At 71.5% G+C, this 114,038-nt stretch carries 105 protein-coding genes and 1 pseudogene (1 of these 106 running past the window's edge); 60 read left to right on the top strand and 46 right to left on the bottom strand.

Annotation, left to right across the window (positions count from 1 at the left end):
• From ABZ117_RS07565 to ABZ117_RS07550, 4 genes are all read right to left on the bottom strand, one after another.
• Positions 1–342: the beginning of a putative T7SS-secreted protein gene (locus ABZ117_RS07565; protein ID WP_356818365.1), read on the bottom strand. It extends 4,410 nt beyond the left edge of the window; the window shows 342 of its 4,752 coding nt (coding positions 1–342); it begins with the start codon at positions 340–342; its stop codon lies off the left edge, out of view.
• On the bottom strand, positions 342–1,001 hold the full coding sequence (locus ABZ117_RS07560; protein ID WP_356818363.1) for a hypothetical protein: 660 nt from the start codon (positions 999–1,001) through the stop codon (positions 342–344). Before ABZ117_RS07560 ends, ABZ117_RS07565 begins: the two co-directional genes overlap by 1 nt.
• Positions 998–1,516 (bottom strand): hypothetical protein, encoded by a 519-nt coding sequence (locus ABZ117_RS07555; protein ID WP_356818361.1) that lies wholly within the window; start codon positions 1,514–1,516, stop codon positions 998–1,000. Before ABZ117_RS07555 ends, ABZ117_RS07560 begins: the two co-directional genes overlap by 4 nt.
• Before the next feature lie 139 nt (positions 1,517–1,655).
• Entirely contained in the window at positions 1,656–3,380 is a 1,725-nt protein-coding gene (locus tag ABZ117_RS07550; protein WP_356818359.1) for a glycoside hydrolase family 18 protein, read from the bottom strand.
• Between the two features lie 339 nt (positions 3,381–3,719).
• Here ABZ117_RS07550 and ABZ117_RS07545 point away from each other — a divergent pair, with 339 nt between their 5' ends.
• The 14 genes from ABZ117_RS07545 to ABZ117_RS07480 all read left to right on the top strand — a co-directional run bounded on the left by ABZ117_RS07545 (position 3,720) and on the right by ABZ117_RS07480 (position 15,343).
• Positions 3,720–4,541 carry a hypothetical protein gene (locus ABZ117_RS07545; RefSeq protein ID WP_356818816.1) on the top strand — a complete coding sequence of 274 codons (822 nt, stop codon included), beginning with the start codon at positions 3,720–3,722 and terminating at the stop codon, positions 4,539–4,541.
• 62 nt (positions 4,542–4,603) lie between these two features.
• Positions 4,604–5,308, top strand: a complete 705-nt coding sequence (cpaB, locus tag ABZ117_RS07540; protein ID WP_356818357.1) for a Flp pilus assembly protein CpaB — start codon at positions 4,604–4,606, stop codon at positions 5,306–5,308.
• Between the two features lie 9 nt (positions 5,309–5,317).
• Entirely contained in the window at positions 5,318–6,550 is a 1,233-nt protein-coding gene (locus tag ABZ117_RS07535; protein ID WP_356818355.1) for an AAA family ATPase, read from the top strand.
• Between the two features lie 7 nt (positions 6,551–6,557).
• Positions 6,558–6,962: a TadE/TadG family type IV pilus assembly protein gene (locus tag ABZ117_RS07530; protein WP_356818353.1), complete on the top strand. Its 405-nt coding sequence runs from the start codon at positions 6,558–6,560 to the stop codon at positions 6,960–6,962.
• A 1-nt stretch (position 6,963) separates the two neighbouring features.
• Positions 6,964–7,338 (top strand): TadE/TadG family type IV pilus assembly protein, encoded by a 375-nt coding sequence (locus ABZ117_RS07525; protein ID WP_356818351.1) that lies wholly within the window; start codon positions 6,964–6,966, stop codon positions 7,336–7,338.
• Positions 7,335–8,672 (top strand): CpaF family protein, encoded by a 1,338-nt coding sequence (locus ABZ117_RS07520; RefSeq protein ID WP_356818349.1) that lies wholly within the window; start codon positions 7,335–7,337, stop codon positions 8,670–8,672. Before ABZ117_RS07525 ends, ABZ117_RS07520 begins: the two co-directional genes overlap by 4 nt.
• A gap of 5 nt (positions 8,673–8,677) precedes the next feature.
• Complete coding sequence (locus ABZ117_RS07515) at positions 8,678–9,622, top strand: type II secretion system F family protein (RefSeq protein ID WP_356818347.1); 945 nt, start codon at positions 8,678–8,680, stop codon at positions 9,620–9,622.
• Between the two features lie 10 nt (positions 9,623–9,632).
• A complete protein-coding gene (locus ABZ117_RS07510; RefSeq protein WP_356818345.1) occupies positions 9,633–10,520 on the top strand; it encodes a DUF5936 domain-containing protein in 888 nt (295 codons plus the stop codon).
• A gap of 662 nt (positions 10,521–11,182) precedes the next feature.
• Positions 11,183–12,409, top strand: a complete 1,227-nt coding sequence (locus ABZ117_RS07505; protein WP_356818814.1) for a histidine kinase — start codon at positions 11,183–11,185, stop codon at positions 12,407–12,409.
• Between the two features lie 11 nt (positions 12,410–12,420).
• On the top strand, positions 12,421–13,185 hold the full coding sequence (locus tag ABZ117_RS07500; protein ID WP_356818343.1) for a response regulator transcription factor: 765 nt from the start codon (positions 12,421–12,423) through the stop codon (positions 13,183–13,185).
• A 125-nt stretch (positions 13,186–13,310) separates the two neighbouring features.
• Positions 13,311–13,508 (top strand): hypothetical protein, encoded by a 198-nt coding sequence (locus ABZ117_RS07495; protein ID WP_356818341.1) that lies wholly within the window; start codon positions 13,311–13,313, stop codon positions 13,506–13,508.
• Entirely contained in the window at positions 13,505–14,110 is a 606-nt protein-coding gene (locus ABZ117_RS07490) for a pilus assembly protein TadG-related protein (protein ID WP_356818812.1), read from the top strand. The genes ABZ117_RS07495 and ABZ117_RS07490 overlap by 4 nt, the downstream gene beginning before the upstream one ends.
• 20 nt (positions 14,111–14,130) lie before the next feature.
• The gene (locus ABZ117_RS07485) at positions 14,131–14,712 is read left to right on the top strand and encodes a hypothetical protein (RefSeq protein ID WP_356818339.1); all 582 of its coding nucleotides are present in this window, start codon (positions 14,131–14,133) and stop codon (positions 14,710–14,712) included.
• Between the two features lie 7 nt (positions 14,713–14,719).
• A complete protein-coding gene (locus ABZ117_RS07480) occupies positions 14,720–15,343 on the top strand; it encodes an OmpA family protein (RefSeq protein WP_356818337.1) in 624 nt (207 codons plus the stop codon).
• A 13-nt stretch (positions 15,344–15,356) separates the two neighbouring features.
• Here ABZ117_RS07480 and ABZ117_RS07475 read toward each other — a convergent pair whose 3' ends face one another.
• Positions 15,357–15,761, bottom strand: a complete 405-nt coding sequence (locus ABZ117_RS07475; protein WP_356818811.1) for a DUF192 domain-containing protein — start codon at positions 15,759–15,761, stop codon at positions 15,357–15,359.
• Positions 15,762–15,924: 163 nt separating this feature from the next.
• Between ABZ117_RS07475 and ABZ117_RS07470 the strand changes: the two genes are divergently transcribed.
• The 7 genes from ABZ117_RS07470 (at position 15,925) to ABZ117_RS07440 (ending at position 23,945) form a co-directional block, all read left to right on the top strand.
• Entirely contained in the window at positions 15,925–16,842 is a 918-nt protein-coding gene (locus ABZ117_RS07470; protein ID WP_356818335.1) for an LLM class flavin-dependent oxidoreductase, read from the top strand.
• 40 nt (positions 16,843–16,882) lie between these two features.
• Entirely contained in the window at positions 16,883–17,362 is a 480-nt protein-coding gene (locus ABZ117_RS07465; RefSeq protein ID WP_356818333.1) for a GNAT family N-acetyltransferase, read from the top strand.
• A gap of 87 nt (positions 17,363–17,449) precedes the next feature.
• Positions 17,450–18,238: a methyltransferase domain-containing protein gene (locus tag ABZ117_RS07460; protein WP_356818331.1), complete on the top strand. Its 789-nt coding sequence runs from the start codon at positions 17,450–17,452 to the stop codon at positions 18,236–18,238.
• A 560-nt stretch (positions 18,239–18,798) separates the two neighbouring features.
• Positions 18,799–19,572 carry an isoprenyl transferase gene (locus ABZ117_RS07455; RefSeq protein WP_356818329.1) on the top strand — a complete coding sequence of 258 codons (774 nt, stop codon included), beginning with the start codon at positions 18,799–18,801 and terminating at the stop codon, positions 19,570–19,572.
• Positions 19,573–19,973: 401 nt separating this feature from the next.
• A complete protein-coding gene (locus tag ABZ117_RS07450) occupies positions 19,974–21,299 on the top strand; it encodes a PhoH family protein (RefSeq protein WP_356818327.1) in 1,326 nt (441 codons plus the stop codon).
• A 397-nt stretch (positions 21,300–21,696) separates the two neighbouring features.
• Positions 21,697–22,407, top strand: a complete 711-nt coding sequence (locus tag ABZ117_RS07445; RefSeq protein WP_356818325.1) for a transglycosylase SLT domain-containing protein — start codon at positions 21,697–21,699, stop codon at positions 22,405–22,407.
• Between the two features lie 152 nt (positions 22,408–22,559).
• Complete coding sequence (locus tag ABZ117_RS07440) at positions 22,560–23,945, top strand: AI-2E family transporter (protein WP_356818323.1); 1,386 nt, start codon at positions 22,560–22,562, stop codon at positions 23,943–23,945.
• A gap of 24 nt (positions 23,946–23,969) precedes the next feature.
• Here the strand turns inward: ABZ117_RS07440 and ABZ117_RS07435 are convergent, their stop codons facing one another.
• Together ABZ117_RS07435 and ABZ117_RS07430 are read right to left on the bottom strand one after the other, a co-directional pair.
• Positions 23,970–24,503: an alkyl hydroperoxide reductase gene (locus ABZ117_RS07435; RefSeq protein ID WP_356818321.1), complete on the bottom strand. Its 534-nt coding sequence runs from the start codon at positions 24,501–24,503 to the stop codon at positions 23,970–23,972.
• A gap of 3 nt (positions 24,504–24,506) precedes the next feature.
• Complete coding sequence (locus ABZ117_RS07430; protein WP_356818320.1) at positions 24,507–25,061, bottom strand: peroxiredoxin; 555 nt, start codon at positions 25,059–25,061, stop codon at positions 24,507–24,509.
• A 132-nt stretch (positions 25,062–25,193) separates the two neighbouring features.
• Between ABZ117_RS07430 and ABZ117_RS07425 the strand changes: the two genes are divergently transcribed.
• Entirely contained in the window at positions 25,194–26,150 is a 957-nt protein-coding gene (locus ABZ117_RS07425; RefSeq protein ID WP_356818319.1) for a LysR substrate-binding domain-containing protein, read from the top strand.
• 69 nt (positions 26,151–26,219) lie between these two features.
• Here ABZ117_RS07425 and ABZ117_RS07420 read toward each other — a convergent pair whose 3' ends face one another.
• The 5 genes from ABZ117_RS07420 to ABZ117_RS07400 form a co-directional block, all read right to left on the bottom strand.
• Positions 26,220–28,553: an FtsX-like permease family protein gene (locus ABZ117_RS07420; RefSeq protein WP_356818318.1), complete on the bottom strand. Its 2,334-nt coding sequence runs from the start codon at positions 28,551–28,553 to the stop codon at positions 26,220–26,222.
• On the bottom strand, positions 28,550–29,239 hold the full coding sequence (locus ABZ117_RS07415) for an ABC transporter ATP-binding protein (protein WP_356818316.1): 690 nt from the start codon (positions 29,237–29,239) through the stop codon (positions 28,550–28,552). Before ABZ117_RS07415 ends, ABZ117_RS07420 begins: the two co-directional genes overlap by 4 nt.
• Positions 29,236–29,760, bottom strand: coding sequence for a PadR family transcriptional regulator (locus ABZ117_RS07410; protein ID WP_356818314.1), 525 nt, complete (start codon positions 29,758–29,760; stop codon positions 29,236–29,238). Before ABZ117_RS07410 ends, ABZ117_RS07415 begins: the two co-directional genes overlap by 4 nt.
• 94 nt (positions 29,761–29,854) lie before the next feature.
• Entirely contained in the window at positions 29,855–30,112 is a 258-nt protein-coding gene (locus tag ABZ117_RS07405; protein WP_356818312.1) for a hypothetical protein, read from the bottom strand.
• Positions 30,109–31,002 (bottom strand): SPFH domain-containing protein, encoded by an 894-nt coding sequence (locus ABZ117_RS07400; protein WP_356818809.1) that lies wholly within the window; start codon positions 31,000–31,002, stop codon positions 30,109–30,111. Before ABZ117_RS07400 ends, ABZ117_RS07405 begins: the two co-directional genes overlap by 4 nt.
• Positions 31,003–31,276: 274 nt before the next feature.
• Between ABZ117_RS07400 and ABZ117_RS07395 the strand changes: the two genes are divergently transcribed.
• Entirely contained in the window at positions 31,277–33,622 is a 2,346-nt protein-coding gene (locus tag ABZ117_RS07395; RefSeq protein ID WP_356818311.1) for a transglycosylase domain-containing protein, read from the top strand.
• Between the two features lie 78 nt (positions 33,623–33,700).
• Here ABZ117_RS07395 and ABZ117_RS07390 read toward each other — a convergent pair whose 3' ends face one another.
• From ABZ117_RS07390 to ABZ117_RS07375, 4 genes are all read right to left on the bottom strand, one after another.
• Positions 33,701–35,794 carry a SpoIIE family protein phosphatase gene (locus ABZ117_RS07390; RefSeq protein ID WP_356818309.1) on the bottom strand — a complete coding sequence of 698 codons (2,094 nt, stop codon included), beginning with the start codon at positions 35,792–35,794 and terminating at the stop codon, positions 33,701–33,703.
• Between the two features lie 307 nt (positions 35,795–36,101).
• Complete coding sequence (locus tag ABZ117_RS07385) at positions 36,102–36,791, bottom strand: DUF402 domain-containing protein (protein WP_356818307.1); 690 nt, start codon at positions 36,789–36,791, stop codon at positions 36,102–36,104.
• Positions 36,792–36,875: 84 nt separating this feature from the next.
• A complete protein-coding gene (locus ABZ117_RS07380; protein WP_356818305.1) occupies positions 36,876–38,273 on the bottom strand; it encodes a class II fumarate hydratase in 1,398 nt (465 codons plus the stop codon).
• Between the two features lie 167 nt (positions 38,274–38,440).
• Positions 38,441–40,111 (bottom strand): fumarate hydratase, encoded by a 1,671-nt coding sequence (locus tag ABZ117_RS07375; RefSeq protein ID WP_356818304.1) that lies wholly within the window; start codon positions 40,109–40,111, stop codon positions 38,441–38,443.
• 212 nt (positions 40,112–40,323) lie between these two features.
• Between ABZ117_RS07375 and ABZ117_RS07370 the strand changes: the two genes are divergently transcribed.
• Complete coding sequence (locus tag ABZ117_RS07370) at positions 40,324–41,022, top strand: DUF1707 domain-containing protein (RefSeq protein ID WP_356818302.1); 699 nt, start codon at positions 40,324–40,326, stop codon at positions 41,020–41,022.
• 124 nt (positions 41,023–41,146) lie between these two features.
• A complete protein-coding gene (locus ABZ117_RS07365; RefSeq protein ID WP_356818300.1) occupies positions 41,147–41,521 on the top strand; it encodes a WhiB family transcriptional regulator in 375 nt (124 codons plus the stop codon).
• 828 nt (positions 41,522–42,349) lie between these two features.
• Here the strand turns inward: ABZ117_RS07365 and glpX are convergent.
• Complete coding sequence (glpX, locus tag ABZ117_RS07360; RefSeq protein WP_356818298.1) at positions 42,350–43,384, bottom strand: class II fructose-bisphosphatase; 1,035 nt, start codon at positions 43,382–43,384, stop codon at positions 42,350–42,352.
• Between the two features lie 128 nt (positions 43,385–43,512).
• Between glpX and ABZ117_RS07355 the strand changes: the two genes are divergently transcribed.
• Positions 43,513–44,043, top strand: a complete 531-nt coding sequence (locus ABZ117_RS07355) for a DUF4245 domain-containing protein (RefSeq protein WP_356818297.1) — start codon at positions 43,513–43,515, stop codon at positions 44,041–44,043.
• 65 nt (positions 44,044–44,108) lie between these two features.
• On the opposite strand, the gene ABZ117_RS07350 is transcribed toward ABZ117_RS07355, so the two are convergent.
• The 3 genes from ABZ117_RS07350 to xseA form a co-directional block, all read right to left on the bottom strand.
• A complete protein-coding gene (locus ABZ117_RS07350; protein ID WP_356818295.1) occupies positions 44,109–44,699 on the bottom strand; it encodes a malonic semialdehyde reductase in 591 nt (196 codons plus the stop codon).
• A 127-nt stretch (positions 44,700–44,826) separates the two neighbouring features.
• Entirely contained in the window at positions 44,827–45,072 is a 246-nt protein-coding gene (locus ABZ117_RS07345) for an exodeoxyribonuclease VII small subunit (protein ID WP_356818293.1), read from the bottom strand.
• Positions 45,069–46,277 (bottom strand): exodeoxyribonuclease VII large subunit, encoded by a 1,209-nt coding sequence (xseA, locus tag ABZ117_RS07340; protein WP_356818291.1) that lies wholly within the window; start codon positions 46,275–46,277, stop codon positions 45,069–45,071. The genes ABZ117_RS07345 and xseA overlap by 4 nt, the downstream gene beginning before the upstream one ends.
• Positions 46,278–46,521: 244 nt before the next feature.
• Between xseA and ABZ117_RS07335 the strand changes: the two genes are divergently transcribed.
• Positions 46,522–47,538: a 4-hydroxy-3-methylbut-2-enyl diphosphate reductase gene (locus tag ABZ117_RS07335; RefSeq protein ID WP_356818289.1), complete on the top strand. Its 1,017-nt coding sequence runs from the start codon at positions 46,522–46,524 to the stop codon at positions 47,536–47,538.
• A gap of 29 nt (positions 47,539–47,567) precedes the next feature.
• Positions 47,568–48,314: a polyphosphate--glucose phosphotransferase gene (ppgK, locus tag ABZ117_RS07330; RefSeq protein WP_356818287.1), complete on the top strand. Its 747-nt coding sequence runs from the start codon at positions 47,568–47,570 to the stop codon at positions 48,312–48,314.
• A 43-nt stretch (positions 48,315–48,357) separates the two neighbouring features.
• Here the strand turns inward: ppgK and ABZ117_RS07325 are convergent, their stop codons facing one another.
• The gene (locus ABZ117_RS07325; protein WP_356818285.1) at positions 48,358–48,729 is read right to left on the bottom strand and encodes a DUF6542 domain-containing protein; all 372 of its coding nucleotides are present in this window, start codon (positions 48,727–48,729) and stop codon (positions 48,358–48,360) included.
• A gap of 377 nt (positions 48,730–49,106) precedes the next feature.
• Here ABZ117_RS07325 and ychF point away from each other — a divergent pair, with 377 nt between their 5' ends.
• Positions 49,107–50,195 carry a redox-regulated ATPase YchF gene (gene ychF / locus ABZ117_RS07320; protein WP_356818284.1) on the top strand — a complete coding sequence of 363 codons (1,089 nt, stop codon included), beginning with the start codon at positions 49,107–49,109 and terminating at the stop codon, positions 50,193–50,195.
• 89 nt (positions 50,196–50,284) lie between these two features.
• Here ychF and ABZ117_RS07315 read toward each other — a convergent pair whose 3' ends face one another.
• The 6 genes from ABZ117_RS07315 to ABZ117_RS07290 all read right to left on the bottom strand — a co-directional run bounded on the left by ABZ117_RS07315 (position 50,285) and on the right by ABZ117_RS07290 (position 53,825).
• A complete protein-coding gene (locus tag ABZ117_RS07315) occupies positions 50,285–50,467 on the bottom strand; it encodes a hypothetical protein (RefSeq protein WP_356818282.1) in 183 nt (60 codons plus the stop codon).
• Between the two features lie 30 nt (positions 50,468–50,497).
• Positions 50,498–50,686, bottom strand: coding sequence for a hypothetical protein (locus tag ABZ117_RS07310; RefSeq protein WP_356818280.1), 189 nt, complete (start codon positions 50,684–50,686; stop codon positions 50,498–50,500).
• Positions 50,687–50,813: 127 nt separating this feature from the next.
• Positions 50,814–51,359 (bottom strand): HAD domain-containing protein, encoded by a 546-nt coding sequence (locus tag ABZ117_RS07305; RefSeq protein WP_356818278.1) that lies wholly within the window; start codon positions 51,357–51,359, stop codon positions 50,814–50,816.
• A 35-nt stretch (positions 51,360–51,394) separates the two neighbouring features.
• Positions 51,395–52,087, bottom strand: a complete 693-nt coding sequence (locus ABZ117_RS07300; protein ID WP_356818276.1) for a class I SAM-dependent methyltransferase — start codon at positions 52,085–52,087, stop codon at positions 51,395–51,397.
• 1 nt (position 52,088) lies between these two features.
• Positions 52,089–53,000: an aminoglycoside phosphotransferase family protein gene (locus ABZ117_RS07295; protein WP_356818274.1), complete on the bottom strand. Its 912-nt coding sequence runs from the start codon at positions 52,998–53,000 to the stop codon at positions 52,089–52,091.
• 75 nt (positions 53,001–53,075) lie between these two features.
• Positions 53,076–53,825 (bottom strand): hypothetical protein, encoded by a 750-nt coding sequence (locus ABZ117_RS07290; RefSeq protein WP_356818272.1) that lies wholly within the window; start codon positions 53,823–53,825, stop codon positions 53,076–53,078.
• Positions 53,826–54,048: 223 nt separating this feature from the next.
• On the opposite strand from ABZ117_RS07290, the gene ABZ117_RS07285 reads away from it, so the two are divergent.
• Together ABZ117_RS07285 and ABZ117_RS07280 are read left to right on the top strand one after the other, a co-directional pair.
• The gene (locus ABZ117_RS07285; protein ID WP_356818270.1) at positions 54,049–55,404 is read left to right on the top strand and encodes a tetratricopeptide repeat protein; all 1,356 of its coding nucleotides are present in this window, start codon (positions 54,049–54,051) and stop codon (positions 55,402–55,404) included.
• 1 nt (position 55,405) lies between these two features.
• The gene (locus ABZ117_RS07280) at positions 55,406–55,936 is read left to right on the top strand and encodes an NUDIX domain-containing protein (protein WP_356818268.1); all 531 of its coding nucleotides are present in this window, start codon (positions 55,406–55,408) and stop codon (positions 55,934–55,936) included.
• A 68-nt stretch (positions 55,937–56,004) separates the two neighbouring features.
• Here the strand turns inward: ABZ117_RS07280 and ABZ117_RS07275 are convergent, their stop codons facing one another.
• The 4 genes and pseudogenes from ABZ117_RS07275 to ABZ117_RS07260 all read right to left on the bottom strand — a co-directional run bounded on the left by ABZ117_RS07275 (position 56,005) and on the right by ABZ117_RS07260 (position 58,848).
• Positions 56,005–56,364, bottom strand: coding sequence for a restriction endonuclease (locus ABZ117_RS07275; RefSeq protein WP_356818266.1), 360 nt, complete (start codon positions 56,362–56,364; stop codon positions 56,005–56,007).
• Positions 56,365–57,190: 826 nt separating this feature from the next.
• Positions 57,191–57,381 (bottom strand): annotated as a pseudogene (locus ABZ117_RS07270) (type II toxin-antitoxin system Phd/YefM family antitoxin); the annotation flags it as partial.
• A 33-nt stretch (positions 57,382–57,414) separates the two neighbouring features.
• The gene (locus ABZ117_RS07265) at positions 57,415–58,332 is read right to left on the bottom strand and encodes an MBL fold metallo-hydrolase (RefSeq protein ID WP_356818264.1); all 918 of its coding nucleotides are present in this window, start codon (positions 58,330–58,332) and stop codon (positions 57,415–57,417) included.
• Between the two features lie 252 nt (positions 58,333–58,584).
• The gene (locus ABZ117_RS07260; RefSeq protein WP_356818262.1) at positions 58,585–58,848 is read right to left on the bottom strand and encodes a hypothetical protein; all 264 of its coding nucleotides are present in this window, start codon (positions 58,846–58,848) and stop codon (positions 58,585–58,587) included.
• A gap of 311 nt (positions 58,849–59,159) precedes the next feature.
• Between ABZ117_RS07260 and ABZ117_RS07255 the strand changes: the two genes are divergently transcribed.
• Together ABZ117_RS07255 and ABZ117_RS07250 are read left to right on the top strand one after the other, a co-directional pair.
• Positions 59,160–59,375 (top strand): hypothetical protein, encoded by a 216-nt coding sequence (locus ABZ117_RS07255; protein WP_356818261.1) that lies wholly within the window; start codon positions 59,160–59,162, stop codon positions 59,373–59,375.
• Positions 59,362–60,819, top strand: coding sequence for an amidase (locus ABZ117_RS07250; RefSeq protein WP_356818259.1), 1,458 nt, complete (start codon positions 59,362–59,364; stop codon positions 60,817–60,819). The genes ABZ117_RS07255 and ABZ117_RS07250 overlap by 14 nt, the downstream gene beginning before the upstream one ends.
• Before the next feature lie 117 nt (positions 60,820–60,936).
• Here the strand turns inward: ABZ117_RS07250 and ABZ117_RS07245 are convergent, their stop codons facing one another.
• The gene (locus ABZ117_RS07245; RefSeq protein ID WP_356818258.1) at positions 60,937–61,722 is read right to left on the bottom strand and encodes a creatininase family protein; all 786 of its coding nucleotides are present in this window, start codon (positions 61,720–61,722) and stop codon (positions 60,937–60,939) included.
• Positions 61,723–61,856: 134 nt separating this feature from the next.
• Here ABZ117_RS07245 and ABZ117_RS07240 point away from each other — a divergent pair, with 134 nt between their 5' ends.
• On the top strand, positions 61,857–62,423 hold the full coding sequence (locus ABZ117_RS07240; RefSeq protein ID WP_356818256.1) for a TetR/AcrR family transcriptional regulator: 567 nt from the start codon (positions 61,857–61,859) through the stop codon (positions 62,421–62,423).
• Positions 62,424–62,706: 283 nt separating this feature from the next.
• Here ABZ117_RS07240 and ABZ117_RS07235 read toward each other — a convergent pair whose 3' ends face one another.
• Positions 62,707–63,939, bottom strand: coding sequence for a serpin family protein (locus ABZ117_RS07235; protein ID WP_356818254.1), 1,233 nt, complete (start codon positions 63,937–63,939; stop codon positions 62,707–62,709).
• 472 nt (positions 63,940–64,411) lie between these two features.
• Here ABZ117_RS07235 and ABZ117_RS07230 point away from each other — a divergent pair, with 472 nt between their 5' ends.
• The 5 genes from ABZ117_RS07230 to ABZ117_RS07210 all read left to right on the top strand — a co-directional run bounded on the left by ABZ117_RS07230 (position 64,412) and on the right by ABZ117_RS07210 (position 71,011).
• Entirely contained in the window at positions 64,412–65,164 is a 753-nt protein-coding gene (locus ABZ117_RS07230) for a GntR family transcriptional regulator (RefSeq protein WP_356818252.1), read from the top strand.
• A 515-nt stretch (positions 65,165–65,679) separates the two neighbouring features.
• Positions 65,680–65,871 (top strand): SPOR domain-containing protein, encoded by a 192-nt coding sequence (locus tag ABZ117_RS07225; RefSeq protein ID WP_356818250.1) that lies wholly within the window; start codon positions 65,680–65,682, stop codon positions 65,869–65,871.
• Positions 65,872–65,901: 30 nt separating this feature from the next.
• On the top strand, positions 65,902–66,354 hold the full coding sequence (locus ABZ117_RS07220; RefSeq protein ID WP_356818248.1) for a (deoxy)nucleoside triphosphate pyrophosphohydrolase: 453 nt from the start codon (positions 65,902–65,904) through the stop codon (positions 66,352–66,354).
• Between the two features lie 1,393 nt (positions 66,355–67,747).
• On the top strand, positions 67,748–68,155 hold the full coding sequence (locus tag ABZ117_RS07215) for an ATP-binding protein (RefSeq protein ID WP_356818808.1): 408 nt from the start codon (positions 67,748–67,750) through the stop codon (positions 68,153–68,155).
• 267 nt (positions 68,156–68,422) lie between these two features.
• Entirely contained in the window at positions 68,423–71,011 is a 2,589-nt protein-coding gene (locus ABZ117_RS07210) for a SpoIIE family protein phosphatase (protein ID WP_356818246.1), read from the top strand.
• A 575-nt stretch (positions 71,012–71,586) separates the two neighbouring features.
• Here ABZ117_RS07210 and ABZ117_RS07205 read toward each other — a convergent pair.
• A complete protein-coding gene (locus ABZ117_RS07205; RefSeq protein ID WP_356818245.1) occupies positions 71,587–73,206 on the bottom strand; it encodes a hypothetical protein in 1,620 nt (539 codons plus the stop codon).
• Between the two features lie 80 nt (positions 73,207–73,286).
• On the opposite strand from ABZ117_RS07205, the gene ABZ117_RS07200 reads away from it, so the two are divergent.
• Entirely contained in the window at positions 73,287–74,690 is a 1,404-nt protein-coding gene (locus tag ABZ117_RS07200) for a hypothetical protein (protein ID WP_356818243.1), read from the top strand.
• Between the two features lie 27 nt (positions 74,691–74,717).
• Here the strand turns inward: ABZ117_RS07200 and ABZ117_RS07195 are convergent, their stop codons facing one another.
• The 4 genes from ABZ117_RS07195 to ABZ117_RS07180 are packed head-to-tail and all read right to left on the bottom strand — an operon-like array spanning position 74,718 to position 78,588.
• On the bottom strand, positions 74,718–75,488 hold the full coding sequence (locus tag ABZ117_RS07195) for a succinate dehydrogenase/fumarate reductase iron-sulfur subunit (protein ID WP_356818242.1): 771 nt from the start codon (positions 75,486–75,488) through the stop codon (positions 74,718–74,720).
• Positions 75,485–77,416 (bottom strand): fumarate reductase/succinate dehydrogenase flavoprotein subunit, encoded by a 1,932-nt coding sequence (locus ABZ117_RS07190; RefSeq protein ID WP_356818240.1) that lies wholly within the window; start codon positions 77,414–77,416, stop codon positions 75,485–75,487. Before ABZ117_RS07190 ends, ABZ117_RS07195 begins: the two co-directional genes overlap by 4 nt.
• Before the next feature lie 25 nt (positions 77,417–77,441).
• Positions 77,442–78,269, bottom strand: a complete 828-nt coding sequence (locus ABZ117_RS07185) for a hypothetical protein (protein WP_356818238.1) — start codon at positions 78,267–78,269, stop codon at positions 77,442–77,444.
• A 28-nt stretch (positions 78,270–78,297) separates the two neighbouring features.
• A complete protein-coding gene (locus tag ABZ117_RS07180) occupies positions 78,298–78,588 on the bottom strand; it encodes a hypothetical protein (RefSeq protein ID WP_356818236.1) in 291 nt (96 codons plus the stop codon).
• Positions 78,589–78,902: 314 nt separating this feature from the next.
• Between ABZ117_RS07180 and ABZ117_RS07175 the strand changes: the two genes are divergently transcribed.
• The 7 genes from ABZ117_RS07175 (at position 78,903) to ABZ117_RS07145 (ending at position 89,949) form a co-directional block, all read left to right on the top strand.
• Entirely contained in the window at positions 78,903–81,068 is a 2,166-nt protein-coding gene (locus tag ABZ117_RS07175; RefSeq protein WP_356818234.1) for an ABC transporter family substrate-binding protein, read from the top strand.
• A 192-nt stretch (positions 81,069–81,260) separates the two neighbouring features.
• Entirely contained in the window at positions 81,261–83,168 is a 1,908-nt protein-coding gene (gene typA / locus ABZ117_RS07170; protein ID WP_356818232.1) for a translational GTPase TypA, read from the top strand.
• Between the two features lie 564 nt (positions 83,169–83,732).
• Complete coding sequence (locus tag ABZ117_RS07165; protein WP_356818230.1) at positions 83,733–84,767, top strand: ABC transporter permease; 1,035 nt, start codon at positions 83,733–83,735, stop codon at positions 84,765–84,767.
• A 75-nt stretch (positions 84,768–84,842) separates the two neighbouring features.
• A complete protein-coding gene (locus tag ABZ117_RS07160) occupies positions 84,843–86,651 on the top strand; it encodes an ABC transporter substrate-binding protein (protein WP_356818807.1) in 1,809 nt (602 codons plus the stop codon).
• Positions 86,652–86,736: 85 nt separating this feature from the next.
• Positions 86,737–87,717: an ABC transporter permease gene (locus ABZ117_RS07155; RefSeq protein WP_356818228.1), complete on the top strand. Its 981-nt coding sequence runs from the start codon at positions 86,737–86,739 to the stop codon at positions 87,715–87,717.
• Positions 87,718–87,727: 10 nt separating this feature from the next.
• Positions 87,728–88,792, top strand: a complete 1,065-nt coding sequence (locus ABZ117_RS07150) for an ABC transporter ATP-binding protein (RefSeq protein ID WP_356818227.1) — start codon at positions 87,728–87,730, stop codon at positions 88,790–88,792.
• A gap of 29 nt (positions 88,793–88,821) precedes the next feature.
• Positions 88,822–89,949 carry a dipeptide ABC transporter ATP-binding protein gene (locus ABZ117_RS07145; RefSeq protein ID WP_356818225.1) on the top strand — a complete coding sequence of 376 codons (1,128 nt, stop codon included), beginning with the start codon at positions 88,822–88,824 and terminating at the stop codon, positions 89,947–89,949.
• Positions 89,950–90,046: 97 nt separating this feature from the next.
• On the opposite strand, the gene ABZ117_RS07140 is transcribed toward ABZ117_RS07145, so the two are convergent.
• The 7 genes from ABZ117_RS07140 to ABZ117_RS07110 form a co-directional block, all read right to left on the bottom strand.
• The gene (locus ABZ117_RS07140) at positions 90,047–90,589 is read right to left on the bottom strand and encodes a DUF1707 domain-containing protein (RefSeq protein ID WP_356818224.1); all 543 of its coding nucleotides are present in this window, start codon (positions 90,587–90,589) and stop codon (positions 90,047–90,049) included.
• On the bottom strand, positions 90,586–91,350 hold the full coding sequence (locus tag ABZ117_RS07135) for a class I SAM-dependent methyltransferase (protein WP_356818222.1): 765 nt from the start codon (positions 91,348–91,350) through the stop codon (positions 90,586–90,588). The genes ABZ117_RS07140 and ABZ117_RS07135 overlap by 4 nt, the downstream gene beginning before the upstream one ends.
• Positions 91,351–91,567: 217 nt before the next feature.
• Positions 91,568–92,611: a dipeptide ABC transporter ATP-binding protein gene (locus tag ABZ117_RS07130; RefSeq protein WP_356818220.1), complete on the bottom strand. Its 1,044-nt coding sequence runs from the start codon at positions 92,609–92,611 to the stop codon at positions 91,568–91,570.
• A 26-nt stretch (positions 92,612–92,637) separates the two neighbouring features.
• Positions 92,638–93,675 carry an ABC transporter ATP-binding protein gene (locus tag ABZ117_RS07125; RefSeq protein ID WP_356818219.1) on the bottom strand — a complete coding sequence of 346 codons (1,038 nt, stop codon included), beginning with the start codon at positions 93,673–93,675 and terminating at the stop codon, positions 92,638–92,640.
• Positions 93,676–93,745: 70 nt separating this feature from the next.
• Positions 93,746–94,726 carry an ABC transporter permease gene (locus tag ABZ117_RS07120; protein ID WP_356818217.1) on the bottom strand — a complete coding sequence of 327 codons (981 nt, stop codon included), beginning with the start codon at positions 94,724–94,726 and terminating at the stop codon, positions 93,746–93,748.
• Positions 94,727–94,823: 97 nt separating this feature from the next.
• Positions 94,824–96,584, bottom strand: a complete 1,761-nt coding sequence (locus ABZ117_RS07115) for an ABC transporter substrate-binding protein (RefSeq protein WP_356818215.1) — start codon at positions 96,582–96,584, stop codon at positions 94,824–94,826.
• A gap of 80 nt (positions 96,585–96,664) precedes the next feature.
• The gene (locus ABZ117_RS07110) at positions 96,665–97,654 is read right to left on the bottom strand and encodes an ABC transporter permease (protein WP_356818213.1); all 990 of its coding nucleotides are present in this window, start codon (positions 97,652–97,654) and stop codon (positions 96,665–96,667) included.
• Positions 97,655–98,167: 513 nt separating this feature from the next.
• Here ABZ117_RS07110 and ABZ117_RS07105 point away from each other — a divergent pair.
• The 5 genes from ABZ117_RS07105 to ABZ117_RS07085 are packed head-to-tail and all read left to right on the top strand — an operon-like array spanning position 98,168 to position 103,768.
• Entirely contained in the window at positions 98,168–99,799 is a 1,632-nt protein-coding gene (locus ABZ117_RS07105) for an ABC transporter substrate-binding protein (RefSeq protein WP_356818211.1), read from the top strand.
• 6 nt (positions 99,800–99,805) lie between these two features.
• Positions 99,806–100,732 carry an ABC transporter permease gene (locus ABZ117_RS07100; protein WP_356818209.1) on the top strand — a complete coding sequence of 309 codons (927 nt, stop codon included), beginning with the start codon at positions 99,806–99,808 and terminating at the stop codon, positions 100,730–100,732.
• Entirely contained in the window at positions 100,725–101,717 is a 993-nt protein-coding gene (locus tag ABZ117_RS07095; protein WP_356818207.1) for an ABC transporter permease, read from the top strand. Before ABZ117_RS07100 ends, ABZ117_RS07095 begins: the two co-directional genes overlap by 8 nt.
• A 7-nt stretch (positions 101,718–101,724) precedes the next feature.
• On the top strand, positions 101,725–102,699 hold the full coding sequence (locus ABZ117_RS07090; protein WP_356818205.1) for an ABC transporter ATP-binding protein: 975 nt from the start codon (positions 101,725–101,727) through the stop codon (positions 102,697–102,699).
• Positions 102,692–103,768 carry a dipeptide ABC transporter ATP-binding protein gene (locus ABZ117_RS07085; protein ID WP_356818203.1) on the top strand — a complete coding sequence of 359 codons (1,077 nt, stop codon included), beginning with the start codon at positions 102,692–102,694 and terminating at the stop codon, positions 103,766–103,768. Before ABZ117_RS07090 ends, ABZ117_RS07085 begins: the two co-directional genes overlap by 8 nt.
• Positions 103,769–103,878: 110 nt before the next feature.
• Here the strand turns inward: ABZ117_RS07085 and ABZ117_RS07080 are convergent, their stop codons facing one another.
• Positions 103,879–106,011: a prolyl oligopeptidase family serine peptidase gene (locus ABZ117_RS07080; protein ID WP_356818202.1), complete on the bottom strand. Its 2,133-nt coding sequence runs from the start codon at positions 106,009–106,011 to the stop codon at positions 103,879–103,881.
• Between the two features lie 166 nt (positions 106,012–106,177).
• On the opposite strand from ABZ117_RS07080, the gene ABZ117_RS07075 reads away from it, so the two are divergent.
• From ABZ117_RS07075 to ABZ117_RS07040, 8 genes are all read left to right on the top strand, one after another.
• Positions 106,178–106,372 carry a hypothetical protein gene (locus ABZ117_RS07075; protein WP_356818200.1) on the top strand — a complete coding sequence of 65 codons (195 nt, stop codon included), beginning with the start codon at positions 106,178–106,180 and terminating at the stop codon, positions 106,370–106,372.
• A 46-nt stretch (positions 106,373–106,418) separates the two neighbouring features.
• Positions 106,419–107,273 carry an N-acetyl-1-D-myo-inositol-2-amino-2-deoxy-alpha-D-glucopyranoside deacetylase gene (gene mshB, locus ABZ117_RS07070; protein WP_356818198.1) on the top strand — a complete coding sequence of 285 codons (855 nt, stop codon included), beginning with the start codon at positions 106,419–106,421 and terminating at the stop codon, positions 107,271–107,273.
• On the top strand, positions 107,270–107,686 hold the full coding sequence (locus ABZ117_RS07065; protein ID WP_356818196.1) for a DUF6113 family protein: 417 nt from the start codon (positions 107,270–107,272) through the stop codon (positions 107,684–107,686). The genes mshB and ABZ117_RS07065 overlap by 4 nt, the downstream gene beginning before the upstream one ends.
• A gap of 198 nt (positions 107,687–107,884) precedes the next feature.
• Positions 107,885–110,314 carry a hypothetical protein gene (locus tag ABZ117_RS07060; protein WP_356818194.1) on the top strand — a complete coding sequence of 810 codons (2,430 nt, stop codon included), beginning with the start codon at positions 107,885–107,887 and terminating at the stop codon, positions 110,312–110,314.
• A 135-nt stretch (positions 110,315–110,449) separates the two neighbouring features.
• Entirely contained in the window at positions 110,450–111,379 is a 930-nt protein-coding gene (locus ABZ117_RS07055) for an ABC transporter ATP-binding protein (protein WP_356818192.1), read from the top strand.
• Positions 111,376–112,116: an ABC transporter permease gene (locus tag ABZ117_RS07050; RefSeq protein WP_356818190.1), complete on the top strand. Its 741-nt coding sequence runs from the start codon at positions 111,376–111,378 to the stop codon at positions 112,114–112,116. The genes ABZ117_RS07055 and ABZ117_RS07050 overlap by 4 nt, the downstream gene beginning before the upstream one ends.
• Positions 112,117–112,121: 5 nt before the next feature.
• Positions 112,122–113,306 (top strand): histidine kinase, encoded by a 1,185-nt coding sequence (locus ABZ117_RS07045; protein ID WP_356818805.1) that lies wholly within the window; start codon positions 112,122–112,124, stop codon positions 113,304–113,306.
• The gene (locus tag ABZ117_RS07040; RefSeq protein ID WP_356818188.1) at positions 113,303–113,917 is read left to right on the top strand and encodes a response regulator transcription factor; all 615 of its coding nucleotides are present in this window, start codon (positions 113,303–113,305) and stop codon (positions 113,915–113,917) included. The genes ABZ117_RS07045 and ABZ117_RS07040 overlap by 4 nt, the downstream gene beginning before the upstream one ends.
• Positions 113,918–114,038 lie beyond the last annotated feature (121 nt).

The following is a 114,038-nucleotide window of genomic DNA, read 5'->3' as shown; positions in this document are numbered from 1 at the left end:
GTCGACCTTCCTCAGCCCCTGGCCGACCTTGTCGAACGCGCCGTGGAAGTCCCGCAGGTGCTTGGCGCTCTCCCGGATCTTCGCCGGGCTGCCGTGGACGAGTTCGTCCGCCTCGTCGCTCTCGCCGAGCTGCTGCTCACCCGGGGTCGCGCCCAGGTCGGAGGCGATGCCGTCGCCCCAGTCCTCCACCACGTCGGCCCATTTGTGCGCCCCGAGGTGGTCCAGGCCCTCACCGATCTTGTCGGTGGCGTAGTCGACGCCCTTGCCGAGGAGCTTCTTGCCGCCGTCGACGAGATCCTCGCCGCCGCTGAGCAGCGAATCGGTGATGTCTCCGATGCCCATCAGCCCGCACCGCCCTGCCGTTCGGCGGCGGCCTCGGCGCGGGCCTCGGGGGAGGGGCCGAAGGTGTCGTCCAGCAGCCGGCCGTACCGGTCGTCCGAGATGCCCAACGTCTCGTGCAGGTCGGCGGGGTTCAGGCCCGCCGGTGCGACGGTGTGCGGGGTCATCACGTCGCGTCCGGCGTCCTTCCAGCCCTGCACGCTGTTGTCCCGCGCCTGTGCGAAGGACTCCCTGCTGTAGTCGACATCACCGCCGAACGCGCCCGACGTGGCGATGTCGCCCCAGCCCTTCTTCTGCACGTCCTCCTCGGAGGTGTACGGATTGCCGACGGCCGCGTTGGTGACCACCTTGAGGGTGCCCTCGACGTACCGGTCGTTCTCGTAGTAGGTGCCCGCCGCCAGACGCGTCTTCATCGCGAAGCCGTTCCCCTCGTCGATCAGCGAGCGCACGCCCCACTCCCAGCGTTCGCAGAACGACGTGAAATCCCCCGTCAGCCCCTCGTGGCCCAGTTCCAGCCCGGACAGGGCGATCCTCCCGAAGCCGCGCCCGGCCCCGGCATCCCCGACCATGCCCAGTTCCCCGAGTTCGCCCAGGGCGTCGGTCAGGCCCTTGGCGATCAGGTGCAGGCCGCCGGCCTCGAGGTCCTTGCCGCTGTCGGTCACCGCTCGTCCCCCGTCTCACCGCCGGCGTCCACCGCCACCGCGTCCGGCACGACCCCGCGCACCGGGGGGAACAGCGTTCCGCCCGCACCGTCCGCGCAGTCCAGCGCCACCCCGCACACAACCCCCGTCGCCGGCACGGCCGCGTCCAGCAGACGGGCACCCAGCCACCGCTGGTACGGCCACTCCCGGCCGCCCTCGCCCCGCGCGAGCGCGAACCGGGCCAGAGCCGGCTCGTCCGAGAAGGCGTAGAACCAGCGGACGCCGCCGAAGTCCGCGGTCAGCGGGCTGCCGTCCTCGGCGTCGAGGGGGACGAGTACGGCCGTGCGCCGGAACTCGCCCAGCAGGACGGCGGCGAACGCGCGGCGCCCGCGTTCGACGGCGTCGGCGGCGGGGATGCCGGATGCCTCCGCGGCCCCGCTCTCCTCCCGCTCGGACACGGTCGGTTCCGCGTAGTCGTACAGCCGTGACCTGCGGGCATGCGCCGCCGCGTTGGCGTCTCCCCCGTGCTCAGCCATGCCCGGGATCATCACATTCCGACCCTGGCCACCGCAACGCGGTACCGGCCCGACCGGCCGGGTCCGGCCAGCAGCCCCCGCACGCGACAGCGCCCGGACCGTGGGGGGTCCGGGCGCCGGTGCCGCCGTGCGGGTCAGGTCACGGCAGGGCGTGCACGTGGGCGCCCACCGAGTTGGACCAGGCGTTGCCGGACGCCGCGTCCCAGTTGGTGGACCAGGCCATCGCGCCGCGCAGGTCGGGGTAGGTCCTGGAGGGCTTGAAGGTGCCGCAGCCCGTGCCCTTGGCCAGGCAGTCCAGGGCGTTGTCGACCACCGTCGGGGAGACGTAGCCGCTGCCCGCGCCGCTCGGTGACGCCGGCAGGCCGAGGCCCACCTGGGACGGGGCGAGGCCGCCCTCCAGCTGGATGCAGGCCAGCGCGGTCAGGAAGTCGACCGTGCCCTGGCTGTAGACCTTGCCGTCGCAGCCCAGCATGGAACCGCTGTTGTAGTACTGCATGTTGACGACCGTGAGGATGTCCTTCACGTTCAGGGCCGTCTGGAAGTAGGCCGCGGACGTCGACTGCATGTCGATGGTCTGCGGGGCCATCGTGAGGATCAGGGACGAGCCCGCCTTCGCCGACAGCGCGCGCAGCGCCTGGGTCATGTAGGTCGCGTTGAGGCCGTTCTCCAGGTCGATGTCGACGCCGTCGAAACCGTACGTCTGCATCAGCGAGTAGACGGAGTTGGCGAAGTTCGTCGCCGAGGCCGCGTCGCTCACCGACACGGAGCCCTTCTCGCCGCCGACCGAGATGACGACCTTCTTCCCGGCCGCCTGCTTCGCCTTGATGTCGGCCTTGAACTGGTCGGCCGTGTAGCCGCCGAGGCCGGCCGAGTCCAGGCTGAAGGACACGGCTCCCGGGGTGGAGGTCGCGTCCGCGAAGGCCACGGCGATGATGTCGTAGGCGGAGGGGACGTCGGACAGCTTCTGGACGGTCGCGCCGTTGTTGAAGTTCTGCCAGTAGCCGGTGACCGCGTGCTTGGGGAGGGTGCCGCCGCCTCCGCCACCGGTGCCGGCGGACGTCGTGCCGGTCACGGACGCCGACTTGGCCGACTCCCCCGCCGCGTTGGTCGCCGTGACCTGGAAGGTGTACGCCGTCGAGGCGGACAGGCCGGTGACCGCCGCGGACGTGCCGGTCACCGCCGTCACCTTGGTGCCGTTGCGGTAGACGTTGTAGCCAGTGGCGCCCGACACCGTGGACCAGGACAGCGACACCGAGGAGGACGTCGTGCCGGTCACGGACAGGCCGCCCGGCGCCGCCGGGACCGTCGGGGCGGGGTCGCTGCCGCCGCCACCGCCGCCGTCGGGGCCGTAGACCGAGACGTCGTCGGCGTAGTAGGCCGCCTGGCCGTACCAGCCGTGGGTGTAGACGGTGACGGACGTCGTCGACGCGCCGGTCGTGAACGTCGTCGACAGCTGCTTCCAGGAGGAGGAGTCGGGGGTCCACGTGGAGACGTCCGTGGTGCCCGTGCCCGTCACGCCGAGGTAGGAGTAGCCGCCCTGCACCCACGCGCTCAGCGTGTACGTCGAGTTGGGCTTGACCGCCACCGGCTGGGTGCACTGGGCGCTGTCCTGACCGGCCGGAGTCGCCTTGAGGGCGGCGGAGCCGCCGTGCGCGGGGGAGGAGACCGTCGTACCGCTGCCCGCCGTACAGGTCCAGTTGGCCAGGCCGGACTCGAAGCCGGCGTTCCTCACGTTGTTGACGTCCGCCGCGGAGGCCGGGGTGGCCGCGGCGAGGCCCGCGACCGAAAGGGCGAGGGCGGTGGCGGCGGACCACGTCGCGAGCCGCCGTCCGCGGGGTCTGGGTATGCCTGGTGCGCGGTCCACAGGGAGCCTTTCGGTGGGGAGTTGGCGGGGAGAGGGGGAGAGCGCGGTGGCCACCGCTCGCCTCCCAAGTTGGTCCAGACCAATCGAGGTGTCAAGAGGTCCAGACCAAACACGTTTCCGGACGGAGGATCAACCTGTGCCGGTTTGAAGGGACTTGCGCCGGGAGACTTCCACACCGGCTCCACAAACGCTGTTCTCCGGCCATACGCCCGTGGATACAGTGCTCAGGTAGTCACGCAATGAAGTCGCCCGGCGCACGGGAGTCACACCGGTGGGCCGGAAGGTGTGAAGAGCGGGGAGCTGCGCGTGCCAACTGCCATTGCCGTGACCAGTGCCGACATGGCACTGCCGGCACAGGACGAACGGACCATGCCCGCCGCCGTGCTGAGCGGCCTCGACGACAGACCGCTGGACCACGCGCTCACCGAACTGCACACCCTCACCGAGCAGTACGGCCATGTCGTCGTCGTCTGCTCACAGGCCACCCCGGAACCGGTCGTACGGCGGCTGTACACCCTGCGCTCGCTGCTGGAAAGTGACCGTATCGCCCTGTTCCGGCCCGGGCTGCCGCCCCTCGCCGTCGCCGTCCTGGCCCGGCAGCTGCGCCAGCTCGCCTCCTGCGACCTGAGCCCGGGCGTGCTCGCCTCCGCCGGACGGCTGCTCACCCACTACCTCCACGCCGGAGCCGTCCTCGGCTCCGTCGCCAGGCTGGACCGGGTGCCGGTCGGACTCAAGGCGCACGCCCGGTCCTGGGTGCCCGGCAGTCAGTTCGCGGTCCTCGCCCACCCCGAGCCCCAGCTCGTCAGGGTCGCCCCCGACGCCACCCTGGACGGGCCCGAGTTCGGCACCTGGATGCTTCTCGCCAAAGGGCAGTTGCAGAGCGACTGGGCGGCCGGACTCGGTACGGCGTGGAACGTGCACGGCCTGCGCGAGACCCCACTGCCCGCCGAGTCCCCGGTGTGGTGGGGGACCGGCCGCCTCGTCGAGTTCTGCAGCTACCTCGCCGACCTTTCCGTCCTCTACCAACTGGTCACCTCCGTGCGCCGGACCAGCTGCCACTGGTGCGGCATGGACGTCATCGGCGACCGCTGCGTCTTCTGCTCCGCCACCCCGCCCGCCCACGAGCCGCCCCGCGCACCGGACCGGCGGACGCCCGCCTGACCGGCCCGGACACCGCCCTCACATCCCGCTCGACCGATTCCCCCAATGAGGTTGCACGGTTCATGAACTCCCGTCAGCGCCGCGGCGTGATACTCCTGATCCTGTCGGTCCTGTGCGCTCTCGGCGCGTTCGCCGGCGTCCTCTCCGTCGTCCACGACGCGAACTCCAAGGTCGGGCCCGAGGTCACCGCCTACCGGGTCAGATCCGAGGTGCAGCCGTACACCACGCTGGACGCGGGCCAGTTCCAGCGGATCCGGATGCCCAGGCGGTGGCTCTCCGACCGCGCCGTCACCGACCTCCGCCAGCTCCGCGGCAAGATCGCCGTGACCACGCTGCACCCCGGCTCCCTGCTCCAGACCGACATGATCGTGGACCGGCCCGCCCTCCGGCCCGGCCAGCAGGAGGTCGCCATCATGATCGACGCGGCGACCGGCGTCGCCGGCAAGATCACCCTCGGGGCGCGCGTCAACGTGTACGCCACCTTCGAGGGGAAGAAGGACAGCGACCCCGACCAGTCGAAGATCATCGTCACGAACGCACGGGTCCTCGACGTCGGCCGGATCACCGCCCTGAACCCCGACCGCGACAGGACCCAGCAGCCCACCGAAGCCGTCCCCATCACCTTCGCGCTGTCCACCATCGACGCCCAGCGCATCACCTACGCCGAGTCCTTCGCCCAGCGCGTCCGGCTCGCGCTCGTGGCCCCCGGCAGCGAGACCAGCGTCCCCGACAAGGACCGCACCTACGAACTCGCGACGGACAAGTGAGAGGCGGCCATGCCCACCAGGATCCTCCCGGCCGGCGCGGACCCGGACGCCGTCCGCTCCCTCGTCACCCTGCTCAGCCAGCTCCCCGACGCCGAACCCCAGCCCCCGGCCGGTGACTCCACCCAGCTGGTCGACACCCTCGCCCGGCTCGCCGCCGAATCGGTCGAGGAACTCCCGGAAGTCGTCGTCGTCCACGAACGCATCGGCCCCGTCCCGGCCCTGGAGCTGATCCGGGAGATCGCCCTGCGCTTCCCGGCCGTCGGCGTCGTCCTCGTCACGACCGACGCGAGCCCCGGCCTGTTCGCCGCCGCCATGGACGCCGGCGCCCGCGGCCTGGTCGCGCTCCCCCTGTCGTACGAGGAACTCGCCGGCCGCGTCCAGGCCGTCGCCCAGTGGTCGACGGGCGTACGCCGTCATCTCGGCCACGGCGCCGACGTGACGGGCGGGGCCGGCGGCACGGTCGTCACGGTCAGCGGCGCCAAGGGCGGCACCGGCGCCACCCTCACCGCCGTCCAGCTCGCCCTCGCCGCCCAGGCCTCCGGCCGCGCCACCGCGCTCCTCGACCTCGACCTCCAGACCGGCGACATCGCCTCCTACCTGGACATCCAGTTCCGCCGCTCGGTGGTCGACCTGGCCGCCATCACCGACATCTCGCCGCGCGTCCTCGCCGACGCCGTCTTCCGCCACGACACCGGACTCGCCCTGCTCCTCGCCCCCGGCGAGGGCGAACGCGGCGAGGAGGTCACCGACCGGGCCGCCCGCCAGATCGTCAGCGCCCTGCGCACCCGCTACGAGATCGTCGTCGTCGACTGCGGCTCCCAGCTCAGCGGCGCGGGCGCGGTGGCCGTCGAGATGGCCGACACCGCGCTCCTGGTGACCACCCCGGACGTCATCGCCGTACGCGCCGCCAAACGGACCGTACGGATGTGGGACCGGCTCCAGATCCGCAAGGCCGAGGAGACGACAGTGGTCGTCAACCGGCACGCGCGGAACACGGAGATCCAGCCCGCCCTGATCCGGCGCATCACCGGCACGGCAGTCGCCCGTACCGTCGTCCCCGCCAACTACCGGGAGCTGCAAGGGGTCGTGGACGCCGGGCGGGTCCACGAGCTGGACGGCAGGAGCACGGTGAAGCAGGCGCTGTGGGCGCTCGCGGGGGAGCTGGGGCTCGTGAAGGCGGGCGAGGGCGCCCACCGCGGCACGGGCCGCGGAGCCGCCGGACTGCGACGGCGGAAGGAGTGAGCGGCCCATGAGACGGAGTGGAGACCGCGGAGCACGCGTGGGCCGCGGAGACCGCGGACAGGTCAGCGTCGAGTTCCTGGGGATGACGCCGCTGATCGTCCTGACGCTGGTGCTCGCGTGGCAGGCCGTACTCGTGGGGTACACCTTCACGCTCGCCGGGAATGCTGCGGACGAGGCGGTGCGGGCGGGAACGGCGGCACCGCGGGGCGGAGCACGGCAAGCGGCCTGCTCGGCGGCGGGGCTCGCGCACCTGTCGGCGGCATGGAAGGGGAGTGCCGAAGTGGACTGCAACGCGAGCGGCTACGTGACCGCCGAGGTCACGCTGCACGTACCCGTCCTCTTCCCCGGACTGATCGACTTCCCGGTCGAGGTCAGGGGCCACGCCGGGGCCGTCGAGGAGGTGAAGCGCTGATATGCCGTACCGGCACGGACGGCGCGACGCGGGCCAAGTCGCCATCGAGTACCTCGGGTTCGTCCCGGTTCTGCTGATCGTGGCCATGGCGGGCATCCAGATCGGAGCCGTCGCCTACGCCGCCGAGCAGGCCGCTACGGCGGCCCGGGCCGGGGCGCGGGCGGCGTCCCTGGGGCAGGACGCGCAACAGGCGTGCGCGCAGGCGGTCAGCGGCGCGCTCTCGGTGTCGTGCGGCCCGGACGGCGGTGGCGCCGGCTCGGTGACCGTCACCGCCACCGTGTCCATCCCGCGGATCGTCCCGGGCTGGAACTTCGACCCCGCCCGGAAATCCGCCACCATGCCACTCGACCACCAGGCGAGGAGCAGCACCCCATGAGCCTGCGGGCACGCATCAGCACCCCCGAGGACCACGGCAACCGGGGCGGGGACGGACACCTGGTCGCCTCCTACCGGGCCAAACTCCTCGAGGAGATCGACCTCGCCGAGATGAGTTCGCTGGCCGCCGCCGAACGCCGGGCCCGGCTGGAACGCGTCCTCGGGCACATCATCAGCCGCGAGGGCCCGGTCCTGTCCACCGTCGAACGGGCCCAGCTGATCCGCCGGGTCGTGGACGAGGCGCTCGGCCTCGGCATCCTCGAACCGCTCCTGGAGGACACGTCGGTCACCGAGATCATGGTCAACGGCCCCGACGCGATCTTCGTGGAGCGCGGCGGCCGGGTCGAACAGCTGCCGCTCCGCTTCGTCTCCACCGACCAGCTGATGCAGACCATCGAACGGATCGTGTCGACGGTCAACCGCCGCGTGGACGAGTCCAACCCGATGGTGGACGCCCGCCTGCCCTCCGGCGAACGCGTCAACGTCATCATCCCGCCGCTGTCCCTGACCGGGCCCATCCTCACCATCCGCCGCTTCCCGCGCTCCTTCACCCTCCAGGAGCTGATCGGCTTCGGCTCGCTCGACGAACAGATGGTGTACCTGCTGGCCGGGCTGGTGCAGGCCAAGTTCAACATCATCGTCTCCGGCGCGACCGGCACCGGGAAGACGACCCTGCTGAACTCCCTGTCCGGGCTGATCCCCCCGCACGAGCGCATCATCACCATCGAGGACTCCGCCGAACTCCAGCTCCAGCAGACCCACGTGGTCCGCCTGGAGTCGCGCCCGCCGAACGTGGAGGGCAAGGGGCAGATCACCATCCGCGACCTGGTCCGCAACTCCCTGCGCATGCGCCCCGACCGGATCGTGGTCGGCGAGGTCCGCGGCGGCGAGTCCCTGGACATGCTCCAGGCGATGTCGACGGGCCACGACGGCTCCCTGGCCACCGTGCACGCCAACAGCGCCGAGGACGCCCTCACCCGGCTCCAGACCCTGGCCTCCATGTCCGACGTCGAGGTCCCCTTCGTCGCCCTGCACGACCAGATCAACAGCGCCGTCGACGTCATCGTCCAGCTCACCCGGTTCGCCGACGGCGCCCGCCGCATCACCGAGATCGCGCTGCTCGACAGCCACGGCGGGGAGCCGTACCGGCTGGCCACCGTCGCCCGGTTCGACGCCCGGCCCATGACGCCCGACGGCCGCGTGCACGGCACCTTCCAGTACTTCCCCCTGCCCCGCCGCACCGCCGACCGCCTCTACATGGCGAGCCAGCCGGTCCCCCAGGCCTTCGGCGTCGCCCACTGCGCGGACCAGCTCGCGACCCGAGAAGCCAGGTAGGACCAATGGAACTGCACACCCTCGTCCGGCTCACCATCGGTGTGACGCTGCTGGCCTGCGTCCTCGCGGTGGCCGGCAGCCACGCCTACGCCTCCGGCCGGGCCCGGCGCGCCGCCCTCGTCGACCGCCTCGCCCACACCGGCGCGCCCCCGGTGACCGGCCGTCGGCGCCACTTCCGCGACCTGGACCGGCGACTGCGCCGCACCCGCCCGGGCCGCCGGCTCGAACTGCGCCTCGCGGCGACCGGCCTCGACGTCACCCCGGGCGAGTTCTTCGCCGGTGTCCTCTTCACGGTCGCCGCGCTCTGGCTGATCGGCCAGGCCACCCTGGCCCCCTTCTTCGGCCCCCTCGCCGGACTCATCGGCATCTGGGCGGCCGTCCAGTTCCTCAACTGGCAGCGCCGCAAACGCATCGAACGCTTCATCGGCCAACTCCCCGAACTCGCCCGCATCCTGGCCAACGCCACCCAGGCCGGCCTGGCCCTGCGCACCGCGATCGGCATGGCGGCCGAGGAACTGGAGGCCCCGGCGGGCGAGGAACTCGGCAAGGTCGCCGACCAGCTCGCCATCGGCCACTCGCTCGACGACGCCCTCGGTGAACTCGCCGACCGGCTGCCCTCGCGCGAACTGGTCGTCCTGGTCACCACCCTCGTCCTGTCCAACCGGGCGGGCGGCCAGGTGGTCTCCGCCCTGCGCAACCTCACCGACACCCTGGAGGAACGCAAGGAGACCCGGCGCGAGATCCGCACCCAGCTCTCCCAGGTGACCATGACCTCGTACGCCGTCCCCGCCCTCGGGATCGGCGCGCTGTTCCTGATGAACGGCGTCAAGGACGGCGCCCTGGACCGCATGACCGGCTCACCGGTCGGCCAGGCCAGCGTGATCATCGCGTTCGCCATGTACGCCGTCGGTTTCGTCCTCATCCGGCGCATGAGCCGGATCGACGTCTGAGGAAGGCACCATGGCACTCCTGCTCGCCCTGCTGACGGGCCTCGGCGTCTGGGGCGCCTTCGCGGGCCTGCGCATGTACCGCGCGGACGCCCGCCTGCCCGCCGACCTCGCCGTCGCCCTGGAGGTCGGCGCCACCCGCACCGGCGCGGTGGGCTCGGCGGTCGACCGGATGGGCATGCGCTACGCCCCCACCGTCCTGCGCCTCATGGGCCCGCGACGCGTGGCCGGACACCGCCGCAAAATCGACCTGGCGGGCAACCCCGGCGGCCTGACCATCGACCGCTACGCCGCCCGCCGCGCGGTCTACGGCGCACTCGGCGGCGTGGGCTTCCTCGTCTTCCTGCTGCGCGGCCAGTGGTTCGTGGCCCTGCTCCTGCTGGCCTTCGGCGCCTTCTGGACGGAGGTCGGCATCTGGTCGGCCATCCGGGTCCGCCGGGACGTCATCGAGCGCACGCTGCCCGACTTCCTGGACGTCCTCGCGGTGGTGGTCAGCGCGGGGCTCGGCTTCCGCCAGGCCCTGGAACGGGTCGCCATCCGCTACGAGGGCCCGTGGGCCGACGAACTGCGCATCACCCTGCGCCAGATGGACCTCGGCATGAGCCGCCGCCAGGCCTTCACGGAACTCCGGCGCAGGAACGACTCCGAACAGGTGGCCATGTTCGTCACCGCACTCCAGCAGGGCGAGGAACTGGGCGCCCCGATCGTGGACACCCTGGTCTCCCTGGCCAAGGACATGCGCCGCACCGACGCCCAGAACGCCCGCCGCAAGGCCGCGCGCGCGGTGCCCAAGGCCACGCTGATGATCACCACGTTCATGGTGCCGGCCACGATGCTCCTGCTCGGCGCGGGCCTGCTGCTGGGCTCCGGGGTGGACTTCGGCTCACTCACGGGGAAGTGAGGACGGCCATGACGGTGACACTGCCGGGCCACACCGGCCGCACCGGCCCGACCGCAACCTGGCGCCGCTTCACCCACCGCGCCGGCAACACGACCGGCGGTACGGGGGCCGCCGGGGGCGAGGTGGTGGGGGGCGCGGGTCCCTCCGGGGGTCCATCCGGCGGGGGCGGGGGCGGGGCGGACGGGGCGGACGGGGGCGGGGGCCGGCCCGTCGGGGGTGAGGCGGCCGGGGGCGGGGCTGTCGGTGGTGGGGCCGTCGGGGCTCGGGCCGTTGGCGGTGAGGCTGTCGGAGGTGCGGACGTTGGGGCCGGCGGAGTCGAAACCGCCGGAGGCGAGGCGTTGGGGTCAGAGGCGGCTCGATCGGTCGACGGCGCTGCCGCGCCGGCCGAGGCGTTCGACGGCGCGGCGCCGTCGGCCGAGGTGTCCGGGGACGAGACGCCGTGGGCCGAGGAGGCCGGGGGCGCGGTGCCGTTGGCCGAGGTGTCCGGAGGCGCGGCGCCATGGGCCGAGGTGTCCGGGGACGAGACGCCGTCGGCCGAGGGGGCCGGGAACCAGATCCCGCCGGCCGAGGAGGCCGGGGGTGCGGTGCCGTGGGCCGAGGGGGCCGCGGGGGTCTCGCCGGGGCAGGCGGTCGTACCCGCCGAGCCGTCCGAGAAGCTTCAGATCCGTGCCCTACAGGCGCTGTGCCGGCAGGTCTTCGGCTTCCGTCTGGCGATGACCGTCCTGTCGGCCCCCGCCGCCCTCCTCAACGCCGCCCCCGGCCTGGGCGCCCGCCTGGTCGGCGCGGCCGTCGTCGTGACCTTCATGGTGTCCTACGTCCTCTTCCGCGACTGGGAACGCTTCGGCCCCCTCCTCCTGCGCCACCCCAGCCTCCTCGCCGCCGACACCCTCTGCGGCGCCTTCCTCCTCGTCTCGGCGGGCCCGGACACCACCCTCGCCTACGTCAGCGTCTGCACCCCGCTCCTGGCCGGCCTGGTCTACGGCTGGCGCGGCGCGGCCGGCTTCGCCTCGCTGGAAGCCCTGATCCTGCTCCTGGTCCACACCACGCTGAAGGCCGGCCGGCACGCCCCCGTCGCCGAGGCACTCCTCCTGCCCGGCCTGTGCGTCATCACCGGCGCGATGGGCTCCACCCTGCGCGGCCTGATGCTCCGCTTCGGTGCCGCGACCCAGGCCCTGACGACGGTCCAGGCCCGGCTCGCGGCGACGGAGGCGGTGGACGCGGAACGCGCCCGGCTGGCCCGCGAGATGCACGACTCCGTCGCCAAGACCCTGTACGGCGTGGCCCTCGCGGCGGACGGCCTGGCGGTCACGGCCGCGGCGGAGGCGCCCGACCCGGTCCGCGTCCGGGAACAGGCGGCCCTGGTGTCCCGCTCGGCGCGCAGGGCGGCGGCGGAGTCCCGGGAACTGCTGACGGACCTACGGCGGCACCAGCCGGACCCGACGGCACCCGTCCCCCTGTGGCACGCCCTGTCCGGCCACGCGCGGGCCTTCACCAGCCGTACCGGCCTGCCGGTGACATGCCACTGGCCCGAGGACGCCGCCGCCCTCCCGTCCCTGCCCGCCGCCGTCGCCCGGCCCGTCCTCTCCATCGCCACGGAAGCCCTGGAGAACGCCCACCGCCACGCCTCCGCGACCCGGGTGGACATCCGCGCCACGGTCCACGGCGGCCTGCTCCGCCTCACCGTCCACGACGACGGCACCGGACTCCCGCCCGGCACCACTCTGGAACGGCTCCGGGGCCGCGGCCACTTCGGGCTGCTCGGCATGGTCGAACGGGCCGCGCAGGCGGGCGCCCGCATCCGGATCGGGCGGGGCGGCCACGAACGCGGCACGGAGGTACGCCTGGACCTCCGCCTGCCGGCAGCCGACCCCGTTTCCCAGGAAGCCTGAGAGGAGCCACCATGCGGGCCCCGCACAGCGAACCCCGGCCGGACTTCCCGCCGCCGGCGCCGGCCCCACCGCCGCTGCGGCTGCTGGTCGCCGACGACAACCCCGTGGTCCGCGCGGGGCTGACGGCCCTGCTGTCGGACCGCCCGGACACCACGGTGGTCGCGGAGGCCACGGACGGCCGCGAGGCGTACGAAGCGGCGCTGCGGCACCGGCCGGACGTCATCCTCCTCGACGTCCGGATGCCCGGAGTCGACGGAATCTCGGCGTTGCCCCACCTGGCACGGCTGGCCCCGGTCATGATGCTCACCTACAGCCACGAGGCGGAGACCGTACGAGAGGCGCTGCGGCTGGGGGCGGGGGGATACCTGGTGCACGGCGAGTTCACGACGGAGCAGCTGGTGGCGGCGGTACGGGACGTACGGGAGGGACGGCCGCATGTCACGCCGGGCGCCGCACGTGCACTCCTCCGCGGCCTCAGCGAAGATGCACGAGCACATGGCACCGGTCAATCCTCCCCCCCATTAACCGCTTTCTCGGCCGAACCGCTTTCGCAGTTGCAACGCCCTGTGGGACAGTCGTTCCGGCGACAGTTCCGGCTGAGTACGAGGGAGGCGGAGATCATGGACCTCATCGCGTCCGGCATGACCAACCAGCAGATCGCCGCCGCCTGCTTCATCAGCGAGAAGACGGTCAAGAACCACATCAACCACATCTTCGCCAAGCTGCACAGCACCACCCGCTCGCAGGCGACGGCGAAGTGGCTGGGGGTGTCCTGACATGCCCCACCGCCCGAACACCTCCCGGCGGATTTGGGCCCACCCCTGGGCCCTGGGACCCTCCGGCCGGCCGGAGGAGGCGCCGTACGCTGCCGCCATCCGAGGCCCAGCTGGAGGGGAAAACCGTGAGCGAATGGTTCAACACCACCGTCGCGTACCTGCGCTCTCGTGCGGCCCGCGACGACCGGGGCCAGACCGCGGTGGAGTACCTCGGCATCATCGCCGTGGTGGTGGCGATCGTGCTGGCGATCACGGGTACGAGCATCGGTCAGTCGATCTACGACGCGATCACCCAGAAGATCGCCCAGGTCACCGGCGGCTGACTCCTCCACGACACGACTCGGGGCAGGCCTTCCCCATCTACCTCACGGTGGTGGCGGGCCTGCTCTTTCTTGCTCTGGCCTACCTCGCGGTCGGTCAGGGCGCGGTGAACCGCAGCGGTGCCCAGACGGCTGCCGACGCGGCGGCGCTCGCGGCGGCCCAGAACGCCCGTGCCCAGCTCACCGACGACTGGGTGCGGGTGCTGTCCGACCCGAAGAAGTGGCAGGACATCTTCGACGGCAGGGCCGCGGTGGACGACCCGTGCTGGCGGGCCGGTCAGCTCGCCGCGCAGAACGACGCCCGGCTGAGTGCCTGCCGGTCCCCGGAGTCGCTGACCTACCAGGTCGACGTGGTGACCAACAAGTCCGTCGGCCGTTCCGTCGTACCCGGGACGGAGGACTTCAGGTCCAGGGCGTCCGCAACCGCCGTGGTGGACCCCCTCTGCACCGTCGACCTCCCCGTCGGAGGGGCCAAGGGCGACGCGCTGCCCCGGCTCGACTGCGACGGCACGACCTGGGACCCGGACCCCGACCACCCATCGGGGCTCCCGAAGCCCGAAGACCTCTTCGACGTCCATCTGGGCCGGCTGACAAGCGAACGATGAGTGACGAAGGAAGCGGAGCGATGAGCATTCGGTTGACTGCGAAGGTCCGCAGGGGGATGGTCGCATGGACGGTCGCGGCCGGCCTGGCCGTCGGTGTGACCGGCTGCGGGGGAAGCGGCGGCGACGACAAGAAGCCGCACGGTCCGGCGTCCGCCTCCGAGGCGACCGGTTCCGGTCCGAGCGCCCAGGAGGGGCAGTCGGACGAGCCGCTGGCCGAACTGAAGGGCTCGGACGGCCTCCTCCTGCGCATCACCTCCGCGCAGCGGGATTCGGGGGGCTTCGTCACCGTCAACGGCACCCTGAAGAACGACGGCGCCGGCAGCGTCGTGGTCCCCTCCGCCCTGAGCGGCAACGAGACCGAGATCCTCAGGAACGGCAGATCTCTGGGCGGCGCCACGCTCATCGATCCCCAGGGCAAGAAGCGGTACTACGTCCTGCGGGACACCGAGGGCCGTCCTCTGACGACCACGGGCTTCTCCACACTCAGGGCGGGCGAGAGCCTGGCGGTCTTCATGCAGTTCCCGGCGCCCCCCGCGAGCGCGACCGAGGTGGACTTCCAGCTGCCGACCTTCTCCTCCGCCACCGTCAAGATCTCCGGGTGAGGCAGCAGTGACCACCACACCCCGGCTCGCGCTGACGGCCGCTGTCCTTCTGCTCACGGTGTACGCGCACGGCGCCACGGCGGTCGCCGACGACGCCGGTCCCCGTACCCCTCCCGGTGCCGCCCCCTCCGCCGCCGCCCCCGTCAAGGTCGACCCCACCGATCCGGATCTGAAGCTTCCGGAGGGTGCCACGCTCGCGGGGGCCAAGGTGCTGGACATCAAGTCGGTCGTGGAGGACCAGAGCGGGGACGAGCGGCGGGAGGACACCAACGCCGACGTGACCTTCGCGCTTCAGGCCGAGGTGCTGTTCGGCAAGGACAGCGCCGAACTCGGCGGTGAGGCGAAGGCCCGCGTCTCCGTCATCGTCGAGGAGATCAGGAAGCAGCACGCGACCCGCGTCCGCGTCTTCGGCTTCACCGACGACCTCGGCTCCTCCGCCCACGGCGACATCCTCTCCAGGAAGCGCGCCGACGCCGTACAGGCCGTCCTCGACCAGGACCTGAACGATCCGGCCGTCACCTTCGACGTCCGCGGCTACGGCGAGCAGTACCCCATCGCCGACAACTCCACCGAGGCCGGCCGGAAGAAGAACCGCCGGGTGGAGGTGTCCTTCCCGCGCACCCGGCAGTGAGCCCGTGCGTCCCTCAGCGCGTCTCCTGCGGCCCCCTGTCCCTGTCGCTCTCCACCTCCACCTCCACCCGCACCCCGGCTCGCAGCCCCCACCCCGCCATGGCCCCGGCCTCCGCCTCCAGGACGTGCCGTGCCCGCAGGCGGGGCAGGCCCAGGCGGCCCGGGGGCATCGTGCGGACGGCCAGGACGGTCAGGCGGCGGTCCAGATAGGCGACGTCGATCGGGATCCGCATCCCGAACGTGTGCACCCCGCTCGCCGGTGACAGCAGCAGCGCCCCCTCGACCGAGTCCCGGCCCAGGAGTCCCCGTGTCCGCGCCCGGTAGGAGGCGGCGATCTCCAGGGGGACGGGCGCGCTGAGCGCCTCCCCGGTGCCCGACCGCAGGACCAGCCGCCCGCGCCCGTCCCGCCGCCACCCCAGCCGCCCGTGCCCGTTCCGCCGCCACCTTCCCCGCGCCCTGTTCCCGGCTCCGTCCGAGCTCCCGCTCCCCTGCGCGTCCCCGCCCCTGCCCGTGTCCGTGTCCGTGTTCACGCCTCGTCCTTCCCCTCCGCGGGGAGCGGCAAGTCCCCGTTTCCTGATTGCGTTGTCCTTTCCCGTCCTCCCCACCAGGAAGGGCCCCATGACTGCACTCGGTGTCGTGTTCCGCCCCCAGCTCCCGCCCGAGCGGCTGCGCGCCGTCGCCCGCCTCGCGGACGAGGCGGGGCTCGAGGAGCTGTGGCTGTGGGAGGACTGCTTCCTGGAGGGCGGGGTGTCCACGGCCGCCGCCGCGCTCGCCTGGACCGAGCGGGTGCGGATCGGGATCGGCCTGTTGCCCGTGCCGCTCAGGAACGTGGCCGTCACCGCCATGGAGGCCGCCACCCTGGAGCGCCTGTTCCCCGGCCGCGCCGTCCTGACCGTGGGCCACGGGGTGCAGGACCGGATGGAACAGGTCGGAGCCCGGGCCGACTCGCCGCTCGGTCTGCTCGGTGAGCATCTCGATGCCCTGCGTGCCCTGCGTGCCCTGCTGCACGGGGAACGGGTCGGTGCGCGCGGCCGGTACGTCCGGCTGGACGACGTCGCCCTGGACTGGCCTGCGGGGCGCCCGGTCGACGTACTCGCCGGTGGTACCGGCCCCCGCACCCTCCGGCCCCGCGGGGAGAAGGCCGACGGCACCCTCCTGACGGCCGCCACCTCCGTGGACGGGGTACGGCGGGCCCGGCGGCTCGCCGAGGAAGGGCGGCGGGCGGCCGGGCGCGGCGGCCACCACCGGATCGTCGTCCACCTCCTGGCCGCCACGGGGGCGGGCGCCGACGCCCGGCTGCGTGCCGAACTCGCCGCCGAGGGGGTGGCGTCGGTGCCGGACGTGGGAGTGGCGGGGGACGCCGCCGCGGTGGCCGCGGCCGTGCGGCGGCTCGCCGAGGCCGGAGCGGACACCGTCGTCCTCCAGCCGACCGTGGACGAGCCCGGCCCGGAGGGCTTCGTGCGGTTCGCCGCCGAGGAGGTCCGGCCCCTGGTGCCCTGACCGGGGGGCGTTGTCAGTGGCGGCTGTCACACTGCGCGGCATGAGCGACGTACACGACACGGTGGCCCTGCGCGAGGTCCTGGACGAGGACCTGGAGGTCCTGTTCGCCTATGAGCACGACCCGGAAGCCGTCCGGCGCTCGATGTTCGTCCCCCGGCAGCGGGACGACTTCTTCCGGCACTGGCGGGAGCGGGTGCTCCCCGACCCCGACTGCCTGGTGCGGACGGTCACGGCCGGCGGGGAGGTGGCCGGGAGCGTCGTGTCGTGGACCGTCGACGGGCGCCGCTTCGTCGGGTACTGGCTCGGGCGTCCCTACTGGGGCCGCGGCATCGGCACCCACGCGCTCCGCCTCTTCCTGGAGCTGGAGCCCGTACGTCCGCTGTACGCCGACCCGTTCTCCGGCAACACCGCCTCCGTCCGGCTGCTGGAGAGACACGGCTTCGAGCGGGTCGGCACGGTCCGGCACGAGGAGCGGGAGCACGTGCTGCTGGTCCTCGGGGAGGCCGCCCCGGCGACCTGAGGAACCCGTCGGCCGGGCCCGCCCACCGGCGGGCGGGCGACGGGTGAGCGGCCGGTTCCGCCGGCCGTGGGCTGGGATCATGGCGGCATGACGGTGAACCGCTCGTTCGAGGATCTCGTGGCCGAAGGGGCGGCCGTGCCCACCGAGGGTTGGGACTTCTCCTGGTTCGAGGGGCGGGCCGGCGAGGCGCGGCCCTCCTGGGGGTACGCCCGGTCCGCGGGGGAGCGGCTGGCCGGCGCCGAGGCCGCGCTGGACATCCAGACCGGCGGCGGGGAGGTGCTCGACTTCGCGCTGAGCCGGGCGGAACCGGCCCGGCCGGTGCTGGTCGCGGCGACGGAGGGCTGGCCGCCGAACGTGGCGAAGGCGACGGCGCTGCTGCGGCCACGCGGTGTCGTGGTGGTCGCCGCGCCGGACGACGCGCCGCTGCCCTTCGCCGACGAGGCGTTCGACCTGGTGCTCAGCCGGCACCCGGTGTGCCCGCACTGGGAGCAGATCGCCCGGGTGCTGCGGCCCGGCGGCACGTACTTCGCCCAGCACGTGGGTCCGGCGAGCGTCTTCGAGCTGGTCGAGTACTTCCTCGGGCCGCAGCCGGCCCGGGTGCGGTCCGCGCGCGACCCGGAGCGGGGGCGGGCCGGGGCCGAGGCGGCCGGCCTGGAGGTGGTGGGGCTCCGGGCGGAGCGGCTGCGGATGGAGTTCCATGACGTGGGCGCCGTCGTCCACTTCCTGCGCAAGGTGGTCTGGATGGTCCCCGGCTTCACCGTCGAGGCGCACGAGCCCCGGCTGCGGGAGCTGCACACGCGCATCCGGACGCGGGGTCCGTTCGTCGCGCACAGCACCCGGCACCTCTTCGACCTGCGCAAGCCGGTCCGCCGGTGAGAACGCGAGCGGGCCGGCGGCGCAGCCGTCAAGTCACCGTTCGCCGACGGCGTCGCCCGACGGGGGGATCCCCGGGCAACACGCCGACACACCCACAATGGCTCAATCCTTACGAATGCACGTGCATTCGGCTGGATCTCCCTGGGATTCCGCTGCGAATCGGCCAGGCGACACCGCTGAATCCAGCATTCCGCAGCCACCGGCGCGTTGCCGGACGATTCCGGAGAGTAGTTGTTCCGCAGTGATGCACCCACCATCACTTACGAAGGGTTATGGTGGAAACCCCCCCTCGGGCCGGTCCGTCTCCCCCCCACGGACCGGCCCGTTTTTTCTTCCCCGCGCCGGAACCTCACCGCACCGGAACCTCCCGGCGCGGGACCGGCGTCCTCACCGGCGGGGACCGCGCCGGGCGGCAGCGGCCGGCCCGGCGGACGCGCCCGGCGGCGAGCCCGTACGAAGGAACCCCGTCCCCCAAGCCCCGGGCCGGAACCAGGCCTTCGGCAGAGGTAGGCTCAACGGCTCCGGCACCCCTGCTCCGCGCCCAACCCCCGGAGGGTCACGTGAACCTGCGCGACAAGCTGCGCGGCCTGCTCGTCAGGCTCTACGCACGCCGGGTGGAAGGCCACCTGGACCACGCTCAGGTGCCCAAGCACATCGGCGTCATCATGGACGGCAACCGCCGCTGGGCGAAGGCGAGCGGCTCCAGCACCGTCCACGGGCACCGGGCCGGCGCCGAGAAGATCGAGGAGTTCCTCGGCTGGTGCTCCGAGACCGACGTCGAGGTCGTCACCCTGTGGCTGCTGTCCACCGACAACTTCGACCGGCCGCGGGACGAGCTGGTCCCCCTGCTCGGCATCATCGAGGACGTCGTCCGCACCCTCGCCGCCGACGGCCGCTGGCGCGTCCACCACGTGGGCACCCTGGACCTGCTGCCCGCGGGCATGCAGCGCACGCTCAAGGAGGCCCAGGAGGCCACCGCCCACATCGACGGCATAGTCGTCAACGTGGCCATCGGCTACGGCGGCCGGCAGGAGATCGCCGACGCCGTGCGCTCCATGCTGCTCGACGCCCAGGACAAGGGCGTGCCGATGGCGGAACTCGCCGACTCCGTCGACGTCGACATGATCGGCCGGCACCTGTACACCGGCGCCCAGCCCGATCCCGACCTGGTGATCCGCACCAGCGGCGAGCAGCGGCTGTCCGGATTCATGCTCTGGCAGACCGCGCACTCCGAGTACTACTTCTGCGAGGTCTTCTGGCCGGCCTTCCGCAAGGTCGACTTCCTGCGCGCCCTGCGCGACTACGCCGCACGTCACCGCCGCTACGGCGGCTGACCCGCCGCCCCCCGCCCCGTCACCCCAGGTGACGGGGCGTCGTCGTGTGTTCCGGTTGGGGCGTACGTAAGAAGGAGTTCACCGTCACGCTGTTGGCCGCATTTGCATGGCGGCGCGCGTTCGAGGGCATAGTCCAGACAGGTCGACACCCGAACCACGGGTGTCGGATCTCAGCGGGCGGCTCGGGGCCGTCCGCCCGGGAGGCCCCTTGCACCAGCCCGATCGTGCGATCACGGCACGGACGAAGAGGCGGAGGGCCGGTCGCCGGCCCCACGCGGGGCGGCCCTGGACCGGCATGGATTCTTCCGTCCTGCCGGGCCGTATCTCCCCGCCTTCCCCGCCCTCCCGGCACTGCTCCACTCCGTCGCTCCCCGACCTCATCCGAGGGGGTACGTCCTTCCGTGGTGACCAGCACAAAGCGCCACAAGCCAGACCGGCGCACCTATGTCCTCGACACCAGCGTCCTGCTGGCCGACCCGAACGCATTGACCCGCTTCGACGAGCACGAGGTCGTGCTCCCCATCGTGGTGGTCACGGAACTGGAGGCCAAGCGGCACCATCCCGAGCTCGGCTACTTCGCCCGTCAGGCGCTGCGCCTGCTGGACGACTACCGGGTGAAGCACGGCCGCCTCGACGCTCCCATCCCGATCGGGGAACTCGGCGGGACGGTCCGTGTGGAGCTGAACCACTCGGACCCCAGCGTGCTGCCCAGCGGCTACCGCCTGGGGGACAACGACTCGCGCATCCTCGCGGTCGCCCGCAACCTCCAGGCCGAGGGGTACGACGTCACCGTCGTGTCGAAGGACCTGCCGCTCAGGATCAAGGCGTCCTCGGTCGGCCTCCTCGCCGAGGAGTACCGGGCCGAACTCGCCATCACGGAGAACTCCGGCTGGACCGGGATGTCCGAACTCACCCTCCCCGGTGAGCAGGTGGACATCCTCTTCGAGGAAGGGCACGTGTACGTCCCGGAGGCGACCGACCTGCCCGTGCACACCGGGCTGACCATCCAGTCCGAGCGCGGCAAGGCGCTCGGCCGGGTCACCGCCGACGGCAGCATCCGTCTGGTGCGCGGGGACCGGGAGGCGTTCGGCATCAAGGGCCGCAGCGCCGAGCAGCGCATCGCGCTCGACCTGCTGCTCGACCCGGGCGTCGGCATCGTCTCGATGGGCGGCCGGGCCGGCACCGGCAAGTCGGCGCTCGCGCTGTGCGCGGGCCTGGAGGCGGTCCTGGAGCGCCGCCAGCACCAGAAGGTGATGGTCTTCCGTCCGCTGTACGCGGTCGGCGGTCAGGAGCTGGGCTATCTGCCGGGCTCCGAGGCCGAGAAGATGAGCCCCTGGGCGCAGGCCGTCTTCGACACCCTCTCCGCGGTCACCAGCCGCGAGGTCATCGAGGAGGTCACCGCGCGCGGGATGCTCGAGGTCCTCCCGCTCACCCACATCCGCGGACGCTCGCTGCACGACGCGTTCGTGATCGTGGACGAGGCGCAGTCGCTCGAACGGAACGTGCTGCTGACCGTCCTGTCGCGGATCGGCGCCAACTCGCGGGTGGTGCTGACCCACGACGTGGCACAGCGGGACAACCTGCGCGTCGGCCGTTACGACGGTGTGGTCGCCGTGGTCGAGAAGCTGAAGGGGCACCCCCTCTTCGCGCACGTCACCCTCACACGCAGCGAGAGGTCCCAGATCGCGGCACTGGTGACCGAAATGCTGGAGGACGGTCACATCTGATCCGGTAACGCACACTTGGCGCCGTCCGGCAAAGGTACAGAAGCCTAGCCGGGCGGCGTCTTCATGTGTGGCGGTTTCCTGAAATCGCCGGGCGCAAACGGGATGTGAGCTTTCACACGCAACACAGAATTGCCACCCGCCCTGGGGTTACGGCAGAGTCTCAGTCCTGTCAGGCCCCGCATACGGCACACGTGTACCCCCAGCGGTATGGCACAACAGCAGCAACTTCAACTCCATAACGACGCCGTATGCCGCCCGAGCACCATGCGGCGCTCCCTTCCGGGGAGTTGCCCACCGGGCCCGCGCCTCCCGTGACCCCGCAGTTGGGAGGCCAGTGTCAGGGGCACGATCGCGTCCGCCAGGGTCACCGAAGCGGACGGTGCTGGAAGGAAACCGTGTGAGCCGGATTTCGGTCCGGGGATTCGCAGTGGCCTCGGCCACCGCGGTCACCGCTGTCGGAAGCGTCGTCGGTGTTGCCTCGGGCAGCACCGCGCAGACCAACGACGCCGAGGCGACGGCAGCCGACGCGACGCTCCTCGCGGACATCCCCGCGTCTCAGCAGGCGCAGGTGCAGACCGCGTCCCTCACGCAGCAGGCCGACGCACAGGCCATCGCCGCGGACACGAGCGCCAAGAAGGACGCGGAGGAAGCGGCCCGCAAGGCCGCCGCCGAGACCGCGATCGCGAAGAAGGAGGCCGCCGAGCAGGCGGCCAAGGCCGCTGAGAAGCAGGCCAAGGAGCGCGCCGAGACGAAGGCGGCGGCGGCCAGCCGCGACGACGTCCGCGACTCCTCCTCCTTCCCCACCCAGTCCAGCTACAACGCGGCGCAGATCCAGGCGATGGCGCGTCAGATCGTGGCCGGCGGGCAGTTCCAGTGCTTCAGCAACATCGTGGACCACGAGTCCAGCTGGAACTACCAGGCGGTGAACGCCTCCTCCGGTGCCTACGGTCTCTTCCAGGCCCTGCCCGCCGGCAAGTACGCCTCCGCGGGCGCCGACTGGCGGACCAACCCGGCCACGCAGATCAAGTGGGGCCTCAACTACATGAACGAGCGCTACGGCAGCCCCTGCCAGGCCTGGTCGTTCTGGCAGGCCAACCACTGGTACTAGGACGACACGACCTAGGCCCGCCGGCACTTTCTTCCCAGCGCAGCCCCTCCCCGTCCTCGGGGGAGGGGCTTTCGCACTGTACGGTCGTACTCGGAACGATTCCAGGGGGGACTGGTGGCTAGCACCCGGGGACGCGGGGGAAGAGGACGGACATGTCGCGAGTACCAGGGTGGCTGGGCCGGCTCGGAGCCGGCCTCACCGAGATGAGCGAGCGCCTCGACGAACGCCGCGCGGAGGTGGAGAAGGACGGCACCGGGTCCGCCCGGCGCAGGCGGGCCGAGGCGCCCGTCGAGGAGCCGGTCCCGCCCCCACGCCGGCCCGTGGCTCCGCCGGGTCCACGTCCCGACCCGGCGCAGGCCGTGCCCTGGGGTGTGCGGGTCGCCGCCGAGGCCGGCTGGCGGCTGCTGGTGCTGGCCGGCACCGTGTGGGTGCTGATGCGGGTCATCAGCGCCGTCCAACTGGTGGTGTTCGCCTTCGTCATCGCCCTGCTGGTCACGGCGCTGCTCCAGCCCACGGTCGCCCGGCTCAGACGCCGCGGGGTGCCGCGCGGCCCGGCCACCGCGATGACCGCCGTCGCCGGCTTCGTCGTGATCGGGCTGATGGGCTGGTTCGTGACCTGGCAGGTCATGGAGAACATCGACACGCTCTCCACCCAGATACAGAGCGGCATCGACGACCTGCGCAACTGGCTGCTGAAAAGCCCGTTCCACGTCACCGACAAGCAGATCAACCAGATCGCCAAGAACCTCCGTGAGGCGATCGGCGCCAACGCCGACCAGATAACGTCCGCGGGCCTGGAGGGCGTCCAGGTCGTCGTGGAGGCCCTCACCGGCATACTGCTGGTGTTCTTCTCGACGCTGTTCCTGCTCTACGACGGCGAGCGCATCTGGCAGTGGTTCCTGAAGCTGGTGCCCTCCGCCGCCCGTCCGGGTGTGGCCGGCGCCGGTCCGCGCGCCTGGCGCACCCTGACCGCCTACGTCCGCGGCACGCTCCTGGTCGCCCTCATCGACGCCATCTTCATCGGCATCGGCATCTACTTCCTCAACGTGCCGATGGCCGTTCCGCTGGCCGTCTTCATCTTCCTGTTCTCCTTCATCCCGCTGGTGGGCGCGGTGGCCTCCGGCGCGCTCGCGGTGATCGTGGCGCTGGTGACACAGGGTGTCTTCGCCGCCGTCATGACCCTCGCCGTGGTCCTCGCGGTCCAGCAGATCGAGGGACACGTCCTCCAGCCGTTCATCCTCGGCCGCGCGGTCCGCGTCCATCCGCTGGCGGTCGTGCTGACCGTGGCGGCCGGCGGCATGGTGGCCGGCATCGGCGGCGCCGTGGTGGCCGTACCGCTGGTGGCGGTGACGAACACGGTGGTCGGATACCTGCGGACCTACGCCCAGGAGGTCCAGGACGGCCCGGCACCCGAGGACCGGCCGGCCGAGTCCGCCGAGTCCGCCGAGCCCGGCGGGGAGGCCGGCGACGGGAGCGCCGAGGTCCCCCCCGAGGACGTCCACCTCGAGATCGCGGAGAACCCCGCCCACCGAGGGTGAGCGGGGTTCCGGTGAGCGGCTGTCCTACTCGGACAGCACCGCCTCCGCGTCGAGGGTGACGCCGACGGCCTGCACCACGGAGGCGATCTTGAACGCCTCCTGGACGGTCTCGCGCTCCACGCCGGCCTTGCGCAGCACCTGCTCGTGCGAGTCCAGGCACATACCACAGCCGTTGATCGCGGACACCGCGAAGGACCACAGCTCGAAGTCGACCTTCTCCACGCCCGGGTTGCCGATGACGTTCATCCGCAGGCCCGCGCGCAGGGTGCCGTACTCGTGGTCGGACAGCAGGTGCCGGGTGCGGTAGAAGACGTTGTTCATCGCCATCACCGCGGCGGCGGCCTTGGCTGCCGTGTACGCCTCGGGCGACAGGTTGGCCTTCGCCTCGGGCTCCAGCTCACGCAGCACGATCGGGGAGCGGGAGGCGATGGCGGTGGCCAGCACCGTGCCCCACAGCTGCTGCGCGGGCAGCTCGGAGTTGCCGATGACCGAGCCGAGGTTGAGCTTCAGGTCCTTGGCGTAGTCCGGTACCCGGGACTTCAGGGAGTCGAGCGACATGGGTCACTCACCGGCCAGCAGCGCGACCGGGTCAAGGGTCTCTTCGCCCTTGCTCCAGTTGCACGGGCACAGCTCGTCGGTCTGGAGGGCGTCCAGGACCCGCAGGACCTCCTTGGGGTTGCGCCCCACGGAGCCGGCGGTGACCATCGTGAACTGGATCTCGTGGTTGGGGTCGACGATGAAGACGGCACGCTGCGCGAAGCCGTCCTCGCCCTCGATGCCCAGCGCGCGCATCAGCTCGTGCTTGGAGTCGGCCATCATCGGGAACGGCAGGTCGGTCAGGTCCGGGTGGTCCTTGCGCCACGCGTGGTGGACGAACTCGGAGTCACCGGAGAAGCCGAGGATCTGGGCGTCGCGGTCGGCGAACTCGTCGTTCAGCTTCCCGAACGCGGCGATCTCGGTGGGGCACACGAACGTGAAGTCCTTGGGCCACGCGAAGACGACCAGCCACTTGCCCTCGTAGGACTTGTGGTGGATCTGCTCGAACTCCTGACCCTTCTCCAGCGAGACGCAAGAGGTCAGTTCGAACTCGGGGAACTTGTCACCGACAGTGAGCACACGCTCTCCTTGCAGCGAAGAAACTTCCCTTTTGGGGCGTTTCCCATGGGTTGGACGTTATTGATGTTGGCACAGGGTGCATTGATTAGGGAAATAGCTACACTCGGTCATGTTGATCGGAGGCGGCTATCAGTGACCATCAGTAACGGAACCAAGCGGCGGCAGCCCAGCCTGGCGCAGCTGCGGGCCTTCGCCGCCGTGGCGGAGCACCTGCACTTCCGGGACGCCGCGGCGGCCATCGGGATGAGCCAGCCCGCGCTGTCCGGCGCGGTCTCGGCCCTGGAGGAGACCCTCGGTGTGACCCTCCTCGAGCGTACGACCCGCAAGGTACTGCTCTCGCCCGCGGGGGAGCGGCTGGCCGTACGGGCCAGAGCGGTGCTGGACGCGGTCGGGGCGCTGCTGGAGGAGGCCGAGGCGGTCCGGGCGCCCTTCACGGGCGTGCTGCGGCTCGGGGTGATCCCCACAGTCGCGCCGTACCTGCTGCCGGCGGTGCTGCGGCTCGTCCACGAACGCTACCCGCACCTCGACCTCCAGGTGCACGAGGAGCAGACCGCCAGCCTGGTCGACGGCCTGCACTCCGGCCGGCTCGACCTGCTGCTGCTCGCCGTGCCGCTCGGTGTCCCCGGCGTCGTCGAACTCCCCCTCTTCGACGAGGACTTCGTGCTCGTCACCCCGCTCGACCACGCGCTCGGCGGCCGGGAGGGCATCCCGCGCGAGGCGCTGAGGGAGCTGAACCTGCTGCTCCTGGACGAGGGCCACTGCCTGCGCGACCAGGCCCTGGACATCTGCCGGGAGGCCGGCCGCGCGGACGCGCCGGTCACCACCACGGCCGCCGGACTGTCCACCCTGGTCCAGCTGGTGGCGGGCGGCCTGGGCTGCACCCTGCTGCCGCGCACCGCGCAGAAGCTGGAGACCACCCGCAGCAGCCAGCTGCTGACCGGCTACTTCGCCGAGCCCGCCCCCAGCCGCCGCGTCGCCTTCGCGATGCGGGCCGGCGCGGCCCGCGCCGCCGAGTACGAGGAGCTGGCGGCGGCCCTGCGCGAGGCGCTGCGCGCCCTGCCGGTGCGGGTCGTGGACGACGACGCCTGACACACGTCAGGGCTCCTTCCCGGGGGGAACGATCCCCCCGGGAAGGAGCCCTGACGCGTTCCGGTCCGGCTACTCCGTCCGCAGCCCCTCCGGCCGCATCAGCCGTGCCAGCGGCGGCAGGCTCAGCAGGGTGACCGTGAGGACCACGGCCGCGCCGGCACCGGTCATCGACAGCACGCTCGCCCAGTCGACCGACACCGGGGTGTCCGTCATCCTCAGCAGCACCGCGCCGAGCCCCAGGCCCACCCCCGAGGCCAGCAGCAGGCCCAGCGTGATGGGCACCGCCGTCTGCCACAGCACCGACAGGCCCAGCGTGCGGCGCCGGGTGCCGAAGGCGACCAGCGACGACAGCAGCTTGCGCCGCTCGCGCAACTGCTCCAGCTGGGAGACCAGCAGGCTGGCCCCGATCAGCGCCAGCACCCCGACCGCGCCGATGAACAGACCGGTCCGCAGCGAGGTGTACCTCCGGGACTCCTGCGTCGAGGACCACTGCCAGGCGCTGGCGAGGGGGTCCACCCGCGCGGCCGTGTTCCGCACGTACTCCTCCGCGTCCGGCACCGACGGGTCGGTGCGGACGTAGACCTGGCCGTACAGCGTCGGGGCGGCCGCGGCGGGCAGGGCGGAGGGGGTGGCCAGCAGGCCGCCGACGTTGGTGGTCAGCGCGTCCTTGCGGACGGTGACCCGCGGCAGTCCGGCCGGCACCGTCCAGGGGATCTCGCGTCCGCGGTCGGCGTCCGAGTAGGTGGGGTCGAGGAAGCCGCGCCCGCCGGACCGGCGCAGGGTGCGCAGGCCGTCGTTGCCGTCGCCGCCGTGCACGCTGAACACGTCGCCGTCCCGGCAGGACGGCAGATGGGCCAGCTCGCGCAGCGCAGCGCAGTCGCCGACGGTGACGGAAGTGGTGTCCCCGGGGTCGCGGCGCCGGTCGCCGAGCCCGCCGGTGGCGATCGCCACCGCCGCCCTGACGCCCTCGGTGCGCGCGAACTCCCGCCCGGCGGCCCGCACCGGCGTCCGGCCGGAGAGGTCGACCTCCATCTGCACCCGCCCGGGGTCGCGGCCGGTCTCCCTCGTGTACTGGCTCTCCACACCCGCGAACAGCATCTGGAGCGCGATCGCCCCGGCCACCGCCACGGCGATGCCGTTGACCATCCGGGCCGCCGAGCCGCTGCTCACCTGGAGCCGGCGGACGGCCAGCTGCCAGGACACCGAGCCCGGGCCGAGCCGGGCCACGACCGCCTCCACCAGCCAGGGCAGCAGCGCGGTCACGCCGACGAGGAGCAGCATCACCCCGCCGATGACCAGGTACTGGTTGAAGTCGCCGTGGGCGCGGCCGTTGCCGATCATCGGGTACAGCATCGCCAGGCCCGCCAGCGGCAGCAGCAGCCGCCACCACAGGCGCCGCCGGGCCGGCCTGGCCGCCCGCACCACGCCGAGCGGTTCGACGACCACCCCGCGCATCGCCAGCAGCGTCACGAGCACGGCGGAGGCCGGGACCGCGACGGCCACCAGTACGACCAGCGCGGGCGAGGGATTCAGGTAGCTCGGGAAGAAGCTCTCGCCCAGCACCTCGAGGGAGCCCGCCACCTGACGTCCGATCAGGAAGAGAACCGTACCGACGACCAGTCCGAGCAGGGCTCCGGCCAGCGCCTCGCCGGCCGCGATGCGGCGGGTCATCCGGCTGTCGGAGCCCACCAGCCGCAGCGCGGCCAGCCGGCGGTCGCGCCGTTCGCCGCCGAACCGTACGGCCGCGGCGATGAACACGGCGACCGGCATCAGCAGCACCACGAACACGACCAGCACCATCAGGATGAGCACCGGGTCGGCCCGCTCGGTCGTCGGGTGCGGGTCCCCGAACGCGGTCAGCCGCTGCACCCGCGAGCTGTCCGGCTTCACCGCCAGGCCCTGCGCACCGGCGTAGTAGGCCAGTTCGTGCGACCCGATCAGCCCGGGCTCGGTGATCGTGCCGGTGATCCGGTACGGGATCCGCTCCCGCAGCAGCTTCGCCCCGTCCGAGGAGAGCAGCTCCTTCAGCGCGGGGGAGGCGGCCATCTCGCCCTTCGCCGGGAAGCGGTCCACCCCCGGCGGCAGCGGCGCCCGCGGCCCCTCGGCCTCCAGCAGCCGGCCCCGGATGTCCTTCGTGCGCCACCTGGTGTCGGTGTTGGCGACCAGGACGGTGTGCTCGCTCCTGGGCGGGACGGCCGCGTTGTACGTGAGGTCCTGGCGGGCCTGTTCGCGCTGGTGGCGCACGGCCAGCACGTTCGGCAGTGCGGTGGTCAGCAGCAGCAGCGCCACGCCCAGGCCGACGCCCACCGCCGTCAGGACCATCCGGACCCAGCCCTCGCGCCCGCCGGTGCAGGCGAACCGGACACCCATGGAGAGGTCGCGGGACCACTGCCGCACGTTCATACGGCGCGCTCCATGTCGCGTGACTTCCCGTCGCGTACGACGATCTCCCGGTCGGAGTAGGCGGCCACCCGAGCCTCGTGCGTGACCAGCACGACGGCCGCGTTGGTGGAGCGGGCGGCGTCGGTCAGCAGTTCCATGACGCGCTCGCCGTTGAGGGAGTCCAGCGCGCCGGTCGGCTCGTCGGCGAACAGCACCCGCGGCTGGGTGACCAGCGCCCGCGCGACCGCGACCCGCTGGCCCTGGCCGCCGGAGACCTCGCCGGGCCGCTTGCCCCCCAGGCCGTCGACCTCCAGGCGTTCCATCCAGGTCAACGCGGCCCGCTCGGCGGCCTTGCGGGAGGCGCCGTTCAGGCGCAGCGGCAGTGCCACGTTCTCCACGCAGGTCAGTTCGGGCACGAGCTGGCCGAACTGGAAGACGAACCCGAACTCGCTGCGGCGCAGCGCGCTGCGCCGGGCGTCGCTCAGGCCGGCCAGTTCACGGCCGTCGTAGGTGATGGAGCCGGAGTCGGGCGGCACGATGCCGGCGAGGCAGTGCAGCAGCGTCGACTTGCCGGACCCGGAGGGGCCCATCACGGCGACGACCTCGCCGGGGTGGATGGAGAATTCGGCGCCGTCGAGCGCGACCGTGGGGCCGTAGGACTTGCGCAGGTTCTCGGCGGTGAGCAGGGAGCCGGGCGGAGGGGTCATCGGGCCACTTCCTCACGGAGCCTGTCCAGGCGGGCCGCGGTCAGCTCCAGCCAGCGCAGGTCGGCCTCCAGGTGGAACAGGGCGTGGTCGCAGATCAGCTGGTCGGCGAGGTCGCCCCGGCGCTTGCGGTCGGTCAGGATCCGCATGCTGCGCAGGTGCTCGGCACGCTGGGTGTCGAGGATGGTGGAGGCGTCCCGGTGGGTGAGGAGGGCGAGGACGACCTTGGTGTAGAGGGTCGACTGGAGGTACTCCTCCGGCTTCTCCGGGGTGGCGAGCCAGTGCTCCACGTCGGTGACGCCGGCGTCGGTGACGGCGTACCGCTTGCGCTCGGGCCCGCCGCCCGCCTCGATCCCGTCGACTTCCACGAGGCCGTGCTTCAGCAGCCGCGACATCGTGGAGTAGACCTGGCCGTAGTGCAGCGGCCGGTCGTGACCGAACTTCTCGTCGAAGGCCCGCTTGAGGTCGTAACCATGGCGCGGGCCGGACTCCAGGAGTCCTAGGAGGGTGTGACCGATGGACATGCGGAGCACTCTACACACGGTGTATACGCGGGATGTATACACCGTGTGGACAGCTCGTGGCAGGCGGTACGGCGCCGCAGGTGGGAGCCGATTGTCACGGTTCCGACACAGGCGGCCGGCCCCGGCGGGGCAGCGGCCCGGTGTCCTTGGGCAGCCGCCCGGCGTCGGCCAGCGCCTGGCGCAGCAGGAACTCGATCTGCGCGTTGGCCGACCGCAGCTCGTCCCCGGCCCACCGGGCCAGCGCCTCGTACACCGAGGGGTCCAGCCGCAGCAGCACCTGCTTGCGCTGCCGCGGCCGGCGCTTCGGGGTGTCGGGGGTCTCCGGGGAGTCCGGGGCCGTCCGGTCCGTCACTGGTAGAGCGTTCCGGTGTTGAGGACGGGCTGCGGGGCGCGGTCGCCGCACAGCACCACCATCAGGTTCGACACCATCGCCGCCTTCCGCTCGTCGTCCAGCTCCACGATGTCCGCCTCCGCGATCCGGGCCAGCGCCGCCTCGACCATGCCCACCGCGCCGTCGACGATCTGCCGCCGGGCCGCGACGACCGCTCCCGCCTGCTGCCGCTGGAGCATCGCCGAGGCGATCTCGGGGGCGTACGCGAGATGCGTGAAGCGCGACTCGATGACCCTCACCCCGGCCGCCTCCACCCGCGCCTGGAGCTCGACGGCCAGCTTCTCGGTGATCTCCTCGGCGTTGCCGCGCAGCGACAGGCCGTCCTCCTCGTGGGCGTCGTAGGGGTACTCGATCGCGATGTGCCGCACGGCCGTCTCGGTCTGCGTGGCGACGAACTCGGCGAAGTCGTCCACCTCGAAGGTGGCCTGCGCGGTGTCCTGCACCTTCCAGACCACGACCGCGGCCAGCTCGATCGGGTTGCCGTAGGCGTCGTTGACCTTCAGGACCGCCGTCTCGTGGTTGCGCACCCGGGTGGAGATCCGGGTCCGGGAGGTGAAGGGGTTCACCCAGCGCAGGCCGTCCTGCCGGATCGTGCCCCGGTAGCGCCCGAAGAGCTGCACGACCCGGGCCTCACCCGGCGCCACCGTGTTCAGTCCGCGCATCGCGACGAGGGCCGCCAGGAGGACGAGGACGCCGGCGGTGATCAGGCCGCCGTGGGCGCCGGGGGAGGAGGTCGCCCCGGACAGGGCGAACAGGGCGACCGCGGCGCCGAGGCCGAGCAGCCCCAGCACCAGGGCGAGCCCGCCGCCGATGCTGTGGGCGGCGAACTCCCGCACCTTCGGGGCGGGCATCTCGGGGATGTCGGCGGTGGCGGCCGGCTCGGATATGGACACAGGGGACCCCCGGTTCTGCTGCGGCCAGGCGTGAGGTGCGCCTAGCTCTGCTCTATCTAAGTGATAGCACTTTAAGCCGTCAGGCAACCCTCCGCCACCCGTTCGTCGTCGGTTCCTAGGGGGCGGGTGCTGATTGTCACGTCCGTAAAAGAACGGATCAGACGCCCTTTGTCATATAGAGGGGTGTTAGCTTTCGGAGCTGACCCCGAGACGGAAGCGAGCGTAGGGACCCATGGGACGAGCGGAAGAGAGACGAGCGCGACAGGGCGGTCACCGCGCGGCGCCCCGGCGCCGCCGCCCCACGTCCGACCCCACGCCCACCGACTCGACCCGCATCGGGCCCGCCCCCGGCGGCAAGCCCGCCCGGGGCCTCATACGCCGGATATTCACCTGGAAGAAGATCCTCGGGACCTTCTTCGGCGTGTGCCTGCTGATGATCGCGGCCTTCATCGGGCTCTACCTGTACGTGGACATCCCGGCCGGCAACGCCGCCGCCCAGCAGCAGAGCAACGTCTACAAGTTCAGTGACGGCACGGTCCTCGCCCGCGACGGACACGTCAACCGCGAGATCGTCAGCCTCGCCAAGGTGCCCCGCAAGGTCCAGCTCACCTTCGTCGCCGCCGAGAACAAGAGCTTCTACCACGACTCCGGCGTCGACTTCCGGGGCACCGCCCGCGCCCTGGTCAACACGCTCTCGGGCAAAGGCAGACAGGGTGGCTCCACGATCACCCAGCAGTACGTCAAGAACTACTACCTCAACCAGGACCAGACCGCCACGCGCAAGCTGAAGGAACTGGTCATCGCGCTGAAGGTGGACCGCGAGAAGTCCAAGGACGACATCCTCGCCGGCTACATCAACACCAGCTACTACGGCCGCAACGCCTACGGCATCCAGGCCGCCGCCCAGGCCTACTACCGCGTCGACGCCCAGGACCTCACCGTCCAGCAGGGCGCCTACCTCGCCGCGCTGCTCCAGGCACCGAGCCAGTACGACTGGGCGGTCGCCACACCCACCGGCAAGCGGCTGGTCACCGCGCGCTGGAACTACGTCCTGGACAACATGGTCGAGGAGGGCTGGCTGCCCAAGGCCAAGCGCGCCGCCATGCACTTCCCCGTGCCGAAGGAACCCAAGGGCGCCCCGGGCCTCGGCGGACAGAAGGGCTACCTCGTCGAGCTGGCCGACCAGCAGCTGGAACAGCAGCTCATGACGGAGCAGGGACTCACCCAGTCCCAGGCGGAGAACGCGGTCGTCCACAAGGGCTGGACCATCACCCTCAACGTCGACCGCAAGAAGCAGGACGCGCTGGAGAGGGCCGTCAGGACCCAGCTGACCGGCAAGCTCGACAGCAAGAAGCGCAAGGTCGACGGCGCCATCCAGGCCGGCGCCGTCTCCGTCGACCCACGGACGGGCAGGATCGTCGCGCTGTACGGCGGCAAGAACTACTACGACCACTACTTCGACAACGCCACCCGACGGGACTACCAGCCCGCCTCGACGTTCAAGCCGGTCATCCTCGCCGCGGCCCTGGACGGCGCCGCCACCACGCAGGACGGCACGCGGATCAACGCCGACACCCTCTACGACGGCACCAGCCGCCGCCCGGTCGTGGACCACGGCTCCCGCGTCGGCTTCGCCCCGCCCAACGAGGACGACGTCAGCTACGGCAAGATCACCGTCCAGCAGGCCATGAACAAGTCCGTCAACTCCGTCTTCGCGCAGATGGGCGTGGACGTGGGCATGGACAAGGTCATGAGCACGGCCGGCAGGCTCGGCATGGACACCAAGGGCATGCAGGCGGTGCCCGCGCAGACGCTGGGCTCGATGGGCGCCAGTCCGGTGGAGATGGCCGGGATCTACGCCACCTTCGCCAACCACGGCCACAAGGTGACGCCGTCGATCATCAAGGCGGCCGAGAACAGGGGCCGACCGGTCCGGATACCGGACCCGCTCGGCGGCCCGGTGATCAGCCGTACGGCCGCCGACACGGTCACCTCGGTGCTCACCGGCGTGGTGGACGACGGCACGGCCAAGCGGTCCGTGGCCGACAACCCGCTGCGCGACGGCCAGCAGGTGGCGGGCAAGACCGGCACCTCCGACGAGAACAAGTCGGCCTGGTTCACCGGCTACACCCCGGACCTCGTCACCTCGGTCGGCCTGTTCGGCGAGGACCCGAAGACCCGGGCCCATGTGTCGATGACGGGCGCGACCGGCCTCCTCCCGGCGCCCGGCCGGATCAACGGCGGCGGCTACCCGGCGCAGATCTGGGCCGCCTACACCTTCGGCGTGACGGACAGGGCCACGTTCGACCTGGAGACCACCCAGGGCGCGGCCGTCGAGCCGACCCCCACGACGCCGACCTGGACGCCCACCACCCCGACCCGGACGCCGTCGCGGACGCCGAGCAGCGCGCCCCCGACGTCCCCGTCCCCGTCGCACAGCCCGTCGCAGACGCCGTCCCGGACCCCGTCGCAGACGCCGTCCGAGACCCCGAGCCAGACGCCGACGAGCCGGCCGCCGACCACCCCCGCCACGGAGAACCCGCTCGACCCCGTCCCCGGCGCCGGCCTCGGCCGGTAGCGGCGCGGGACACGCGACGGCGAAGGGCGCCCGGAATGCTCCGGGCGCCCTTCGCCGTCAGCGGCCATCCGCCGGGCCTCAGCCCCGGTTCAGCTCGAACCACACCACCTTGCCGGTGCTCAGCCGGGTCGCACCCCAGCGCCGGGCCAGCCTGTTGACCAGGTACAGGCCGCGCCCGTCCTCGTCCGTGGCCCGCGCCTGCCTCAGCCGCGGCAGCTGCGGCACGTCGTCGCCCACCTCGCAGCGCAGCACGTCCGTGCGCAGCAGCCGCAGCGTCACGGGCCGGGTCGCGTACCGTACGGCGTTCGTCACGACCTCGCTGACCAGCAGCTCCACCGAATCCGTCAGGTCCTCCAGGTCCCAGCGGGACAGCGCGCGCCGGGCCAGCCGGCGGGCCTGCCCGGGGGCGGAGTCCTCCGGCTGCAACGTCCAGTACGCGACATCGCTCGGCGCGATCCCGTCGAAACGGGCGGCGAGCAGCGCGATGTCGTCGTCCCGGTCGCCCGGGCCGAGCATGTCCAGCACCTCGTCGCACAGCGCTTCCAGCGGCGGCGGATGGTCCGGGCCGGTCAGCTGCGCGGTCGCGGCCAGCTTCTCCCGCAACTGCTCTATGCCGGTCCACACGTCCCGCAGCCGCGACTCCACCAGCCCGTCGGTGTACAGCAGCAGGGTCGCGCCGGCCGGCGCGTCCAGCTCGACCGCCTCGAAGTCCACCCCGCCGACCCCGATCGGCGCGCCCGGCGGCACCCGCAGCACCTCGGCGCGCCCGCCCAGGTGCAGCAGCACGGGCGGCGGATGACCGGCGTTGGCGATGGTGATGCGGTGCGTGACCGGGTCGTAGACCGCGTACAGGCAGGTCGCCATGCGGTCGGTGCCCAGCCGCTGCGCCTGCTCGTCCAGGTGGTGCAGCACCTCCTGCGGGGGCAGGTCCAGCCCGGCCAGCGTCTGCGCGGTCGTCCGCAGCTGACCCATGATGGCCGCCGAGGTCATGGAGTGCCCCATCACGTCACCGACGACCAGCGCGACCCGGCTGCCGGGCAGCGGGATCGCGTCGTACCAGTCGCCGCCGACCCGCGCGGTCTCCGCCGCCGGCAGATACCGGGAGGCCAGCCGGACACCGGTCGGACGGGGCAGGGTCTCGGGCAGCATGGTGCGCTGGAGCTCGTCGGCGATGTACGCCTCACGGCCGTACAGCACCGCCTTGTCGATGCCGAGCGCGCTGTGGGTGGCCAGCTGCGCGGCCACCAGCAGATCGTCCGTCTCGAACGCGGGCCGGTCCGGGCGGCGCAGGAACAGGGCCGCGCCGATCACCCGGCGCCGGCCGCGCAGCGGCGCGAGGATCGCGCGCTGCCCGCCCGGCACGACCGCCTCGCCGCCCTCACCGAGCAGTTCCGGCAGCGCGGCCCGGGCGGCGGGCGCGTCCGCGAACACCGGGCGCACCCCGCGCAGCACCTCGTTCAGCGCGCCGCCCGGCCGCACCTCGCACAGCTCGGTGGTCAGCGACGACAGCTCCGCCAGCGCGGTCGGCTCCGGCTCCGGATCGAACGCGGGCGGCAGCAGCGCCCCCTCGGTGTCCCGCTCCTCCGGGATCCGGTCGGTGCGGCGCAGCCGCAGCACCACCGGGCCCGTGGGCCGCTCGTCACCGACGGGCAGCGGGTCGCGCAGATAGACCAGGATGGCGTCGGAGAACGTCGGCACGGTGGCCCGGCACAGGCCCATCACGATCTCGTCCAGGTCGAGTCCGCGGGCGATCCGCCGGGTGGCGGCGCCCACGAACCGCAGCCGGTCCCCGTCCCGCCGCATCGGCATCGGCCGCCCCGGCGGCAGCCCCCGTCCGGTACGGCGCTCCTCACCGGCCGGTGTCCGCTCCTGCTCGGCGCCGGGCTGCGCCGGGATGGCCTCCGGCGCGGGGCGCGGGCGATGGGCGCCGGGCTCGGCGGTGGCGGGCTGGGAGTGCTCGGGGCCGTTGACTGGGGGCTCCTTCCCCTCGCCGTCCTGTCCCTTGCCGCGGGGCGTGGCCGTGCCCGCGGCGGACGGCGCTCCGTCGGCCCGGGTCTGCACCGGTAACGCCGGGGCGCCGAGGGGCTCCGGGGAACGCAGGAGTGCCCCGCGGCGCTCCGCGGGGTCGACGCCCGGCTGGGGGCGTTCGAAGGAGGTGGGCTGCTCCGTCACGCGTGTCGCATCCATCCGTCCGGGGCCAAGGGCAGTTGGACCCGCCGAAATTCCGATACCCGCAATACGTGCCCCAGGAACGGAATTCCCGCGTGGTCGGGGGTGGTACCTGTGCCGGCGGCGAGGTCTGCGCGGCCCGCGGCGGTGTCGCCGCAGGTCCTCGCGGTGGTGCCGTGGTGCCCCTCGCTCACGTCCTGCCGCCCCTCGGTGACGTTCGGTCAAGCCCGGCGATCGATCCGGGAGTTACTGTGGTGCGCCCTTGCGGAGGACGATCCTACGTTTCTTGCCGGGGGGCGCATCAAGGGTCTCATGAGGACACGTGCGCGGGCGTACGGTCCCAGTCCTCGGGGAGAGAAGGTACCGTCCAGGACGGGTCCGGGCGCCAGTGCTCCCAGCCGTCCGAGAACGGCGCCCCCCAGGCACGGATCACCTCGACCGCCTGCCGGCCGGCCGCCCGCACCCGCTCGGCGGTCTCCGCGTTCATCAGCCCGTCGCGCTGGGCCTGCGCGAACTCGTCCTCGTCCCGCCAGTGCCAACCGCGGTCCGGATGCACGGAGATGTCCAGGAAGTGGTCCTCGGAGTCCACCCCGCGTGCCCAGCGGGCCAGCGGCTGCTCCAGGTTCACGTACCAGTTCTTGAACCGCCAGCCCGGATCCCAGAACAGCCACACCGACCACGGCCGGCCGGGCTGGGCCAGCTTGAGCACACCCGTGCCGAACCAGCGGTCCCGCTGGACCGTACGCGGCTTGGTGTAGCGGGAGTCCAGCGGCTCCAGGTGCACGGGCGTACCGTCCGCCAGGACCGGCTTCACGCACTCGGTGCCGGGGGCCAGCCACACCGCGAGGAGTTCCGCGTCGTCCCGTACGACGGTGACGGGCCGGGCGATGTGGACGTGTTCCCCGGCGTTCTCCCGGTACCGCCACAGGATCCGTGTCCCGGGCGCCCAGTACGCCGCACGTTCCGCCGCCGCTCGTGTCATCGCTCCGTCGTCCGCCATGGACAGATATTAGGTGCCGTGCTCATGTGACGCTGCGGTGCGCGTCACGGTGGTACGGCCGTGGCCGGAAAGGTGCGCCCGCGGTCACGGGCGCGTCATCCGCAGGACGTCCAGCGCCTCGTCGAGCTGCTCCAGGGTGAGGTCGCCGCGCTCCACGTACCCGCCCTCCAGGACGACTTCGCGGATCGTCCTGCGTTCGGCGAGGGACCTCTTGGCGACCTTCGCGGCCTCCTCGTAGCCGATGTACTTGTTCAGCGGGGTCACCACGGACGGCGAGGACTCGGCGTACTCGCGGGTGCGTTCGCGGTCCGCGGTGATGCCGTCGACCGTCCGGTCGGCCAGCAGCCGCGACGCGTTGGCGAGCAGCCGGATCGACTCCAGGACGTTCTTGGCGATGACCGGGAGCATCACGTTCAGCTCGAAGTTCCCGGCGGCCCCGGCGGTCGTGATGGTGACGTCGTTGCCGATGACCTGCGCGGCCACCATCAGCACGGCCTCGGGAACGACCGGGTTGACCTTCCCCGGCATGATCGAGGAGCCGGGCTGGAGGTCGGGCAGCCGGATCTCGGCGAGACCGGTGCGCGGCCCGGACGACATCCAGCGCAGATCGTTGGCGATCTTCGTCAGGCCGACCGCGATGGTCCGCAGCTGCCCGCTGGTCTCCACGACCCCGTCCCGGGCGCCCTGCGCCTCGAAGTGGTCGCGGGCCTCGGTCAGCGGCAGCCCGGTGACCCGGGCGACCTCCTCGATGACCGCGGCGGCGAACCCGGGCGGGGTGTTGATGCCGGTGCCGACCGCCGTGCCGCCCAGCGGCAGTTCCGCCAGCCGGGGCAGCGAGGCCCGCAGCCGCTCGACGCCGTACCGCACCTGGGCCGCGTAGCCGCCGAACTCCTGACCGAGCGTCACCGGCGTCGCGTCCATGAGGTGGGTGCGGCCCGACTTCACCACGTCCGCGAACTCCCCGGACTTGCGCTCCAGGGACGCGGCGAGGTGCTCCAGGGCCGGGATCAGGTCATGGGTGACGGCCGAGGTCGCCGCGATGTGCAGGGAGGACGGGAAGACGTCGTTGGACGACTGCGAGGCGTTGACGTGGTCGTTGGGATGCACGTCCCGGCCGAGCCGCTCGCTCGCCAGCGTCGCGACGACCTCGTTGGTGTTCATGTTGGACGAGGTCCCCGAGCCCGTCTGGAAGACGTCCACCGGGAAGTGCTCGTCCCACCGGCCGTCGGCGACCTCCCCGGCCGCCTCCTGGATCGCCTCCGCGACCTCCTTGTCCAGCACACCCAGCTCGGCGTTCACCTTGGCCGCCGCCGCCTTGATGCGGGCCAGCGCCTCGATGTGCGCCCGCTCGATGCGCTGCCCGGAGACGGGGAAGTTCTCGACGGCACGCTGGGTCTGCGCCCGCCACTTGGCATGGGCCGGGACCCGGACCTCACCCATCGAGTCGTGCTCGGTCCGGTACTGCGGCTCTTCGCTCGTCATCGTCCTACCTCCGCACACGTGAGCAGCTGACGCGGAACCCGTATTCCCCGTCAGCCCCCCACGAGTACACCCCGCCGGCGGCGACCGCCCCCGCGGGACGCCGTACGGGACGCGGGAAGCCCCCGGCCGGCGGCCGGGGGCTTCCCGTCACCCATCGCGATACCGGGTCAGCCGAGGCCGGGGCCCCGCACCGGGATGGACGTGAAGGTCGGCTGCGGCGCCGGGTCCTGGAAGAAGTCGTTGCCCTTGTCGTCCACCACGACGAACGCCGGGAAGTCCTCGACCTCGATCTTCCAGACGGCCTCCATGCCCAGCTCCTCGTACTCCAGGACCTCGACCTTCTTGATGCAGTCCTGGGCGAGGCGGGCGGCGGGGCCGCCGATGGAGCCGAGGTAGAAACCGCCGTGCGTGTGGCAGGCGTCGGTGACCTGCTTGCTGCGGTTGCCCTTGGCGAGCATCACCTTCGAGCCGCCCGCCGCCTGGAACTGCTCGACGTAGGAGTCCATGCGGCCGGCCGTCGTCGGCCCGAAGGAACCCGAGGCGTAGCCCTCGGGGGTCTTCGCCGGGCCCGCGTAGTACACCGGGTGGTCCTTCAGGTACTGCGGCATCTCCTCGCCCGCGTCCAGCCGCTCCTTGATCTTGGCGTGCGCGATGTCGCGGGCCACGACCAGCGGGCCGGTCAGGGACAGCCGGGTCTTCACCGGGTACTTCGACAGCTCGGCGAGGACCGTGTCCATCGGCTGGTTCAGGTCGATCCGCACGACGTCACCGGCCTCGTCGAGGTGCTCGTCCGTCGTCTCCGGCAGGAAGCGCGCCGGGTCGGTCTCCAGCTGCTCCAGGAAGACGCCCTCGGCGGTGATCTTCGCGACGGCCTGGCGGTCGGCCGAGCAGGAGACGGCGATCGCGACCGGGCAGGACGCGCCGTGCCGGGGCAGGCGGACCACCCGCACGTCGTGGCAGAAGTACTTGCCGCCGAACTGCGCGCCGATGCCGATCCTCTGGGTCAGCTCGAAGACCTTCTCCTCCAGCTCCTTGTCCCGGAAGCCGTGGCCGAGCGGCGAGCCCTCGGTGGGCGCGTTGTCGAGGTAGTGCGCGGAGGCGTACTTCGCGGTCTTCAGCGCGTACTCGGCGCTGGTACCGCCGACGACGATCGCCAGGTGGTACGGCGGGCAGGCGGCCGTACCGAGCGAACGGATCTTCTCCTCCAGGAACTTCATCATGGAGGCCTCGTTCAGGACGGCCTTCGTCTCCTGGTAGAGGAAGGACTTGTTGGCCGAGCCGCCGCCCTTCGCCATGAACAGGAACTTGTAGGCGCCGCCGTCCGTCGCGTACAGCTCGATCTGGGCGGGCAGGTTGGAGCCGGTGTTCTTCTCCTCCCACATGGTCAGCGGAGCCATCTGCGAGTAACGCAGGTTCAGCTTCGTGTAGGCGTCGTAGATGCCGTGCGAGAGGTGCTTCTCGTCCTCGCCCCGGGTGAGGACGTTCTGCCCGCGCTTGCCCATGACGATCGCCGTGCCGGTGTCCTGGCACATCGGCAGTACGCCGGCCGCCGCGATGTTCGCGTTCTTCAGCAGGTCCAGCGCCACGAACTTGTCGTTGGCCGAGGCCTCGGGGTCGTCGATGATGCGGCGCAGCTGCGCGAGGTGGGCCGGGCGCAGGTAGTGCTGGATGTCGTGGATCGCCTCCTCGGCCAGCTTGCGCAGCGCCTGCGGCTCCACCTTGAGGAACGTCCGCCCGTCGGGCCCCTCCACCGTGGAGACGCCCTCGGACGTCACCAGCCGGTACGGAGTGGTGTCCTCTCCTTGCGGGAGCAGATCGGTGTACGCGAACTCAGGCATCTCTCAGCCCATTCCTCACTCTGACGGACGGCCGCCCGCCGACGCTGGCGGGCCTCACCAGCCTAGAACCTGCCGTCGGCACGGAACCTGTGAGGTGAGGCTCAGCGGCTGTGACGTAACGCTCAGCCGCGGTGGCGTACGGCGCGGTCGTGACACACCGGGGTTGTCCACACCCCTGGTCGCGATCTATCGCGTTTCGGTACGCTGCCGCCGTGGACCTTCACAAGCAGGCTCAGCCCCGGGACACCGCGCCGCGCGTCGCCGAACTGCGCGCCTCGGACGCCGACCGTGACCGCATCGCCGACATCCTCCGCGAGGGCCTCGCGGAGGGCCGGCTGACCGCCGACGAGCACGCCGAACGCGTGGACGGCGTGCTGCACGCCAAGACGGTGGGTGAGCTGGAGGTCTTCGTCCGGGACCTGCCCGCCGGCCACGAGCGGCTCGCCGCCCTCGCCTACGCCCCCGCGCCCCGCCCCGGGCCGGGCGCGATACCGGAGGAGGCCGACGCCAGCGTGGTGGCGGTGTTCAGCAGCGCCATGCGCCGGGGGCGCTGGCGCGCGGGGCGCCGGCTGCACGCGTACGCGGTCTTCGGGAGCGTCGAGATCGACCTCAGCGAGGCGATCTTCGAGTACCAGCAGGTGGTGATCAAGGCGGTAGCCGTCTTCGGCGACGTCCAGATCCGCGTCCCGGAGAACGTCTCGCTGCGCGGCACCGGGGGCGGCGTCCTCGGTAACTTCGAGGTGAGCCCGCTCGACTCGGCCGACTCCCGGGCGCCGGTGGTCTACGTCGACGGCTGGGCCGTCCTCGGCAACGTGGAGGCGCGGCCCCGGCGGGGCAGGCGGGTCGCGGACATCCTGGAGCGCGTCCAGGACAAGGTCGACCGCAAGCTCCGCAAGCACCTGGGGCATTGACCCGGGGGGGCGCGAAGCAGACGCCACGCGCCCGCGGTCGGAAACTCTGTGCATAGGCGCGCGCACAGCGGGTAGGCCTTGCTGCATCGTCTCTCGCTCGCGAAGCCGTCGTCAGGAGTAGACCGTGCTGCAACCGCCGCATTCGTCTCTGCAAGTAGCTGCCGTTCCTGCGCAGCGGCTGCCGGCGCGGGACAGGGACCAAGACGCCGCCTGGCACACCGAGGCGGTGTGCCGGCGCGACGAGGCCGGCCTGTTCTTCGCCCCGTCGAAGGAGCCGACCGCCGCCCGGCTCTCCCGCGAGGACGCGGCCAAGCGCGTCTGCTCCCGCTGCCCGGTCATGGTCGAGTGCCGTGAACACGCACTCCTCCAGCCCGAGCCCTACGGCGTCTGGGGCGGCCTCACGGCGGCCGAACGCCGCGTGGTCCTCGCCCGGCGCCGCCGCCGCGAGATGGACCTCAAGAAGACGGCCCGCCCCGCCCCCAACCGCATAGCGGGCTGACCGCCACCCCCAGGGGCGCCCCCTCCACCCAGGGGGCGCCTTGTCGTTGGCCCACGCGACCGGGCCGACTTCGGGGCGGGGCGGGGCGGGTGCGGTGGGTGGGTGGCTGGGCGGTGCGGCGGTGTGCGTCACGCTGAGGCGTGGGCCCTGGTTGTGCTGTGCCGGCAGGCGGCAGGGTGCGGAGCGGGGTGTGTACGTCGCCGTTCCGCCCGGTGTGCGGTCCCGCCGGTCGGGGCACGGCTGGGCGGCGGGGAGATCCCGAGTACGCGGTCGTGCGGTGGGCTGCGCCGACGCGCGGTCGGCGAGTGGCCGTAACCAGGCGACGGGCGGCCGACACCCACCGGGCCGCACGCGGCGGCCGGGGGGCGTGGCTTGACCGGCTGGCGCCCATACCTTTCGGCCGGCGCGCGGCCACACCCTTCGCTGGCGCGCGGTGACTTCGGCCCAGTGCGGCCACTCGGGGCTGCGCCGGTAGGCGGTCGGGGCTTGGCCGCAGTCAGGCCGATGGGCGGGCCACACTTGCCGGACCGCGCCTGCCGGCCGACGCCCGCACGCGTCGGCCGGGGAGCGACTGCCTGGGCCGCATCCGCATCTGCATCCGCACCGCATCCGCGCCCGCAGCCTCCGGCCGGTGCGCGGCCACTCCAGCCCCGGCGTAGCCACTCCGACTTGGCGCGGCCACTTCGACCCGGCGTGGCCACTCCGGCCAGGCGTGGCCACTCCGGCCAGGCGCGGCTGATCCGGCCGGGGCGCGGGGCTGCCGCCTGACACGCGGCCCCGCCGGACGGATGCTGTTCCCGGCCGGGGGGGCGGTGTCCGGCCCGGGCTCTACTTAGCCCGGTCGAAGTCGATCGCGCTGTAGGCCCGGAGCTTGCGCAGCCGGTGCTCGGAGTCGATCCGGCGCACCGTCCCGGACTTCGACCGCATGACGATCGACTCGGTCAGCGCGGTCTCCGAGCGGTACCGCACGCCCCGCAGCAGCTCACCGTCGGTGATGCCGGTCGCCACGAAGAAGACGTTCTCCCCGGAGACCAGGTCGTCGGTCGTCAGCACCCGGTCGAGGTCGTGCCCGGCGTCGATGGCCCGCTGCCGCTCCTCGTCGTCCTTGGGCCACAGCTTGCCCTGGATCGTCCCGCCCAGGCACTTCACGGCGCAGGCCGAGATGATGCCCTCGGGGGTGCCGCCGATGCCGAGCAGCAGGTCGACGCCGGTGCCCTCGCGCAGCGCGTACACCGAGCCGGCGACATCACCGTCGGAGATGAGCTTGATACGGGCGCCGGCCTCCCGGACCTCCCGGATCAGGCCCTCGTGCCGCGGCCGGTCCAGGATGACGACGGTGACGTCCTCCGGCGCGGAGCGCTTGGCCTTGGCGATCCGCCGGATGTTCACGCCCACGGGCGCGTCGATGTCGACGAAGTCCGCCGCTTCGGGGCCGGTGACCAGCTTGTCCATGTAGAACACGGCGGACGGGTCGAACATGGCGCCGCGCTCGGCGGCGGCGAGGACGGCGATCGCGTTCGGCATGCCCTTGGCCGTCAGCGTGGTGCCGTCGATCGGGTCGACGGCGATGTCGACCTCGGGGCCGGTGCCGTCACCCACGTGCTCCCCGTTGAAGAGCATCGGGGCCTCGTCCTTCTCCCCCTCGCCGATGACGACGACGCCGTTCATCGACACGGTGGAGACGAGGGTCCGCATGGCGCGCACCGCGGCGCCGTCGGCGCCGTTCTTGTCACCGCGCCCCACCCAGCGGCCCGCCGCCATCGCGGCGGCTTCGGTCACCCTGACGAGTTCCAGGGCGAGGTTGCGGTCGGGAGCCTCCGAAGGAACATCGAGTTCGGACGGCAATTGATGATTTTCGGTCATCGGAGCGCACCTTTCTGATACGACGACGGCCGGATGAGGGTATTGGACACTGACTCTATCGCCGACCAGACAAAATGAGCAGGGGACCCCACGTATGAGCGCTTGGGGCACCTGCGACGATAGTGGGCGTGGCAGGTTCGAACGGCAAGCAGAAGACGGCCCGGGACATGATCATCTCCCTGGCCCTGATCGGTATCGCGGCGGCGGTCGTCTACTTCCTCGCCATCCCGCACAACGATCACTCTCCCGACCTCAAGCGGGTCGACTACCGGGTCGAGCTGATCACGGCCCGGCGCGCGGTGAGCTATCCGGTGGCTGCCCCCGAGGGCCTGCCGGACACCTGGAAGGCGACCTCCGTGCGCTTCCAGGGCCAGGAATCCGACCACTGGCACCTCGGCTTCCAGACCCCGGACGGCCAGTACGCGCAGGTCGAGCAGGCGTCCGCGCAGAAGCCCGCCGAGTTCATCGAGCAGGCCAGCCAGGGCGCGTCGGCGACGCGGCGGACGGAGACGGCCGGCGGCCGTACCTGGACCCGTTACACCGGCGGCCGCTACGACGCCCTCGTGCTCCAGGGCACCCCCGGCTCCACGACGGTGGTGTCCGGTACCGCCTCGTTCAAGGAACTGACGGCGATGGCGGCGGCGCTGCGGATGGAGTGACCGTCACCGCACGCACGAAGAGGCCCCCGGCGCTTGCCGGGGGCCTCTTCGTGCGTGCGGGCCGCTCAGACGGTCGTGACGACGTCCTCGTACGCCAGGCGCGGCGAACGCGGGTACCAGGCGTCCGGGCCGGGCCGGCCGATGTTGACGATCATCAGCGGGGTGTGGTCGTCGTCCAGGAACTCCTTGCGGACGCCCTCGAAGTCGAAGCCGGTCATCGGGCCGGCAGCCAGGCCGGCGGCGCGGACGCCGACGACGAAGTAGGCGGCCTGCAACGCGGCGTTGAACGCGGCGGCGCTCTCGCGGGCCGGACGCTCGGCGAAGAAGAGGTCCTTGGCCTGCGGGAAGGCGGGGAAGAGGGCCGGCAGCTCCTCGTGGAACTCGTTGTCCGCGGAGAGGATCGCGACCAGCGGGGCCGTGGCGGTCTTGGGCCGGTTGCCCTCGGCCATGTGCGGCAGCAGGCGCTCGCGGGCCTCGGCGGAGCGGACCAGGGTGATGCGCAGCGGGGTCTGGTTGAAGGCGGTGGGGCCGTACTTGACCAGGTCGTAGATCGCCTGGACCTGCTCGTCGGTCACCGGCTCGTCGGTGAAGGTGTTCGCGGTGCGGGCCTCGCGGAACAGCAGGTCCTGGGCGGCGGGGTCAAGAACGAGAGACATGCGTGCCTTCCTCGGGTGTGCGACGGTCCGGGGTCCGGACCGGCTGACATCCCGACCCTACGACAGTTGAGGTTTAATCTTCAACAAAAATCAGGACGTGGTGACCCGCCTCACAGCCCCCCTCAGATCACCTGGCCCGCTCCCCGCCCTCCGCGGCCCCCTCCGCGTCCTCCTCCTCGGCCAGCGCCGCGTCCAGCCGGGCCCGGGCCCCCTCCAGCCAGCGCCGGCACACCCTGGCCAGCTCCTCGCCGCGCTCCCACAGCGCCAGGGACTCCTCCAGCGTCGTACCGCCCGCCTCCAGCCGCCGTACGACCTCGACCAGCTCGTCGCGCGCCTGCTCGTACGAGAGCACCTCGTCCACCTTGCCCGTCATCCGCCCACCTTCACCGTGAATTCACCGTCGGCGACGCGAGCACGCAGCGTCTCGCCCTCCGCCACTTCTTCCGCGTCCCGCACCACATGCCCGTCGGCCCGCTGGAGCACCGCGTAACCGCGCTGGAGCGTCGCCGCGGGGGAGAGGGCCACCACGCGCGCGTGCGTGTGCGTCAGCTCCGAGTCCGCGCGGTCCAGCAGGTGCCCCACGGTCCGCCGGCTACGGTCGACCAGCGAGCCGACCTGGTCCGCGCGCTCGTCGATCATGCGGTGCGGATCCTCCATCGAAGGCCGCGCCAGCGCGTGCGCCAGCCCCCGCTCCTCCCGCTCCACGGACGCGTTCACGCAGCGCCGCGCCCGGTCCCGCAGCATCCGTACCCGCTCCAGCTCCTCGCCCACGTCCGGTACGACCTTCTTGGCCGCGTCGGTCGGCGTCGAGGCACGCAGGTCGGCGACGTGGTCCAGGAGCGGGTTGTCCGGCTCGTGCCCGATCGCGGACACGACCGGCGTACGGCACCCGGCCACCGCCCGCACGAGCTGCTCGTCGGAGAACGGCAGCAGGTCCTCCACGCTGCCCCCGCCCCGGGCGACGATGATGACGTCCACCTCGTCGACCGCGTCCAGTTCCTTGACGGCCTGGACGACCTGCGGGACGGCGTGCACGCCCTGCACGGGGACGTTGCGCACCTCGAAGCGGACGGCGGGCCAGCGGTGCCGGGCGTTCTCCAGCACGTCCCGCTCCGCGGCCGAGGCCCGCCCGCACACCAGCCCGATCAGCTGCGGCAGGAACGGCAGCGGCTTCTTCCGCTCCGGCGCGAACAGGCCCTCGGCCGCGAGCGCCTTCTTCAGCTGCTCCAGCCGGGCCAGCAGCTCACCGACGCCCACGGGTCTTATCTCGGCGGCGCGCAGGGACAGCTGGCCCCGGGGGGCGTACCACTCGGGTTTCGCCAGTACGACGACGCGGGCGCCCTCGCCGACGACGTCCGCGACCGCGTCGAACACCTGGCGGTAGCAGGTCACGCCGACGGAGATGTCGTGCGAGGGGTCGCGCAGGGTGAGGAACACGACGCCGGCGCCCGGGCGGCGCGACAGCTGGGTGATCTGTCCCTCGACCCACACGGCGCCCAGCCGGTCGATCCAGCCCCCGATCATGCGGGACACCGCGCCGACGGGGAGCGGGGCCTCGGGGGACGTGTTCACAGCCATGCGCCCGAGCGTAACGGTCGGTACCGACAACCCCGACGACCCCGAGGACGCCGACAAGCCAGATGACGCCGGTGAGCCCACCGACGCTGACGACCTCGATAACGCTGACGACACCGGTGAAGATGACGACCCCGCCGACGCCCGTAGACGACGGGGTTTCCCGCCCACCGGCCGGTGCCGGTCGCCGGTTCTCCCCGTGCGGCCCCGGGCGCGTGATCTCCGGGCCGCCGGACGCGGCCTTACGATGGGGCGCATGACCGCTTCGCCTGGCCGCCGTGTCCTGCTCGCCGCCCCCCGTGGCTACTGCGCCGGTGTGGACCGCGCCGTGATCGCCGTCGAGAAGGCCCTGGAGCAGTACGGGGCCCCGATCTACGTCCGGCACGAGATCGTCCACAACAAGTACGTCGTGCAGACCCTGGAGAGGAAGGGCGCCGTCTTCGTCGAGCGAACGGACGAGGTGCCGCCGGGCAACATCGTGATGTTCTCGGCGCACGGAGTCGCCCCGGCCGTGCACGACGAGGCCCGGCAGGGCCGGCTCGCCACGATCGACGCCACCTGCCCCCTGGTCACCAAGGTCCACAAGGAAGCCGTCCGCTACGCCAACGACGACTACGACATCCTCCTGATCGGGCACGAGGGCCACGAGGAGGTCATCGGCACCTCCGGCGAGGCCCCCGACCACATCCAGCTGGTCGACGGCCCCGAGGACGTCGCCAAGGTCGAGGTCCGCGACCCCTCCAAGGTCGTCTGGCTCTCCCAGACCACCCTCTCCGTCGACGAGACCATGGAGACCGTCGACGCCCTGACGGCCAAGTTCCCGGGCCTGGTCTCCCCGCCCAGCGACGACATCTGCTACGCCACGCAGAACCGTCAGCTCGCCGTGAAGCAGATGGGCGCCGAGGCCGAGCTGGTCATCGTCGTCGGCTCGCGCAACTCCTCCAACTCCAAGCGGCTGGTCGAGGTCGCCAAGCTGGCCGGTGCCCGCGAGGCCTACCTGGTGGACTTCGCCAGCGAGATCGACGAGGCCTGGCTGGAGGGCGTCCGCACGGTCGGTGTCACCTCCGGCGCCTCCGTCCCGGAGGTCCTCGTCGAGCAGGTCCTGGAGTGGCTCGCCGAGCGCGGCTACGCCGACGTGGAGATCGTCAAGGCCGCCGAGGAGTCGATCACCTTCTCGCTGCCCAAGGAACTCCGCCGTGACCTGCGCGAGGAGGCGGCCACGCTGGCCGCCGAGCGCGGCGGGACCGGTACACCGGGGGCATGACTGTCAGTCGTCCGTCGTAACGTGGAGCCATGCAGATCTTCGGCGTGGACATCGGCGGATCCGGCATCAAGGGCGCCCCTGTGGATCTGGACCGGGGCGACCTGGTCCAGGAGCGCTGCAAGGTGCTCACCCCGCATCCGGCGACACCCGACGGCGTGGCCGACGGAGTCAAGCAGGTCATCGACCACTTCGGCTGGACCGGCCCGGTCGGCCTGACCTTTCCGGGGGTGGTCACCGGCGGCGCCACGGTCCGTACGGCGGCGAACGTCGACAAGAGCTGGATCGACACGGACGCGCGCGCGTTGTTCGGCGGCAGACTCGGCGGCCTCCCGGTGACCGTGGTCAACGACGCGGACGCGGCGGGCGTCGCCGAGATGCAGTTCGGCGCCGGGCAGGGCCGCCGGGGCACGGTCATCCTGCTCACCTTCGGCACCGGCATCGGCAGCGCCCTCTTCGTGGACGGCGTCCTCGTCCCGAACACCGAGCTTGGCCACCTGGAGCTGCACGGCCACGACGCCGAGAAGCGGGCCTCCAGCAAGGCCAAGGAGGACCACGACCTCAGCTGGGAGCAGTGGGCGCAGCGCGTGCAGCAGTACCTGGCGCACGTGGAGATGCTGTTCTCGCCGGAGCTGTTCGTCATCGGTGGCGGGGTCAGCCGCAAGGCGCACAAGTTCCTGCACCTGATCGAGGGCGTCAAGGCGGAGATCGTCCCCGCGCAGCTCCAGAACAACGCGGGGATCGTGGGAGCGGCGATGAGAGCGGCCCAGCAGGCGTAGCCGTTCGGGCCGCCCGGAATCCACTCCCGGGCGGCCCGGCCGCTCAACTCTGTCGCCGGCGCTGTCCCGCCCACCGCATCCGGCGTACGAGCACGGTCACGCCGGCGGCGAGCGTCCCCGCGTACAGCCAGCCCGCCTGCGTGGCCAGCCCGGTGAACAGCCCCATCAGCCGGCCGGCGAGCCCTCCGGTGCCGTCGGCGACGGGCAGCAGTCCCACCGTGAACGCGATCGGCGCGACCACCGGGGCGCTCAGCACGTCCCCGTCCCGCACCCACAGGGCCGTGAGCAGGCACACCGGCAGGAACAGCAGCCCGTACACCGTGCCGGAGGCCCCGAAGAGCAACTGGTCCAGATAGCCCAGCAGGAACATCGCCACGATGCAGAACAGCCCGCTGCCGAGCCCGGTGAGCTTCATGTCGGCCGGGCGGCCGCCCGCTCCCGCCGGCCGGGCGGGCCGCACCGTACGGCGTGTCCGCGCCGCGCGGGCGGCCCCCGGCGTGGGCCCGCGCTCACCGGCCGGCCCGCGCCGGGCCTGCGGTGGCAGCGGGGCGGGCGGCTGTGCGCCACGTCGCGGTCCGTTGTTCGGATGTCGCGTCCTGCGTTGCTCCATTGGACCAACTTAGGTCTGTTTATGTGCCCAATCAGCCCTCAGACACGCCGACGGGGAACGCTCGGCCGGCCGTCCCACGCTCCCGCGAGCCGGGCGCCCGGGACGCCGTAAACTGGTGGATCGGCCAGTGTCGGTCTCTGGCCTGGCAGCCCCTGGCCCACTCATCAACGGGAAGTCGCAACGTGTCGCTCACGATCGGAATCGTCGGCCTGCCCAACGTCGGCAAGTCGACCCTGTTCAACGCCCTGACCAAGAACGACGTGCTCGCGGCCAACTACCCGTTCGCCACGATCGAGCCGAACGTCGGCGTCGTCGGCGTGCCCGACGCCCGCCTCGCGCAGCTGGCCTCGATCTTCAAGTCGGAGCGCATCCTTCCGGCCACGGTCGACTTCGTCGACATCGCCGGCATCGTGCGCGGTGCCTCCGAGGGCGAGGGCCTCGGCAACAAGTTCCTCGCGAACATCCGCGAGTCGGACGCGGTCTGCCAGGTCATCCGCGCCTTCAAGGACGAGAACGTCGTCCACGTCGACGGCAAGGTCTCGCCGAAGGACGACATCGAGACGATCAACACCGAGCTGATCCTCGCCGACCTCCAGACCATCGAGAAGGTCCTGCCCCGCCTCCAGAAGGAGTCGCGGATCAAGAAGGACATCGCGCCCAAGGTCAAGGCGGTCGAGGAGGCCAAGGAGATCCTGGAGAAGGGCGACACGCTCTTCGCGCACGGCATCGTCCAGGGCAGCGAGCGCGCGGAACCCCTCCACGACCTGCACCTGCTCACCGCCAAGCCGTTCCTCTACGTCTTCAACGTGGACGAGGACGAACTGGTCGACGAGGAATTCAAGAACGACCAGCGCGCCCTGGTCGCCCCGGCCGAGGCGATCTTCCTGAACGCCAAGCTGGAGGCGGACCTCGCCGAGCTGGACGAGGACGAGGCCCTCGAACTCCTCCAGTCCGTCGGCCAGGAAGAGCCCGGCCTCGCCACCCTCGCCCGCGTCGGCTTCGCCACCCTCGGCCTCCAGACCTACCTGACGGCCGGCCCCAAGGAGTCCCGCGCCTGGACGATCAAGAAGGGGGCCACCGCCCCGGAGGCCGCCGGCGTGATCCACACCGACTTCCAGAAGGGCTTCATCAAGGCCGAGGTGATCTCCTTCGACGACCTCGTCGAAACCGGCTCGGTCACCGAGGCCCGCGCCAAGGGCAAGGCCCGCATGGAGGGCAAGGACTACGTCATGCAGGACGGGGACGTGGTGGAGTTCCGGTTCAACGTCTAATACGTTCGGTGAAAGGCCGTCTGACCTGCGACGGAGCGGGTCGGGCGGCCTTTGCGGTCCGCACAGAGTCCGCAGCGTGCTGACTTCGGTCAGCGCGCGGGGGAGCGGCTACGCCGCTCGTCGACCTGTGGCTGGGCGTCGGCAGACTGGTCCGCGTACGCCTTGTCGACGGCGGCCCGGGTCCGCTCCTCAGAGTCGGGCCACAGGTGAATGTAGATGTTCAGCGTCATGGCCGCATTGGTGTGGCCGAGGCGCTCGGAGACCGTCTTCACGGACTAGCCGTGTTTGATCAGCAAGCCGGCTTAGTGATGCCGGAGGGCGTGGGGTCCGGTGCCCTTCGGTATGCCGGCCTTCGCGCAGGCGGGCCGCCAGGACCCGTCCATGAAGTGCGTGTAGACCACGGGTCTGCCTTGGGGCGCCGTGAAGATCCAGCTCTCGGGCCCATCGGCGGGGAAGTCCCGCAGGTGGGCCTTCATCGTATCCACCGCCATGCGGCTGCTGTCTCTGATCCTCAAGACCCTCCTGAGTTGAGTCTCAACTTCTACCCGCACCCAGGTAGTCGGTCCACACAGCACACCCTGATGCCCTCGCTGCTCGTGGCAGCGAGGGCATCAGTCGTCAGGCGGCGCGGACTGTGGGTAGCTGCGCGGCCCACTTCGTCACCTCGGTCAGGTGCTCGGCCTGAAGCCCGAGGTGTGCGTCGGGCTGTACGAGGAGGGTCGCCGTTCCGCAGGCGGTGCGCTGCGCCGCCCAGGCGTGGTCGAGGGTGGTGAAGTCGTCGTCGATCCAGACGGTGGGGGCGTCGCCGAGCCATGCGTCGACGTGGTCGCGCTTCCAGAGGTAGCCGTTGGGGTGGCTGGTGGTGATCTGCGGACGCGGGAGATCGACGTACGGCAGCGTCGGGAGGCCCAGAAGGGGCCCGATGAGGGTGGTGGCGTCCTGGCGCCAACTGGTGCACCAGGCCGGGGTGACCAAGCCGGTGCGGATGACATCCATGAGAAGGCGGCCATGGTCGGGGTTGAGCCAGACGGTGACCGGGTTGTCGGCGCTGCGACCGGCGGGCACGACGTCGTGACGGTCGTGTGTGTCTGGGGTCGACCCGTGCTCGTCGGGGAAGGGTATGAGGACGCCGTCGATGTCGAGGAGCAGGTAGGGCGGGCGCATCGGTTCCTCCAAGGGAAGCCGGGGCGAATGACTGGTCAGAGCTTGCGGGCGCGGATCAGCAGGGTGGTGGGCCAGTGGCCCATGCGGGGGTCGTGGAACTCCTGGGCTGAGGTGAGCCAGAAGCCCGCCTGGCTGAGGTGCTTCTCCCACCGGTCCGTGGAGTACTCCCAGCGGGCGATCGGTAGGCGGGAGCGATCGGGAAGAGTGACGTGGTCGCGACGAGGCCGGTCGTCGCCCGAGGGGCTTCGGCCGCCACGCTGCGGGTGGGGGACGGAGAAGGCGAGCACCCGGCCGGGCATGAGGCGCTGGGCGATGGCCGGGAACAGGAGCTCGGGCGCGACAAGCCCGACGGCCCCGAAGACTGAATAGATCGCGTCGAACTGCTCGTCGGAGGCGTGCAGGTAGTGCAGGGCGTGGCCGGCGACGAAGGTGAGGTTGTTCAGCCGCCCGTAGTGGGAGCGGGCGCGGCGGACCTGGAGGCCGACCAGGTCGACGCCGGTGACATGGACGCCGTGGCGGGTGGCGAGGTGGGCGGCGTTGTGGCCGGGGCCGCAGCCGAGTTCCAGGAGCCGCTTGCCGCGTAGGTCGGGGCCAAGGATCGCGGCCCCGGGCCCTTGGCCCGGCCTCGTGGTCCATTCCATCCGGGCCGGTACGGCCAGAGGTTCGGCGAGTCCGGCGGCGGTGCGCTGGACGGCGTGGGCGTGCCAGGGGGATGCCTGGGCGAGCACGTCAGATCTCCAGGAGGTGGAGGACATCGGTGAGATGTCGGCGGACGGCCTTGATGTACGCGGGGTCGGTGGCCGGGTCGTTGATCCAGCGGATGGACTGCTCCATGAACCACTCGACGGCCCACATGCGGTGCCAGGCCAGGGCCCAGTTCTCGGCGGTGAGCCCGCCGCGTGGCGCGAGGACGTCGGGGGTGCCGCCGGCGGTGACGTACTGCTCCAGGAAGACGCGCAGGCGCACGGGGTGCGGGGGCTCGACGGTGCCGTGCCAGCTGGCGAGGTCGAGCAGGCCGGGACCGGTGAAGGCACGAGCGAAGTCGAGCAGCCGCCAGCCTCGCTCGCCGATGTGCAGGCTCGTGGGGTGGAACTCGGAGTGCACCCAGCCGAAGGGCGCCGTCATCGCCCCGGCCGAGCGGACCTCGGCAGCCTGGGCGATACGGTCGAGCGCGTCCTCAACGTCGTCGGCGTCCTGCCACCGCTCGGCCTTGCGCAGCCGTTCGAGGTGCTCCAGCGCCCGGGCCGGCAGCGTGCGCAGCCGCTCCTGGTCGAGGACGGGCAAGGGCGGAGCCGTACGGGTGCCGTGCAGGATCACGGCTGCGGCGACGCCGTCGAGGTCGTCGGCATCGCGGACGGACGGTCCGAGGTCCTCCATGAGCATGCCGAGCCAGCCGTCCAGGACGGCGGAGGCGTGGACCTGGGGGACGGGTACGCCGAGGGTGTGGGCCAGGCGGAGGACCTGGTCCTCGCTGTCGAAGGGCTTCTTGGCGTACTTGAAGATGGCGGTGGCACCGTGGGGGAAGGTGACGCGCTCGACTCCGGACATGGACCACACGCGTACCTCCTCCCGTACGGCGGTGGTCTGGCCGGTCGCGGTGAGCAGGTTGTCGAGGAGTTCGGCGCTGGGGTTCGTGGTCACGGGAGGGCTCCGGGGGTGGTGGCGTCCGGGGCGGGCGAGGGGTGCCGGCCCGCCCCGGAGCCTGATCGGGTGGGGTTACGCGGCGGCCTTCACGCGGTGGGCGTAGACCTGCTCGATCCAGCCCGCCTTGAACGCGGCGAGGTCGTCGCGGAAGTTCGCCATCGAGGCACCGTAGGGTGCGACCACGCCGCCGGACTGGTCCGGCACGGACTGGCAGCCGTGCACGAGCCGGCCGCCGAGGGCGGCGTGGGCTTTGATGGACTCGATGCGGCGGTGCTCGTTGAACCAGCCGCCGTGGTAGACCTCGTCGAGCATCCCGCCCACCTCGTCGTCCAGGTCGAAGACGACGGAGGTGGCGGCGGGGAAGAACCAGCACGGGCCGACGTTGGAGATGTGCCCGTCCAGCTCCACCTTGTTGAGCGCCATAAGCGTGGCCGCCTCGCGAAGCATCCGCAGATGATCGGCGGTGATCTGCGGCAGGCCGAGGCTGGCCAGGTGCTCGTCGCGGAAGAGGTACGCGTACACCTCGTACGCGGTGGCCAGGACGCGGGCCGCGTCGGAGGTGGACTCACCGTGGTTCTTGATGAAGTCGAGCGCGAGCTGCTCGACCGCGCTCTCGGTCGTCTCGTCCGCACCGAGGAGCTGTGACTTGACCAGCTCCCAGTCGGCGACGAGCCAGGTGTTCGACTCGAAGCGGAAGAAGTACTCGGCCGGGTCGATGGTGATGTGCCGGCCGTCAACCTGGATGCCGGGCAGGCGGCTCCAGCGCGGGTCGAACGCCTCGGACAGTTCGACCGTGATGGCCGTGGTGTCGATGGTGGTCACCGTGTCTCCGTCTCTGATCGGCCAGGTTCGGGCACAGGAATGCCCGAGCCTGGTGTGGGCGTACGGAACTTCGGGGTGCCGCCCGGACCAAGGGGGAGCCTGGATCACGGTCGCGCCGTTCCGGGCGGCTGCTGATAAGTGAACTGGTGGTCACGCTGAGTGGGTACGGTGGAAGGAAGTTGAAGCGGTATACGCGGTTTACAGCCTCAGGGCGGAGGCGATCGTGGCGGCGCAGAGAGAACCCAACTCCCGTCTGCGTGAAGTCATCGCGGCGGTCGGCTGCACCTACGAGGCCCTCGCCAGAGACGTGCGGCGCATCGCCGCCGAGAACGGCGAGATCCTCCAGACCAACAAGTCGGCCATCTCGCACTGGGTGAACGGCACCCGCGCCCCGTCCGGCCGGGTAGGGCAGTACCTAGCCGAGGCGCTGTCCCGCCGAGCGGGGCGCACGGTCACCCAGACCGAGATCGACCTCCAGGCCGGTGGCGATGAAGAGCCGGCGGAATCCGACCCCGTCCTCGCCGCCACCGGCCTGGGCCGCGCCGACGTCGAGCGCCGCCGCTGCCTCGCCATCGCGGCCTTCACCACCGCCGGCGTCGCCATGCCGCTCGGATACGACCACGAAGCCACCACCCGCATGCTCCGCGCCCGCACCGGCACGTCCCTGGTCGGCACGGAGGACGTGGACGTCGTACGGCAGATCACGGCTGCCTTCAGCGCGGCCGACGAGCGCCTCGGCGGCGGGCATGGACTGACCACCGTCACCGCGTACCTCGCCGACACAGCCGCCCCCATGCTGCGCGGACGCTTCCCCAGCGAAGCCTTACGCCGGGCCGCCTTTGGCGCCGTCGCCGAACTCGCCTACCTCGCAGGGTGGAAGCACCACGACCTCGGCCAGGAAGGCGCCGCCCAGCGCTACTACCAGGTCGGCTACAAGCTCGCCTGCGAAGCCGACCCCCACGGCCACGCCGCCTGGATGATGCGCGCCCTCGCCCACCAAGCCCTGAGCCTCAAGCAGCCCCACCACTGCGTCGACCTCGTCGAAGGCGCCCTCCGCACAGGTCTCGGCCACGTCGACGGCCAGACCGAAGCGCTCCTCCACATCACGCACGCCCGCGCCTACGCCGCGGTCAACGAGAACCCCTTGGCCGCGCGCGCCCTACTCGCCGCCGAGGACGCCCTCCTTCGGGACGACGGCCCCCAACCCAGCTACTCCCGCGTAAGCGGCCCCGCCGCCGGCACCGTAGCCAGCCACACCGCCCGCACCCTGACCGACCTCGCAGACCACATTGGCACCGAGCAGCAGCACCGGGACGCCCTCACCCGCTGGGACCCTGTGAAGTACAAGCGCGTCCACGCCCTCACCCACGCCGACCTCGGCGACAGCCTCGCCGCTCAGGCCCGCGCCGACGAGGCCGTCGCGGCCTGGACCCAGGCCCTGGTCCTCATGGAGGGCATGACCTCCGACCGCACCCGCAAGGCGATCACCTCGATCCGTTCCACCCTGGCGATCTACCAGAGGCGCAAGGTACACGGCGCCGCCGATCTCGCCCGCCGCGCCCGCGAGGCACTCGCCTAACATGCCCAACAACCTGCCCGACGAAGGGAATACCGTGACCCAGCAGACCGACGACCTGCCCAAGGCCCTGAAGCCGGCGCTCGAATCCATGACCCTGCTGGTCGCCGCCGTCATCGTCCACGACAAGGCCGCCAACCGCGTGGTCCTTCTCCAACGCAGCGAGAACGCGAAGTTCGCCCAGGGAATGTGGGACCTCCCCGTCGGCAAGAGCGAGCCGGGCGAGCCCATCACCGAAACCGCGGTCCGCGAGCTCTACGAGGAGACCGGCCTCACTGTGAAGCCCGAGTCCCTCAAGGTCGCCCACATCATCCACGGGGCCTGGGGCGTCGAAGCCCCCAACGGCTTCCTCACCGTCGTCTTCGCCGCCCACGAATGGACTGGGGAACCCGAAAACCGCGAACCTCGCAAGCACTCCCAGGTCCGCTGGGTCGATGCCAACGCCATCCCTGACGCCTTTGTCGACACAACTGCCAGTGCTCTCCATCAGTACCTGCACGGCAGTTCTCAGGTGTCACTTAACGGGTGGCGTTAGTTGCGCACCCTGAGTTTGGGTGCAGGGCCTTCCGTCGACTCCGGCTTGACGGCGACGGGCTGTTTCGGCTATTCGCCCGGGAACATCGTGGCTGGAAAGTAGCAGCTTCCGGTCTCATTTGCGTGACGCTTCTTGCGTCGCAAAAGTTCGTCGAGCGTGAGGCGCCCGTCGAGAACGTAGAAGAAATCGAGCCCCTCCATCGTCAGGAATGGCGTACTCTCCCTGTAGACTTCTCGGGCTCCGCTAGTGAATCCATTTATGCTGATAAAGATTCCAAGCGAATTTTTCCCCTTCCGCCTCACCTTTTCATTGAAGCTGTAGAGGTGGTGGGGCTGGATCGCCTCCTGCCACCACTTGGCTTCAACGATGTAGTCGTCCGTGTCGAAGGTGAGCGAGCCGTCGTGGTCAACGCGCTGGCGGTCCACCACCCCCCGAGATGGTCGACTGCTTCCCTTGCTTCGGCGATCAGCGATTCGGCGCTCTCGTGCCGTTTCAGTGCAGGGAAGCTCGTCAGTTGAGACACCTCCGCCATCATCCGAAGTGAAAGGTCGCGGTATTGGCGCTCATTTGCCATCAACCGGTCCACGAACTCATCTGTGGTGGCCCATTTAGCCGCTGAAGTCCATGTGGGCTAGCAGTGAAGGGTGGTCCGTGGCCCACAAGCGGATGAATCGTTCGAGGTCACGCTTGTACCAGAAGATCGACTTAAGCGCGCCGGCCAGAGCTCCGTAGGGGGCTGGGCTGATCGGCTGCGCTGGTTTCGGCGTGCTCGTCATCCCTCGTCCGATCTCCCAGTCTCTGAGTGGGCTGCTAACGCCTGGTCAGATGATGCTACGAAGGGGAGTCGGGTGCTCACCTGCCTTCGCGTCGGATTGCTGCGTCCCACGCGGCAGTGAGTCGGATGTTGTACTGCAGCTCACCGGCTACCTCTTCATGTGCCGCACTTGCGGCCGGTACATGGCGTGCGCGGACTTCACGTACCGGCAGTCAGGCAGCTGTGGCTACGTCCGGGTCCAGCCGTTGGCGAAGTCCGCGGGGACAGGGGTAGGAGTCGCTCACCTGCGCAGTCTCCTTGCAGGCCCCGCCGGCGTGCCAGGGATTTCGCCGCCTCGGAGCCCCCGCCCAGTCCGCAGTCCAGTTCGCAGGACACCCGTAAACGGCCGTCGGGAGCCAACGCATGTCAACCGGGAAATCCCAGGTCACAACCCTGGGGGGGCTCCGTCGCAGGTCAGGATCAGCCCGCAGACATTCCGGTTCAATGATGCGATTGATCTCGCGCTCTTTCCACTCCTGGTACTTGCGCAGCACCTCGATGGAGACGACGGCGGCGACTTCCTTGCCTCGGCGTGTGATCACCGTGGGCACGTCGTCGCGGTCTGCGCGCTCCACGACCTCCGCCAGGTGTGCACGCACATCGTGGACTCTATGGGCAGTGGCCGGGTCATGAGCTCCCAACAGCATGTCTTGGCCGTCTCGGTTCAGCCGTGCGGCGCAGGTGCCGGCGCGAGCCGGTAGGCGTCACCGTGGGCGGTGACCCGGCCGGCGGTCGGCGGCGGGAAGTGGGTGCCGAGGACGAGGGTGTCGGTGCCGGCGAGGGAGCTGAGCAGCGTGCGGCGGGTGGTCTCGGCGAGCACCGGGTCGATGTCGACGCAGCTACCGATGGCAGGGTGGGCGAGCTGTACGGGGTGGTGCACGCAGTCGCCGGTGATCAGCGCCCGCTCGGCGCCGTCGGTCAGTTCGACGGCGACATGGCCGGGCGTGTGGCCGGGGGTGGGCAACAGCCGGACGCCCGGGGCCACTTCAGTGCCTCCTTCGGGGACGTCGACCAGGTCGAGCAGCCCGGCGTCCTCGACCGGCAGGACGGAGTCCCGGAACATCTGCCGACGCGGTTCGTCCATGGCGTACCCGGCCCAGAACTCGCGCTCGGCACGGGAGGTGAGGTAACGCGCGTGGCGGAACGTGGGCACCCAGGTGCCGTTGTGCGCACGGGTGTTCCAGCCGACGTGGTCGGTGTGCAGGTGGGTGAGGATCACCAGGTCGACGGTGTCGGGAGGGAACCCGGCAGCGGCCAGACGGTCGAGGTAGTCGGTGCGCAGATCGTTCCAGGCGGGATTGGCCCGGGGCTTGCCGTTGCCGATGCCGGTGTCGACCAGGACGCGCATGCCCCCGGTCTCCACCGCGAAGCTGTGGCTGTCGACGCGGACGACGTGTTCGGCGTCCGCGAAGTCGGGATGGAGCCAGCTCTGGCGGGCGATGACGTCCGGGGTGGCGTCCGGCAGCAGCCAGGGACCGGTGGCGGGCGGCAGTTCGGTCTCGTCGACTCGGTGCACGGTGATGCGGCCCACCATCCAGGCGGAGTGGGGACGGGGCTGGTGCGGGGCAGGGGTGGTCGTCATGCGCGGATGTCTCCTTCGGTGCGGATCGGACGAACGGGCCGCGTGCGTCCGGTCGCCGTGAGGGTCGGGGCAGCTGTCAAGGCCGACTGAGCGGTGGCCAGGGTGTAGACGTAGGTCGGGGCGGGTGGACCGCCGCCGTGCGGCGCGGACCAGATGAGCGTGACCGCGGGGAGGACGGCGCAGCAGCCGGCTGTGACAGGGGCAAGGACGGGGCGCGCCGCAGCACCCGTACGGTCGCCGTCGCCGCGGTGGTCACGCTGAAGACCAGCAACCCGCCGCCGGCAGTGGCGTACGGCGCACAGCGAGCGCGAGGGACGGGCCGAGGGAGCAGTAGGAGCCGCCCGGCGCCCGGACGGCGATGACACCGGACCCGGTGCGCAGCAGGGATCGACGTGCGGCAAGCGGCACGGACAGGTGCGGGCGCAGGGAGCGCCGAGCGCCGCGCCGGTCTCCGGCGGTCTCCACCATGAAGCTGACCGCCACCGTCTGTGCGGCGAACGGCACGGCCAGTGGCATGTACACGGTGGCGGTCGAGTCGGCCGTTCGGTGCGCCAGGAGAGTGGAGAGCGCCGACGGTCAGCAGGGTGAGCGGCAGCGCGAGGGTGTAGGCGGCGACGGCGACGGTGACGGTCAGCGAGGAAAGGCCCAACTGGTCCTGACAGCGCGGGTAGACCGGGGCGCGGGCGCCTGGTGCGGCGCTGGGCATGGCTCCTCTTCTCCAGGTCGGTGCGGACCGACGCGCCGACCCTTAAGGCCATTCATTTGCTTTAAGGCACCGTAAGTTCTACCGTCCACTAATGCAAGTGCTTAGCTTTTAAGGAGGCCGCATGTCTGCACCAGACCTCACCCCGCGGGAGGCGGCCCGCTGGGCCGGCCGCTGCGGGCTGTCGTTGCCCCCCGACCGGCACGCCCCGGTCGCGGCCACCGCGCAGTACATCCACTCGGTGGTGGCGGTGCTGCGCGAGCTGGACTTCGGCGAAGTTCCGCCCGCCGCCCACCGCGTCCACCACGGCGAGGAGGAGCCCCTCGATGCAGCCGTATGAGATGTCTCTCGCCCGGGCCGCGGAGGAGATCCGTCGGCGGCGGCTGTCTCCCGTGGAACTGGTCGACTCGGTGCTGGAGCGCCTGGAGAGAGTCGAACCGCAGCTCGCGGCTTACGTCACCGTCACGGCCGACCGGGCCCGCGAGTCGGCCCGAGCCGCCGAGCGCGCCGTGGCCGGAGGCCGCCCGCACGGTCCGCTGCACGGTGTGCCGATGGGCCTGAAGGACCTCATCGATGTCGCCGGCACCGCCACCACCGCCAGTTCCCGGGTCCGGGCCGGCCACCGCGCGAACCGCGACAGCACGGTCGCGGCACGGCTCACGGCGGCGGGGGCGGTGTTGGTCGGCAAGACGCAGACCCACGAGTTCGCGTACGGCCTGACCACCCCGCAGACCCGCAACGCCTGGGACCCGGACCGCGTCGCCGGCGGTTCCAGCGGCGGGTCCGCCGTCGCCGTCGCGGCCGGGGCGGCGACCTTCGCCCTGGGCACCGACACCGGCGGCTCGATCCGGGTGCCCTCCGCACTCAACGGGGTCGTCGGGCTGAAGCCGACCTACGGCCTGGTCCCCCGGCTCGGGGTGACCTCGCTGGCCTGGTCGCTGGACCACGTCGGACCGATCACACGCACGGTGGAGGACGCCGGACTGGTCCTCGCCGCGCTCGTCGGCCATGACCCGCGCGACCCGGCCGGCCCGGCAGCCGATGCCCGCCCCGACCGCCGACCGGCCGACGAGGCCGACCTGACGGGCCTGCGGGTGGGCGTCCCCGTGAACCACTACTTCGAACGCGTCGACCCGGAGGTGGAACGGGCAGTACGGCGGGCCGTCGAAAAGCTGGAGGCGCTCGGTGCCCGACCGGTCGAGGTCGAGATCCCGATGACGCGGTACATCCAGGCCACTCAGTGGGGCCTGATGGTCCCCGAAGCCACCGCCTACCACGAGCGATCCTTGCGGGCCACCCCCGAGCTGTACGGAGCGGACGTGCGCATCCTGCTGGAGGCGGGCGAGCTGATGTCCGCCGGGGACTATCTGCGCGCCCAGCGGGCCCGCACCCTGATGCGCCAGGAATGGGCGCGCATGCTGGCGGACGTCGACGTGATCGCCGCACCCACGGTCCCGCTGACCGCCGTACGGGCCGGCCAGGAGTCGGTCACGTGGCCGGACGGAACCGTCGAGAGCGTCTCCGACGCCTACGTCCGCCTGTCCGCCCCGGCCAACATCACCGGCGTTCCCTCGCTGTCCCTCCCGGTCGGCCGGGACCGGGAGGGACTCCCGATCGGCATGCAGCTCCTCGGGCGGCCACGCGCCGAGGCGGTCCTGCTGCGGGTGGGGCACGCCTATGAAACGGTCGGACCCGCACGGGAAACGGTCGTGCCGGAACGGGAAACGGTCGTGCCGGAACGGGAAACGGTCGTGCCGGCACGGGAGTCGGCACCGTTCGCATGACGCACGGGCGCCGCCGGGCCCGCGGCGCAGGGGCGTGCCCCGGCTCTCCGCGGCGGGGTAGGGCAGGCGGCGCCCGCATCGCCCGCGGCACCGCCGACGCCTTTCCCGGTGCTCAGGTCAGCGACGGTCGCCGTCCGGCCACCCACCGGCGCGGAGCAGGTCCGCCAGTGCCCGCGCGCAGCCGTCGAGCATGCGCTCCCCCTTGGCGGCGGTGGCCCCGCGCGCGTCGCCCGCGGTGCCGTTCGGTGTGATGGCGTCGAACGGCACGGACCGGTACACAGGGGAGGCGTCCTCCGATCGGAGGGAGATCGCCGGTCCCACCGCCTGGCGCAGTTCGTCCTCGTGGACCAGGGACGGGAAGGCGGCGAGCGCCATCGAGGTCTCCCCCTCGCAGGCGTGCATGAGGTGGTCCTGCGTCTGGAGAACATCGGCGATGACCTCCCGGCCGACGGTGAAGTAGCTGGTCACGGCCAAAGACGCGGACAGCTCGGCGGTCAGTTCGTCGACGAGGGCGTTGAGGGCGGTGACGTTGCCTCCGTGCCCGTTGACGAGCAGCAGGCGGCGGAACCCGGCCCGCAGGACCGACCGGCACACGTCCCGCAGCAGCGAGTGCAGCGTGGACAGGGACAGGGTCAGGGTGCCGCCGAACGGCATGTGATGCTCGGCCAGTCCGCACCACACGGATGGCGCCACCACCACCGGCAGCGGGGCAGCCAGGGCGGCAGCGCGGCGGCAGACCTCAGCGGCGAGGAAGTCGTCCACCCCCGTCGGCAGGTGCGCGCCGTGCTGCTCGGTCGAACCGACCGGCAGCAGCACGATCGCGTCCCGGGCGGCGAGCTCCCGCAGCTCGGGAGCGGTGAGGCGGTTCCAGCGGTGTTCATGACGCGCAGGGCTGTCCGGCACGATGACGGGGCCTCCTTACGGGTCCTCGACGGGCCCTCACAGGACATCGAAAAACTCTAATGCAATTCCTTTGCTTTAGTGAGGCTACGACGACTCTCGGCTAGACGCAACGAGTTTGCTTTAAGGTGGGCTCCATGAGCCGCAAGCCGATGGTGCGCCCCGGCGGGCGCAGCGCCCGGGTCCAACAATCGGTGCACCAGGCCGTGCGCGAACTCACCGCCGAGCTGGGCCGGGACGCGCTGACCGTGCCCCTCGTCGCCGCGCGCGCGGGCGTCACCCCGTCGACCGTGTACCGCCGCTGGGGCGATCTCCAGGAGCTGCTCTCCGACGTGGCGGTGGAACGTTTGCGGCCGGATACGCCCCCCACGGACCACGGCGACCTCTCCGCGGACCTGACCGCGTGGGCGCAGGAGTTCCTGGAGGAGATGTCCTCCCCCCCGGGCCGCGCCTACATCCGCGACGCTCTGCTCGGAGACCCGGACGGCACCAACGCCGGGCAGTGCTCGGCCTACGCCGCCGACCAGATCGACGTCATCCTCACCCGCGCGCGGGCCCGGGGGCAGGCGGCACCCGACACCGAGACAGTGATCGACCAGGTCGTCGCCCCGATGATGTACCGCATTCTCTTCCGCCCGGACGCGCTGGAATTCCCCTACGCCCGGCAGTTGGTGAGCAGTCTGCTCAGAACGCGGGCCGGCTGACCGCGGCGGGCGCGCCCACGCGCTGGACGTGGTTGGCGTCCGGGTGGCCGGACCCCGCGTCGGCTTCATGCACACCGACATGACACGGGACATCACCGAGCCGAGACGGCTCCGACCGAGGTCGCCCGCCTCGCCGCCGACGGCCTCGCCGAGGGGGCGTACGAGACCCTCGCGGACGACCTCGGCCGTCAGGTCCGCTCGGGGCTGGCGGAGGGCGTCGCCGGGCTGTGCCCGCAGCTCCCGTGAGGACGGAGCGACCCAGGTGGCCCGGGCCGCCCCGGTGTCACCGCGCGGCCGGTCCGTAACCCGGAGCCGCATACGGTGCCGGTTCCGTCACCCAGCCCGCCACCAGCACCAGCCGGGACTCGCGGTCGGTGGCGAGGAAGCCGAAGGGGCGGTCGAAGGCGACCCGGACGACCGTCGTCTCGTAGCGGTACGACGGGACCCCGCCGCCCGGTGCCGGCATGACCGCCGTGACCGCCGCCGCCCGGAAACCGAGCGCGCCGAACTGGGCCACCGCCGACTGGCGTGCCTCGCCGACGGCCAGCGGGTGGGGGCTCACCCCCGGGAAGTGGCCGCCCCGGGTGTCCATCGCGGTCGCGAGGCCGAACAGGGCGGGCCGGGCGAGCAGGTCGTGGTCGGCCCGCACCTCGTACGACACGGTCGTCACGTCCAGCGTCCTCGGTTCCGGCTCGGCGGCCGGCTGCTGCTCCACGTGCAGGCCGGGGCCCACGTGCCCGTGCGGCAGCCCGCCGCCACCGGTGAGCGGCAGGCCGCGTTCCACCACGCCGACGCCGGCCGCCAGCACCTGACCCGGTGTCATCCGCTCCTCGCCGAGCACCAGGTGGACGTCGATGCCGTGGTCCCCGGGCACCGTCAGCGCGGTGACGAAGCCGTCCGGGGTGCCCGCCACCCCGACGCGGTCCGGCCGGACGCTGCGCCGGTGCAGTCCGCGCAGGGTACGGCCCTGCCAGGGCCCGGCGGCGGGCCGCAGCGGCAGCTCCGTGAAGGGCTGGCGCCAGTTCGTGCGCAGCGTGAGCGCGGCGGCCAGCACCATCCGCGCCTCCCGGGTCAGCGTCACCGGCATGCGCTCGACCAGCCCGCCGGTCCGCTCGGCCGCCCAGCCGTCCAGCCGCTCCTGCGCGGTGACCAGGTCGTCCCCGAAGACACCGTGGGTGCCGGCGGGCAGCCCGGCCCGCCACTCCTCGCGCAGGGGCAGGCCGTGGTGCGCCCACAGGCCGAGCGCCGCCTCCAGACCGGACACCGACGCGAGTCCCGCCAGTAACTCCCGCGCCGCACCGGCCGCCTGCTCGGCGGGGACGCCCAGCGCCCCGGCCAGTTCCGCCCGCGCCGGGCCGGCCGCGCCGTCGGCGAGGAAGGCGAGCAGGGGCCAGACCCCGGTCGCGGAGAAGACCGCGCCGTCGTGCGCGGTCGCCGCCCATCGGGCCGTGAGCCCGTTCACCGCGCGGACGACCTCGCCGCCCACCCGGCCGTCCGGCCTGGTCTCCACCCTCATTCCGCCCCCGTTCGTGTCCCGCTCACCATGCGTCCGGCTCCCGCGCCGGTCCGGCCACCGGCCGGCCACCGGTCGTGCGCTGTCGCCGCCCCGCCCCAGGAGCACGGTACCCGTGGTCCTGTCCACACCTCCGGCCCCCGCCGGTCGCACCGTCCGCACGAGCGGGTCCGTACGTCCCCGTGGAAGCCGTGCCGACACATACAACTATCCTCTGTCAGATAGTAGTTGACTGACCGTCAGCGACTTATGGGGGCGCTGCGTCACCGGCTCCGGCCCCGTCGTGCCGGCCTCGTTGATCGCCGTGCGGGCCGGTCTCCAGGTGTGGGCCCGCTCGTTCGGGGGAGGAAGTGCCTGGGTAAAGCGCACCCCAGCCGTTTGTCATCACATCGAGTGATTCTCTGGCCTTTGCTTGCATGGCGGAACCCAGGGTTGCCAGGCTCTTGCTGTCTGTACAACCTGATGGGAGCGGCCAGTGACTTTCGGTGAGCAGCCGGCGTACCTGCGTGTCGCGGGTGATCTCCGCAAGAAGATCGTCGACGGTTCACTTCCGCCCCACACCCGGCTCCCCTCCCAGGCCCGCATCCGCGAGGAGTACGGCGTCTCGGACACGGTCGCGCTGGAGGCGCGCAAGGTGCTGATGGCCGAGGGGCTGGTCGAGGGCCGCTCCGGTTCTGGGACGTACGTGCGCGAGCGGCCCGTGCCCCGGCAGGTGGCCCGTTCCGGATTCCGTCCGGCCGGCGGTGCCACGGCCTTCCGGCAGGAGCAGGCCGACGCCGCCGTGCGCGGTACGTGGGAGTCCAGCAGCGAACAGGCCGAGGCCGGCGCGGCGCTCGCCGAGCGGCTCGCGATCCAGCCCGGCGACCGGGTCATGCGCACCAAGTACCTCTTCCGGCAGGCCGGTGAGCCGATGATGCTCTCCACCTCCTGGGAGCCTCTCGCCGTCACCGGCCGCACCCCGGTGATGCTCCCCGAGGAGGGGCCCCTGGGCGGGATGGGCGTGGTCGAGCGCATGCGGGCCATCGACGTCATCGTGGACAACGTCACGGAGGAGGTCGGCGCCCGGCCCGGCCTCGCCGAGGAGCTGCACCTGCTCGGCGGTGTACCCGGGCATGTCGTCCTGGTCGTCCAGCGCACGTACTACGCCTCGGGCCGCCCGGTCGAGACCGCCGACGTGGTGATCCCGGCCGACCGCTACCGGGTCGCGTACCACCTGCCCGTGAAGTGACCGCCGGGGTACGGCCGTTCCGGCGGCGGGCCGTCATGGTGACGGACCGCGTGACGGACCGCGTGGCGGGGCGCCGTGGTGGCGGGCCGCCGTGATGCGGGCCGCCGGGCGTACGGCGTCTGCGCCGTCGGGCGTACGGCGTGCGCGCCGCCGCGTGAGGTAGCGCACACTCCGGCGCGCCGGGCGGGCGGCTACCGCGCCCTCCCCGTCCGTCACCGGCGGCCGTGAGTCCGCAGCGATCCGGCCGTTCTCGCAGGTGCCCGGGTGAGTCCGGCACGGCCCCGACCCGGGGTGGCAGGGTTGGCGACGGCGCGTTCGGCCCCGTGCGCCCCCGGCGGTCTGGCTGGTTGCGTACCTCTTTGTGAAAAGTCGTATGCGCAGCGTGAAGGTTGGGCGTACGCTCGGGCATATGCGGATTGCGGTTTCCTTAGGCGGTGCGCGACGGGGGCCCGAGAGCGCAGCCGAACGTGGGGGAGGGCGGGGCGGTGCGGGAAGGAACGCGGGCGGTGGGGGCCATGAGTGAGGGCACGGTCTCACTGCCCTGGATCGTGATACGGCAGGACGACAACGGCAACCGCTACCGCGTCGGCCGGTACGCGACGCGCGCGGAAGCGCAGAAGATCGCCGACAGCTTCGACGACCGGGGTCACAAGCAGCTGTACTGGGTCGAGCGCATCGGCCAGAACGGGGACGGCGCGCACAACTGACCGTCCGCGCGCTGACGTAGGCTCCCCTCCATGACGCGCACGCCGTCCGGGACGGAACGGATCGTCGTGGTGGGAGCCGCCCTGTTCGACGGCGGCCGGCTGCTCGCCGCGCGCCGCAGTGCGCCCGCCGACCTGGCCGGGCGCTGGGAGCTGCCCGGCGGCAAGGTGGAGCCGGGTGAGCGGCCCGAGGACGCCCTGGTGCGCGAACTGCGCGAGGAACTGGGCATCGACGCCGAGACCGTCCGGCGGGTGCCGGGGGAGTGGCCGCTGCGCGCGCCGTACGTCCTGTGGGTGTGGACCGCCCGCCTGCGCCCCGGTTCACCCGCGCCCCGTCCCCTCCAGGACCACGACGAGCTGCGCTGGCTGACCCCGGCCCAGCTCTGGGACGTCCCGTGGCTGGACCAGGACGTCCCGGCGGTCCGGGAGACCGCAAGACTCCAACCGCCCGAGCAGCACCGGTGCGGCCACCTCCCGGCCGACTGAGCCCGTCGATACGGTTGCCTCCCGGCCGACCGGACCCGTCGATACGGCCGCCTCCGAGTCGACGGAGCCTGCCGACGCGACCGCCTCCGGGCCGACGGGCCTGCCTACGCGGTCCCCTCCGGGCCGGCCGAGTCCACGGATGCGGCTACCTCCGGTTCGGCCGAGTCCGCCGGGCGACCGCCTCCGGGTCGACGGGGCCTGTCGACGCGGCCACTTCTTGGCCGGCCGCGCCTGCCGGTGGGGCCGGCCCGGGGACGGTTGAGCCCGCCGGTGGGGCCCCCTCCGGGGCGGCTGATTCCGCCGGTACGGCTATCTCCTGGTCGATCGAGCTTGCCGACGTTGTCACTTCCCGGCTGGCCGAGTCCACGGATGCGGCTACCTCCGGTTCGGCCGAGTCCGCCGGGCGACCGCCTCCGGGTCGACGGGGCCTGTCGACGCGGCCACTTCTTGGCCGGCCGCGCCTGCCGGTGGGGCCGGCTCGGGGACGGTTGAGCCCGCCGGTGGGGCCCCCTCCGGGGCAGTTGATTCCGCCGGTACGGCTATCTCCTGGTCGATCGAGCTTGCCGACGTTGTCACTTCCCGGCTGGCCGAGTCCACGGATGCGGCTACCTCCGGTTCGGCCGAGTCCGCCGGGCGACCGCCTCCGGGCCGACGGGGCCTGTCGACGCGGCCACTTCTTGGCCGGCCGAGCCCGCCGGTGGGGCCGGCTCGGGGACGGCTGAGCCGGCGGGTACGGCTACCTCCGGGGCGATCGAGCCTGCCGACGTTGTCACTTCCTGGCCAGCCGAGCCCACGGTGCGGCCGCCTCCGGGTCGGCCGAGCCTGCCGACGGGGCCGCCTCCCGGCCGACGGACTCCACCCCTGGAAAGCCTCCCCGCCGGCGGGGTCGACCGATGGGGCCTCCTGATCGGCCGAGCGCGCGGACCGGGCGGTCTCCCGGCCGGCCGGGTCCACGGACGGGCCCTCCCGGCCGGACTGCTCCGCCTTCAGACCGGTCGGGGCTGCCGATGGGTCCGCCCTCCGGCCCGACGGGTCTACTGCTGGGTCCGCTTTCCCGTCGGGTAGGTCCACCGATGGGTTCGCTTTCCCGTCGGGCGGGTCCATCCACTGGTCCGTCTCCCCCTCGGGCAGGTCCGTCGACGGGCCCGCATCGTCGACCGGTCGTTCCGCCGGTGGGTTCGGCTGGGCCGGGACCGCGGGGGCGGAGAGCCCGCGCGGGGTGCCGGATGTCGCCGTCCTCGAAGCACGCGGCGCTCGCGCCGGTCCCGTGGAGCGCCGCATACGCCGTTCGTGCCACAGTGCGCCCTCACGCGCGGTACTGCCTGCCGGATATCGGGTATGTGCCCATTAACCCCATGAAAGCGGACATGGGTGGGCTCTGTTGGCCGGGGAAGTGATCGGCGTGATCGACACCGACGGTGACTGCGCCGAGTGGTCCTTCCCCGCGGAACCGGGCGCCGTGCGCAACGCCCGCGCGGCCGTCCGGGGCCAGCTGCGCGGCTGGGACCTCGACTGTCTGGCCGACCTCGCGGCGCTGCTGGTCAGTGAGCTGGTCACCAACTCCCTGCGGCATGCCACCGGCCCCATCGGGGTACGGCTGGTCCGTCCCGCCGCATCGGACGACACGCTGCGGGTGGAGGTCTCCGACCCGCTCCCCGACCCGCCGCGCGAGCGCGTCGCCCGGCCGGAGGACGAGAGCGGGCGCGGCCTGCAACTCGTCGCCGGATCCTCACGCCGCTGGGGCACCCGGCCCGGCACCGGCGGCAAGACCGTCTGGTTCGAACTCGTGGTGCCCGGGTGAGGCGGCGGCCGTGGGCGCACGGGGGTGTACAGCCGCCGGTGCGCCGTCCAGGTGCGCGCCGGGCACGCGCCCGGTCCCGAGTGGGTGATTCGGCGGCGTGTTCCCTGGTTAGAAGAGTGGAAGTGTTGTCACGGACCGGTCCGAAAAACACCTGGACCGTGCTGTGATCGTGAACACCGTGTCGTGCGGCGCCGTAGTGCTGGATACTGCGGGCAGCCGCCCCCGGTGACCGGTGCCGGGTGCGGTGAGCTGGAGGGGACGGTTCGCGTGAGCGAGATACCAGCGAAGGCCACGGAGTCCGAGGACCCGTCGGACGGCGCGAGGAACCAGGCCGCGGAGGCGGCCGCGGCACCCGGCGACGCCACGTGGCAGAGCAGTCCGCCCGGTTCGATCTACGACTACATCAAGGTCGCGTCCTTCTCCATCAGTCCCGGCGGGCTGGTCGAACAGTGGAGCCTGCGCGCCGAACAGCTCTTCGGCATCCCCGCCGCACGCGCCGTCGGCATGGACCCCATCGAGGCGTTCATCGACCCCGATCTGCGCGACCGCGGCCAGCGGAAGATGGCCGAAATTCTCGACGGGCGCGAGTGGACCGGCGTGGTCCCCTTCCGCATGCCGGACCTGCCGGACGGCACGCGCGGCGAGGAGGGGCTGGCCGAGGTCTACGTCATGCCCACCCGCACCGCCGAGGGTGACAAGGCCGCCGTCTGTATCGTCGTGGACGTCCGCACGCTCCGCAGCATCGAGACCGACCTCGCCGCCTCGCAGGCGATCTTCGGCCAGTCTCCGTTCGGTTTCCTGCTGATCGACGACGACCTGAGGGTCCGTCGGGCCAACCACCGCTTCGCCTCCATCTTCGGCGGAACCCCGGACGACCACCGGGGCAGGGGAGTTCACGACTATCTGCCGCGCGCCGAGGCCGAGCGGGTTTCGGCCACCCTGCGGCGGGTCCTGGAGACCGGCGAGTCGATCACCGACATGCACGTCACCGGGTTCGTCCCGGGCTCCGAAGAACGCCGGCACTGGTCCATCAACCTCTACCGCGTGTACAGCGGCAGCGGCCGGCCCATCGGTATCGCCTGGCTCGGCACCGACATCACCGCCCGCCGTGAGGCCGCCCGTGAGGCCGCCGCCGCCCGGCGCAATCTCGCCCTGCTCAACGACGCCGGCGCGCGCATAGGCAACTCCCTCGACCTGGAGACGACGGCCCGTGAACTCCTCGACGTCGTCGTCCCCGGCTTCTGCGACCTCGCCACCGTCGACCTCTACCAGGGTCTGCTGACCGGGGACGAGGCCCCGCCCGGCCTCGCCGACGGCAGCGCCGAACTGCGGCGCGTCGCCTTCGCCAGCGCCGTCTCCGGTGCCCCCTTCACCAGCTCGGGGCACCCCGTCGAGGTCGGCGCGGTCCACCACTTCCCCTTCAGCTCGCCCTGCGCGGACGCCCTGCGCACCGCCCGCCCCCAGCGCGTGCCCGCGGAGGAGGGCGGACTCGTGCAGTCCACGCTGGCCGTGCCGATGGTCGCCCACGACACGGTCGTCGGCATCGCCCAGTTCGCCCGGACCAAGGGCAGCGAGCCGTTCGGCGACCGGGACCGGGACCTGGCGGTGGAGCTGGCCGCACGGGCCGCGGTCTGCATCGACAACGCGCGCCTGTACCGGCGGGAGCACGAACGGGCGCTGATACTGCAACGGTCCCTGCTCCCGCCCGGCGACCCCGAGGCGTCCGGCCTGGACATAGCCTGCCGCTATCTGCCCGGCAACGCGGCCACCGAGGTGGGCGGCGACTGGTTCGACGTCATCGAACTGCCAGGTCATCGCACGGCGTTGGTCGTGGGGGACGTGATGGGGCGGGGGCTGCGCGCGGCCGTGGCCATGGGCGAACTCCGTACGGCCGTACGCACTCTGGCCCTGCTGGACCTGGAACCGGCCGAGGTCCTCTCGGCGTTGGACGAGATCGCGCGGGGGCTCGGCACGCCGGGCGGCGTCCAGCAGGCCACCCGCACCGCCCGTCAGCCCCGGGACGCCGACCTCTCCGAGGTGTACCTCGCGACCTGCGTGTACGCCGTGTACGACTCCGTGACCAGGCGCTGCACGTTCGCCAATGCGGGCCATCTGCCGCCGGTCCTGGTCGAGCCCGGCGAGACGGCCCTGATGCTGGACGTGCCGCCGGGGATGCCGCTCGGTGTGGGCGGCGAGCCCTTCGAGGAGGTCGAGGTCGAACTCCCCGAGGGCGCGCTGCTCGCGCTGTACACCGACGGCCTCGTCGAGTCCCGCCACCACCCCCTGGACGAGGGCCTCCAGGCCTTCGTCGGAGCGCTCACCGACCCCTCCCGCCCCCTGGAGGACGTCTGCGACCACGTCCTCAACACGCTCGACACCCACCACGGCGAGGACGACATCGCGCTGCTGATGGCCCGGGTGCAGGGACTGCCCGAGGAGTCCGTCGGCGACTGGACGCTGCCGCGCGAACCGCGCAGTGTCGGGCGGGCCCGGGAGTACGCCCGCGGTCAGCTCGCCGACTGGGGCCTGGAACCGCTGATCGACACGACGGAACTCCTGGTGAGCGAGCTGGTGACGAACGCGCTGCGGTACGGCGAGGGGGACATCAGGCTGCGGCTGCTGCTGGACCGCACACTGGTCTGCGAGGTCTGGGACTCCGGGCTGGTCCAGCCACGGAGACGGCGGGCCCGGGACACCGACGAGGGCGGACGGGGACTGCAACTCGTCGGGCTGCTCAGCGCGGCCTGGGGCTCCCGCCGGACGCCACGCGGCAAGACGGTGTGGTTCGAGTTGCCCCTGCCGGGCGGCGAGGGAACCCTCACGGACCCGGCGGAGGCCCTGCTGAGCCTGTTCTGACGACACCCCGGCCGGCCTCCCGACCTCCAGATCCGGCACCGACCCCACTCGGACATCACTGGGGCTCTGCCGGACGGCCGGGGTCGGGCGCGAGGCCACGAAGCCGCCTTCTCGCCGGTGGTCGAGGTCCGTCCGGTGTATCGGTGCGCGACCGGGTGGGGGCCGGGGCCGGCTGTGCCGATGACAGCGGGTCCTGGCGAACCTCCCGCCGACTGTGGAACGGACCCGCGGGAGGACTCGGCGGGGTCGCCGAGCGTGGCAGGGGACCCGGGGGAGGTGTTGGCGGGTTCCGCCGAGCGTGCGGTGAACCCGGAAGAGGCATCGGCGGGTTCCGCTGGGCGTGCGGTGAGCGCCTGGGAGGTGTTGGCGGGTTCTGAGCGTGCGGTGAACCCGTGGGGTATGTTGCCGGGTTCTGCCGAGCGTGCAGGGAACCCGTGGGAGGTGTCGGCGGGTTCCGCTGGGCGTGCAGGGAAGCCGCGGGAGGTGTGGCGGGTCCGCCGGCCGTGCAGCTGGCCCCCTGCACGGCTTCGGCGGGTCTGCCCCGGCGGACCGGAACCGGCGCGGCGCCGGGTGGGTCACGGGTGGTGGCGGGAGCGGGTGAGCGGGCCGCCGTAGGCCGCCGGGGGTCCGCCGTCCGCGTCCTCGGCCAGGAGGATGCCGCCCAGCACGGCACCGGCGAGACCGGCCGCCTCCCCTTCGGCACCGGCGTACGGGCTGCCGTACGCCCGGACATCCCGCTCGCCCAGCTCCCGTGCCTCCCGGGCCACCGAGTCGGCCCGGGAGGCACGGCCCGCGCCCAGCTCCCGCGCTGCCTCCGCCAGCCGGGCCCGGGCCCGCGTGCCCACCGCTCCCCGGTGCGCCGCCACGAACTCCTCCGCCCCGGCGACGGAACACCGCGCCACGAGCAGCGTCGCGACGCCCAGCACACCGGACCGGGCCCCGCCCAGCCGCTCCACCGTCCGGCCGATCCGGCGCAGGGCGTCCAGCGGGTCGTACGGGCCGCCGGTCAGCTCCTCGCGGACCCCCGCCAGCACGCCGTCCGCGTGGGCGAGGGGGGCGCGCGGCTCGTCCGGGGCCGGCGAGGCCCGCTCACCGCCCCGGACCGCCGCCAGCTCCGCCTCCGCGCCGGTCAGCGCGGCCGGCACCAGTCCGGCCGCCTCCCGCAGGTGCGCCGCGAGCCGCTCCACCGCGCCCACCAGGATCTCCGCCTGGGCCACCGCGCCCTCCCCGGCACGCAGGTGCCGGGCGGTCCGTTCCCCGTCGTCCATGTCGGCGGCCTGGCGGGCCTCGTTGAGCCGGGCCGTGGCGAACACCAGCCGGTCCTTGGCCTGTTCGACGTACCCGGCGACGGGCGCCGAGGCGGTGGGCGCGTACCGCTCCCGGAGCGCGGCCAGGGTCTCCTGCGCGGTGACCGTCCGGGCCGCCGCCTCCCGGAACCGTCCCTCGGCCACCTCCAGCGCCGCGCCGGCGCCGCCGCGCCCAGCGGCCTCCGGGCCGTCCGCCTCCGCCGCACGCACCACCCGCCGATCCGCCCCCGGCCCGCCGAGTCCGCGCAGCCCGTCCAGCGCCTCAGCCTCCGCGTCCAGGCGGCGGCCGGCCTCCGCGCAGCGGCCGATCACGCCCACCAGGGCCTGCCGCCGGGAGCCCGCGTCCTCCGGGACGCCCTCCTCGTACCGCCGCCAGATCGCGAACGCGGCCGACAGCTCGGTGTCGGCGGCCCGCAGCGCACGCGTGAACGGTTCCGTCCGGTCCTCCCCGAACAGGTCCCGGACGAAGGACAGTTCCTCCCGGCTGGTCCGCACGCACTCGTCGGCCAGGCGCAGTGCCGCCCGGGCCTGCCGTTCGGAGTCGTCCCGGGTGGGCGCGGGCGGTTGCGCGGAGACCGTTCCCGGGGTCGTCCGGGTGCGGGCGCGCCGGGTGCGGCGCAGGTAGCCGTAGCCGGCCAGGGACACGGCCGTGACCCCGGCGACGAGCGGCAGCACGAGGTCGGCCGAGGACGTCTCGTCCTGCCGCGCGGCGGCACCGGCCACCGGGCCGGCCGCGGCCGGGGGAACCGGATCGTGCGCCGCCACCGTCATCACCGGCAACACCAGCCACCCGGCCCCGGCCAGGCCACCCAGCACCGCATGCGCCACCCGCACCCTGGTGCGCGCCGTGGCACGCCGGGGTCGGCCCCGCATCAGGGAGGACGTCACCTTTCGGAGCGTATGGGCAGGTCGGCGGCTCCGCGACCGGGACGGGGGCGGGTGGGGTACCAGGCGGACAGGGGGACGCGATGGACGAACACCGGGACGGTCACGGCGGCGAGGACCGGCGTGATCAGGCCACGGACGGGGACTCCCGGGCGGGCGCGGGCCAGGACCCGGCCCCTCAGGCCGGCCCATGCCAGGCCGGCCCACGCCAGCCGGACGAACCCCGGGTCGACGCAACCGACACCCTCGACCCCCCGGACACCGCAGACACCCCCGAGATCCCTGACAACACCCCCGAGACCCTCGAGCCCACTGACACCCCCGACCCCCCTGACATCACCCCCGAGACTCCCGAGCCCACCGACATCCCCGACACCACCCCCGACCCCCCAGACACCCCATCCGAGCCCCTCGAGCCCCCCAAGCCCCCCGAACCCCCCGCTCCCGCGCACCCCCCGGCGGCCCCGCGGAGCCCAACCCGTTCGTGGCGGCGCCGGACGGTCCGCGGTGTCTGCGTCGCCCTCGTCCTCCTCCTGCTCCCGGTCCTCACCGCCGAGACGGCCCTGCGGCTCAACTACACCGGCGACCCGGCCCCCGGCACCCGCACCCGGCACCACGACGCGCTGTGGCTGGGGCACGCCTGGGTGGACGGGCGGAAGAGCGGGAAGGACGTCACGGCGCTGGCCGCGCGGTTGCGGGGCAGCGGGATCCGGGATCTGTACGTGCACTCGGGACCGCTGGAGCACGACGGCACGCTGCCCCCGTCCGCCTACCGGAAGGCCCGGTGGCTGACCGGGGCCCTGCACCGGCAGCTGCCCGGCGTCCGGGTCCAGGCCTGGCTCGGCGACACGCTGGCCAGCGAGAGCCCGGACGGGCTGCGGCTGGAGCGGCCGGCGACGCGGGCCGCGATCGCCGCCTCGACCCGCCGGATCCTCGACGCCGGTTTCGAGGGCGCCCACTTCGACCTGGAGCCCCTCCACTCCGGCGACCGTGACTATCTGTGCCTCCTCGACGACCTGCGGGCCCTGACCCGCTCCCGGCACGCGCTGCTCTCCGTCGCGGCCCACCAGATCGACCCGCTGCCCGCCTTCCACTCCTTCTGGGGTACGACGACCGGCCACCCCAAGTGGTGGTCGCAGTCGTACTTCGGGCAGGTGGCACGCCGGGTGGACCAGATCGCCGTGATGTCGTACGACACCATGCAGCCGCTGGCGAGCCTGTACGGCGGCTATGTGGCCGAGCAGACCGCTCTCGCCCTGGAGGTCACCCCGAGGACCACCGATCTCCTGATGGGCCTGCCCTTCTTCCACGAGAACCGTTTCGGCCACCGGGCCCGCGCGGAGACGGTTCCGGCCGCCGTACGGGGCGTCCGGCTCGGGCTGTCCCGCACCGACGCCGGCCGGGCCCGTTTCGGCGTCGCCCTGTACGTCGACTTCGCGGCTACGGAGGCGGACTGGCGGGCCTACCAGGAGGACTGGGCCGGCTGATCCGGGCCTCGCGGGGTCGCTCACGGTCTAATGAGACCGCCTCCGGATCTTCGAGCCCAGCCACACCAGCGGGTCGTACTTGCGGTCGGCCGCCCGTTCCTTCAGCGGGATCAGGGCGTTGTCCGTGATCCGGATGCCCTCGGGGCAGACCTCCGTGCAGCACTTGGTGATGTTGCAGTAGCCGAGGCCGTGGTCGTCCTGGGCCGTGCGCGCGCGGTCCACGCCGGTCCCGGCCGCCGCGTCCAGGGGATGCATGTCGAGTTCGGCGACGCGCATCAGGAAGCGCGGGCCGGCGAACGCCGTCTTGTTCTCCTCGTGGTCGCGCACGACGTGGCAGGTGTCCTGGCACAGGAAGCACTCGATGCACTTGCGGAACTCCTGCGAACGGTCCACGTCCTCCTGCATCATGCGGTACTCGCCGGGTCCCACCCCGGCGGGCGGCACGAACGCCGGGACCTCCCGCGCCTTCTGGTAGTTGAAGCCGACGTCGGTCACCAGGTCCCGGATCACCGGGAACGCACGGAGGGGGGTCACCGTGATCGTCTCCGAGCGGTCGAAGACCGACATACGGGTCATGCACAGCAGCCGCGGCCGGCCGTTGATCTCCGCCGAGCACGAACCGCACTTGCCCGCCTTGCAGTTCCAGCGCACGGCGAGATCGGGTGCCTGGGTGGCCTGGAGCCGGTGGACGATGTCCAGGACCACCTCGCCGTCGTTCACCTCGACCGTGTAGTCCGTCAGGCCGCCGCCCTGTTCGTCGCCCCGCCACACCCGGAAGCGGGCCTCGTAGCTGCTCACTCGTACAGCTCCTCCTCGGCGAGGTACTTGACCAGCTCCTCCTTCTCGAAGAGGGCGAGCAGGTCCGGGCGGATGGGGTCGGTTCTCTCGCGGGTCAGCCGGATCTGGCCCCGGGCGGGGTCGGCCGCCGCGAGACCACCGGTGGGGTCGGCCAGGGCGCACAGCAGGTTCACGTTGCGCCAGGCGCGGTCCATCGCCGGATGGTCCTCGCGGGTGTGCCCGCCGCGCGACTCGGTGCGTTCCAGAGCGGACCGGGCCACGCACTCGCTGACCAGCAGCATGTTCCTGAGGTCCAGGGCGAGGTGCCAGCCGGGGTTGAACTGGCGGTGGCCCTCGACGCCGGCCCGCCGGGCCCGGGCCCGCAGCTCGGCCAGCCGGTGCAGGGCCTGTTCCATCTCGCCCTCGCGGCGGATGATGCCGACCAGGTCGTTCATGGTCTGCTGGAGTTCCTGGTGCAGGGCGTACGGGTTCTCCGGCGCGTCCGCGCCGCCCTGGGTCTCCGCGGAGAAGGGGCGCAGGGCCTCCGCCGCTGCCGTGTCGACCTGGGCGTCGTCCACGGGCGGACGCCGGCCGGCCAGCCCCTGCGCGTACTCCGCGGCGTGCCGGCCGGCCCGGCGGCCGAACACCAGCAGGTCGGAGAGGGAGTTGCCGCCGAGCCGGTTGGAGCCGTGCATGCCGCCGGCCACCTCACCGGCCGCGTACAGCCCCGGCACCCCGCGGGCCGCCGCCGTGTCGGAGTCGACGGCGATGCCGCCCATCACGTAGTGGCAGGTCGGCCCGACCTCCATCGCCTCGGCCGTGATGTCGACGTCGGCCAGCTCCTTGAACTGGTGGTACATCGACGGCAGCCGGCGCCGGATCACCTCGGCGGGCATCCGGGTCGACACGTCCAGGAACACCCCGCCGTGCGGGGAGCCCCGGCCCGCCTTCACCTCGGCGTTGATCGCCCGGGCCACCTCGTCGCGGGGGAGCAGTTCGGGGGGCCGGCGGTTGTCGTCCGGGTTCTCGTACCACCGGTCGGCCTCGTCCTCCGCCTCGGCGTACTTGTCCTTGAAGACGTCCGGGACGTAGTCGAACATGAACCGTCTGCCGTCGGAGTTCCTGAGCACCCCGCCGTCCCCGCGCACGGACTCGGTGACGAGGATGCCCTTCACCGACGGCGGCCAGACCATGCCCGTCGGGTGGAACTGCACGAACTCCATGTTCAGCAGCGGAGCGCCCGCCAGGAGCGCCAGCGCGTGGCCGTCGCCGGTGTACTCCCAGGAGTTCGACGTGACCTTGAACGACTTGCCGATGCCGCCGGTCGCGAGGACCACGGCGGGCGCCCGCAGGACGAGGAAACGGCCGGTCTCCCGCTCGTAGGCGAAGACTCCCGAGACCCGGTCGCCGTTCTTGAGGATCCGGGTGACGGTGCACTCCTGGAACACCTTGAGCCGCGACTCGTGATCTCCGGTCGCCGCGAAGTCCTCCTGTTGCAGCGCGACGGTCTTCTGCTGGAGGGTGCGGATCAGCTCCAGGCCGGTGCGGTCGCCGACGTGCGCCAGCCGCGGGTACTCGTGCCCGCCGAAGTTGCGCTGCGAGATGCGGCCGTCCTTCGTCCGGTCGAACAGCGCGCCCCAGGTCTCCAGCTCCCACACCCGGTCCGGGGCCTCCTGCGCGTGCAGCTCGGCCATCCGCCACTGGTTGAGGAACTTGCCGCCGCGCATGGTGTCGCGGAAGTGGACCTGCCAGGTGTCGTGCTCGTTGGCGTTGGCCATCGCCGCCGCGATACCGCCCTCGGCCATCACCGTGTGCGCCTTGCCGAACAGGGATTTGCAGATCACGGCCGTACGGGCGCCCCGCTCGCGTGCCTCGATCGCGGCCCGCAGCCCCGCGCCGCCGGCACCGACCACGACGACGTCCCACTCCTGCCGGTCCACCACGGACATCAGTTCAGTTCCCTCACTGGAGTCTCTAGAAGAAGCGCGGGTCGTCGAAGACGCCGGACGCGACGAGATACACGTAGAAGTCGGCGAGCGCCACGCTGAGCAGCGACGCCCAGGCCAGCTGCATGTGGCGGGCGTTGAGCTGCCCGACGAACTGCCACGCCCGGTAGCGCGCGGGGTGCCGGGAGAAGTGCTTGAGCTTGCCGCCGACGATGTGCCGGCACGAGTGGCAGGAGAGGGTGTACGCCCAGATCAGCACGATGTTGGCCAGGAAGACCAGGGAGCCCAGGCCCATGTGGCCCCAGCGGTAGTGCGGGTCGCGGAAGGCCAGCGCGGTGTCGTAGGTCAGTACCCCGGCGACCAGCAGGGCGGCGTAGAAGAAGTACCGGTGGAGGTTCTGGAGGACCAGCGGGAAGCGGGTCTCGCCGGTGTATGTGCGGTGCGGCTCGGCCACCGCGCAGGCGGGCGGGGACGCCCAGAACGCGCGGTAGTACGCCTTGCGGTAGTAGTAGCAGGTCAGGCGGAAGCCGAGCGGGAAGATCAGGATGATGAGCGCGGGGGACAGGCCCCACCAGCCGCCGAGGAGGCCCGCGTTCGGCCCGGCGTGCATGGTCCGGCAGTTCTCCGCCAGACACGGCGAGTAGAACGGCGAGACGTAGGGCGCCGCGTAGTAGTGGGCGTTCGAGAAGGCCCGCCAGGTGGAGTAGACGACGAAGGCGAACAGGCCGGCCGCGGTGACGGCGGGCGCCAGCCACCAGCGGTCGGTCCGCAGGTGCGGGGCGGCGATCGCGGCGCGCGGACGGGCCCGCACGCCGCCGCTGGATTCGTCCGGTCGGGGTTCCGTACCAGTGGCCAAGTCAGGACTCCGGTTCGGTAGGGGTTTCTCAGGGGGCGCGGCGGTCGCGGGCGCCCAGGCCCTCGTCGTCCGAGTCCGTCCACAGGCTTATGTCGTAGGGCGTGTCGGAGATGGTCACGAGGTCCGGCCTGCGGGCCGCGTCCGGGGCCGCGGCCGCCGCCCGCAGCAGTGCCAGGCTCTCCCGTAGATGATCGGCGTCCAGCCGGACCCGGCGCATCTCGAGGCTTCCGCGGTCGAGGTGGTGCTCCAGGCGTCCCAGCGACCGGTGCAGGTCGTCGAGGGAGCGCTGGGCCGAGGTGATGTCGTCGTGCACGGTCATGACCTGCCCCTCACTGTGACGGGCCCGTGGGCCCTGGGCGGCAACGTTCATGCGCCTTGGAGTCTCGCGCGTCACACGTGCCGGTGTGAAGGCATGTGCAGCGATTGACGGAGGCGCACGGATGCATCTCGGCGGGCGTTGCGCCGCACGGGTGGGGTTACCGCCCGTCGTCGCCGTGTCGCCCGCTGTGGCCGGAACCTTTCCTCTTCAGTGGCCGCATAGATCTGATCAGCTCCATATACCGCCGAAAGTGATCAGTTCCATATAGCTACAAAAGTGAGCATAAGCCCCGCGGCTTCCCGGAGGTAGCAGAGATGTCCCACCACGGCGTCGGCCCGCGCGCGGTCATGCGCTCGGTCGCCTTCCTCACCGCGGGCGCGCTCGCGGTGCCGCTCCTGGCCGGCTGCGGTTCCGACGACGAACCCGCCGGTCCCGTCGCCGGGCAGGACATCGTCCCCGTCGTCCGCGCCCAGGTGGCCGACGGAGGCACCCTGAAATGGGCCGTGGACGCCGTCCCGGAGACCCTGAACACCTTCCAGGCCGACGCCGACGCCGGCACCAGCCGCATCGCCCAGGCCGTGCTGCCGTCGATGTTCCGGCTCGACGCGAACGGCCGCCCGGTGGCGAATCCGGCCTATCTGGAATCGGCCAAGGTCATCGAGACCGAGCCGCGCCAGGTCGTGCTGTACAAGCTGAACCAGCAGGCCGTCTGGAGCGACGGCCGGGAGATCGGCGCGGCCGACTTCGCCGCCCAGTGGCGCGCCCTGTCCGGCAAGGACAGCGCCTACTGGACCGCCCGGAACGCCGGCTACGACCGCATCGCCAAGATCGAGCGCGGCGCCAACGACCTCCAGGTCCGGGTCACCTTCTCCCGCCCCTACGCCGACTGGAAGTCGCTGTTCTCCCCGCTCTACCCGAAGGACGTCATGGGCACCCCCGACGCCTTCAACGACGGCGCCCGCCGCAAGCTGAAGGTCACCGCCGGGCCCTTCCGGGTGGAGAAGGTCGACACCGCCGAGAAGGACGTCGTCCTCTCCCGCAACCCGCGCTGGTGGGGCAAGCCGGCCAAGCTGAACCAGATCGTGCTGCACGCCGTGTCCCGCGACAAGCGGGCCGCCGCGCTCGCCGACGGCAGCGTCGACCTCGCCGAGGTCGACTCCGGCGACGCCCAGCGGATCGGCCTCGCCAACCGGCAGAAGGGCACCGGCACCCCGCTCCAGGGCTCCGGGAAGACGTCCGTGAAGAAGCTGCGCGCCTGGGCGCTCGCGCACGGCTTCGACTCCGACAAGGTGCCCAGGGGGAAGAAGAAGCTGCGCAAGGTCATCAAGCGGTACCTGGAGCAGCAGCAGGAACTGCGCGACTTCGACGTCCGCAAGTCCCTGGAACCCGCCTACACCCAGCTCGCCCTCAACGGTTCCTCGGGCCCCCTCGCCGACGAACGGGTCCGCAGGGCCGTCGCCCGCGCCCTGGACCGGGCCGAACTGGCCCGGCTGGTCCTCACCCCGCTGGGCCTGCCCGCCGTGCCGGTCGGCAGCCACCTCGCCCTGTCCGGGCAGGCCGCCTACGCCGACGGCAGCGGCGCGATCGGCGACCAGGACACCAAGGAGGCGCAGGCGCTGCTCTCCGACGCCGGGTGGGTGGCCGGCGGTCCGGTCAAGGCGGAGAAGAAGACCGAGAAGGCGGCCGGCCCCCAGAAGCCCTCCCAGGACGTCTCGGACGGCGGCCAGGACGGCCAGTACATCGTCGGCGAGGACGACAACAAGGGGCAGCGGCGCGCGTCCGGCGACGACAAGCGCGAGCACGGCGACAAGGGCCTCACGCAGGAGAGCAGGCACGGCGGCGCGCCGGGCGCGTACGCCCCCCGGGGCACGGCCGCCCCGGCCGCCGCGCCGGCCGGACCGCTCGCCAAGGACGGCAAGGCACTCGCGCTCCGCTTCGTCCTACCCTCCGGGCCGGGCTCGGACACCCTCGGCTCGGTCGCCGCGCGGATCTCCGCGATGCTGGAGCAGATCGGCATCCGCACGACGATCACCAAGGTGTCGGACCAGAGCTACTTCAAGGACCACATCGCCTCCGGCGACTACGACCTCGCCCTCTACTCCTGGCCGTCCTCGGCCTTCCCCGCCACCGACGCCCGGCCGGTCTACGCCAAACCGGTCCCGGCGGCCGACGGCTCGGTGAACGTGGAGCAGAACTTCACCCGGGTGGGCACCGACCAGGTCGACCAGCTCTTCGACCAGGCCGCGACCACGCTGGACGAGGACGAGGAGCGGGACCTGATCAGGAAGGCCGACGCGCGCATCTGGGCCGCCGCCGGCTCGATCCCGCTCTACCAGCGGCCGCAACTGGTGGGGGTGCGCAAGAACCTCGTCAACGCGGGCGCGTTCGGATTCCAGACGCCGGTGTACGAGGACATGGGCTTCCTGAAGAAGGGCGTGAAGGTCTCCGCGAGCCCCGCGAGCGGCAGCCCGGACAAGTGACCGCGGAGGCAGGTGACGGCCCGCGGACGTGAGGGGGCGACGCCGTTCCGCGCCCCTTGCGTCGGCCCGGCGCGCCCCCGCCGCGAAGGACACGTACCATGGGGTGAGGCCGTGGCGTGTCAAGCCCGGCAGGCCCGCGTCACACGGACGTCAGAGCAGGGCCTTCTCACCACTCCGGGAGTACGCCGCAATATGGCCACGCGCCACGACATCCGCAACGTCGCTATCGTCGCCCACGTCGACCACGGCAAGACCACCATCGTCGACGGCATGCTGAAGCAGGCCGGCGCGTTCGCCGCCCACCAGCTCGAGGGCGTCGACGACCGCATGATGGATTCGAACGACCTGGAGCGTGAGAAGGGCATCACGATCCTCGCCAAGAACACGGCGGTCAAGTACCACCCGAAGACCGGCGGGGACCCGATCACCATCAACATCATCGACACCCCCGGCCACGCCGACTTCGGTGGCGAGGTCGAGCGTGGTCTGTCGATGGTGGACGGCGTCGTGCTGCTGGTGGACGCCTCCGAGGGTCCGCTGCCGCAGACCCGTTTCGTGCTGCGCAAGGCCCTCCAGGCCCGGCTGCCCGTCATCCTGTGCATCAACAAGACGGACCGCCCCGACGCCCGGATCGACGAGGTCGTCAACGAGACCTACGACCTCTTCCTCGACCTGGACGCCGACGAGGAGCAGATCGAGTTCCCGATCGTCTACGCCTGCGGCCGTGACGGCATCGCCTCGCTGACCAAGCCGGAGAACGGCACGGTCCCGGCCGACAGCGACAGCCTGGAGCCGTTCTTCTCCACGATCCTGGACCACATCCCGGCCCCGACGTACGAGGAGGACGCGCCGCTCCAGGCCCACGTCACCAACCTCGACGCCGACAACTTCCTCGGCCGCATCGCGCTGCTCCGCGTCGAGCACGGCGAGCTGCGCAAGGGCCAGACGGTCGCCTGGATCAAGCGTGACGGCTCGATCGCCAACGTCCGCATCTCCGAGCTGATGATGACCGAGGCGCTCACCCGCAAGCCCGCCGAGAAGGCCGGCCCGGGTGACATCTGCGCGGTCGCCGGTATCCCCGACATCATGATCGGCGAGACGCTCGCCGACCCCGAGAACCCGATCCCGCTGCCGCTGATCACGGTCGACGAGCCCGCGATCTCGATGACGATCGGCACGAACACCTCGCCGCTGGTCGGCCGCGGCGGCACCGGCAAGGGCGCCGACGCCAAGGCCGCCGTGAAGGACCGCAAGGTCACCGCCCGCCAGGTCAAGGACCGGCTGGACCGCGAGCTGATCGGCAACGTCTCCCTGCGGGTCCTCGACACCGAGCGTCCCGACGCCTGGGAGGTGCAGGGCCGTGGTGAGCTGGCGCTGGCCATCCTGGTCGAGCAGATGCGCCGCGAGGGCTACGAACTGACCGTCGGCAAGCCGCAGGTGGTCACCAAGGAAGTCGACGGCAAGGTCTACGAGCCGGTCGAGCGTATGACGATCGACGTGCCCGAGGAGCACATGGGCGCGGTCACGCAGCTCATGGGCGTCCGCAAGGGCCGCATGGACAACATGTCGAACCACGGTTCCGGCTGGGTCCGCATGGAGTTCGTCGTGCCCTCGCGCGGCCTCATCGGCTTCCGTACCGAGTTCCTGACCCAGACCCGGGGCACGGGCATCGGCCACTCCATCCACGAGGGCTTCGAGCCCTGGTTCGGCACCCTGACGACCCGTAACAACGGTTCGCTGGTCGCCGACCGCTCCGGTGCCGTCACCGCGTTCGCGATGACGAACCTTCAGGAGCGCGGCGTCCTCTTCGTGGACCCGGGCACCGAGGTGTACGAGGGCATGATCGTCGGCGAGAACTCCCGCGCCGACGACATGGACGTCAACATCACCAAGGAGAAGAAGCTCACGAACATGCGGTCGTCGTCGGCCGACTCGTTCGAGGCGATCGTTCCGCCGCGCAAGCTGTCGCTGGAGCAGTCGCTGGAGTTCTGCCGCGACGACGAGTGCGTCGAGGTGACCCCGGAGGCCGTTCGCATCCGCAAGGTCAAGCTCGACCAGCGGGAGCGCGCCCGCGCCGCGAGCCGCGCCAAGCACGGCTGATCCCAGGACAGTTGAGCCCGGGCACCCCCATGATGGGGGTGCCCGGGCTTTTTGCAACCCGTTTTTCGGGGGCCGGCGGGCGGCCACGGGCCCGTGGTGTCCGGATTGCGGAGATCCCGGACCGATACCCATGTAACACGTCCGTTTCGCGGCCTTCTCCCGGCGAACAGTTTGTCCAGTTATTGGAAGTTCTTCGCGTCAGCTGTGACTGAATTGAGATTTAAAGACAGTGGTCGCCACCTGCCTCATGGCAGATAGTTAGCCGCGTAGCGCTCGGGTCAATGGGTCACGCGCTGTGGGGACAGCGCCGACTCGCGAGCACCAGAGGGTGTCTGACCGTCCGTCAGGGGTGTCGGAGGGAAGACGGAAACCCTCTCCTGTTGGTGAACACGTGGAGTCATGAGGAGGAACCCCCATGCGCGGTGTCACGAACACCAAGTGGGTCAGTTCGTCGCTTCCAGCGGTGTGATTCGGCTGTAGAACTACGCGCGTCCGACTGCGGTCACGCGCGTCCTCGGAGTACCCGGGCACCTCTCACACTCATACCTGTGAAACGGACGAACCGTGACAAGTCCTATCGACATCGAGGGCGGCGGGACTTCGGTCGTCGTCGGCGGCGAACCAGGGCCGCCGGCGAAGACCGAACCCGTCAGGCTCGAAGGCCGGTCCCCCGGCCAGCTGATGTGGACGCGCTTCAAGCGCGACCGCACGGGAATCATCTCGGCCTACGTCGTGGGCTTCTTCTTCCTGATCGGCCTGCTCGCCCCGCTGATCTCCAAGGTGTACGGCAAGGACCCGTACACCGTGTACGCGGACGAGCGCCCCGAACTCTTCGACAGCGCCGGCGTACCGGTGCAGCCGAACGGCGGCATCAGCGGCGAGTTCTGGTTCGGTCTCGAACCCGGCAACGGCTACGACGTGTTCACCAAGCTGCTCTACGGCATCCGCACCTCGCTGATGATCTCGGTCGCCGTCACCGTCGCGGTCGTCGTGACCGGCATCCTGCTCGGTGTCAGCGCCGGCTACCTCGGCGGCAAGGCCGACTACGCCATCGGCCGGATCACCGACTTCCTGCTCGCGTTCCCGGCCCAGCTGTTCTTCATCGCGAGCATGCCGGTCGTGGTTTCCCTGTTCGTCAGCCCGCGTGACGAGACACCCACGTACGTCCGCGTGGTGGCGCTGATCCTCGTCCAGTGGCTGCTGGGCTGGATGGGCCTCGGCCGCATCCTGCGCGGCACCGCACTCTCCCTGCGGGAACGGGAGTTCATCGAGGCGGCCAGGGTCAGCGGGGCCTCGTCGTGGCGGATCATCCGCAAGGAGATCCTGCCGAACATCGTCACCCCGCTGCTGGTGCAGTCGACGTATCTGCTGCCCGGCTTCGTGACCGCCGAGGCCGGACTGTCCTTCCTCGGCGTGGGCATCGTCGAACCGACGCCGGACTGGGGGCAGATGTTCTCCAAGGCGTCCACCGAACTGGTGATGCAGAACGACATCACCTACATGTTCTTCCCCGGCATCTCGATGATCATCTTCGTCGTCGCGTTCAACCTGCTCGGGGACTCGGTCAGAGACGCCTTCGATCCCAAGACCGCGCGCTGACCTAAGCAGGCTCTCTTTCGCACTGGTGACACACAGATCGCACTGGTGACACACAGATGGGTGGGAATCTTCGTGATGAGTAGGGGCGGACGCCACGCCTACGGCGCACTCTCCGTGCTCGCGGCCGGGGCTCTTGTGCTCACCGGTTGCAGCAAGGGCGGCAGCGACGGCGGCGGTGACAACAAGAAGCAGCAGGAGAACGCCAAACGCCAGCAGGCGTCCATCGAGTTCGGCGACGCGGCGGCCTCCACGGGCCCCGCGGCCGACGTGCCCGGCGCCAAGCCCGGCGGCACGATGGAGGTACTCCAGCGCGACAGTTACGCCCACCTCGACCCGGGGCAGATATACGTCTCCAACGAGGGCTCCCTCGCCTCGCTGATCCACCGGGGCCTGACGGGTTACAAAGCCACCAGCAACGACGGCAGCAAGCACGAGGTGGTCGGCGACCTCGCCACCGACTCCGGCACCACCACCGACGGCGGCAAGACCTGGAAGTACACCCTCAAGGAGGGCATCAAGTTCCAGGACGGCTCCCCGATCACGGCCAAGGACGTCCGGCACAGCATCGAGCGGCTCTTCGCGCCGTTCATCAACCAGGGCCCCACCTACCTCCAGCAGTGGCTGGCCGACCAGCCGGGCACCGCCTACCGCAACCTGCTCAAGGGCGGCCCCTACAAGGGCAAGCACCTGCCCGACTCCGTACTGGAGACGCCGGACCCGAAGACCGTCGTCTTCCACTTCAATACCCCGCACCCCGACCTGCCCTACGCGCTGGCGATGTCCGGCTACGCGGTGGTCTCCGAGAAGGGCGACACCAAGCAGCGGTACGACAAGGCGCCCGTGGTGACCGGCCCGTACAAGATCCAGTCGTTCAAGTCCGGCAAGTCGATGGTGCTGGTCAAGAACACCAACTGGGACCCGAAGACGGACCCGATCCGCCACCAGTACGTCGACCGGTTCACCATCACGTTCAACCAGCAGTACGAGACCTCCACCAAGGCCCTGCTCGCCGACAGCGGCGCGGACAAGGCCGGCCTCAGCCTCAACAACCAGGTCGACGCGGGCAACCTGTCCAAGGTGCTCAAGGACCCGAACCTGAAGTCCCGCACGGTCTCCGGCTACCAGCCGTTCGTGGGCCAGATGAACATCAACATGAGCCACCCGGCCATGAAGGACAAGACGGTCCGCGAGGCCATCGCCTACGCCCTGCCGATCACCCCGTTCGTGCGCGCCTACGGCGGCAACGACGCCATGGAGGTCGCGGGCGGAGTGATCTCCCCGACCGTCTCCGGCTACGACGCCGGCTTCGATCCGCGCGGCAAGAAGAAGAAGCCCTCCGGTGACCCGGACAAGGCCAGGGAGCTGCTGAAGAAGGCCGGCAAGCTCAACCTGAAACTGACCTTCGGCTACATCAACACGCCCGAGGGCCAGCAGTACTCCACCGCCATGGCGGCGGGCCTGGAGAAGGCCGGCTTCAACGTCCAGCGCCAGGAGATCCCGGCCGAGACCTACTACGACCAGGTCTCCAAGCTGAACAACAACTACGACATCTTCCACACCGCCTGGGGCGCCGACTGGCCGTCCGCCTCGACCGTGATCCCGCCGCTGTACGACGGCCGCCTGATCGCCGAGGGCGCGCAGAACTACTCGCAGGTCAACGACCCGAAGGTCAACAGCGAGATCGACCGGATCAACAAGATCACCGACCCGGTCAAGTCCGCCGCCGCGTGGGAGAAGCTGGACCAGTACCTCGTCAAGGACGTCGTCAACGTCGTCCCCACCGGGTACTACAAGCAGACCCAGATCGCCGGTTCCAAGGTCGGCGGCCTCGTCTACGACGACGTGCTGGGCGGCATCGACCCGCGTCGCCTCTACATCAAGTAACCGTCCCTGCACGGTACCCGGCGCACCGCGGCAGCGGTGCGCCGGGTACCGACCGGACCGCCGACGTCAGAGAGCTGCCCCTGCCATGCTGCGCTTCCTCATGCGCCGGACCCTCGGTGCCGTCGTCATCCTCTTCCTGCTGAGCATCGTCGCGTTCCTGCTGTTCTTCGGGGTGCCCCGGGACCCGGCGCTGCTGATGTGCGGCAAGACCTGCAACCCGGACAGCATCGCGAACATCCACCACGTGCTCGGCCTGGACAAGTCCATCCCCGAGCAGTACTGGATCTTCCTGCACAACCTCCTCGTGGGCAGCGACCGGTTCGCCCAGGGTCCCTGCCCGGCCCCCTGCTTCGGTTACTCGTACCACACCAACGAGCAGGTCTGGGCCACCCTGATGGACCGGTTGCCCACCACCGTCTCGCTGACCCTCGGCGCGGCCGTGTGCTTCCTGATCGTCGGCCTCGGCACGGGACTCCTCGCAGCCTGGCGGCGGGGCACGCTGATCGACAAGGCGGCCACCGGGGGCGCCATGATCGTCAGTTCGCTCCAGATCTACTTCCTGGGCCCGCTGGCCCTGGCGATCCTCGTCTACCAGACGCACTGGTTCGACAAGCCGGCCTACAACGAGTTCACCCACGACCCGGGCACCTGGTTCACCGGCCTGATCATCCCCTGGGTGGTCCTCTCCACGATCTTCGCGGCGCAGTACACCCGTATGTCGCGGTCCTCGATGATCGAACAGTTGCAGGAGGAACACGTGCGCACCGCCCGCGCCAAGGGCATGTCCCGGCGGTACGTCTTCTTCCGCTACGCCTGGCGCGGCTCGCTGATCCCGATCGTCACCATCTTCGGCATCGACCTCGGCTCGCTGCTCGGTGGCGCCATCATCACCGAGTTCACCTTCTCCCTGCCGGGGCTCGGACAACTCGCCGTGCAGGCCGTCAGCTTCAGTGATCTGCCGCTCCTGCTCGGCGTGATGCTGTTCTCCGCCAGCATGATCCTGCTCTTCAACATCGTCGTCGACGCCGCGTACGCCTTCATCGACCCGCGCGTGCGGCTGGCCTAGGAGCACTGTCGTGACCACTGTGACCAAGGAAGCCGGCGCTCCGGGACCGGCCGGTGCCGGTCCCCTGCTCTCGGTGCGGGACCTGCACGTCAGCTTCAGGACCGAGGACGGCGTCGTACGGGCCGTGGACGGGCTCTCCTTCGACGTGGAGCGCGGCAGGACGCTCGGCATCGTGGGGGAGTCCGGCTCGGGCAAGTCGGTGACGAACCTGACCATCCTCGGCCTGCACAACCCGATGTTCACCACGGTCGAGGGCGAGATCCTGCTCGACGGGCGCGAGTTGACCTCCGCCCGGGAGTCGGAGCTGGAGAAGCTGCGCGGCAACAAGGTCGCCATGATCTTCCAGGACCCGCTCACCGCACTGTCCCCGTACTACACCGTCGGCCGGCAGATCGCCGAGCCGTACCGGAAGCACACCGGCGCCTCGAAGAAGGCGGCCTGGGACCGGGCGGTGGAGATGCTCGGGAAGGTCGGCATCCCCCACCCCCGGGAGCGGGCGAAGGACTACCCGCACCAGTTCTCCGGCGGGATGCGCCAGCGCGCGATGATCGCCATGGCGCTGATCTGCGACCCCGACCTGCTCATCGCCGACGAGCCGACCACCGCCCTGGACGTGACGGTCCAGGCCCAGATCCTCGACCTGCTGAAGAACCTCCAGCAGGAGTTCGGCTCGGGCATCGTCTTCATCACCCACGACCTCGGGGTGATCGCCGACATGGCCGACGACATCATGGTGATGTACGCGGGCGGCGCGGTGGAGCGCGGGACCACCGAGGAGGTGCTGCGCGCACCCCAGCACCCTTACACCTGGGGCCTGCTGAACTCGATGCCGCGGCTCGACTCCGACCTGGGCGCCCAGCTGTCGCCGATCCCGGGCGCCCCGCCCTCGCTGCTCACCCCGCCGTCCGGCTGCCGCTTCCACCCCCGCTGCACCTTCCAGGACCGGGTGGAGGGCACGGGCCGCTGTGTGAACGAGCGCCCGACGGTGGGCCCCGGCCGGGCGTCGGCGTGCCACCTCACCACCGACCGGAAGCGGACCATCTTCATCGAGGAGATCAAGCCCCGACTGGGCTAGGTCGTCAGTCGTCCTAGGAGGACACCGTCATGAAAGAGGACCTGGTCCTCCCGGCTCCCGCCGAGCAGAGCGCCGGCCCGGAGGGGGAGCCGCTGCTCCGGGTCTCGGGGCTGGCCAAGCACTTCCCCGTCAAGGGCGGCTTCCCGATCCGGCGCACCATCGGTGCGGTGCAGGCCGTCGACGGCGTCGACCTGACCGTGTACGAGGGCGAGAGCTTCGGCCTGGTCGGTGAGTCGGGCTGCGGAAAGTCGACCACGGGCCGGCTGATCACCCGGCTGATGGAGCCCACCAGCGGCACGATCACCTACCGCGGCCGGGACATCAGCCGTGCGACGCGCAGGCAACTGGCGCCGATCCGCTCCGAGATACAGATGATCTTCCAGGACCCGTACTCGTCGCTGAACCCGCGGCAGACGGTCGGCAAGATCATCTCGGGCCCGATGGAGATCAACGGCATCAACCCGGAAGGCGGCCGTGAGGCGCGGGTCCGTGAGCTGCTGGAGACGGTGGGCCTCAACCCGGAGCACTACAACCGCTTCCCGCACGAGTTCTCCGGCGGCCAGCGCCAGCGCATCGGCGTCGCCCGCGCGCTCGCCCTGAAACCGAAACTGATCGTCGCCGACGAGCCGGTCTCCGCCCTGGACGTCTCCATCCAGGCGCAGGTCGTCAACCTGCTCCAGAAGGTGCAGCGCGAAATGGGCATCGCGTTCGTCTTCATCGCCCACGACCTGGCCGTCGTGCGCCACTTCTCGCAGCGCGTCGCGGTCATGTACCTCGGCAAGATCATCGAGGTGGGCGACCGCGACTCCATCTACGCCCGCCCGCGCCACCCCTACACCCACGCCCTGCTGTCCGCCGTCCCCGAGGTCAGCCTCACGGAGGGAGGGGCACCCCCGCGTGAGCGCATCCGCCTCGCCGGCGACGTGCCGTCCCCCATCTCCCCGCCCTCCGGCTGCCGCTTCCGCACCCGGTGCTGGAAGGCGCAGGACAAGTGCGCCACCGAGGAACCCCCGCTCGTCCAGATCGCCGGCAACCACGACGGCCACCTGACGGCCTGCCACTTCCCGGAGGACCCGACCATCGAGGCCCGGGACGAGGCCATCATCCTGGACCCTGCGCTGGCGGCGCTGGAGGAGGGGAAGCCCGGACAGCTGTAGGGGAGTGGCCCGCATCCGGCGCTGCGGGCGACGCTCGTACACCGTGTCCCGCCGGCCACGGACCCGCGTCCGCCACCGCGGTGACGACCCGGCAAGCTCAACGCCGCGCGTGGCGGATCTTCAGTCGTCCGAAGCCCATGGTCCCGGAGATCCGGATCCTCGGCCCGCCGGGGCGGGGATGTGGGTGGGGCTTGTGGAGTGTGTCCTTCCACCCGGTGTGCAGACCCTCGACGTCGACGGTCGCGTCGCGCGGCAACGTGATCCTGGCCCTGCCGGCACCGAGTTGCAGCTCGATGTCGACCACCGCATGCTCGATGACCGCCCGGGACAGGTCCAGGTGCACCCTGCCGAACGCGGACTCGATCTTCAGGCTCCGGGGTACCCGCCATACGCCGCGCCGACGGATCCGCCCGCCGGCGACGGCGATCGTGGACGTGGTGCCCGCGTTCTCCTCCGGGAGCGAGGCCAGCGCCGACATCAGCTCGCTGCGCGTCCTGAGGGTGAGCACCTGGTGGAGCCGTCCGTCCAGCTCCGCGTGCGCGATGTGCCCCTGGGCGTAAGCCTCCTGTAGGCGTCGTACCGCCGCCTCGCGGTCGTCCTCGCTGATCAGCGGCGTCCGGTCTTCCGGCAGAGGGCTCACGGATTCACTCCGCTGCCGGGCCGGGCGCGGCGGGCCACGGTGATGATCTCCGGGGCGGTGCCGGTGAGCGGCCCCCGCTCCCAGTCGCCGTACCGCTCGGTCACCGTCAGGCCCGCCTCCGCGAGGAAGCCGTCCAGGGTCCCGGTGTCCGGGAAGCGGAGGACGCCGTCGCGGACGCGGGGGGCCGGCCAGTGGGGGCCGGCGTAGGTCTCGGTGTAGCGGACGCGGTCCCGGTGCAGCCCGTCGCCCCGCACCTCGTGCCACACCCGCACGGGAGTGCCGTCGGCGGCGGTGACCTCACGCACCCGGTCCGGGGTCCACCGCTCCCAGGCGCGGGCGTCCGGATTGCGGGTCTCGAACACGAACCGCCCCCCGTCCCGCAGGGCGGCGCGCACGGCCCGCAGGCAGTGCCGGATCTGCTCGTCGGTCACCAGCTCCTGGAAGGCGTGGCCGGTCATGACGACGAGGTCGAACTCCTCCTGCCAGTGCCGCACCCGCACATCGCCGAGCACCCACTCGACATCGGGCCGGGTCCGCCGCGCCTGGACGAGCATGGCGGCGGCCGGATCGAGCCCCATCAGCCGGCCCCGGTGTCCCTCGTCCCGGGCCCGCCTCAGTAACTGCCCGGTGCCGCAGCCGATGTCCAGCACGGCCCCGGCCTCCCGCACCAGGCCGAGATAGAAGTCGTCACCCGGTCCCCAGGGGTTGAGGCTGTCGTACAGCGCGGCCAGCGAGAGATCGGCAAAGACGTGATCCACCACCGCGGCAGTGTGCCACACGATGCTGAACGGCGCGTCAGGAACGGGCAATATCCAAGTCACCCGCGCGCCACGGGCGTTGGCGCGGGCGGCCCTGTCGGAAGAAGGCCCGCACCTGGGGAGGTGCGGGCCTCGTCCCCTGGAGCGGACATTCATGGGCTCGGGTCAATGGGCCGGTGAAGGTCCGTTCCGCAAGGGGCGGCTGACGGAAAGGGGTGTGTCAGACCGCCGCCTCGGGGTCCTTGGAGAGGCGCGGGGCGGGGACGGTGTCCCCCGTCTCCGGGTAGTGGCACGCCGTCAGGTGGCCCGGCTTGTTGCCCTCCACCTGGACCAGCGGCGGCGCCTCCGTGGCGCACTTCTCGGTCGCCTTCCAGCACCGGGTGCGGAAGCGGCAGCCGGAGGGCGGGTTGATCGGGGACGGCACGTCTCCGACCAGCCGGATGCGCTCGCGCGGCTCCTCCTCCACCGTCGCCTCGGGGACGGCGGAGAGCAGGGCCCGCGTGTAGGGGTGGCGCGGGTTGTCGTACAGGTCCTCGCGGTCGGCGATCTCGACGATCTTACCCAGGTACATGACCGCGACGCGCTGCGAGAAGTGCCGCACGATCGCGAGGTCGTGGGCGATGAAGACGAACGCGATGCCCATTTCGCGCTGCACCTTCTGGAGCAGGTTGACGACCTGGGCCTGGATGGAGACGTCCAGGGCGGAGACCGGCTCGTCGGCGACGATCAGCTTGGGTTCCAGGGCGAGCGCGCGGGCGACGCCGATGCGCTGGCGCTGGCCGCCGGAGAACTCGTGCGGGAAGCGGTTGTAGTGCTCCGGGTTGAGGCCCACCGTCTCCAGCAGCTCGCGGACGCGGTTCTCGCGGCCGCCGGCGGGGTTGATGCCGTTGATCTCCATCGGACCAGAGATGATCTTGCCGACCGTCTGCCGCGGGTTCAGCGAGGCGTACGGGTCCTGGAAGATCATCTGGATCTCGGAGCGGATCGGCGCCAGGTCCCTGCGCCCCGCGTGCGTGATGTCCTGGCCGCGGTAGGTGATCTTTCCGCTGGTGGGCTCCATCAGCCGGGTGATCAGCCGGCCCGTGGTCGACTTTCCGCAGCCCGACTCACCGACCAGGCCCAGGCTCTCGCCCTCGGCGACCTGGAAGTCCAGTCCGTCGACGGCCTGCACCGCGCCGACCGTGCGCCGGATCGGGAAACCGCCCTTGATCGGGAAGTGCTTCGTCAGCCCCGAGACGTCCAGGAGGGGGTTCGTGTTGCTCATGTTCGTGAAGTCCGCTCTCGTGTCCGTCAGTTGTGCCGGGTCGCGGCGTAGTCGGGGAAGAGTTCCCGCTTCTGCTCCGTGGTGAGGTGGCAGGCCGAACCGCGGCCGTCGACCACTTCAAGCAGCGGGCGTTCACCCGAGCACCGCTCGCCGGCGACCTTGTCGGTGAAGGTGCACCGCGGATGGAAGCGGCAGCCCGACGGCGGGTTGAGCAGCGAGGGCGGCGAACCGGGGATCGGCGTCAGCGGCACGTCGACCGGCCCGGTCAGGCTCGGCATCGAGTTGAGCAGACCCACGGTGTAAGGGTGCTGGGGGTCACGCAGGACCTGCTGCTTGGTGCCGCGCTCCACGCACCGGCCGCCGTACATCACCAGCACGTCGTCCGCGATGTCGGCGATGACGCCGAGGTCGTGGGTGATGAAGATGATGGCCGTGCCGAACTCCTGCTGGAGGTCCTTCAGCAGGTCCATGATCTGGGCCTGGACCGTCACGTCGAGCGCGGTGGTCGGCTCGTCGGCGATCAGCAGCTCGGGGTCGCAGACCAGCGCCATCGCGATCATCGCGCGCTGGCGCATACCGCCGGAGAACTGGTGCGGGTAGTCGTCCACCCGCATGTCCGGCTGCGGGATGCCCACCCGGCGCAGCATCTCCACCGCGCGCTTGCGGGCCTCGGACTTGGAGGCGCCGGTGTGCTTGCGGTACGTCTCGCTGATCTGGGCGCCGACGGTGTGGTACGGCGACAGCGAGGCCAGCGCGTCCTGGAAGATCATGGACATCTTGTTGCCGCGCAGCCGCTCCAGCTCCCTCTCGGAGGCGGTGAGCAGCTCCTTGCCGTCCAGCACGATCTCGCCCTCGATCGCGGTGCGCTCGCGGTCGTGGAGGCCCAGGATCGTCAGGTTGGTGACGGACTTGCCGGAGCCCGACTCACCGACGATGCCGAGGGTCTGGCCCTTGGCGAGGTCGAAGCTGAGCCCGTCGACGGCCTTGACGATGCCGTCCTCGGTGGAGAAGTGGACCTTGAGGTCCCTGATGGAGAGGAACGGCTGCTGATCGGTGCTCGTCACGGGGACGCTCCTGGGGGGTGATGCGAGGTCGCCGGGTGGGGCGGGTGGGAAGGGACGGCGGGGGCGGAGGTCAGGCGAGCCGGATCCGCGGGTCGATCAGGGCGTAGACGGCGTCCACGATGATGTTGAAGAAGACGATGGCGCCGGCGGCCAGCAGGGTCACACCGAGCACCATGGGCAGGTCGCTCTGTTCCACCGACCGCACGGCGAGCTGGCCGACACCCTGGAGGCTGAAGACCTGCTCCGTGATGATCGCGCCGCCGATGAGCGTGGCGAGGTCGATGCCGAAGATGGTCACGATCGGACCCATGGCGCCGCGCCAGGCGAACCGGAAGAAGACGTTGCGGCGGGACAGGCCCTTGGCCCGGGCGGTGCGGACGTAGTCCTCGTTGAGCGTCTCGACCAGCTGGGAGCGCGTCATACGGGTGTAGTTGGCGGTCCAGATCAGGGCCAGCACCAGCCAGGGCAGCAGCAGGCCGGAGAGCCAGGCACCGGGATTCTCGGTGAGGGGGGTGTAGGAGGGGTTGTCGAGGATGTCGAGCTTGGCGACGAGGAAGTACATCGCGATGTACCCGACGAAGTAGATCTGCATCGACGACGCGACCAGCGAGGCGGAGCTGGCCGCCTTGTCCTGCCACTTGCCCTGCTTGACGGCGGCGGCCATGCCGGCGCCGACACCGAAGACCAGGAAGACGGCGGCGGAGCCGAAGGCGAGCGAGAGGGTCAGCGGAAGCCGGTCCAGGATGGTGCCGAGGACGGGCTCGCGGTTGGCGAAGGAGTAGCCGAGGCAGGGCGCGTTGCAGTGCCCGAAGCTCCCGTAGTCCCGGCCGACGAAGATGCCCTTGAGCCAGTACCAGTACTGGACCGGCACCGGATGGTCGATGCCCATGTTGTGCCGCACCTGCTCCAGAATCGGCTTGGTGCAGTTCTTGCCGCAGGACATCATGGCGGGGTCACGCGGGATGGCGTAGAAGAGCCAGAAGGTGACGGCGCTGATGATCAGAAGGATGACCAGCGCGCCGAAGGTTCGGCGGACAAGGAAGCGGAACATGGGGCGTGACTTTCCGGACGGGGCGCCGTCGCCGGTGTGAGGGGTGGGCCGGAGGGGGCGGCCGGGGTGGTGGCCGCCCCCCATGGGTCGGGCGTGACTACTTCTTGGCGTAGAGCTTGCAGAGCGCGACGCAGGTGTTGGCGCTGTCGTAGACGACGTGGCCGACCTTCGACCCGTACATCCAGTGGCGGATGGGGTGGTAGTCCGGCACGCAGCCCGCCAGTTCCATGATCTGGCGGTCGATGGCGCCCCAGGCGGCGTTGGCCTTGGCGGGGTCGGTGATCTTCGACGCCGCCTCGATCGCCTTGTTGACGCTCGTGTTGTCGAACTGCGACCAGTTCTGGCCGCCGTCGTGGATCTGGCTGCCGTCCCAGGTCGGGTAGAACTCCGAGTAACCGGCCGGCCAGTCCGGGCTCCAGCCCGCGGCGAACATGTCGTAGCCGTTGTCGAGCTTGCTGATCTGGGTGTAGAAGGTCGACTTGTCGACCTGCTTGTTGACCACCTGGAAGCCGGCCGCCTCCAGCGCGTTCTTGATCGCGATGGCCTGCTTCACCGAGTTGTCGGACTGCTGGTGGGCGATGACCAGCTTCTGGCCGATCTTGCCGGCCTCCTTCAGCAGGGCCTTGGCCTTCACCGGGTCGCCGCCGGGCTTCTGCGCCTTGCCGTACAGGTCGAACTTCTGGTAGCCGGGGGTCACCGGGCTGAAGACGGTGGTCGCCATCTCGGTCACGGACGCGCCGCCGCGGATGGTCTGGAGCTGCTGGAGCGGCCAGGCGTAGTTGATGGCCTGGCGGACCTTGACGTCCGTGATGCGCTTGGAGTTGATCGGCCAGTAGTAGGTGGCCGTGTCGATCGCGGTGAGGATGCGGCTCTTGTACTTCGCGTTGGTCAGGACCTGGGCGACGCGCTCGGGAGCGATCTCGTTGAAGATCGACATCGTGTACTGGTCGTTGCCGCGGTCCGAGATGTAGCGGTCGGTCGACGCCAGGTTCTGGAAGCCGAACTGGAAGACGAACTTGTCCGGGTAGGCGTTGCGGATCGAGTCGGTCTTCGGGTCCCAGTGCGCGTTGCGCTCGAAGGTCATCGACTTGCCGATCTGGCGGTCGGCGATCTTGTACGGGCCGCAGGACAAGGGGTGCTTGTCGTACTTCTCCTTGGTGTCGTGCTTCTTCGGCACCAGGGCGTAGCCGCGCATGGCCAGGGTGAAGTTGAAGTCACCGCGCGGCTCGTTGAGGTGGAAGGTGACGGTCTTGCCGGAGATCTCGACGGAGTCCAGGTGCTTGCCGCCGTAGGGGCCCTTGTAGCCCTTGCCGCCCTCCAGCCAGTTCTGGACGTAGCGCGGACCCTCGGTGATGAAGTCGGCGAAGATGCGCTCGAAGGTGTGGCGGACGTCGTCCATGGAGACGTCCGAGCCGTCCTCCCACTTCAGACCGTCCTTCAGGGTGAAGGACCAGGTCTTGCCGCCGTTCTTCATGGTGCCGGCGTCGGTGGCGAGGTCACCGACGAGGACGGCGCCGCCCTTGTCGTCGATCTTGTAGCCGGTCAGACCGCGCAGGATCGGGACCGTGATCGCGGCCTCGGTGGAGGAGTAGATCTGGGCGGGGTCCAGGTGGTCCATGTCGAACTGGTCGAGGGAGTAGATGGTGCCGCCCTTGACCGCACCCGTGACCTCGGGCGCGGGACCGGTCGAGTCGGCCTTGGTGCCGACCGCGATCTCGGTGGTCTTGCTGCCGCTGACCGAGGGGGCCTTGCCCTCCCCCTTGCCGCCGCTGTCACCACTGCTACAGGCGCTCAGCACGGAGGTGGAGGCCGCGGCCACACCGGTGGCGATCAGGAAGTTTCTACGCGAAAAAGACATGCTGAGCCTGCCTATACGGGTCAATTCGGACGGTCGGAGCCAGCCGGACATCATCGAACCGGGCCGGGTGGAACGGGGCGCTACCGCCTGGACTTGGGGTCGAGGGCGTCGCGTACGGAGTCCCCGAGCAGGTTGAAGGCGAGGACGAAGAGCACCATCGCCAGACCCGGGAAGAGCATGAAGGTGATGTCCTCGGTGTAGAACTGGGAGCCGCGGGCGATCATGACGCCCCAGTCGGGGGTGGGGTCGATCATGCCGACACCGAGGAACGCCAGGCCCGCCTCCGTGGTCACCAGGGCCGGCAGCAGGAGCGTGGCCTGGATGATGATCGGCGTCCAGAGGTTGGGCAGCAGTTCCTTGAACACGATGCGCATCGGTGACGCGCCCGTGACCTTGGCCGCCTCGACGAACTCCCGCTCGCGCAGGCTGAGGACCTGGCCGCGCAGCAGACGGGCGATGGACGCCCAGCCGAAGAACGTGAGGACCACGATCAGGGCGGTGGCGCGCAGTGAGGCCGGGATCTCCTCGTCGGCGGCGACGAACAGGCCGTAGACGACCGGCAGGAAGGCGATGAAGAACAGCGTGGACGGGAACGACAGCAGGATGTCGATGACCCGGCCGACGAGGTAGTCGATCCGGCCGCCCAGGTAGCCCGCGGTTACGCCGATCACGACACCGAAGAGCACGGTGAGCAGGGTGGCGGCGAGTGCGAGCCCCAGCGAGTTGCGGATCGCGTACAGCAGGAACGTGAACACGTCCCGGCCCAGCTGCGGCTCGACGCCGAACCAGAAGTCCGAACTCATGCCGCCGTTGGGACCCGAAGGGTAGGCGAACGGGTTGAGCAGGCTCGGGTCCTGGCTCGCGTAGGTGGTGTAGGGGTTCTTGCCGTACAGCTTCGCGATCAGCGGTGCCGCGATGCCGATCACGAAGAAGAAGATCACGATGTACGCGGATATGACGCCCGTCTTGTCACGCTTGAAGCGCTTCCAGGCAAGCCGTCCCGGAGAGCGGCCCTCGCTGCCCTTCGAGATGTCCGAAGTGGTCGACTTCGTGACGGTCTCGTCGGTCACCTCAAGCGGGGCAGCCGCGGATGGAGTTGGGGGGGTCATGGTGCTCCTGGCCCAAGCGAGGGTCTGATGACTCCGCAGGGCGCTCCCCTACGGGCTACGCCGGACTTTTTCAACGCAATTCATTCAAGGTCAATAAATTCTCGGTCGGCTTGGGTTTCTCTTTACTTTCTTTGCCTGTACTTGGTCATTCCGTAGCTACGCGGGTAGCGCCCCGTAATCAATCCGTGCTTCACATCGGACTATTCGGACTAAACGGCTAATGAGTTCGATATGCGGACGGCGGAGTATCGAAATGCGTACATCGCCGCGTGCGAATCCAACGTTTCCGCATCGTTGCGCAGAGATCCGTTGCACTCCACACGCAAGATCATCAAGGCGGCGGACGCGGCGTGCCTGCATTCGGATGACCTGTACGGCCAAAGGGCCCTCAATCCGACTGAGGATGTGCAAGGTCGGTAATACCACCTGATATTAGCTTTTACCGGATCGGTGTTCATGTGAGGAGGCACGCCCATGCGGGGAACCGCCCGTACCCGAGGGGCCGCCTGCGCGGTCGCGGTGGTGGTGGCGCTCGCCGCCGCGGGCTGCGGGGGCGGCGGCTCGGCCGGCGGCACCGGCGGCGCCGTGCTCAGCTCCTCCTGGGGAGACCCGCAGAACCCGCTGGAGCCGGCCAACACCAACGAGGTGCAGGGCGGCAAGGTGCTCGACATGATCTTCCGGGGTCTGAAGAAGTACGACCCGAGGACCGGCAGGGCCACCGACATGCTCGCCGAGTCCATCCACACCGGCGACTCGCGCACCTTCACGATCACAGTGAAGGACGGCTGGACCTTCTCCGACGGCGAGAAGGTGACCGCCCGCTCCTTCGTGGACGCCTGGAACTACGGGGCGAGCCTGCGCAACAGCCAGAAGAACGCCTTCTTCTTCGCCTACATCGACGGGTACGACAAGGTCCACCCCGCCCACGGCAGGCAGAGCGCCGACACCCTGGCGGGTCTGAAGGTCGTGGACGAGCGCACGTTCACCGTCCGGCTCAACCAGAAGTTCTCCGCCTTCCCCGACACCTTCGGCTACCCGGCCTTCGCCCCGCTGCCCCGGACCTTCTTCACCGACCACGCGGCCTGGCTGGCGAAGCCGGTCGGTAACGGCCCCTACGCCGTCGAGTCCTACACGAAGGGCTCGCAGATGTTCCTGCGGAAGTGGGACGGCTACCCCGGAGCCGACAAGGCGCTCAACGGCGGGGTGACCCTGAAGGTGTACACCGACAACAACACCGCCTACACCGACCTGATGGCCGGCAACCTCGACCTCGTGGACGACGTGCCCGCCGCCCAGCTGAAGAACGTCGGCAGCGACCTCGGCGACCGCTACCTCAACACCCCGGCCGGCATCATCCAGACCCTGTCCTTCCCCCACTACGACAAGGCGTGGAACCGGCCGGGCTCGGAGAAGGTCCGCACGGGCCTGTCCATGGCGATCAACCGCCGGCAGATCACCGAGACGATCTTCAACCGGACCCGCACCCCGGCCACCGACTGGACCTCCCCGGTGCTCGGCCCGGCCGGCGGCTACAAGGCCGGGCTGTGCGGCAGGGCCTGCGAGTACCACCCGGACGAGGCCAGGAAGCTGGTCAAGGAGGGCGGCGGCATCCCCGGCGGGCAGGTCAGGATCACCTACAACGCGGACACGGGCTCGCACAAGCAGTGGGTGGACGCGGTGTGCAACTCCATCAACAACGCCCTGGGCAACGGCAAGGCCTGCGTCGGCAACCCCGTCGGCACCTTCGCCGACTTCCGCAACCGGATCGGCCGGCACGAGATGACCGGCCCCTTCCGCGCGGGCTGGCAGATGGACTACCCGCTGATCCAGGACTTCCTCCAGCCGATGTACTACACCGACGCCCCCTCCAACGACGGCAAGTGGTCCGACCGGGACTTCGACAAGCTCGTCGACCGGGCCAACGCCGAGACGGACCAGGCCAGGGCCGTGCAGCTGTTCCAGCAGGCCGAGGAGGTCGTCCGGGACCACATGGCCGCCATCCCGCTCTGGTACCAGAACGGCAGCGCCGGCTACTCCCAGCGGCTGTCCGGCGTGGCGCTGAACCCCTTCAGCGTCCCCGTGTACAACGAGATCAAGGTCAGCTGAGCCGCGATGGGGCGCTACGTCCTGCGGCGACTGCTCCAGATGATCCCGGTGTTCATCGGCTCCACCCTGCTGATCTTCCTCATGGTGAACGTGATGGGCGATCCCGTCGCGGGCCTGTGCGGCGAACGACAGTGCGACCCGGCGACGGCCGCCCAGCTGAAGCAGGAGTTCGGGCTCGACCAGCCCGTCTTCCCGCAGCAGTACCTCGCCTACATGGGGAGGGTCTTCACCGGCGACTTCGGTACCGCCTTCAACGGGCAGAAGGTCACCGAGCTGATGGCGACGGCGTTCCCCGTCACCATCCGGCTCACCGTCGTGGCGATCCTCCTGGAGGTCGTCGTCGGCGTCACCCTCGGCGTGCTCAGCGGCCTGCGGCGCGGCCGGCCCGTCGACACCGGCGTGCTGCTGCTGACCCTGGTGGTGATCTCCGTACCCACCTTCGTCACCGGCCTGGTGCTCCAGCTGCTCCTCGGCGTCAAGTGGGGCTGGATCAGGCCCTCCGTCTCCCCGGACGCCGGCTTCGGCGAGCTGTTCGTGCCGGGCCTGGTCCTCGCCTCCGTCTCGCTCGCCTACGTCACCCGGCTGACCCGCACCTCCATCGCCGAGAACAAGCGCTCCGACTACGTCCGCACCGCCGTCGCCAAGGGGCTGCCCCGGCGCCGGGTCATCACCCGGCACCTGCTGCGCAACTCCCTGATCCCGGTGGTCACCTTCATCGGCTTCGACATCGGCGCGCTGATGGGCGGCGCGATCGTCACCGAGCGCATCTTCAACATCCACGGCGTCGGCTACCAGCTCTACCAGGGCATCCTGCGGCAGAACACCCAGACGGTCGTCGGCTTCGTGACCGTGCTCGTCCTCGTCTTCCTGGTCGCCAACCTCCTCGTCGACCTGCTCTACGCCGTACTCGACCCGAGGATCCGCTATGCCTGAGCAGCCGTACGAGCCCGAGCGCGCCATCGCCGGCACCGGCATGGGCGGCGCGATGGACCTGGGCGCGAGCGAGGCCGCCACGCTGGAGCGGGCCCCGGACGGCCCGGGCGGCGGCCCGGAGCGCACCGGGCCGGTCGGCCGGCCGCGCTCCCTGTGGTCCGACGCCTGGCGCGACCTGCGCCGCAACCCCGTCTTCCTGCTCTCCACCCTGGTCATCGTCTTCCTGGTCGTCATCTCCGTGTGGCCCTGGGCGATCACCTCCGGCAACCCCCTGACGTGCGACCTCGCCAAGGCCCAGGAGGGCGCCCAGCCCGGCCATCCCTTCGGCTACGACGGCCAGGGCTGTGACGTCTACACGCGCACCGTCTACGGCGCCCGTACGTCCGTCACGGTCGGCGTGTGCGCCACGCTCGGCGTCTCCCTGTTCGGCTCGGTGCTCGGCGGACTCGCGGGCTACTTCGGCGGGAGATGGGACGCGGTGCTGTCCCGGATCACCGACGTCTTCTTCGCCATCCCGGTCGTCCTCGGCGGTCTCGTCCTCCTCTCCGTGGTGACCAGCAATACGGTCTGGCCGGTCATCGGGTTCATGGTGCTGCTCGGCTGGCCGCAGATCTCCCGCATCGCGCGCGGTTCGGTCATCACCGCCCGGCACCACGACTACGTCCAGGCCGCCCGCGCCCTCGGCGCATCCGACTCGCGCATCCTGCTGCGGCACATCGCGCCCAACGCGGTGGCCCCGGTCATCGTCGTCGCGACCATCGCGCTCGGCACCTACATCGCCCTGGAGGCGACCCTGTCCTACCTCGGCGTCGGCCTCAAACCGCCCAGCGTCTCCTGGGGCATCGACATCTCCGCCGCGTCCCCCTACATCCGCAACGCCCCGCACGCCCTGCTGTGGCCCTCGGGCGCCCTCGCCGTCACGGTCCTGGCCTTCATCATGCTCGGCGACGCGGTCCGCGACGCCCTCGACCCGAGGCTGAGGTGACGCCGTCGTGCTGCTCGAAGTGACGGACCTGCACGTGGAGTTCCGGACCCGGGACGGGATCGCCCGCGCCGTCAACGGCGTCGGCTACCGCGTGGACGCCGGTCAGACGCTCGCGGTGCTCGGCGAGTCCGGGTCGGGCAAGTCCGTCACCGCGCAGGCCGTGATGGGCATCCTGGACACGCCGCCGGGGCGGATCACCGGCGGGCGGATCCTCTTCCAGGGCCGGGACCTGCTGACGCTGAAGGAGGAGGAGCGGCGCAGGGTCCGGGGGAGCGAGATGGCGATGATCTTCCAGGACGCGCTGTCCGCCCTCAACCCGGTCATGACGGTGGGGGACCAGCTGGCGGAGATGTTCGTCGTCCACCGCGGGATGCCGAAGAAGGACGCCCGGGCCAGGGCGGTCGGGCTGCTGGACCGGGTGCGGATCCCGGCCGCCGCCCAGCGCGCCCGGGACTACCCCCACCAGTTCTCCGGCGGGATGCGCCAGCGCGTCATGATCGCCATGGCGCTGGCGCTGGAACCGGCGCTCGTCATCGCCGACGAGCCGACCACCGCCCTGGACGTCACCGTCCAGGCCCAGATCATGGACCTGCTGGCCGAGCTGCGGCGCGAGTACCGCATGGGGCTGATCCTGATCACCCACGACCTGGGCGTGGTCGCGGACGTCGCCGACCGGATCGCGGTGATGTACGCCGGGCGGATCGTCGAGTCGGCGCCCGTGCACGACCTCTACAAGGCCCCCGCCCACCCCTACACCCGCGGCCTGCTGGACTCCGTGCCCCGCCTGGACCGGAAGGGCCGGGAGCTGTACGCCATCAAGGGCCTCCCGCCGAACCTGACGCGCGTCCCGCCGGGCTGCTCCTTCCATCCGCGCTGCCCGATGGCCCGGGACGTGTGCCGCACCGAGGTGCCGCCGCTGTACGAGGTGTCCGAGGAGCGGCGCAGCGCCTGCCACTTCTGGCGGGAGTGCCTGGATGGCTGAGCCGATCCTCGAGGTCGGCGGCCTCGTCAAGCACTACCCGCTCACGCGGGGCGTCCTGTTCCGCAAGCAGGTCGGCGCGGTGAAGGCCGTCGACGGCGTCGACTTCACCCTCGCCAGGGGCGAGACCCTGGGCATCGTCGGGGAGTCGGGCTGCGGCAAGTCGACGGTGGCGAAGCTGCTCTGCAACCTCGAACGGCCCACGGCCGGCACGATCCGGTTCAAGGGCGAGGACATCACCCGGCTGTCCGGCCGGGCCCTGAAGGCGGTCCGCCGCAACATCCAGATGGTCTTCCAGGACCCCTACACCTCCCTCAACCCCCGGATGACGGTGGGCGACATCATCGGGGAGCCCTACGACATCCACCCGGAAGTCGCCCCCAGGGGCGACCGGCGCCGCCGGGTGCGGGAGTTGCTGGACGTGGTCGGCCTCGACCCGGACTACGCCAACCGCTATCCGCACCAGTTCTCCGGCGGGCAGCGCCAGCGCATCGGCATCGCGCGCGGGCTGGCGCTGCGTCCCGAGGTGATCGTCGCCGACGAGCCGGTGTCCGCGCTGGACGTCTCGGTGCAGGCCCAGGTGATCAACCTCCTGGACCGGCTCCAGTCGGAGTTCGACCTCAGCTACGTCTTCATCGCGCACGACCTGTCGGTCGTCCGGCACATCTCCGACCGGGTCGCGGTCATGTACCTGGGCCGGATCGTGGAGACCGGCCGCGACACCGAGATCTACGGCCATCCGACCCACCCCTACACCCAGGCCCTGCTGTCCGCCGTGCCCGTGCCCGACCCCGAGGCCCGCGCGCAGCGGGCGCGGATCATCCTCACCGGTGACGTGCCCTCGCCGACGGACGTCCCCTCCGGCTGCCGCTTCCGCACCCGCTGCTGGAAGGCCCGGGACCGCTGCGCCCGGGAGGTCCCGGCGCTGGCGGTCCCCGCGGTCTTCCGGGACATCTCCGGTCCCGCCGCCCACGCCTCGGCGTGTCATTTCGCGGCGGAGGCGGTGCCGGGGGAGCGGGTGGGGCCGGGCGAGCCGGTGGGGCCGGGGGCGAACGGCGACGGGCCGGGGTGACATCGCGCACCCCGGCCCGTTTACGGCACCCGCACGGCCGTACGCTGTTCAGCCTCCCGTGTCCGTATATCGGTGCCGCTTCCGTCAAGTTGCCTGCGTGTTAACCCCGTTCACGAGGGTTGGCCCGGCTGCGGCAGGGAGCGTCGGAGGAAGTCCAGCTGGAGCCGGAGCAGGTTCTCCGCGACCGTCTCCTGCGGGGTCATGTGGGTCACGCCGGACAGGGGGAGCACCTCGTGCGGGCGGCCCGCGGCCAGGAGGGCGGAGGACAGGCGCAGGGAGTGGGCGACGGCCACGTTGTCGTCCGCCAGCCCGTGGATGATCATCATCGGGCGGTGCGGCTCGGCCGGGGCGACCAGACCCGCGTCGTCGATCAGCGAGTTGCGGCGGTAGACCTCCGGCTGCTCGTCCGGGTGGCCGAGGTAGCGCTCCTGGTAGTGGGTGTCGTACAGCCGCAGGTCGGTGACGGGGGCGCCGACCACCGCCGCGTGGAACACGTCCGGGCGGCGCAGCACCGCGAGGGCCGCCAGGTAGCCGCCGAAGGACCAGCCCCGGACCGCCACCCGGCCCAGGTCGAGCGGGTACCGCCCGGCCAGGCCGTGCAGCGCGTCGACCTGGTCCTGGAGCACCACGTCCGCCAGGTCGTCGCGGACCGCCTTCTCCCAGGCCGGCGAGCGGCCCGGGGTGCCCCGGCCGTCGGCGACGACCACCGCGAAACCCTGGTCGGCGAACCACTGGGAGGTCAGATGGGCGTTGTGCGCGGCGACGACCCGCTGGCCGTGCGGGCCGCCGTAGGGGTCCATGAGCACCGGCAGGGGAGTGTCACCGTGGTAGTCCCGTGGCATAAGCACGGCGCACGGAATTCGGCGTGCGCCCCCCTCGGTGAGGGACACCCGCGGGGACAGACCGGGATGTTCGGCGTACGAGCGGACAGTCAGTGCCGGTTTTCCGTCAGCCAGCACCTGGACCCGGGTGCCCGGCCGGTCCAGCGCGGTGGACACCAGGACGGTCACGCCTCCGGAGCGCACCGCCCCGTGCACGCCGGGCTCCTGGGACAGCCGTTCCAGACCCAGTTCGTTCACCCGGTACACATGGACTTCGCCAATCTCGGGCGACTGGGCCTCCGGACCGGAAGAGGCGGAAACCAGTACGTCGTCCGCACCCACGTCCAGTACGGCCCGGATGTGCAACTGAGCGCTGGTCAGCGGTCGTTCGCCGACCGTCAGGACCCGCGCGCCGCCCTCGTCGGCGATCCGGACGAGATGCCCGGACGGGCTCCAGCAGGGCACTCCGGCGAAAAGTTCCAGCCAACTTGGATCTTCATCGGCGTGCACCATCCGCGTGGCGCCCGTGTCCGGGTCCACCGCCAGGAACAGCTGGCTGCGCTGGTCCCGCGCCTGGACGAGCAACAGCGGCGCACCCGCCTCTGACCAGTGCACTCGCGCCAGATACGGGTAGCGCGACCGGTCCCAGGAGACCTCCGTGCGCGCCCCGTCCAGCCCGTACACGAACAGGCGTACGTCGGCGTTCGCCGTGCCCGCCGCCGGGTATCTGACAGGGAGCGGCTCGCGCTCCGGGTGGGCCGGATCCGCGATCCACCACCGCCGCACCGGCGTGTCGTCCACCCGCGCCACGAGCAGCCGGTCCGACCCCGGCGCCCACCAGAACCCCCGGGAGCGGGTCATCTCCTCGGCCGCGACGAACTCCGCGAGGCCGTAGGAGACCTCCGCCGACTCCGGCTCGGCCAGCGCCCGATCACCGTCGCCCCGGGCGTCCACCACCCGCAGCGCCCCCCGGGCGACGTACGCGATGTGCCGTCCGTCGGGCGAGGGGCGGGGGTCGATCACCGGTCCCGGAACGACCAGTTCACGCGCCTCGGCGGTCCGCAGCCCGGCCGTGAAAAGCCGCCCTGACAAGGCGAAAGACGCCAACTCCAGGGCGCCGTCGGTGGCATAGCCGACGATGCCGGCGCCGCCCTCCCGGCTGCGCTCGCGGCGGGCCCGCTCCTCGGCCGACAGCTCTTCACGGGCGCCCCGCAGGAGCGCGTGCGGATCGGCCGCGAGGCGCTCGGCGCCGCCCGGCAGATCCAGGACCCACAGGGAGTTGGCCCGGTCGGTGCCGGAGCCGGAGCGCAGGAACGCGACACGTGAACCGTCGGGCGCCACGCTGAAGGCACGCGGCGCGCCGAGCGTGAACCGCTGGGTCCTGGCGTGCCGACGGGGGAAGGAGTCAGCCTCGGTCGTCATACCCCGACCATATTGGCCATGCGCCCCCTTGTGCGGCCGTGCGCCGAGCGATGCGCGAGCACGGATAGTTATGATCACTACCGCTGTGTGGGTATGAACCTGCTGGCGTCTGCATGGAGTTGCTCTACACCGCCCGCGTCCCTGGGATATTTGGAGGTGAGCCGCCGTGGCACTCTCGATTTCGGCGGTGGTGCTGCTGGCGATCATCGTTTTCCTGCTGGTCAAGAAGTCAGGGCTGAAAGGCGGCCACGCGCTCGTCTGTGTCCTGCTCGGCTTCTATCTCGCCTCCTCGACCGTCGCGCCGACGATCAGCGAGCTGACCACCAACGTCGCCAGCATGATCGGCAGCATCAAGTTCTGACGGCGGTTGTCGCGGGCACCGGCGCGGAGCCTCGTAGGGTGGTCCCATGACGGAACTGCCAGCGCGGCGTCTGCTGCTGGTGCACGCGCACCCGGACGACGAGTCGATCAACAACGGCGCGACCATGGCCCGGTACGCCGCCGAGGGTGCCCATGTGACCCTGGTCACCTGCACCCTCGGGGAGCGCGGGGAGGTCATCCCGCCGGAGCTGCGGCAGCTGACCGGTCCCGCGCTGGGAACCCACCGGCGCGGCGAGCTGGCCGCCGCGCTCGGCGCGCTCGGCGTCACGGACGCCCGGCTGCTCGGCGGCGCCGGGCGCTACGGCGACTCCGGGATGATGGGCATCGCCGACAACGACGACCCCGGCTGCTTCTGGCAGGCCGACGTCGACGAGGCCGCCGGTCACCTCGCCGAGGTGATCCTGGAGGTCCGCCCGCAGGTCCTCGTCACCTACGACGACAACGGCGGCTACGGCCACCCGGACCACATCCAGGCCCACCGCGTCGCCATGCGCGCCGTCGAACTGGCGGACGAGCGAGGACACCGGGTCGCGAAGGTGTACTGGAACCGCGTCCCCCGCTCCGTCGCCGAGGCCGCCTTCGCCCGCCTCCACGACGAGCTGCCCGCCCTGCCGTTCGGCGAGGGCGCGGCCGTGGACGACGTACCCGGCGTCGTGGCCGACGAGCGGATCACCACCACGGTCGACGGCACCGCGTACGCCGCCGCCAAGGCCGCCGCGATGCGCGCCCACGCCACCCAGATCGAGGTGGCCGAGCCGTACTTCGCGCTCTCCAACGCACTCGCCCAGCCCCTGTTCACCACCGAGTACTACGAGTTGGTCCGCGGGAGCGGGCAGCGCGGCGAGACCGACCTGTTCGCCGGGGTCGAGGAGACGGCATGAGCGACACCCGACCGGGCTCCCTGCTCGCCCAGCCGCTGCGCCCGCCGTCCGCCGGGCGGGCCGCCGCCCACGCCGGCCTCTTCCTGCTCGGCGCGGTCGTGGGCCTCGCCGGCGCCCTGGTCCAGGCCGGCTGGTTCCCCGGCGGACTGCTGCTCGCCCTCGCGGGCGCCGGCGGACTGTTCCTCGGCGGGGCACACGCCACCGGCGGCCGGGGCGGAGCGGTCGCGCCGGTGGCCGGCTGGATCGTCGCCGTCATCCTGCTCACCACCTCGCGCCCCGAGGGCGACTTCCTGTTCGGCGCCGGCGTCGGCTCGTATCTCTTCCTGCTCGGCGGCATGGCACTCGCTGTGATCTGCGCCACCGTCGGCTTCGGACGGCAACCCGGTGGCGGCTCCGCCCGACTTGGCAAGTGACGTACCACTTCGCCGTGGGCCGCGGGTGCGGGTCCGGTGGGGGTTTAGTCAGCGGTCATGGGATACGCGCCAGAAGTGGCCAGTATGGTGGTGCGCGCCGCCGAGCCTCCCCCAAGCGCTCGACCTCGTTCGTGCCGGGGGACCCTCACCGCGCAGTGAGGTCGTAACGGGCGGCGGAGCCAACCGGGAGAACCTGCCTTGAGTCGTGAAACTGACACTCCGTCCTCCGGGCCCAGCGGGCGCGGCGGAGCCGCATACCCCTCCGGCACGCCGCCGTACGGGACCCCCTTGGCTCCCGACGACGCCACGGGCGCGGGCCGTTCGGGCACGCGGCCGGAGGAGAAGAAGACCGAGACCACGCTGACGACCCGGATCCGGATCAACATCCCCGGATCGCGGCCCATCCCGCCGGTCGTGATGCGCAAGCCCGTCGGGGACGGCGAGAGCGCCGGCGAGGACCAGCCCGCAGCCGAGCCGGTTCCCGCGGCCGAGCGGACCCCCGCCGGTCCCGCCGAGGCCCCGGCCGAGCCCACGGCCCCGGGGGACGACAAGACCAGCGACTGGTTCGCGCCCCGCAAGTCCGCGCCCGGCAAGGGCGCTCCGGGCGGCGGCGGCACGAACGGCGCCGGGATGCCCGGCGGTTCCGCCGCGCCCACCGCCGCCCCCGCGGCCCCCGGTGTGCCGGCCGCCCGTACGGGTGGTCCGGGCGCGCCCGGCACGGCCGGTACCACCGGCGCACGTCCCGGCGGCGGCCGTCCCGGCGGTGTGGTCGGCTCCATGAGCGTGCCGGGCGCCCGCTCCGGCGGCACCAACGGCAAGGGCCTGCCCGGGGCGACGGGCGGCCCCGTCGCTCCCGGCCACGGCGGCGGTACCGGCTCCTTCGACGTCACCGAGGCGCTGACCGCGGGTCAGGCGAGCGGCGGCTCCCGCCCCGGCCCGTCCGGCTCCGGCGAGCCCCGCCGCGACGACCTGCCGTACTTCGCGGAGAACGGCACCCAGGACGGCTACGGCGGCGCCGCGGGCCCGGGCGGCGCGAGCGGCCGTGACGGTTACGGTGGCGCCGGTACGGCGGGCGCGAGCGGCCGGGACGGCTTCGGCGGTGCTCCGGGCGCGGGCGGTGCGGGTGGGCACGGCGGTCCCGGTGGCCCCAGCGGCTTCAGCGGTCCGGGCGGGCACGGCGGCCCCGGCGGCCCGCAGAGCCCGGCCGGCCCCACCAGCGGCCCGGCCACCGGTGACGGCACCCTCGTCCCGCGGGCCGGTGAACCCTTCGACGGCCCGTCCGGTCCGGCCGGCCCCGCCGGAGCGGGTGGTTACGGCACTCCGGGCGGTCAGGGCACCCCGCCCGCCCGCAGCGCCCTCGCCGGCCTCGACGGGCCCGCCGGCCCGGGCGGTCCCGGTGGCCCGCGGGCCACCCCCGGCGGTCCCGCGGGGCGCGGACCCGGCGGGCTCAGCGACGACACCGCGATCCTCACCCCGCAGAAGCCGGCCCCGGAACCGGGCACGCCCGGCTACCGTTCACCGGCCGCCGACAACGTCTCCGGACACACCGTCACCAGCGGCATCCCGGTCGTCCCCAGCACCGGTAAGTCCCCGTTCGGCAGCCACGGCGACGGCGGCACCGCGGCGCCCGCCGCGCCCCGGCCGCAGCCGGCCCCCGCGCCCAAGGCGGCGGCCCGGCCGAAGAAGAAGGGCCGCAGCAAGCTGGTGCTGCTCGCGGTCGGTGTGATCGTCGTCGCGGGCGGTGCCTACGGCGCCGGACTGCTGATGAACCACACCGACGTGCCCAAGGGCACCACCGTGCTCGGTGTCGACATCGGCGGCGGCACGCGCGACGAGGCCGTCAAGAAGCTGGACGACGCCTTCGGCAGCCGGGTGAACAAGCCGCTGAAGCTGGCCGTGGGCGGCCGTACGGTCGCCCTCACCCCCGAGAACGCCGGCCTCCAGTTCGACTACCAGGCCACGGTGAGCGAGGCCGCCAAGAGCGACTACAACCCGGTCCACGTGGTCGGTTCCCTGTTCGGGCAGAAGCGTGTGGTGCAGCCGGCCATGCCGGTGGACGAGGAGAAGCTCCAGGCCGCCCTCCAGCAGGCCGGCGGCGGCTCCGGCTCGGTCACCGACGGCACCATCAGGTTCGACCACGGCCGGGCGGTCGCCGTCTACGGCAGGCCGGGCAAGGCCATCGACGCCGCCCGGTCGACCCAGGCGGTCGAACAGGCGTACCGCACCCTGGTGGAGACGGGCACCGCGTCGTCGGTCGGCGTGCCGACGACCACCAAGGAGCCGACGGTCCCGAACGCCGAGGTCGACCGGATGATGAAGGACTTCGCGAAGCCGGCGATGTCCGGGAACGTGACCGTGCAGACGGACGCGGCGCACGTGGTCCCGATGAGCCCGCAGAACTCGCTGTGGAAGTTCCTCAGGGTCACCGCCGTCGACGGCAAGCTGGTCGACAAGCCCGACCTGGCCGCCCTCAAGCAGTTGTACGGGCAGGCCTTCGACGGGGTGCTCATCACCCGCGGCAACGGCAAGAAGACGCCCGTCACGCCCGAGGACGTCTACGCCGCCCTGCGCCAGGCCCTCATCAGCAGGACCAACCGGGTCGCGGTGATCGACACCAACCCCAGCTAGCCGCCGTCACCCCGGGGCGCCCCCTGCCGGGGCGCCCCGGGGGCCGTGTCATCCGGGCCGCATGACATCTGTCATCCGGCACACAGGACCCGCGGCACTGCCGGGCCCGGTGCCCTCTCCGCCAGCATGGACGGCATGACGACGACAGCGGCGCCGGCCACCACCACCCCGGTGGTCGGGTTCGACCAGGTGACCAAGACATACGGGAGCGTGCGGGCCGTCGACGGCCTCTCGCTGCGGCTGTACCCGGGCGAGACCGTCGCCCTCCTCGGCCCGAACGGGGCCGGCAAGTCCACCACCCTGGACCTCCTCCTGGGCCTCAAGCAGGCCGACACCGGCGCGGTGCGCCTGTTCGGCACCAGCCCGCGCGAGGCGATCGTCGCGGGACGGGTCGGGGCCATGCTCCAGAGCGGCGGGCTGATGGACGAGGTCACCGTCGCCGAGCTGGTGAAGCTGGCCTGCTCGCTGCACCCGAGGCCACACCCGGTGGCCGACGTGCTCGCCCGGGCGGGCGTCACGCAGATCGCCGGCCGCAAGGTCGACAAGCTCTCCGGCGGCCAGGCCCAGCGCGTCCGGTTCGCCCTCGCCACCGCCGGCGACAGCGACCTGATCGTGCTGGACGAGCCGACCACCGGCATGGACGTCTCCGCCCGGCAGGCGTTCTGGGCCACCATGCGCGAGCAGGCCGACCAGGGCCGTACGGTCCTCTTCGCCACCCACTACCTCGAAGAGGCCGACGCCATCGCCGACCGGGTGCTGGTGCTGCACCGGGGCCGGCTCCTCGCCGACGGCACCGCCGCCGAGATCAAGGCCCGGGCCGGTGCCCGCCGGGTCTCCTTCGACCTGGCGGGCGAGATCGACGAGAGCGCCCTGCGCGCCCTGCCGCACCTCACGTCCCTGGACGTGTCGGGGCAGACCGTCCGCATCCAGTCCGCCGACGCCGACGCGACCGTCCACGCCCTGTACGGCCTCGGCGTCTACCCCCGCAACCTCGAAGTCGCCGGCCTCGGCCTGGAGCAGGCCTTCGTCGCCATCACCGCCGCCGAGGAGGCGAAGCAGTCGTGAACAGCCTGATCAGACTGGAACTCACCCGCGCCCTGCGCAACCGCAAGTTCCTGTTCTTCTCCGTGATCTACCCCTCGGGCCTGTTCCTGTTGATCGCGGGCAACGCCGACAGTCACACCAAGATCGACGGCACGGGCCTGACCCTGCCGACGTACATGATGGTCTCCATGGCGTCCTTCGGCGCGCTGACGGCCGTCCTGATGGGCAACAGCGAGCGCATCGCCAAGGAACGCGAGAACGGGTGGGTACGGCAGCTGCGGCTGACCACCCTGCCCGGGCGTGGGTACGTCCTCGCCAAGACCGCCGGCGCGGCCGTGGTCAGCCTGCCGTCCATCGTGATCGTCTTCGTGGTCGCCGCGGCGGTGAAGGACGTACGGCTGGACGCCTGGCAGTGGCTGGCGCTGAGCGGCGCCATCTGGGCCGGCAGCCTGGTCTTCGCCGCGCTCGGCGTCGCCATCGGCTACCTCGCCAGCGGGGACGCGGTCCGCCCGATCACCATGATCACCTACTTCGGGCTGTCCATGCTGGGCGGTCTCTGGATGCCGACGACCACCTTCCCGCAGTGGCTCCAGGACATCGCCGAGTGGCTGCCCACGCACGCGTACGCTTCCCTCGGGCGGGCGATCGAACAGAGCCAGACCCCGCACGCCCGCGACATCGCCGTCCTCGCCGTCTCCTTCGTGCTCTTCGCGGGCGGCGCGGCCTGGCTGTACCGGAAGGACACGCTGAAGGCGTGAGCGCCATGACGGAAGACCGGCAGGCAGGAAGCGCGCGGCCCGCCCCCGTGGGCTGGCCGCCCCGCAACCGGCGCGAACTGCTGGTCAAGACGCTGTGGATCGGGGTCTGGCTGGTGTTCCTCAGCTCCCCGGTCGGCGACCTGGTCCACGGCGACCACAGCACCGGCGCCAGGGTGGCCGGCTCACTGGGCCTCACCGCGTTCGTGGGGGTCTACCTGACGCTGGTCTTCCGCAACATCGGCCGTCCGTTCGCCCCACGCGTCGTGCTCACGCTGGGCGGGATCCTCGGTGTCCTCGCCCCCGTGCTGGCCCTCACCCTCGGCGGCGCCTGGCTGGGTCTGTTCGTCTACCTGTCGGTCGCCTGGGGGGCCACCCTGCCGCTGCGGGCGGCCTACTGGGCCATCCCGGCCTCCGCGCTGGTGATGTACCTGATCGGCTTGCGCTCCGACGAGAACGAGGCGCGGGGGCTGCTCCTGCTGGTGCTGCTCATCGGGTTCGCGATGACCGGCGTCGGCCAGCTGGTGCGCACCACGATCGAGCTGCGCAAGGCCCGGGCGACCGTCGCCCAGCTGGCCGCGAACGAGGAGCGCCTGCGCCTCGCCCGCGACCTGCACGACCTGCTCGGCCACTCGCTGTCGCTGATCACGCTGAAGAGCGAGCTGGCCGGCCGGATGCTGCCCGGCCGGCCCGACCAGGCGGCCCAGCAGGTCGCCGACATCGAACAGGTCAGCCGGCAGGCCCTGGTCGACGTCCGGGAGGCCGTCACCGGTTACCGGCGGCCCCGGCTCGCCGCCGAACTCGCCGGTGTCCAGGTCGCGCTGACCGCCGCCGGAGTCACCGCCGACCTGCCCGCCGAACCCGACCTCACCGCGGTTCCCGAGGAGGCCGAGTCCGCGCTGGCCTGGGCGCTGCGCGAAGCGGTCACCAACGTGGTCCGGCACAGCGGTGCGGACCGCTGCGCCGTCCGGCTGCTGCGCCGCGAGACCCTGGACGGGGCGGTGCTCGAACTCTCCGTCGAGGACAACGGAACGGGCGGTTCCGGCGCGGGCCCCGGCAACGGCCTGGCCGGACTGACCGAGCGTCTGGAGAAGGCCGGCGGCAGCCTGGAGGCGGGCCGGGTCAGGCGCGGGTTCCGGCTCGTCGCCCGCGTGCCCACGGCCGGCGCGGCGGACGTAGGATCCGGGGCATGACGAGCAAGATCAGAGTCCTGCTGGCCGAGGACCAGTCGATGGTCCGCGAGGCGCTGGCGGCACTGCTCGGCCTGGAGGACGACATCGAGGTCGTCGCCCAGGCCGCGCGCGGCGACGAGGTGCTCGCGGCCGTCGGCGCGCACGGCGTGGACGTCGCCCTGCTCGACATCGAGATGCCCGGCTGCACCGGCATCGAGGCCGCCGCCCAGGTCCGCCGCGCACATCCGCGGGTCAAGCTGGTCGTCCTGACCACCTTCGGCCGGCCCGGCTATCTGCGCAGCGCCATGGAGGCGGGCGCCGACGCCTTCCTCGTCAAGGACGCCCCGGCCGCCCAGCTCGCCGAGGCGGTCCGCCGGGTGCTGGCCGGGGAACGGGTGATCGACCCGACCCTGGCCGCCGCCGCGCTCGCCGACGGCGCCAACCCGCTCACCGAGCGGGAACGCGAGGTGCTCCGCGCGGCGGCCGACGGCTCCACCAACGCCGAACTGGCGCGCGCCCTGCACCTGTCCCAGGGCACGGTCCGCAACTACCTCTCCACCGCCATACAGAAGCTGGCGGTGCGCAACCGCGCGGAGGCCGTGCGGATCGCCCGGGAGAAGGGCTGGCTGTGAGGGCCCCCTCCGGGTGACGCCGGCACTAGGCCGTGTCGTCGAACTCCCGCCTGCTCCACGACGCCATGCACGCACTCTCGCCGCACCGGGCCCCGACCCGAGTACGTCCAGTACGAGAGTC

The sequence above is a fragment of the Streptomyces sp. NPDC006309 genome (assembly GCF_040613095.1).
In the GTDB taxonomy this organism is placed as follows: domain Bacteria; phylum Actinomycetota; class Actinomycetes; order Streptomycetales; family Streptomycetaceae; genus Streptomyces.
Note: the sequence above shows the minus strand (reverse complement) of the source record. Positions and strands in the feature narration are given on the sequence as shown.

Bases quoted from the DNA above. Each gene is read 5' to 3' on its own strand.
- ABZ117_RS07555 (WP_356818361.1), bottom strand. From the start codon at position 1,516: ATGGCTGAGCACGGGGGAGACGCCAACGCGGCGGCGCATGCCCGCAGG.
- ABZ117_RS07545 (WP_356818816.1), top strand. From the start codon at position 3,720: ATGGCACTGCCGGCACAGGACGAACGGACCATGCCCGCCGCCGTGCTG.
- cpaB (WP_356818357.1), top strand. From the start codon at position 4,604: ATGAACTCCCGTCAGCGCCGCGGCGTGATACTCCTGATCCTGTCGGTC.
- ABZ117_RS07535 (WP_356818355.1), top strand. From the start codon at position 5,318: ATGCCCACCAGGATCCTCCCGGCCGGCGCGGACCCGGACGCCGTCCGC.
- ABZ117_RS07530 (WP_356818353.1), top strand. From the start codon at position 6,558: ATGAGACGGAGTGGAGACCGCGGAGCACGCGTGGGCCGCGGAGACCGC.
- ABZ117_RS07525 (WP_356818351.1), top strand. From the start codon at position 6,964: ATGCCGTACCGGCACGGACGGCGCGACGCGGGCCAAGTCGCCATCGAG.
- ABZ117_RS07520 (WP_356818349.1), top strand. From the start codon at position 7,335: ATGAGCCTGCGGGCACGCATCAGCACCCCCGAGGACCACGGCAACCGG.
- ABZ117_RS07515 (WP_356818347.1), top strand. From the start codon at position 8,678: ATGGAACTGCACACCCTCGTCCGGCTCACCATCGGTGTGACGCTGCTG.
- ABZ117_RS07510 (WP_356818345.1), top strand. From the start codon at position 9,633: ATGGCACTCCTGCTCGCCCTGCTGACGGGCCTCGGCGTCTGGGGCGCC.
- ABZ117_RS07500 (WP_356818343.1), top strand. From the start codon at position 12,421: ATGCGGGCCCCGCACAGCGAACCCCGGCCGGACTTCCCGCCGCCGGCG.
- ABZ117_RS07485 (WP_356818339.1), top strand. From the start codon at position 14,131: ATGAGCATTCGGTTGACTGCGAAGGTCCGCAGGGGGATGGTCGCATGG.
- ABZ117_RS07465 (WP_356818333.1), top strand. From the start codon at position 16,883: ATGAGCGACGTACACGACACGGTGGCCCTGCGCGAGGTCCTGGACGAG.
- ABZ117_RS07460 (WP_356818331.1), top strand. From the start codon at position 17,450: ATGACGGTGAACCGCTCGTTCGAGGATCTCGTGGCCGAAGGGGCGGCC.
- ABZ117_RS07440 (WP_356818323.1), top strand. From the start codon at position 22,560: ATGTCGCGAGTACCAGGGTGGCTGGGCCGGCTCGGAGCCGGCCTCACC.
- ABZ117_RS07435 (WP_356818321.1), bottom strand. From the start codon at position 24,503: ATGTCGCTCGACTCCCTGAAGTCCCGGGTACCGGACTACGCCAAGGAC.
- ABZ117_RS07420 (WP_356818318.1), bottom strand. From the start codon at position 28,553: ATGAACGTGCGGCAGTGGTCCCGCGACCTCTCCATGGGTGTCCGGTTC.
- ABZ117_RS07415 (WP_356818316.1), bottom strand. From the start codon at position 29,239: ATGACCCCTCCGCCCGGCTCCCTGCTCACCGCCGAGAACCTGCGCAAG.
- ABZ117_RS07410 (WP_356818314.1), bottom strand. From the start codon at position 29,760: ATGTCCATCGGTCACACCCTCCTAGGACTCCTGGAGTCCGGCCCGCGC.
- ABZ117_RS07400 (WP_356818809.1), bottom strand. From the start codon at position 31,002: ATGCCCGCCCCGAAGGTGCGGGAGTTCGCCGCCCACAGCATCGGCGGC.
- ABZ117_RS07395 (WP_356818311.1), top strand. From the start codon at position 31,277: ATGGGACGAGCGGAAGAGAGACGAGCGCGACAGGGCGGTCACCGCGCG.
- ABZ117_RS07385 (WP_356818307.1), bottom strand. From the start codon at position 36,791: ATGGCGGACGACGGAGCGATGACACGAGCGGCGGCGGAACGTGCGGCG.
- ABZ117_RS07380 (WP_356818305.1), bottom strand. From the start codon at position 38,273: ATGACGAGCGAAGAGCCGCAGTACCGGACCGAGCACGACTCGATGGGT.
- ABZ117_RS07375 (WP_356818304.1), bottom strand. From the start codon at position 40,111: ATGCCTGAGTTCGCGTACACCGATCTGCTCCCGCAAGGAGAGGACACC.
- glpX (WP_356818298.1), bottom strand. From the start codon at position 43,384: ATGACCGAAAATCATCAATTGCCGTCCGAACTCGATGTTCCTTCGGAG.
- ABZ117_RS07350 (WP_356818295.1), bottom strand. From the start codon at position 44,699: ATGTCTCTCGTTCTTGACCCCGCCGCCCAGGACCTGCTGTTCCGCGAG.
- ABZ117_RS07345 (WP_356818293.1), bottom strand. From the start codon at position 45,072: ATGACGGGCAAGGTGGACGAGGTGCTCTCGTACGAGCAGGCGCGCGAC.
- xseA (WP_356818291.1), bottom strand. From the start codon at position 46,277: ATGGCTGTGAACACGTCCCCCGAGGCCCCGCTCCCCGTCGGCGCGGTG.
- ABZ117_RS07335 (WP_356818289.1), top strand. From the start codon at position 46,522: ATGGGGCGCATGACCGCTTCGCCTGGCCGCCGTGTCCTGCTCGCCGCC.
- ppgK (WP_356818287.1), top strand. From the start codon at position 47,568: ATGCAGATCTTCGGCGTGGACATCGGCGGATCCGGCATCAAGGGCGCC.
- ABZ117_RS07325 (WP_356818285.1), bottom strand. From the start codon at position 48,729: ATGAAGCTCACCGGGCTCGGCAGCGGGCTGTTCTGCATCGTGGCGATG.
- ABZ117_RS07310 (WP_356818280.1), bottom strand. From the start codon at position 50,686: ATGGCGGTGGATACGATGAAGGCCCACCTGCGGGACTTCCCCGCCGAT.
- ABZ117_RS07305 (WP_356818278.1), bottom strand. From the start codon at position 51,359: ATGCGCCCGCCCTACCTGCTCCTCGACATCGACGGCGTCCTCATACCC.
- ABZ117_RS07280 (WP_356818268.1), top strand. From the start codon at position 55,406: ATGCCCAACAACCTGCCCGACGAAGGGAATACCGTGACCCAGCAGACC.
- ABZ117_RS07265 (WP_356818264.1), bottom strand. From the start codon at position 58,332: ATGACGACCACCCCTGCCCCGCACCAGCCCCGTCCCCACTCCGCCTGG.
- ABZ117_RS07260 (WP_356818262.1), bottom strand. From the start codon at position 58,848: ATGCCACTGGCCGTGCCGTTCGCCGCACAGACGGTGGCGGTCAGCTTC.
- ABZ117_RS07255 (WP_356818261.1), top strand. From the start codon at position 59,160: ATGTCTGCACCAGACCTCACCCCGCGGGAGGCGGCCCGCTGGGCCGGC.
- ABZ117_RS07250 (WP_356818259.1), top strand. From the start codon at position 59,362: ATGCAGCCGTATGAGATGTCTCTCGCCCGGGCCGCGGAGGAGATCCGT.
- ABZ117_RS07240 (WP_356818256.1), top strand. From the start codon at position 61,857: ATGAGCCGCAAGCCGATGGTGCGCCCCGGCGGGCGCAGCGCCCGGGTC.
- ABZ117_RS07235 (WP_356818254.1), bottom strand. From the start codon at position 63,939: ATGAGGGTGGAGACCAGGCCGGACGGCCGGGTGGGCGGCGAGGTCGTC.
- ABZ117_RS07225 (WP_356818250.1), top strand. From the start codon at position 65,680: ATGAGTGAGGGCACGGTCTCACTGCCCTGGATCGTGATACGGCAGGAC.
- ABZ117_RS07220 (WP_356818248.1), top strand. From the start codon at position 65,902: ATGACGCGCACGCCGTCCGGGACGGAACGGATCGTCGTGGTGGGAGCC.
- ABZ117_RS07200 (WP_356818243.1), top strand. From the start codon at position 73,287: ATGGACGAACACCGGGACGGTCACGGCGGCGAGGACCGGCGTGATCAG.
- ABZ117_RS07190 (WP_356818240.1), bottom strand. From the start codon at position 77,416: ATGTCCGTGGTGGACCGGCAGGAGTGGGACGTCGTCGTGGTCGGTGCC.
- ABZ117_RS07180 (WP_356818236.1), bottom strand. From the start codon at position 78,588: ATGACCGTGCACGACGACATCACCTCGGCCCAGCGCTCCCTCGACGAC.
- ABZ117_RS07175 (WP_356818234.1), top strand. From the start codon at position 78,903: ATGTCCCACCACGGCGTCGGCCCGCGCGCGGTCATGCGCTCGGTCGCC.
- typA (WP_356818232.1), top strand. From the start codon at position 81,261: ATGGCCACGCGCCACGACATCCGCAACGTCGCTATCGTCGCCCACGTC.
- ABZ117_RS07160 (WP_356818807.1), top strand. From the start codon at position 84,843: ATGAGTAGGGGCGGACGCCACGCCTACGGCGCACTCTCCGTGCTCGCG.
- ABZ117_RS07155 (WP_356818228.1), top strand. From the start codon at position 86,737: ATGCTGCGCTTCCTCATGCGCCGGACCCTCGGTGCCGTCGTCATCCTC.
- ABZ117_RS07145 (WP_356818225.1), top strand. From the start codon at position 88,822: ATGAAAGAGGACCTGGTCCTCCCGGCTCCCGCCGAGCAGAGCGCCGGC.
- ABZ117_RS07130 (WP_356818220.1), bottom strand. From the start codon at position 92,611: ATGAGCAACACGAACCCCCTCCTGGACGTCTCGGGGCTGACGAAGCAC.
- ABZ117_RS07120 (WP_356818217.1), bottom strand. From the start codon at position 94,726: ATGTTCCGCTTCCTTGTCCGCCGAACCTTCGGCGCGCTGGTCATCCTT.
- ABZ117_RS07115 (WP_356818215.1), bottom strand. From the start codon at position 96,584: ATGTCTTTTTCGCGTAGAAACTTCCTGATCGCCACCGGTGTGGCCGCG.
- ABZ117_RS07105 (WP_356818211.1), top strand. From the start codon at position 98,168: ATGCGGGGAACCGCCCGTACCCGAGGGGCCGCCTGCGCGGTCGCGGTG.
- ABZ117_RS07100 (WP_356818209.1), top strand. From the start codon at position 99,806: ATGGGGCGCTACGTCCTGCGGCGACTGCTCCAGATGATCCCGGTGTTC.
- ABZ117_RS07095 (WP_356818207.1), top strand. From the start codon at position 100,725: ATGCCTGAGCAGCCGTACGAGCCCGAGCGCGCCATCGCCGGCACCGGC.
- ABZ117_RS07085 (WP_356818203.1), top strand. From the start codon at position 102,692: ATGGCTGAGCCGATCCTCGAGGTCGGCGGCCTCGTCAAGCACTACCCG.
- ABZ117_RS07080 (WP_356818202.1), bottom strand. From the start codon at position 106,011: ATGACGACCGAGGCTGACTCCTTCCCCCGTCGGCACGCCAGGACCCAG.
- mshB (WP_356818198.1), top strand. From the start codon at position 106,419: ATGACGGAACTGCCAGCGCGGCGTCTGCTGCTGGTGCACGCGCACCCG.
- ABZ117_RS07065 (WP_356818196.1), top strand. From the start codon at position 107,270: ATGAGCGACACCCGACCGGGCTCCCTGCTCGCCCAGCCGCTGCGCCCG.
- ABZ117_RS07055 (WP_356818192.1), top strand. From the start codon at position 110,450: ATGACGACGACAGCGGCGCCGGCCACCACCACCCCGGTGGTCGGGTTC.
- ABZ117_RS07045 (WP_356818805.1), top strand. From the start codon at position 112,122: ATGACGGAAGACCGGCAGGCAGGAAGCGCGCGGCCCGCCCCCGTGGGC.
- ABZ117_RS07040 (WP_356818188.1), top strand. From the start codon at position 113,303: ATGACGAGCAAGATCAGAGTCCTGCTGGCCGAGGACCAGTCGATGGTC.